The organism is Paludisphaera sp., assembly GCF_037189885.1.
GTDB lineage: Bacteria > Planctomycetota > Planctomycetia > Isosphaerales > Isosphaeraceae > Paludisphaera.
In genome coordinates this window covers 1-109,321 of sequence record NZ_JBBCIR010000021.1, presented here as the reverse complement: position 1 = coordinate 109,321, position 109,321 = coordinate 1, and the positions used below count along the sequence as shown (strand labels likewise).

At 71.3% G+C, this 109,321-nt stretch carries 90 protein-coding genes, 4 tRNA genes and 1 riboswitch; of the genes, 55 read left to right on the top strand and 39 right to left on the bottom strand.

Annotation, left to right across the window (positions count from 1 at the left end; translation table 11 throughout):
- Positions 1–237: 237 nt before the first annotated feature.
- From WG209_RS08680 to WG209_RS08640, 9 genes are all read left to right on the top strand, one after another.
- Positions 238–2,547, top strand: coding sequence for a DUF4159 domain-containing protein (locus tag WG209_RS08680; protein WP_337174634.1), 2,310 nt, complete (start codon positions 238–240; stop codon positions 2,545–2,547).
- Between the two features lie 194 nt (positions 2,548–2,741).
- The gene (gene fabG / locus WG209_RS08675; RefSeq protein WP_337174633.1) at positions 2,742–3,521 is read left to right on the top strand and encodes a 3-oxoacyl-[acyl-carrier-protein] reductase; all 780 of its coding nucleotides are present in this window, start codon (positions 2,742–2,744) and stop codon (positions 3,519–3,521) included.
- Positions 3,522–3,895: 374 nt separating this feature from the next.
- Positions 3,896–4,135: an acyl carrier protein gene (acpP, locus tag WG209_RS08670; RefSeq protein WP_337174632.1), complete on the top strand. Its 240-nt coding sequence runs from the start codon at positions 3,896–3,898 to the stop codon at positions 4,133–4,135.
- 145 nt (positions 4,136–4,280) lie between these two features.
- Positions 4,281–5,528 carry a beta-ketoacyl-ACP synthase II gene (gene fabF, locus WG209_RS08665; RefSeq protein WP_337174631.1) on the top strand — a complete coding sequence of 416 codons (1,248 nt, stop codon included), beginning with the start codon at positions 4,281–4,283 and terminating at the stop codon, positions 5,526–5,528.
- Between the two features lie 197 nt (positions 5,529–5,725).
- Positions 5,726–6,943 carry an inositol-3-phosphate synthase gene (locus WG209_RS08660; protein ID WP_337174630.1) on the top strand — a complete coding sequence of 406 codons (1,218 nt, stop codon included), beginning with the start codon at positions 5,726–5,728 and terminating at the stop codon, positions 6,941–6,943.
- A 793-nt stretch (positions 6,944–7,736) separates the two neighbouring features.
- Entirely contained in the window at positions 7,737–8,414 is a 678-nt protein-coding gene (locus WG209_RS08655) for a choice-of-anchor K domain-containing protein (protein ID WP_337174629.1), read from the top strand.
- Between the two features lie 422 nt (positions 8,415–8,836).
- Entirely contained in the window at positions 8,837–9,676 is an 840-nt protein-coding gene (locus tag WG209_RS08650) for a sugar phosphate isomerase/epimerase family protein (RefSeq protein WP_337174628.1), read from the top strand.
- Between the two features lie 11 nt (positions 9,677–9,687).
- Positions 9,688–10,566 (top strand): UbiA family prenyltransferase, encoded by an 879-nt coding sequence (locus WG209_RS08645; RefSeq protein ID WP_337174636.1) that lies wholly within the window; start codon positions 9,688–9,690, stop codon positions 10,564–10,566.
- A gap of 14 nt (positions 10,567–10,580) precedes the next feature.
- The gene (locus WG209_RS08640; RefSeq protein ID WP_337174627.1) at positions 10,581–11,423 is read left to right on the top strand and encodes a sugar phosphate isomerase/epimerase family protein; all 843 of its coding nucleotides are present in this window, start codon (positions 10,581–10,583) and stop codon (positions 11,421–11,423) included.
- A gap of 13 nt (positions 11,424–11,436) precedes the next feature.
- On the opposite strand, the gene WG209_RS08635 is transcribed toward WG209_RS08640, so the two are convergent.
- Positions 11,437–12,315 carry a LysR family transcriptional regulator gene (locus WG209_RS08635; RefSeq protein ID WP_337174626.1) on the bottom strand — a complete coding sequence of 293 codons (879 nt, stop codon included), beginning with the start codon at positions 12,313–12,315 and terminating at the stop codon, positions 11,437–11,439.
- Positions 12,316–12,513: 198 nt separating this feature from the next.
- Between WG209_RS08635 and WG209_RS08630 the strand changes: the two genes are divergently transcribed.
- A complete protein-coding gene (locus WG209_RS08630; protein WP_337174625.1) occupies positions 12,514–13,041 on the top strand; it encodes a peroxiredoxin in 528 nt (175 codons plus the stop codon).
- A 100-nt stretch (positions 13,042–13,141) separates the two neighbouring features.
- Complete coding sequence (locus WG209_RS08625; protein WP_337174624.1) at positions 13,142–13,681, top strand: carboxymuconolactone decarboxylase family protein; 540 nt, start codon at positions 13,142–13,144, stop codon at positions 13,679–13,681.
- Positions 13,682–13,763: 82 nt separating this feature from the next.
- Here WG209_RS08625 and WG209_RS08620 read toward each other — a convergent pair whose 3' ends face one another.
- Positions 13,764–14,618 carry a nidogen-like domain-containing protein gene (locus WG209_RS08620; RefSeq protein WP_337174623.1) on the bottom strand — a complete coding sequence of 285 codons (855 nt, stop codon included), beginning with the start codon at positions 14,616–14,618 and terminating at the stop codon, positions 13,764–13,766.
- Between the two features lie 536 nt (positions 14,619–15,154).
- Here WG209_RS08620 and WG209_RS08615 point away from each other — a divergent pair.
- From WG209_RS08615 to WG209_RS08595, 5 genes are all read left to right on the top strand, one after another.
- Positions 15,155–16,270 carry a methyltransferase domain-containing protein gene (locus WG209_RS08615; RefSeq protein WP_337174622.1) on the top strand — a complete coding sequence of 372 codons (1,116 nt, stop codon included), beginning with the start codon at positions 15,155–15,157 and terminating at the stop codon, positions 16,268–16,270.
- Positions 16,271–16,441: 171 nt separating this feature from the next.
- Complete coding sequence (locus WG209_RS08610; protein WP_337174621.1) at positions 16,442–16,972, top strand: N-acetyltransferase; 531 nt, start codon at positions 16,442–16,444, stop codon at positions 16,970–16,972.
- Between the two features lie 172 nt (positions 16,973–17,144).
- A complete protein-coding gene (locus WG209_RS08605; protein WP_337174620.1) occupies positions 17,145–18,413 on the top strand; it encodes a pitrilysin family protein in 1,269 nt (422 codons plus the stop codon).
- Positions 18,414–18,444: 31 nt separating this feature from the next.
- Positions 18,445–19,683 carry a pitrilysin family protein gene (locus WG209_RS08600; RefSeq protein WP_337174619.1) on the top strand — a complete coding sequence of 413 codons (1,239 nt, stop codon included), beginning with the start codon at positions 18,445–18,447 and terminating at the stop codon, positions 19,681–19,683.
- Between the two features lie 24 nt (positions 19,684–19,707).
- Positions 19,708–20,622, top strand: coding sequence for a cobalamin-binding protein (locus WG209_RS08595; RefSeq protein WP_337174618.1), 915 nt, complete (start codon positions 19,708–19,710; stop codon positions 20,620–20,622).
- An 81-nt stretch (positions 20,623–20,703) separates the two neighbouring features.
- On the opposite strand, the gene WG209_RS08590 is transcribed toward WG209_RS08595, so the two are convergent.
- Both WG209_RS08590 and WG209_RS08585 read right to left on the bottom strand, forming a co-directional pair.
- Entirely contained in the window at positions 20,704–22,347 is a 1,644-nt protein-coding gene (locus WG209_RS08590) for a hypothetical protein (protein ID WP_337174617.1), read from the bottom strand.
- Between the two features lie 314 nt (positions 22,348–22,661).
- Positions 22,662–23,228: an elongation factor P gene (locus WG209_RS08585; protein WP_337174616.1), complete on the bottom strand. Its 567-nt coding sequence runs from the start codon at positions 23,226–23,228 to the stop codon at positions 22,662–22,664.
- Between the two features lie 126 nt (positions 23,229–23,354).
- On the opposite strand from WG209_RS08585, the gene WG209_RS08580 reads away from it, so the two are divergent.
- From WG209_RS08580 to WG209_RS08560, 5 genes are all read left to right on the top strand, one after another.
- Complete coding sequence (locus WG209_RS08580; RefSeq protein WP_337174615.1) at positions 23,355–24,446, top strand: catalase family protein; 1,092 nt, start codon at positions 23,355–23,357, stop codon at positions 24,444–24,446.
- Positions 24,447–24,710: 264 nt separating this feature from the next.
- On the top strand, positions 24,711–25,283 hold the full coding sequence (locus tag WG209_RS08575) for a PEP-CTERM sorting domain-containing protein (RefSeq protein WP_337174614.1): 573 nt from the start codon (positions 24,711–24,713) through the stop codon (positions 25,281–25,283).
- A gap of 221 nt (positions 25,284–25,504) precedes the next feature.
- Positions 25,505–25,590, top strand: a riboswitch (S-adenosyl-L-homocysteine riboswitch).
- Between the two features lie 19 nt (positions 25,591–25,609).
- Positions 25,610–27,043 (top strand): adenosylhomocysteinase, encoded by a 1,434-nt coding sequence (gene ahcY / locus WG209_RS08570; protein WP_337174613.1) that lies wholly within the window; start codon positions 25,610–25,612, stop codon positions 27,041–27,043.
- Between the two features lie 112 nt (positions 27,044–27,155).
- Positions 27,156–28,457 (top strand): DUF1015 domain-containing protein, encoded by a 1,302-nt coding sequence (locus WG209_RS08565; RefSeq protein ID WP_337174612.1) that lies wholly within the window; start codon positions 27,156–27,158, stop codon positions 28,455–28,457.
- A gap of 1,175 nt (positions 28,458–29,632) precedes the next feature.
- Positions 29,633–30,760: an STAS domain-containing protein gene (locus WG209_RS08560; RefSeq protein WP_337174611.1), complete on the top strand. Its 1,128-nt coding sequence runs from the start codon at positions 29,633–29,635 to the stop codon at positions 30,758–30,760.
- Positions 30,761–31,149: 389 nt separating this feature from the next.
- Here WG209_RS08560 and WG209_RS08555 read toward each other — a convergent pair whose 3' ends face one another.
- Both WG209_RS08555 and WG209_RS08550 read right to left on the bottom strand, forming a co-directional pair.
- Positions 31,150–35,547, bottom strand: coding sequence for a hypothetical protein (locus WG209_RS08555; protein ID WP_337174610.1), 4,398 nt, complete (start codon positions 35,545–35,547; stop codon positions 31,150–31,152).
- A gap of 51 nt (positions 35,548–35,598) precedes the next feature.
- Entirely contained in the window at positions 35,599–36,693 is a 1,095-nt protein-coding gene (locus WG209_RS08550; protein ID WP_337174609.1) for a membrane dipeptidase, read from the bottom strand.
- A 167-nt stretch (positions 36,694–36,860) separates the two neighbouring features.
- Between WG209_RS08550 and WG209_RS08545 the strand changes: the two genes are divergently transcribed.
- From WG209_RS08545 to WG209_RS08530, 4 genes are all read left to right on the top strand, one after another.
- A complete protein-coding gene (locus WG209_RS08545) occupies positions 36,861–37,022 on the top strand; it encodes a hypothetical protein (protein ID WP_337174608.1) in 162 nt (53 codons plus the stop codon).
- A 182-nt stretch (positions 37,023–37,204) separates the two neighbouring features.
- A complete protein-coding gene (locus WG209_RS08540; RefSeq protein WP_337174607.1) occupies positions 37,205–38,248 on the top strand; it encodes an acyltransferase in 1,044 nt (347 codons plus the stop codon).
- A 207-nt stretch (positions 38,249–38,455) separates the two neighbouring features.
- Positions 38,456–40,012, top strand: coding sequence for a glucose-6-phosphate dehydrogenase (gene zwf, locus WG209_RS08535; RefSeq protein WP_337174606.1), 1,557 nt, complete (start codon positions 38,456–38,458; stop codon positions 40,010–40,012).
- 37 nt (positions 40,013–40,049) lie between these two features.
- Entirely contained in the window at positions 40,050–40,988 is a 939-nt protein-coding gene (locus WG209_RS08530; protein WP_337174605.1) for a histone deacetylase, read from the top strand.
- A gap of 40 nt (positions 40,989–41,028) precedes the next feature.
- On the opposite strand, the gene WG209_RS08525 is transcribed toward WG209_RS08530, so the two are convergent.
- A tRNA-Ser gene (locus WG209_RS08525) sits at positions 41,029–41,085 on the bottom strand.
- A gap of 1,156 nt (positions 41,086–42,241) precedes the next feature.
- Here WG209_RS08525 and WG209_RS08520 point away from each other — a divergent pair.
- From WG209_RS08520 to WG209_RS08490, 7 genes are all read left to right on the top strand, one after another.
- Positions 42,242–43,135 carry a hypothetical protein gene (locus WG209_RS08520; RefSeq protein ID WP_337174604.1) on the top strand — a complete coding sequence of 298 codons (894 nt, stop codon included), beginning with the start codon at positions 42,242–42,244 and terminating at the stop codon, positions 43,133–43,135.
- Positions 43,136–43,273: 138 nt separating this feature from the next.
- Positions 43,274–44,158, top strand: coding sequence for a hypothetical protein (locus tag WG209_RS08515; protein WP_337174603.1), 885 nt, complete (start codon positions 43,274–43,276; stop codon positions 44,156–44,158).
- Between the two features lie 128 nt (positions 44,159–44,286).
- Complete coding sequence (locus WG209_RS08510; RefSeq protein WP_337174602.1) at positions 44,287–44,481, top strand: hypothetical protein; 195 nt, start codon at positions 44,287–44,289, stop codon at positions 44,479–44,481.
- Positions 44,478–44,771 (top strand): helix-turn-helix domain-containing protein, encoded by a 294-nt coding sequence (locus WG209_RS08505; protein ID WP_337174601.1) that lies wholly within the window; start codon positions 44,478–44,480, stop codon positions 44,769–44,771. Before WG209_RS08510 ends, WG209_RS08505 begins: the two co-directional genes overlap by 4 nt.
- On the top strand, positions 44,768–46,492 hold the full coding sequence (locus tag WG209_RS08500; protein ID WP_337174600.1) for a DUF3987 domain-containing protein: 1,725 nt from the start codon (positions 44,768–44,770) through the stop codon (positions 46,490–46,492). The genes WG209_RS08505 and WG209_RS08500 overlap by 4 nt, the downstream gene beginning before the upstream one ends.
- 104 nt (positions 46,493–46,596) lie before the next feature.
- A complete protein-coding gene (locus WG209_RS08495; protein WP_337174599.1) occupies positions 46,597–47,763 on the top strand; it encodes a CHC2 zinc finger domain-containing protein in 1,167 nt (388 codons plus the stop codon).
- Complete coding sequence (locus WG209_RS08490) at positions 47,754–47,960, top strand: hypothetical protein (protein ID WP_337174598.1); 207 nt, start codon at positions 47,754–47,756, stop codon at positions 47,958–47,960. The genes WG209_RS08495 and WG209_RS08490 overlap by 10 nt, the downstream gene beginning before the upstream one ends.
- Positions 47,961–49,393: 1,433 nt before the next feature.
- On the opposite strand, the gene WG209_RS08485 is transcribed toward WG209_RS08490, so the two are convergent.
- Positions 49,394–49,465: transfer RNA gene (locus tag WG209_RS08485), tRNA-Glu, on the bottom strand.
- Positions 49,466–49,577: 112 nt separating this feature from the next.
- Here WG209_RS08485 and WG209_RS08480 point away from each other — a divergent pair.
- Positions 49,578–50,135: a DJ-1/PfpI family protein gene (locus WG209_RS08480; RefSeq protein WP_337174597.1), complete on the top strand. Its 558-nt coding sequence runs from the start codon at positions 49,578–49,580 to the stop codon at positions 50,133–50,135.
- A gap of 15 nt (positions 50,136–50,150) precedes the next feature.
- Here the strand turns inward: WG209_RS08480 and csrA are convergent, their stop codons facing one another.
- The 9 genes from csrA to WG209_RS08435 all read right to left on the bottom strand — a co-directional run bounded on the left by csrA (position 50,151) and on the right by WG209_RS08435 (position 56,907).
- Positions 50,151–50,354, bottom strand: coding sequence for a carbon storage regulator CsrA (gene csrA / locus WG209_RS08475; RefSeq protein WP_337174596.1), 204 nt, complete (start codon positions 50,352–50,354; stop codon positions 50,151–50,153).
- Between the two features lie 219 nt (positions 50,355–50,573).
- Positions 50,574–51,290, bottom strand: a complete 717-nt coding sequence (locus tag WG209_RS08470; RefSeq protein ID WP_337174595.1) for a sigma-70 family RNA polymerase sigma factor — start codon at positions 51,288–51,290, stop codon at positions 50,574–50,576.
- A 623-nt stretch (positions 51,291–51,913) separates the two neighbouring features.
- Positions 51,914–51,987 (bottom strand) — tRNA-Arg (locus WG209_RS08465).
- A gap of 52 nt (positions 51,988–52,039) precedes the next feature.
- Positions 52,040–52,113, bottom strand: a tRNA-Arg gene (locus WG209_RS08460).
- A gap of 42 nt (positions 52,114–52,155) precedes the next feature.
- Positions 52,156–53,001: a class I SAM-dependent methyltransferase gene (locus WG209_RS08455; RefSeq protein WP_337174594.1), complete on the bottom strand. Its 846-nt coding sequence runs from the start codon at positions 52,999–53,001 to the stop codon at positions 52,156–52,158.
- 17 nt (positions 53,002–53,018) lie between these two features.
- Positions 53,019–54,053: a DUF1559 domain-containing protein gene (locus WG209_RS08450; RefSeq protein ID WP_337174593.1), complete on the bottom strand. Its 1,035-nt coding sequence runs from the start codon at positions 54,051–54,053 to the stop codon at positions 53,019–53,021.
- Between the two features lie 577 nt (positions 54,054–54,630).
- Positions 54,631–55,341 carry a tRNA (adenosine(37)-N6)-threonylcarbamoyltransferase complex dimerization subunit type 1 TsaB gene (gene tsaB, locus WG209_RS08445; protein WP_337174592.1) on the bottom strand — a complete coding sequence of 237 codons (711 nt, stop codon included), beginning with the start codon at positions 55,339–55,341 and terminating at the stop codon, positions 54,631–54,633.
- 100 nt (positions 55,342–55,441) lie between these two features.
- On the bottom strand, positions 55,442–56,359 hold the full coding sequence (locus WG209_RS08440) for a DUF1559 domain-containing protein (protein WP_337174591.1): 918 nt from the start codon (positions 56,357–56,359) through the stop codon (positions 55,442–55,444).
- 47 nt (positions 56,360–56,406) lie between these two features.
- Positions 56,407–56,907, bottom strand: a complete 501-nt coding sequence (locus tag WG209_RS08435) for a hypothetical protein (RefSeq protein ID WP_337174590.1) — start codon at positions 56,905–56,907, stop codon at positions 56,407–56,409.
- 523 nt (positions 56,908–57,430) lie between these two features.
- Between WG209_RS08435 and WG209_RS08430 the strand changes: the two genes are divergently transcribed.
- The 6 genes from WG209_RS08430 to galK all read left to right on the top strand — a co-directional run bounded on the left by WG209_RS08430 (position 57,431) and on the right by galK (position 66,112).
- On the top strand, positions 57,431–58,198 hold the full coding sequence (locus tag WG209_RS08430) for a metallophosphoesterase family protein (RefSeq protein WP_337174589.1): 768 nt from the start codon (positions 57,431–57,433) through the stop codon (positions 58,196–58,198).
- 190 nt (positions 58,199–58,388) lie between these two features.
- The gene (locus WG209_RS08425; RefSeq protein ID WP_337174588.1) at positions 58,389–60,653 is read left to right on the top strand and encodes a YidC/Oxa1 family insertase periplasmic-domain containing protein; all 2,265 of its coding nucleotides are present in this window, start codon (positions 58,389–58,391) and stop codon (positions 60,651–60,653) included.
- A 34-nt stretch (positions 60,654–60,687) separates the two neighbouring features.
- Positions 60,688–62,028, top strand: a complete 1,341-nt coding sequence (locus tag WG209_RS08420; RefSeq protein WP_337174587.1) for a GTPase — start codon at positions 60,688–60,690, stop codon at positions 62,026–62,028.
- A gap of 179 nt (positions 62,029–62,207) precedes the next feature.
- Positions 62,208–63,209, top strand: coding sequence for a hypothetical protein (locus WG209_RS08415; protein ID WP_337174586.1), 1,002 nt, complete (start codon positions 62,208–62,210; stop codon positions 63,207–63,209).
- A 369-nt stretch (positions 63,210–63,578) separates the two neighbouring features.
- Positions 63,579–64,775, top strand: coding sequence for a methionine adenosyltransferase (gene metK, locus WG209_RS08410; RefSeq protein ID WP_337174585.1), 1,197 nt, complete (start codon positions 63,579–63,581; stop codon positions 64,773–64,775).
- Positions 64,700–66,112, top strand: coding sequence for a galactokinase (galK, locus tag WG209_RS08405; protein ID WP_337174635.1), 1,413 nt, complete (start codon positions 64,700–64,702; stop codon positions 66,110–66,112). Before metK ends, galK begins: the two co-directional genes overlap by 76 nt.
- A 13-nt stretch (positions 66,113–66,125) precedes the next feature.
- Here galK and WG209_RS08400 read toward each other — a convergent pair whose 3' ends face one another.
- The gene (locus WG209_RS08400; RefSeq protein WP_337174584.1) at positions 66,126–68,906 is read right to left on the bottom strand and encodes an ATP-binding protein; all 2,781 of its coding nucleotides are present in this window, start codon (positions 68,904–68,906) and stop codon (positions 66,126–66,128) included.
- Between the two features lie 371 nt (positions 68,907–69,277).
- Between WG209_RS08400 and WG209_RS08395 the strand changes: the two genes are divergently transcribed.
- Together WG209_RS08395 and WG209_RS08390 are read left to right on the top strand one after the other, a co-directional pair.
- A complete protein-coding gene (locus WG209_RS08395; RefSeq protein ID WP_337174583.1) occupies positions 69,278–70,357 on the top strand; it encodes an NADH:flavin oxidoreductase/NADH oxidase in 1,080 nt (359 codons plus the stop codon).
- A 19-nt stretch (positions 70,358–70,376) separates the two neighbouring features.
- Entirely contained in the window at positions 70,377–70,739 is a 363-nt protein-coding gene (locus WG209_RS08390) for an STAS domain-containing protein (protein WP_337174582.1), read from the top strand.
- Positions 70,740–70,767: 28 nt separating this feature from the next.
- Here the strand turns inward: WG209_RS08390 and WG209_RS08385 are convergent, their stop codons facing one another.
- Both WG209_RS08385 and rnr read right to left on the bottom strand, forming a co-directional pair.
- Positions 70,768–71,739, bottom strand: coding sequence for a phosphotransferase (locus WG209_RS08385; RefSeq protein ID WP_337174581.1), 972 nt, complete (start codon positions 71,737–71,739; stop codon positions 70,768–70,770).
- 135 nt (positions 71,740–71,874) lie between these two features.
- Positions 71,875–74,181 carry a ribonuclease R gene (gene rnr / locus WG209_RS08380; protein WP_337174580.1) on the bottom strand — a complete coding sequence of 769 codons (2,307 nt, stop codon included), beginning with the start codon at positions 74,179–74,181 and terminating at the stop codon, positions 71,875–71,877.
- Positions 74,182–74,342: 161 nt separating this feature from the next.
- Here rnr and WG209_RS08375 point away from each other — a divergent pair, with 161 nt between their 5' ends.
- Positions 74,343–75,791 (top strand): hypothetical protein, encoded by a 1,449-nt coding sequence (locus WG209_RS08375; protein ID WP_337174579.1) that lies wholly within the window; start codon positions 74,343–74,345, stop codon positions 75,789–75,791.
- Between the two features lie 58 nt (positions 75,792–75,849).
- On the opposite strand, the gene WG209_RS08370 is transcribed toward WG209_RS08375, so the two are convergent.
- From WG209_RS08370 to modA, 4 genes are all read right to left on the bottom strand, one after another.
- Positions 75,850–76,143: a hypothetical protein gene (locus WG209_RS08370; RefSeq protein ID WP_337174578.1), complete on the bottom strand. Its 294-nt coding sequence runs from the start codon at positions 76,141–76,143 to the stop codon at positions 75,850–75,852.
- Between the two features lie 228 nt (positions 76,144–76,371).
- On the bottom strand, positions 76,372–77,487 hold the full coding sequence (locus WG209_RS08365; RefSeq protein WP_337174577.1) for an ATP-binding cassette domain-containing protein: 1,116 nt from the start codon (positions 77,485–77,487) through the stop codon (positions 76,372–76,374).
- A complete protein-coding gene (modB, locus tag WG209_RS08360) occupies positions 77,484–78,155 on the bottom strand; it encodes a molybdate ABC transporter permease subunit (protein WP_337174576.1) in 672 nt (223 codons plus the stop codon). The genes WG209_RS08365 and modB overlap by 4 nt, the downstream gene beginning before the upstream one ends.
- Before the next feature lie 15 nt (positions 78,156–78,170).
- On the bottom strand, positions 78,171–78,959 hold the full coding sequence (gene modA, locus WG209_RS08355; RefSeq protein WP_337174575.1) for a molybdate ABC transporter substrate-binding protein: 789 nt from the start codon (positions 78,957–78,959) through the stop codon (positions 78,171–78,173).
- A 908-nt stretch (positions 78,960–79,867) separates the two neighbouring features.
- Between modA and WG209_RS08350 the strand changes: the two genes are divergently transcribed.
- A complete protein-coding gene (locus WG209_RS08350) occupies positions 79,868–81,343 on the top strand; it encodes a hypothetical protein (RefSeq protein WP_337174574.1) in 1,476 nt (491 codons plus the stop codon).
- A gap of 12 nt (positions 81,344–81,355) precedes the next feature.
- Here the strand turns inward: WG209_RS08350 and WG209_RS08345 are convergent, their stop codons facing one another.
- Complete coding sequence (locus WG209_RS08345; protein WP_337174573.1) at positions 81,356–82,516, bottom strand: WD40 repeat domain-containing protein; 1,161 nt, start codon at positions 82,514–82,516, stop codon at positions 81,356–81,358.
- Positions 82,517–82,991: 475 nt separating this feature from the next.
- Between WG209_RS08345 and WG209_RS08340 the strand changes: the two genes are divergently transcribed.
- Entirely contained in the window at positions 82,992–83,441 is a 450-nt protein-coding gene (locus WG209_RS08340; RefSeq protein WP_337174572.1) for an Hsp20/alpha crystallin family protein, read from the top strand.
- Between the two features lie 60 nt (positions 83,442–83,501).
- Here WG209_RS08340 and WG209_RS08335 read toward each other — a convergent pair whose 3' ends face one another.
- The 4 genes from WG209_RS08335 to WG209_RS08320 form a co-directional block, all read right to left on the bottom strand.
- A complete protein-coding gene (locus WG209_RS08335; RefSeq protein ID WP_337174571.1) occupies positions 83,502–84,575 on the bottom strand; it encodes a WD40 repeat domain-containing protein in 1,074 nt (357 codons plus the stop codon).
- Between the two features lie 227 nt (positions 84,576–84,802).
- Positions 84,803–85,972, bottom strand: coding sequence for a ribosome small subunit-dependent GTPase A (rsgA, locus tag WG209_RS08330; RefSeq protein ID WP_337174570.1), 1,170 nt, complete (start codon positions 85,970–85,972; stop codon positions 84,803–84,805).
- Between the two features lie 44 nt (positions 85,973–86,016).
- A complete protein-coding gene (locus WG209_RS08325; RefSeq protein WP_337174569.1) occupies positions 86,017–86,463 on the bottom strand; it encodes an ACT domain-containing protein in 447 nt (148 codons plus the stop codon).
- A gap of 94 nt (positions 86,464–86,557) precedes the next feature.
- Entirely contained in the window at positions 86,558–89,053 is a 2,496-nt protein-coding gene (locus WG209_RS08320) for a hypothetical protein (RefSeq protein ID WP_337174568.1), read from the bottom strand.
- 765 nt (positions 89,054–89,818) lie between these two features.
- On the opposite strand from WG209_RS08320, the gene hisB reads away from it, so the two are divergent.
- From hisB to WG209_RS08295, 5 genes are all read left to right on the top strand, one after another.
- Complete coding sequence (gene hisB / locus WG209_RS08315; RefSeq protein ID WP_337174567.1) at positions 89,819–90,415, top strand: imidazoleglycerol-phosphate dehydratase HisB; 597 nt, start codon at positions 89,819–89,821, stop codon at positions 90,413–90,415.
- A gap of 66 nt (positions 90,416–90,481) precedes the next feature.
- Complete coding sequence (locus WG209_RS08310; RefSeq protein WP_337174566.1) at positions 90,482–91,546, top strand: lysylphosphatidylglycerol synthase transmembrane domain-containing protein; 1,065 nt, start codon at positions 90,482–90,484, stop codon at positions 91,544–91,546.
- A gap of 151 nt (positions 91,547–91,697) precedes the next feature.
- Positions 91,698–92,117 carry a cytochrome c gene (locus WG209_RS08305; RefSeq protein ID WP_337174565.1) on the top strand — a complete coding sequence of 140 codons (420 nt, stop codon included), beginning with the start codon at positions 91,698–91,700 and terminating at the stop codon, positions 92,115–92,117.
- 75 nt (positions 92,118–92,192) lie between these two features.
- The gene (locus WG209_RS08300) at positions 92,193–93,362 is read left to right on the top strand and encodes an aminotransferase class I/II-fold pyridoxal phosphate-dependent enzyme (protein WP_337174564.1); all 1,170 of its coding nucleotides are present in this window, start codon (positions 92,193–92,195) and stop codon (positions 93,360–93,362) included.
- A gap of 279 nt (positions 93,363–93,641) precedes the next feature.
- The gene (locus WG209_RS08295; RefSeq protein ID WP_337174563.1) at positions 93,642–94,322 is read left to right on the top strand and encodes a hypothetical protein; all 681 of its coding nucleotides are present in this window, start codon (positions 93,642–93,644) and stop codon (positions 94,320–94,322) included.
- 148 nt (positions 94,323–94,470) lie between these two features.
- On the opposite strand, the gene WG209_RS08290 is transcribed toward WG209_RS08295, so the two are convergent.
- Positions 94,471–95,292 (bottom strand): PEP-CTERM sorting domain-containing protein, encoded by an 822-nt coding sequence (locus WG209_RS08290; protein ID WP_337174562.1) that lies wholly within the window; start codon positions 95,290–95,292, stop codon positions 94,471–94,473.
- A 431-nt stretch (positions 95,293–95,723) separates the two neighbouring features.
- On the opposite strand from WG209_RS08290, the gene WG209_RS08285 reads away from it, so the two are divergent.
- The 5 genes from WG209_RS08285 (at position 95,724) to WG209_RS08265 (ending at position 98,055) form a co-directional block, all read left to right on the top strand.
- The gene (locus WG209_RS08285; RefSeq protein WP_337174561.1) at positions 95,724–96,008 is read left to right on the top strand and encodes a hypothetical protein; all 285 of its coding nucleotides are present in this window, start codon (positions 95,724–95,726) and stop codon (positions 96,006–96,008) included.
- 77 nt (positions 96,009–96,085) lie between these two features.
- The gene (locus WG209_RS08280) at positions 96,086–96,298 is read left to right on the top strand and encodes a twin-arginine translocase TatA/TatE family subunit (protein WP_337174560.1); all 213 of its coding nucleotides are present in this window, start codon (positions 96,086–96,088) and stop codon (positions 96,296–96,298) included.
- Positions 96,299–96,350: 52 nt separating this feature from the next.
- Positions 96,351–96,683 (top strand): twin-arginine translocase TatA/TatE family subunit, encoded by a 333-nt coding sequence (locus WG209_RS08275; protein WP_337174559.1) that lies wholly within the window; start codon positions 96,351–96,353, stop codon positions 96,681–96,683.
- Positions 96,684–96,696: 13 nt separating this feature from the next.
- Entirely contained in the window at positions 96,697–97,413 is a 717-nt protein-coding gene (locus WG209_RS08270; protein ID WP_337174558.1) for a 50S ribosomal protein L11 methyltransferase, read from the top strand.
- A gap of 99 nt (positions 97,414–97,512) precedes the next feature.
- Complete coding sequence (locus tag WG209_RS08265; protein WP_337174557.1) at positions 97,513–98,055, top strand: hypothetical protein; 543 nt, start codon at positions 97,513–97,515, stop codon at positions 98,053–98,055.
- Between the two features lie 29 nt (positions 98,056–98,084).
- Here the strand turns inward: WG209_RS08265 and WG209_RS08260 are convergent, their stop codons facing one another.
- Positions 98,085–98,585 (bottom strand): hypothetical protein, encoded by a 501-nt coding sequence (locus WG209_RS08260; RefSeq protein WP_337174556.1) that lies wholly within the window; start codon positions 98,583–98,585, stop codon positions 98,085–98,087.
- A gap of 25 nt (positions 98,586–98,610) precedes the next feature.
- Positions 98,611–99,531, bottom strand: a complete 921-nt coding sequence (locus WG209_RS08255) for a dihydroorotate dehydrogenase (RefSeq protein WP_337174555.1) — start codon at positions 99,529–99,531, stop codon at positions 98,611–98,613.
- A 295-nt stretch (positions 99,532–99,826) separates the two neighbouring features.
- On the opposite strand from WG209_RS08255, the gene WG209_RS08250 reads away from it, so the two are divergent.
- On the top strand, positions 99,827–100,891 hold the full coding sequence (locus tag WG209_RS08250; protein WP_337174554.1) for a DUF1559 domain-containing protein: 1,065 nt from the start codon (positions 99,827–99,829) through the stop codon (positions 100,889–100,891).
- 55 nt (positions 100,892–100,946) lie between these two features.
- Here WG209_RS08250 and cheB read toward each other — a convergent pair whose 3' ends face one another.
- The 7 genes from cheB to WG209_RS08215 form a co-directional block, all read right to left on the bottom strand.
- The gene (cheB, locus tag WG209_RS08245) at positions 100,947–102,077 is read right to left on the bottom strand and encodes a chemotaxis-specific protein-glutamate methyltransferase CheB (RefSeq protein ID WP_337174553.1); all 1,131 of its coding nucleotides are present in this window, start codon (positions 102,075–102,077) and stop codon (positions 100,947–100,949) included.
- Positions 102,078–102,083: 6 nt separating this feature from the next.
- Complete coding sequence (locus tag WG209_RS08240; RefSeq protein WP_337174552.1) at positions 102,084–102,950, bottom strand: CheR family methyltransferase; 867 nt, start codon at positions 102,948–102,950, stop codon at positions 102,084–102,086.
- Between the two features lies 1 nt (position 102,951).
- Positions 102,952–103,452, bottom strand: coding sequence for a chemotaxis protein CheW (locus WG209_RS08235; protein WP_337174551.1), 501 nt, complete (start codon positions 103,450–103,452; stop codon positions 102,952–102,954).
- A 43-nt stretch (positions 103,453–103,495) separates the two neighbouring features.
- On the bottom strand, positions 103,496–105,343 hold the full coding sequence (locus WG209_RS08230) for a methyl-accepting chemotaxis protein (RefSeq protein WP_337174550.1): 1,848 nt from the start codon (positions 105,341–105,343) through the stop codon (positions 103,496–103,498).
- On the bottom strand, positions 105,340–107,712 hold the full coding sequence (locus tag WG209_RS08225; protein ID WP_337174549.1) for a chemotaxis protein CheA: 2,373 nt from the start codon (positions 107,710–107,712) through the stop codon (positions 105,340–105,342). The genes WG209_RS08230 and WG209_RS08225 overlap by 4 nt, the downstream gene beginning before the upstream one ends.
- Before the next feature lie 321 nt (positions 107,713–108,033).
- Positions 108,034–108,408, bottom strand: a complete 375-nt coding sequence (locus tag WG209_RS08220) for a response regulator (RefSeq protein ID WP_337174548.1) — start codon at positions 108,406–108,408, stop codon at positions 108,034–108,036.
- 198 nt (positions 108,409–108,606) lie between these two features.
- Positions 108,607–108,903, bottom strand: coding sequence for an STAS domain-containing protein (locus tag WG209_RS08215; protein WP_337174547.1), 297 nt, complete (start codon positions 108,901–108,903; stop codon positions 108,607–108,609).
- Positions 108,904–109,321: the final 418 nt, after the last annotated feature.

Genomic DNA, 109,321 nt, shown 5'->3' with positions numbered 1-109,321 from the left:
CGGGGTGTGCGTCGGCCGCGCGTTCCCTGAGCCGACGCGAGTCCCGAAGCGCCACGGCCCTCACCCGGCCCTTCGGGCCACCCTCTCCCGGGGGGAGAGGGGACGCGCGTTATACGCTCGGATGACGATGGCGCGGGGGCCGTCGGCCGCGGCGCGCCTCATGCGCGCCCCTCGGCTTGACGAGGGATCGACGGTTGTAGGATAGTGGGATTCGGCCGAGGCCGAGGAGGATTCGCCATGACGACGACGAAGCGCGGAGTCCGGGCCGCGATCGCGGCGTTCGCCGGGTACGCGGCCGTGGCGGTCGGCCCGGCCGGCGGGGCCGTGACCCACGAGGAGGTCGAGCGGGCCATCCGCGAGGGGGTCCGCTACCTCAAGAAGGAGCAGAACCCCGAGACCGGCGGCTGGCGCGAGTACGACCAGCGGTTCCGCACGGGCTCGACGAGCCTGGTCACGCTCGCCCTGCTCACCGCCGGGGAGCCCGTGGACTCCCCCACCATCCAGAACGCCCTGGGCTACCTGCGGCGGTTCTCGCCCGATCAGCTCGAACAGACCTACACCGTCGCCCTCCAGACGATGGTCTACGCCGCGGCCGAGCCCGAGACCGACAAGCTCCGGATCGCCGCCAACGCCGCCTGGCTCGAACGGGCCCAGATCAAGGCGAACGACCCCTCCCCCTGGCCCGGCTCGTGGGGCTACGGCCTGGCCAAGATCGGCCGGGGCGACAACTCCAACTCCCAGTACGCCCTGCTCGGGCTGCACGCGGCGTCCGAGGCCGGCGTCAACGTCAAGCCCGAGGTCTGGAACCTGGCCCGGGCCTATTGGGAGGGCGCCCAGCGGCCCGACGGCGGCTGGGGCTATCACCACAGGGGGGGCGACCAGACCTCCACCTCCAGCATGACGGTCGCCGGGATCGCCAGCCTCGCCATCACCGGCACGCGGAGGTACCAGGGGGCCGAGGAGATCCGCGGCGCGACGATCCACAACTGCGGCAAGGGGGGCGTCAACATCCACCTCCAGCGCGGGGTGGCCTGGCTGGCGGGCCGGTTCCAGGTCGGCCAGAACTTCCCCCAGGGCCAGAACTGGCGGCTCTACTACCTGTACGGCCTCGAACGCGCCGGGAGGCTCGCGGGGGTCCGCTACTTCGGCAACCACGACTGGTATCGCGAGGGCGCCGAGGCCCTGGTCCACGAGCAGGACAAGCTCAGCGGCTCGTGGCCGGCGGCGGCGGGCGAGTCGAACCCGCTCATCTCCACCAGCTTCGCGCTGCTGTTCCTGGCCAAGGGCCGCGCCCCCGTGCTGATCAACAAGCTCCGCCACGGGCCGCGAGGCGACTGGGACAACGACCCGGACGACGTCCGCAACCTCGTGAACCTGGTGTCGCAGGACTGGAAGCACCTGCTGACCTGGCAGGAGGTCGAGCCGGGCTCGGCGACGGTGGAGGACATGCTCCAGGCGCCGATCGCCTTCTTCAACGGCCACCAGGCGCCCGAGTTCTCCGACGTCGCCGTCCGGAACATCCGCGACTACGTCGACCAGGGGGGCTTCCTCGTCGCCGACGCCTGCTGCGGGCGCGAGGAGTTCGACGCCGGGTTCAAGGATCTGATGAAGCGGGTCTTCCCCGAGCCGGAATACCGGCTAAAGCCGCTCTCCTCCGACCACCCGGTCTGGCGGGCGAAGCACCTGATCGCCCCGGACTCCTACCCGCTCTGGGGGGTGGAGCACGGCTGCCGGACGGTGGTGATCTACTCGCCGAAGGATCTCTCCTGCTACTGGAACCAGATCGACCGATCCGAGCGCGACCGCCGCAACGAGCACATCTCCAAGGCGGCGATGGTGGGCCAGAACATCGTCGACTACGCCACCGGCCGGGAGCTGCCGGCCGACAAGCTGGTCGTCCGCGAGGTCCACACGTTCAAGGACGACGCCCCCCGGCGCGGGTCGTTGCGGATCGCCAAGCTGAAGCACTCCGGCGACTGGAACATCGCCCCGCTGGCGGTCCCGAACCTGATGGAGGTCCTGCGCAAGCCCCCCTTCGGGTTCGACGTGGCGGTCTCGCAGAAGGACCTCGCCCCCAGCGACCCCAACCTGGTGTACTACCCGCTGATCTACTTCCACGGCCGCGCCGCGGCGTCGTTCACGCCGGAGGACATGGAGGCCCTGCGCAGGCACCTGGACCCCGGCGGCGGTACGATCTTCGCCGACGCCGCCTGCGGCAGCCCCGGATTCGACGCCGCCTTCCGCCGGTTCGCCGCCGAGCTGTTCCCCGACAAGCCCCTCGTCCCCATCCCCAAGGACGACGAGCTGTTCACCACGCAGGTCGGCCTGGACCTGAAGGATTGCCAGTACACCAAGGCGGCCGGCGGCGGCGTCGACTACCCGCAACTCGAAGGGGTGAAGATCAACGGCCACTGGTCGATCATCTACTCCAAGTACGACATCGGCTGCGCCCTGGAGCGGCACTCGGGCCTCGACTGCAAGGGCTACTCCCACGAGAGCGCGCTGCGGATCGCGGCGAACATCGTGATCTACTCGACGCTCCCCTGAGCGGGGGCCTATAGGCCTCGATCCGCCGGGAGGGGACGGGGCACCCGCGCCGGGATTGGGGTTGAGGCGATCCCGGGGCGGGGCTATAAGCGGTAAGGCCCGCCCCGGCCGGATCGCCGGGGATGGGCGCGCCCGTCGGGCGCGCGGGCGCGATCCTTACCAAGACCTTGTTTTGACGTTAGGACCAGGGCGACATGGCCGAAGAAGCGGGCGCGCCGAAGGCGGGCTGTCTCGTGGACCTGAAGGGGCAGACCGCCCTGGTGACGGGGGCCTCGCGCGGCATCGGCCGCGCCATCGCCGTGAAGCTGGCGGCGTGCGGGGCGAGGGTCGTCGGCGTCGCCCGGACGCTGGAGGCGATGGAGGCGACGCGCGAGGCGATCGCCGCCGCCGGGGGCGAGTTCGAGGGCTTCGCCGCCGACGTGGCCAACCCCGAGGACGTCAAGCGGGTCGTCGACGAGGTCGAGTCGAAGTACCAGAAGATCCAGATCCTGGTGAACAACGCGGGGATCACCAAGGACGGCCTGATGCTCCGGATGGAGGACGACGCCTGGGACCAGGTGATCGACGTCAACCTGAAGGGGACGTTCCTCTGGTGCCGGGCCGTCGGCGCGGTGATGATGCGCGGCCGATACGGCCGCATCGTCAACGTCAGCAGCGTCTCGGGCATCCGCGGCAACCCCGGCCAGGCCAACTACTCGGCGAGCAAGGCGGGCGTGATCGGCTTCAGCCAGACGATCGCCAGGGAGCTGGCCTCGCGCGGGATCACCGTGAACGTGGTCGCCCCCGGGTTCATCACGACCGACATGACCGACGTGCTGCCGGACAAGATCAAGGCCGAGGTCAAGGAGCGCATCCCCCTGAAGCGCCTGGGCGCCCCGGAGGACATCGCCGAGATCGTCGCCTTCTTCAGCGGCCCGGCGTCGAGCTACGTCACCGGCCAGGTCGTGGCGGTCGACGGCGGCATGACCGTCTGACGCCCCGCGGCGAAAATCTCCGAGGAAGCGTGGCCGAGGGCCGCTCGGGTCGTGTACCCTGGCTGGGTCGCGAGGCGGGATGGAACCTCCCGATCGCGCGGCCGTCCGGATGGACAAGGCCCCCGACCCATGCTATTTTGACTCGATCGATCGCCGGGCGCGGGGTGCCGGGGCCGTTCCAGGGAGGACGGGCCCCGATCGTCCCGGCCCGGGGAGGGGCCGCGGCGCCTCGCCACCGGGGCGCCCTTCGCGCCGCGTCTTGATCGTTCGTACCCCAGACTCCGACCCCTGCGTCTCCCATGGCTTGCGCCCCGGCCCGGGCGATGGACGAGCAGGCCCGAATACCGAATCGACTCCAACCAGGAGGTCCGCCCGTGTCCGTGGAAGAGCGCGTGATCGAGATCGTCAGCGAGCAGATGGGCGTGTCGAAGGATCAGGTCAGCAAGGAGACGTCGTTCGTCAACGACCTCGGCGCCGACTCGCTGGACACCGTCGAGCTCGTGATGGAGTTCGAGGAAGAGTTCGACATCAACATCCCCGACGACGAGGCCGAGAAGATCCAGACGGTGGGCCAGGCCATCGATTACATCGAGCAGAACGCGCAAGCCAAGTGACCCCGGCGCGGCGGAGCCGGCCCGGACCGGACCGGCCGCCGACGCGGGCCGCGACCCGATGAGCCCCGGCCGGCCGCCCCCCGCCCCGCCCCCCTCCGACCCGGACCCGATCGCGGGCCGGGCCTTCCCGCGAGACGAGACGATCATGGCAGAGACGCGACGCGTCGTCATCACCGGCATGGGGGTGGTTACGTCGCTGGGCGAGGCGATCGACGACTTCTGGGAGGCGCTCTGCGCCGGCCGCAGCGGAGTCGGCCCGCTCGACCTGTTCGACACGACGGAATTCAAGGTGCACTTCGGCGGCCAGGTCCGCGGCTGGGACGGCCCGGCGCGGTTCGGCGTGAAGGAGGCCCGGCACCTGGACCGCTTCGCGCAGTTCGCGCTGGCGGCCTCCGAGGCGGCCGTCGCCGACTCCGGCATCGACTTCTCCGCGCTCCCCTCCGAGAACTGCGGGGTGATGATCGGGTCGGGGATCGGCGGGCTGAGCGAGTTCGAGGCCCAGCACACCGTGATGATGCAGAAGGGGCCGTCGCGCATCAGCCCCTTCACCATCCCCAAGCTGATGGTCAACGCCGGCAGCGGCCAGGTCTCCATCCGATGGGGCCTCCGCGGTCCGATCACCTCCACGGCCACCGCCTGCGCCTCGGCGTCCAACGCCATGGGCGACGCCATGAAGGTGATCCAGTACGGCGAGGCCGACGTCGTCATCACCGGCGGCAGCGAGGCCGCCATCACCCACATGGGCCTGGGGGGCTTCGCCTCGCTGCGGGCCCTCTCCACCCGCAACGACGACCCCGAGCGCGCCAGCCGCCCGTTCGACCGCGACCGCGACGGCTTCGTCATGGGCGAGGGCGCCGGCGTCCTGATCTTCGAGGCCGAGGAGATCGCCCGCGCCCGAGGCGCGCGGATCTACGCCGAGGTCCTCGGCTACGGCACCGCCGGCGACGGCCACCACATCACGGCCCCCGACGAGCAGGGCCGCGGCGCCGCCCGCGCCATGAGGCGATGCCTGGACGACGCCCGCGTGCCGATCGACGCCGTCGGCTACGTCAACGCCCACGGCACCAGCACCCCGCTGGGCGACCTGGCCGAGACGGTCGCCATGAAGTCGGTCTTCGGCCCCCACGCGAATCGGCTCCAGATCTCCAGCACCAAGAGCCAGCTCGGCCACCTCCTGGGCGCCTCCGGCGGCGTCGAGCTGATCGCCTCGGTCCTGGCGATCCATCGCGGCGTCCTCCCCCCCACCATCAACCTCGACGAGCCCGGCGAGGGGTGCGACCTGGACTACATCCCCAACGTCGCCCGCGAGGCCAGGGTGGACTACGTCATGTCCAACAGCTTCGGCTTCGGCGGCCACAACGCCAGCCTGCTCCTCGGCCGCTACAACGGCTGACGCCGACGCCCGCGCCGGGATCCGGCGGTCCGGTCGGCGCGGTCGCGACGACGCGGCCGGGCCGCCCGCCCCCCCCGCTCGGGTTGCCCCGGCGCGCGTCGGGATCCATAATGGATCCCACGGGCCCCCCCGCACCGCGACGGGGCGGCCTCCCTCCTCCGAATCCCTCCCGCATGGCATCAACAGGTGGATCGAACATGGCGCGTCGGCGTGTCGGCTTGTGGCTCGTGGGGGCGTTCGGCGGCGTCGGGACCACCATCACCGTCGGGCTCGCCGCGATGGCGAAGGGGCTCGTCGACCAGACCGGCCTGACCACCGACCTGCCGGCGTTCCGCGACCTCCCCCTCCCCTCCCCCGGGGACTTCATCGTCGGCGGCCACGAGATCCGCCAGACCACCTTCGAGGCGTCCGCCGAGGAGTTCCGCGCCGGCTCCGGCGTCATCGAGCCCGAGTGGCTGGCCGCCTGCCGCGACGAGCTGGCCGCGGCCTCCGCCCGCGTCCGCCCCGCCCCGCGCTACGGCCTCAGCCCGGTCGTCGCCAAGCTCGGCGACTGGGGCGCGAGCGAGCCCGCCGGCGACGCCTCCCGCGCCATCGACCGGATCGCCGCCGACCTCGACGCCTTCATCAAGGCCGAGGCGATCGACCACCTGATCGTCCTGAACGTCTCCAGCACCGAGCCCCCGTTCCGCACCGGCACCCCGCACGAATCGATGGCGGCGCTGGAGAGCGTGCTGAGCCGGCCGGCCGGCGACCCCGTGCTCCCCTCGAGCGCCCTGTACGCCCTGGCGGCGTTCCGCGGCGGCCACACCTACCTGAACTTCACGCCCAGCCTGGGCGGGTCGTTCCCGGCGGCCCACGAGCTGGCGGCGAGGACGGGCGCCCTCTACGCCGGCAAGGACGGCAAGACGGGCGAGACCCTGATGAAGACCGTGCTGGCGCCGATGTTCGCCGCGCGGAACTTCCAGGTGATGAGCTGGGTCGGCCACAACATCTTCGGCAACCGCGACGGCATCGTCCTGGACGACCCGGCCAACAAGTCGTCGAAGGTGGAGACCAAGGACAAGGTCATCACCGAGATCCTCGGCTACAAGCCCGCCTCGGTCGTCTCGATCGAGTTCGTCCCCGGCATGGGGGACTGGAAGACCGCCTGGGACCACATCCACTTCAAGGGCTTCCTCGGCACGAAGATGGCCCTCCAGTTCACCTGGCAGGGCTGCGACAGCCTCCTCGCCGCCCCGCTCGGCGTCGACCTCGCGCGCCTCGCCGACCTCGAGAAGCAGCGCGGCGGCCAGGGCCTGATGCTCCACCTCTCCTGCTTCTTCAAGGGCCCCGAAGGGGATCCCGAGAACGACTTCTTCAAGCAGTTCGCCCGCCTGGAGGAGTACGTGGCCGCCGTCCGGGCGGACTCGAAGTAAGCCATCCCGCCGCGGGGCTAGATCCCGATAACCAACCATGAAGCCCCCGCCGCCTCGTCCCGACGCGAGCGGCCGGGGTGCCGGGTGATCCCGTACCCCTTCAGCCCATTCGCCTCCACGGCTCCCAGGCCCGGAGGCGGGGCCGCCCCTGATGGTGCGTCCTCGCTCCCGAGCCTTCAGCGGCGACGGACCACGCATGGCGATGAACCCGCCGGACGGGAGCGGCGTTGGCTCCCCGTCGCGGCGTGGATGACGGATCGAATTCCTCCCTCGTCCGCCATCTCCTCGCCTCCCCCTCGCCCGTTCTCAAGTCCCGCGCATCGGTCATTTCCCGCGTGCCGCTCCACGGCTTCCACGCGGCCGCGCCGCCATGGCGCGCCCCATTCGACCAGCTCGGCCGACGTGGCGGAAACGCGACGATTTCCCGATTCGCGTCGCCGACACGCACGCGGAACGATTCGTTTTCGCCGCGTTGGGTCGCTCGTGAAGTGCGTGGCGAGCGCGATGTTTATTTAGCTAAACATGGTCCGAACGCGCCTTGATTCAAGGGTTAAGGAACGGCACGATGTTCCCGACGCACGGAAAGCGATCGGTCATGAAGACATTCCGAGCGATGCCCCAGCCAGAGAGGCGAAGTGGCCCGAGGCTCGGGCCCGGACCCCGTGGCTCGGCCACCCGGATCGCCGTTGCGGGTACTTCGACGCGCTAAGCCTTGGCGGCTTATTAACGCTGCTTCGTGCCTGGAAGTTTGCAAACGAACCATGCTTGGATCGAAGGAGAAATTATGGCGAAGATGAGTTCGACTCTGTTCCGTGGCCTCGGGCTGGCGGCGGCCCTGTCCTTCCTGGCGTTCCCGTCGGTCGGGCTTGCCGACCCGATCGTCGACGTCGTGGGGACGACCTCCGGGACGTTCGGCAGCAGCGGCCTATCGACCTACTCCTGGAACGGCCAGAATCAGCTGACGTGGGCTTCCAGCAACGCCAGCCCCCTGGGCCAGGTGGGGACGGCCTTCAGCCTCGGGACCCTGACGTTTTACAACGCGAACGGCAACTCCTCGCTCGGCCCCGTCGCCCTGAACATCGGCGTCACGTTGACCGACCCGGGCAGCGGGACGAGCGCGGCGTATCCCTGGACCGTGGCGGTGACCGGTTTCGTCAACAACAATAATCCCGAGAACGTCGAACTTCATTTCACCCCCCAGGATTACGAGCCCATCACCTTCGGGCAGTACCGCTTGAGCCTGCTCGGGTTCGGGACGTCGGCGCCCGGCGTCGGGGCCACCCCCGGCGACTTCACGTTGTCCGTCGCGAACCGGGGGGGGACGGGTTCCGCGCGGCTGTGGGCCATCGTGACGGCGGACGGGCAGCCCGCCGCCGTGCCCGAGCCCTCGTCGGTCGTCCTGGCGGGCGTCGCCGGCCTGGCGGGCCTTGCCTTCACGTCCCGTCGCCTCCGCGCCGCGGCCCGCGCCTGATCGGGAGTTGCGTCTCCTCCAAGGCCCCCGATCCCATCGACCCGCGTCGATGGGATCGGGGGCTTGCCGATGCGCGGGCCGCGTCCGCGTCACGGGGCGCGCGACCCGGCGTCGGCGGGCTGGCCGGTGGACGGCGGGGTTGGCGGGCGGTAGCCTGAAGGATGTCCGACCATCGTGGATCTGGCGTGCCGTGGCGGTCTTCCTCTCCGGGCGGAAAGGCGATCGCGCCGTTCGGCGCGGCTTGCCGGCTCGACGGCCCCCGCTCCTTTCGTCGGGGGCCCCCGGCGGCTTTCGGTCGCGTCCCCCGGCGGCGGAGCTTTCTCCCGACGGGGGAGGCCCGCCCCCGATCCACGGCGACCGGATTCCACCGGGGCCCCGCCGCGCGAGCGACGGCCCGCCATACCCTCCGCCGAGAGCCCGCCGTGAAACTCGCCTTCAGCTCCAACGCTTACTTGAAGCATCCGTTCGACGAGACCGCGGCGCGGATCGCGGCCATCGGGTATGAGGGGCTGGAACTCCTCGCCGACGTCCCCCACGCCTGGCCGGCGGGGCTGCTGGAGGGCCCCAAGCGGGCGATCCGGGAGGCGATGGCGGCGAACAATCTGGCGTTCTCGAACATCAACGCGTTCATGATGAACGCGGTCGCCGACCATCGCCAGCCTTACTGGCACCCCTCGTTCATCGAGCCCGACCCGAATTACGCCCGCGTGCGGATCGACCACACCCGCCGGGCCCTGGACCTCTGCGCCGAGCTGGGCGCGCCGCACGTCACCACCGAGCCGGGGGGGCCGATCCCGCCGGGCGTCTCGCGGGCCCGGGCCGTCGACCGCTTCGTCGAGGCCCTCAAGCCGCTGGCCGAGCACGCCGAGGGCCTCGGGGTCTTGCTCCTGATCGAGCCCGAGCCGGAACTGCTCCTGGAGCGGACCGATCAGTATGTCGAGATCCACGAGCGCGTCGGCTCGAAGGCGCTGGGGCTGAACTTCGACGTCGGCCACGCCTTCTGCATGTCCGAGGATCTGCCGAAGGCCATCGCGGAGCTGGCCCACCTGACGAAGCACTACCACCTGGAGGACATCGCCGCGACCCGGGTCCACCACCACCTGGTGCCGGGCGACGGCGTCATCGACTTCGCCGAGGTCGTCTCCGCGATCAAGGCGACGGGCTACGACGGCTGGCTGACCGTCGAGCTGTACCCGTTCCAGGACGACCCTGACGACGCCGCGCGTCGGGCGTTCGAGGCCCTGAGCCCGCTGGTCCGATGAGCCGCGTGGCGATGAGGCCGGTCCTCCAGCTCGTCCGGCTCCCCAACGTGTTCACCGCCCCGGCCGACAGCCTCGCCGGCTGGCTGATCGTCGGCGGGGCGCTGGCCGACCTCCGCGGCTGGCTCCCGGTCGGGGGGGCCTCGATGTGCCTGTACGCCGCGGGGATGGCCCTGAACGACTGGTACGACCTGGAGGTCGACCGCGCCGAGCGCCCCGATCGGCCGCTCCCCTCGGGGGCGGTCCCGGTCGGGCTGGCCGCCACGATCGGCTGGGGCGGGCTGGTCGCGGGGCTGGCGCTGGCGAGCCTCGCCGGCCCGGCGATGATCATCGCCGGGATGCTGGCCTTGGCGATCGTCTTCTACGACGCCTGGGCCAAGAAGACCTGGGTCGGCCCGTGGGCGATGGGGGCTTGCCGCGGCCTGAACCTGCTGATGGGGATCGTGGCGGCGCGGGCCCCGGATCGGCCGGCGGCGTGGGTCGGGGCGTTCGCGTTCGGGCTGTTCGTCGCGGGCGTCACCTGGATCAGCCGGTCCGAGGCGTTCGGCGGCGCGACGCGGAACCTCCGCCTCGGGCTCTGGCTCCAGCGCGTCGCCGTCGTCTTGCTGGGCGTCGCGGTGCTGACCCTGGCCGACCCCCTGGACCGCGCGGCGACGTTCGCCGGCGTGTTCGTGCTGGCGGCGGTCGCGTTCAAGGTGTTCGCGGCCGGCGCGCGGGCGCTGCGCGAGCCGTCGCCGGGGATGGTCCAGAGGGCGGTGAAGACGGGGGTGCTGGCGCTGGTCTGGCTCGACGTGGCCCTCGTCGCCGCGGCGTGCGGCCCGGTCCCGGCGCTGGCGGTCGCGGCCTTCTGGATCCCCGCGTACCTGCTGGCCCGCGTGCTCTACGCCACCTGAAGCGAGGTCGCCCGATGCTCCTGGGGTACAACACCAACGGCCTCGCCCACCATCGCCTGTCCGACGCCATCCGGCTGATGGCCGACGAGGGGTACAAGAGCGTCGCCATCACGCTCGACGCCGCGGCGCTCGACCCCTATGACGACCCGGCCGCCCTGTCGCGCCAGGTCGTCGCCGCGCGCGACCTGCTGGACTCGCTGGGGCTCGCGCGCGTGGTGGAGACCGGCGCGCGGTTCCTCCTGAACCCCAGGGTTAAGCACGACCCGACCCTGATGGACCCCGACCCGGTGCGACGCGCCCTGCGGGTCGACTTCCTCAAACGCGCGATCGACATCGCCGACGCGCTCGACTCGGGCGTCGTCTCGTTCTGGTCGGGCATCCTCCGCGACGGCGCGGGCGAGGACCAGGCGATGGACCGCCTCGCCTCGGCGCTTCGTCCGGTGATCGAGCACGCCGAGTCGAAGGGCGCTCGCCTGGCGTTCGAGCCCGAGCCGGGGATGTTCATCGACACCTTCGACCGCTTCGCCCGGCTCGACGAGCGCGTCGCTCATCCGCTGTTCGACCTGACGGTCGACGTGGGGCACGTCCACTGCGTCGAGCAAGGGCCGGTCGCCGACCACCTCCGCCGCTGGGGGCCGAGGATCGCCAACGTCCACATCGAGGACATGGTGGAGGGGGTCCACGAACACCTCATGTTCGGCGAGGGGACCATGGACTTCCCGCCGATCGTCGCCGCGCTCCGCGAGGTCGGCTACTCCGGCGGGCTCCACGTTGAGCTGAGCCGCCACAGCCACGCCGGCGCCGACGCCCTGCGCCTGGCGAAGGAGTTCCTCGCTCCCCTGCTCGACCGGGCCTGAACCGGGGACGCGTTCAGTCGGCCCGCGGCTGTCTCAACGTGTCCAGGAAGCTGAGCATCAGCCGGGATTCGTAGCGGTCCGGGTTCCAGCAGGCGGCGATGGTGCGGGTGGGGCGTTCACCGTCGAGGGATCGGTAGAGCAGCCGGCCCGAAGGGTCGGGGCGGGCCGCCATCGCGGGGATGAGGGAGATCCCGAACCCCTGGGCGACCAGCTCCTGCACCGTCACTAGCTGCGCCGCGCGGCCCGTGGCGACGGGCTGGAACAGGCGACGTCGGCAGAAGCCGCGGATGTCCTCGGAGAGGCAGTGCGCCTCGTCCAGCAGGACGAAGGGATGGTCGCGCAGGTCGTCCAGCTCCACCCGCTCGCGATCCGCCAGCGGGTGGTCGGCCGCGGTGGCCAGGAGCAACTCCTCCTCGAACAGCGGCTCGAACTTCAGGTAGGCCCGCGAGGCCGGCATCGCCAGCACGCCCACGTCCACCTCGCCGACGCCGCAGCGTCGCAGGATCGCCTCCGTCACCTCCTCGTTCACCTCCACCGCGGCGCGGGGGTGACGCTCGTGGAACGAGCCCAGCAGGGTCGGCATCAGGTATGGGGCGACCGTCGGGATGGCCGAGACCGACACCCGGCCCGTCTCGCCGTCGTCGCGCAAGAGCCTCGCCGTGTCCTCCGTCAGCGAGACGATCTGCATCGCCCGCCGACGCAGGATCTCCCCCGCCTCGGTCAGCGCCACCTGCCGGCCTTGCCGCTCGAACAGGGGCCGCCCCAGCGACCCCTCCAGGCGCGCGATCTGCTGGCTGATCGCCGGCTGGCTCACGCCGCACTCGCGCGCCGCGCCGGTGAAGCTCCCCTGCTCCGCCACCTTCAAGAACATCCGCAGTTGCTGGATTTCCATAACGCCTGCTTATGACTGCTATAGACGACTCGCCTGTTGAATTATAACCTTCTCCGGCTACAATCAAGACAGAAAGGGCCGGAGAGGGGCGACGCGAGCCCCGAGCGGGCCCGCCCAGCGTCCGCGACGCGACCGGCGGTCGAGCGGCGCATGGGCCGGAATCACCGAATTGGCATGACCTTAGGAGATCGAGCGAAGATGTTGACCGTTGGCGACAAGTTCCCCGCGTTCACGGCCAAGGCGAGCTTCAACAGCGGCCCCGAGGCCCTCGTGACCGTCAGCGACGAGCAGTATCTCGGCAAGTGGGTGGTCTACTTCTTCTATCCCAAGGACTTCACCTTCGTCTGCCCGACCGAGCTGGTCGAGTTCAGCCGTCGGCTGCCGGACTTCAAGGACCGCGACTGCGAGGTGGTCGGCGGCAGCACGGACAACGAGTTCTCGCACCTGGCCTGGTGCAAGAGCCATGAGGACCTGGGCGAGCTGGACTACCCGCTGATCGCCGCCCAGAAGCTCGCGCCCGAGCTGGGGATCTGCGACCCGGTCGAGGGCTACGCCAACCGGGCGACGTTCCTGGTCGACCCGAACGGCGTCATCCAGTGGGTCTCGGTCTACAACGGCAGCGTGGGCCGCAGCGTCGACGAGGTCCTTCGCGTCCTCGACGCGGTGCAGTCCGACGAGCTGTGTCCCTGCAACTGGAAGAAGGGCGAGGCCACCATCCAGGCCTGAGCCGCGTCCAATCGAGCTGATTCCGATCCGGGGCCGCCGTCGCCGCGAGGCCGGCGGCCCCGTCGCGTCCCGCCCGCATTCCCTTTGGAGATGACAACCGATGCGTTCGCTCGACGAATTGAAGGCGGTCCTCGGCGACGACACCAAGGACATGCGGCTGAACCTGGGCAACGTCCTGGACAACGGCGACCTGGAGCCGACGGAGCGCTGGGCCGTGGCGCTGGCCTCGGCGTATTTCCTCCGCGACGCCGAGCTGGTGGAGGCGCTGAAGGCCGCCGGCGCGGCGTACCTGACCCCGGAGGCCGTCGCCGACGCCCGCGCCTCCGCGGCGATCATGGGGATGAACACGGTCTACTACCGCTTCCGCCACATGATCGGCAAGCCGAGCTACTCCCAGCGACAGGCGGGGCTGAGGATGGGCCGGATGGCGAGGCCGGCGACCAGCAAGGGGCTGTTCGAACTGTGCTCGATGGGCTGCGCCGTGCTGGCCGGCTGCGAGATGTGCGTGAAGTCCCACGAGCAGAGCCTGCTGAACGAGGGCTACTCGGAAGACCGCGTCCACCAGGCGGTGCGGATCGCCGCGGTGATCCACGGCTTCCTCGTCGCGACGGCCGCCGAGACCCCCGCGACGGTCGCCTGATCGAAACAAGCGAAGGCGCCGGCCGCGGGACGGGCGGCCGGCGCCTTGGGGGAGGGCGACGGAAGGGTCGGAGGCGCGGGCCTCAGGCGTCGGCCGGCCGCCGGCGACGCCAGGCGATCGTGGCGCCGACGAGGGCCGCCATGCCGGACATCACCAGGCTCGCCGGCTCGGGGATCGTCGGGATGACGGTGCCGTTGCGGGCGTTGAAGATGTACCGGCCGTCGACGTCGCTGCCGATGCTGTTGTAGATCAGGCCGGTGGAGAGGTTGGAGTCGAGGAAAGCCCCGTTGACGGCCGAACCGGGCAACTCGAAGAAGGTGCCCGGATCCCCGGTCCCGTTCGAGTAGCCGACCCGGGCCGAGAAACCGCCGAGCCCGCCGGAGCCCTGGCTCGCGTCCCCCGTCTCCCACTGGATCTGGTCGTAGTTGAAGATGATGTCGAAGTTCCCGGCGCCCGTGTCGGAACGGTCGACCAGGATGAGCTGGAAGCTGTTGAGCTTGTCGAAGTGGGAGCCGAAGTATCCCACGTCCACCCAGTTCACGCCGAACGCCTGCCGCCCGTCGAAGGTCCCCGCCCCGTAGGTCACCTCCGCGCTCCCGGAGCCCCGGGTGTCGACGTCGGCGAAGAACGGCGCGATGATCTGCCGGGCCGTGTCGGTCAGGGGGAACGGCGTGAACGTGCCCAGGGCCGCGTCGAACGTCACGTTGCCGTTGTTGTTGACGTAGAGCTGGCTGAAGTTCTCCCCGTAGAAGTTGACGTCGAAGCCGATCGAGACCAGCCCCGTCGAGCCGTCGTCGTTCCTGGGCAGGGTGTTGCTATTGAACCCCGGCACGACCGCCGCGGCATGGGCCGCCGGGGCGGCGGCGAGTCCGAGCGCGACCGCGCCGAACACCAGGCGTCGCAGGGCCGCGAATCCCAAGCTTTGCACGTTCGGCATGTTCATCTCTCCTGGTGCGTGATCGTCGCGTCGCGCGCCCCCGGTCGAGACCTCCTCGATCGCGGGCGCCGCGAGTGTGGGCCGAGACTCCGGCTCGACCCGCCTTGGGTCTCGAGCCTAGTTGTGATCTGGCCTGTTTTGCTGCGAATCCGTCGATGTCGATCGCGTAATGCGACTTTGTTGTACTTAGTGCACGCCGGGATTGCAAGCGGAGATTAAAGGATCTTTGAAAAAACATCCACGATGTATTTGGTGGACATTGTGCCTCGGGATGGCCCGAATGCGTGCTTAGGAGCGGTTCCGGGGCGTGTCGTCCGATGCGTCGCGGCAACGCCGGGCACCGCCGCCACCCGGGATATCCGCCCCGGGCGAGCGTCGACGCCGAGCAACTCCGCGGTTTTCGAAAACAGGGCGATCGCCCTGGACAGCCCGCCCGGGAGAGGCTAGAAATCCGCGATGTCCGGGCCAGGGGATGGTCCCGGGCGAAGCCGCCCGCGCGCTCGCTCGGGGCGGGGTGTCGAGCAAGGAGTCCACGGATGTCTCGAAGCGTGACGAATCGGAAGCTCCCGCCGCCGCACCTGCTCCAGCGGATCGCGAACAACTCCAGCCAGGCGGACTTCCAGGCGTCGTTCGGGGTCGTGCGGGGGACGGTCCTCTCCTACCTGGAGCAGGCGGGGCTCGATTTCGCGTCGTTCGACGACATCCTGGACTTCGGCTGCGGCGTCGGCCGCTTCATGTTCGCCTTCGAGGAGCACCTGCGCCCGGGGCAGAAGATCCGCGGCTGCGAGGTCCACGAGGAGTGCGCCCGCTGGTGCCGCGAGAACATCGACTTCGCGGAGACGGCGCTCTCGTCGATCTCCCCCCCCCTCCCCTACGAGGGCCGCGAGTTCGACCTGGTCTACGCGCTCTCGGTCTTCACGCACCTGCGGCTGGACATGCAGTTCCTCTGGGCGTGGGAGATCCATCGGGTCCTGCGCCCCGGCGGCATCCTGTTCGCCACGATCCACGGGCCCACGTTCTTCCCCCTGTTCCACTCGTACCGCGAGCAGGCCAAGGCCTACGAGATGTACGGGATCGGCGAGGAGGGGGTCTTCTCGTACCTGGTCTTCCCGAGCCAGGAGGCGAACGACCAGGGGCAGGTGCAGGTGGCCTCGGCGCACTCGCCGGCGGCGATGGACGAGCAGTTCGCCGGCTTCGAGGTCGTCAAGCGGTTCCCGCTCAGCGGCCTGGCCGGGGGCCAGGACCTCTACATCCTGCGGAAGCCCGAGCACGGCCGCGCGATCGCCCTGCCGATCGGCCGCGAGACGGAGCCGGTCACCCAGACGCGGCCGGGCGCCGGCGCCGTGGAGCTGCGGTTCCGCCTCGACGGGCACGAGCGGTTCGTCGTCTATCCCCGGGTCCAGCCGCTGGGGATGTATCAGGTCGAGTTCCGCGCCGAGATCGAGGCCGACGGCCGCAAGCTCGCCGAGGGCGTCCTCCTGCCGCGGCATGCCCGCGCCTTCGGCGAGTGCCACTACGACAAGTTCGCCGTCGAGGTGCCTCCCCACGTCGGCGAGGCGACCGTCCGGCTGACGTCGCGTGTCGTCGACCCGGCCGCCGTCCCCAAGGGGGTCAAGCCGACCGTGGAGTGGTGCTTCCCCAACCTCGTCTGAGGCGGGAACTTCGGGGGAGTCGTCGGGGCGGGTCGGCCGCGCGGGGGGAAGCTCCCGGTCGTCCGATTGACCGCCCCGCGCGGTCTTCCTAGAATGTCAAGGCCCCCCCGGCGCGGGGGGATTCGGCCGCGATGCATCGGGCCGGGGCGCGGGCGGACCTTCGGGCCTCAGATGGCGATCACCTACTACAAGCGGCTTCGCATGGAAGTCGACCTGGACGGGTCGAACCTGTCGCCGCCGCTGCCGGGACGGTTCTGCTGGGCGCCCTGGGACGAGGGCCTGCTGGCGGACCACGCCGAGGTCAAGTACCGGAGCTTCGCCGACGCCGTCGACTCGACGGTCTTCCCCTGCCTCGGGGACCGACATGGCTGCCTGCGGCTGATGCGCGAGATCCGCCGCAAGCCCGGCTTCCTGCCGGCCGCGACCTGGATGATCGCCGGCCCGGAGGGCTACGTCGGGACGATCCAGGGGGTCGTCGACTACGGGCCGATCGGCGCGATCCAGAACGTCGGCGTGCTGCCGGAGTATCGCGGCCTGGGCCTGGGGCGGGCGTTGGTGAACCGGGCGCTCTGGGGCTTCCACCAGGCGGGCCTGCGCAAGGCGTACCTTGAGGTGACGGCCGAGAACCGCTCCGCGGTGATGCTCTACAAGGCGCTGGGGTTCCGCAAGGCGAAGACCCTGTACAAGGCCGTCGACGCCTGAGCCGGGGCGTGGGCGGGCCGGGACGAGGGGCGGCCTTCCGCGACGGGGGGCGTCGCGTGTATCCTCTGGGGGCGGCCCGGCCGACCCCGGGCGGGACGACGAAGACACAACAAGGGCGGAGGGCGGCCGGGCTCGCGCGAGTCGGCGGGCCGCTCGCGAACGGGGGAACGCAGTGCCGGCGCCAACCGCGACGATCCAGCAGCACGAGTATCCCAACGGCCTGGTGCTCGTCGCCGAGACCATGCCCGGGGTCCAGTCGGCCTCGTTTACCCTGTTGGTCCCCGCCGGGGCCGCCTACGAGGCCGCCGAGGGCCTGGACGTCGGCGGCGGCGCGGCGACCATGCTCTGCGAGTGGATCACGCGCGGCGCGGGCGACCGGGACAGCCGCGAGCTGCTCAACGCCCTGGACGACCTGGGCGTCAGCCACTCCGAGAGCGCCCAGACGGTCCACGCCGGCTTCTCCGCCGCCACGCTGGGCGCCAACCTGATCCCGGCGCTGGAGATCTTCGCCGACATCGTCCTCCGCCCCCGGTTCGACGAGGAGGAGGTCGAGCCGATCCGCTCGCTCTGCCTCCAGAACCTCCGGAGCCTGGAGGACGACCCCGGCTCCAAGGTGATCTACGAGCTGCGCCGGCGGCACTTCCCCGAGCCCTGGGGCCGCCCCTCGCCGGGGAACCCCGAGGACGTGGCGAGGATCACCCCCGAGTCGCTGCGGTCGTTCCACCGGGCCGCGTATCGCCCCAACGGGGCCATCCTCGGGGTGGCCGGGGCGATCGACTGGCCCCGCCTGCGCGACGCCGTCGGCGCGCTGTTCGGCGGCTGGGAGCGCCGGCCCGAGCCGCGGCTGTCGGAGAGGCCGGCCGGGCCCCGGATCGACCACATCGCCCGCGAGACCCAGCAGATCCAGATCGCGATGGCCGCCCCCGCGGCGACCGTCGCCGGCCCCGACTACTACCGCGCCCGCGCCGCCGTCGCCATCCTCGGCGGCTACTCGTCCGCCCGGCTGTTCACCGAGGTCCGCGAGAGGCGCGGGCTCTGCTACTCGGTCTACGCCAGCTACGAGGGCCAGCGCGAGCGCGGCGCCATGCTGAGCTACGCCGGGACCTCCACCGAGCGGGCGCAGGAGACGCTCGACGTGATGCTGGCGGAGTTCCGCCGGCTGGCCGACGGGGGCGTCGACCTGGAGGAGCTGGACACCATGCGGGCGGGGCTGAAGTCGTCGCTCATCATGGCGCAGGAGTCCAGCATGAGCCGGTCGAGCGCCCTGGCGTCCGACTGGTACTTCCTCGGCCGGGTCCGCCCGCTCGACGAGATCTCCGCCGCGATGGACGCGCTGACGCCCGAGTCGGTCTCCTCCTACGCCCGGACGCTGCTGAAGCCCGGCGAGTTGACCATCCTGACGCTGGGCCCCACCCCCCTGGACGTGAAGCTCCCGGCCTGAGCGAGGCCCCGGGGCGGAGGACCGAACGCCGATGCGATTCCACCACGCGACGCTGGACAACGGCCTGGAAGTGATCGCCGAGCTGAACGACGACGCGCACTCGATCGCCGCCGGCTTCTTCGTGAAGGCCGGCAGCCGCGACGAGTCGCCCGAGCTGGCCGGCGTCTCCCACTTCCTGGAGCACATGACGTTCAAAGGGACCGCGCGCCGCGACGCCCTGGCCGTCAACAAGGACTTCGACCGCGTCGGCGCCAAGCACAACGCGCAGACGTCCGAGGAAGACACCTTCTACCACTTCACCTGCCTGCCCGAATACCTCCCGCGCGCCTTCGACGTCCTGGCCGACATCCTCCGCCCCACCCTCCGCGATGACGACTTCGAGACCGAGAAGAAGGTCATCATCGAGGAGATCCTGATGTACATGGACAACCCCATGTCCGTCGCCTACGAGGCGGCCAAGGCGGCCCACTTCGGCGGGCACCCGCTGGGCAACAGCATCCTCGGCACCGTCGACTCCATCACGGCGATGAAGGCCGACGACATGCGCTCCTACTTCGCCAGCCGCTACAGCCCGGCGAACATCGTCCTGGGCTTCGCCGGCAAGGGGGAATGGGACCAGCTCCTGGAGCTGGCGGCCGACCGCTGCCGCGACTGGACCGGCGTGCATCCCGCGCGCGACGCCAGGCCGGTCCGGGGCCGCCGGGCGTTCGAGGCCATCCTCCGCGAGGACGACCTCCAGCAGACGATCGTCGGCGTCGCCGACGGCCCGCCGCTGGAGAGCGACGACCGCTACGCCGCGCACCTGCTGGCGACGATCCTCGGCGACCACACCAGCTCGCACCTCTACTGGGCGCTCGTCGACCCCGGCCACGCCGACGGCGCCGAGATCAGCTATCAGGACTACAACCAGGCCGGCGGCTTCTACACGTTCCTCTCCTGCGAGCCCGACGACGTCGACGACAACCTGGAGCGGGTCGCCGAAGTCTGCCGCGGCGTCATGGAGAAGGGCGTGACCGAGCGGGAGTTGGCCCAGGCGCGGAACAAGGTGCTGGCCCGATCGGTGATCCGCGGCGAGCGGCCGATGGGCCGCCTGGCCTCGCTCGGCTTCCACTGGGCCTACCGCCGCGCGTACCTGCCGATCGAGCGGGAGCTGGAAGCCTTCTCCGGGGTCTCCGTCGACCAGATCGGCCGCCTCGTCCGCGAATGGCCCCTCTGGCCGATGACCATCGCCTCCGTCGGCCCGACGACCGAGGTCCAACCGCCGAAGTGATCGGCGACCCCGAGGCCCCGCCCCATGCGCATCGTCAGCCTGCTGCCGTCGCTCACCGAGCTCGTCTGCGCGCTGGGGAGGCGGGACGACCTCGTCGGCGTGACCCACGAGTGCGACTACCCGGCCAGCGTGCGCGAACTCCCCAGCCTCACCGCCAGCCGCATCCCCGCCGAGGCCACCAGCGCCGAGATCGACGCCCTGGTCTCCGAACGGCAGGCCGGCCTCTACACGCTCGACGAGGCGACGCTCGCGTCGCTCCGGCCCGACCTGATCCTGACCCAGGAGCAGTGCGACGTCTGCGCCGTGAACGAGGCGACCGTCCGCCGCGCCGCCGCGGCGTTGCCCGGCTCGCCCCGCGTCGAGAGCGTCGACCCGCGGACGCTCGACGACGTGTTCGCGATGTTCCGCCGCGTCGGCGACCTGATCGAGCGCCCGGTGGAGGCCGAGTACCTCGTCGCGGGATTCCATCGCACGGTGCGCTGGATCCGCGAATTCGTCATGCCCTCCCGCCCCCGCCCCCGCGTCGCCCTGCTGGAATGGCTCGACCCGCCGTTCTCCTCCGGGCACTGGAACCCGGACATCATCGAGCTGGCCGGCGGGCGCGAGGTGATCGGCCGGCCGGGGGAGCGATCCCGGCGCGTCGGGTGGGACGAGGTCGCCCAGGCCGAGCCCGAGGTGATCCTCGTGGCCCTCTGCGGGTTCGAGCTGGAACGGGCCGCGCGCGAGATGGCGAGCGTGATCGACCGGCCCGAATGGCGGAGGCTGCCGGCGGTGCGGGAGGGGCGGGTGGCGCTCGTGGACGGCTCGGCGTTCTTCTCGCGCCCGGGGCCGCGGCTGGAGGTCGGCCTGCGGATCGCCGCCGGCGCGATGGCCCCGCTGCTGTTCGGGCCGCTCGACACCCGCCGCGGCGAGGCGTGGCGGTTCCTGCCGAAGCCCTGAACGCGAACCGTCCGCCGGGGGCGCGAGGCCCGCGGCGGACGGTCGAGGGTTATCGGGTTCGGGCCGGGTCGAGGGGCCGGATCACAGGCCGCTGAGGTCGGCGGCGGTGATGCGGACGCCCTTGCGGAGCCCCAGCTCCTTGACGACGGAGTCGCTGGCCGGGAAGGTCATGCTCCGACGCGGGGAGATGGAGATGCCGGAGAGTTCGCGCGGCTCGTCGTCGCCCTTCTCGACGCCGGCGATGGCCAGGCCGTTGAGGATCAGCGGGGAGGCGTTGTCGATCTTGATGCGGAAGGTCGGCTTCCCCTTCTCGCGGGGGCCCGGGCTGACCTGGGCCCGCACCAGCCGGTTCAGGACGCCCCCCGCCAGCTCGTCGGCCAGCGCGGCGGCGTCGACCTCGCCGTCCTTGCGGGGGACGGTGAGGGTGAACTTGCCGAACGGCTCCCACGCCTGGCTCGTGCTGTTGCTGGAAGCCACCAGCACCACCGCCGACTTGCCGTCGACGCGGACGCGGCAGGCGACCGACGGACCGGTCGGCGCGGTCGGGACGCCCTCGCGGGCCCACAGGCCCAGCACCGGCTTGTCCTTGAGCGCCCGGGTCAGCTCTCCCGCGATCGCCTCGGAATCGGCGTCCTTGGCGTCGACCTGGAAGAGCAGCTCGCCCGTCTCGTCGCCCTGGATCGTGTCGAGGCGGTCGACGAAGTCCTGGGCCAGGGACAGCTCATACTCGTAGTTCTTGCCGCGGCGCTCGGCCATCTGGGCGATGACGCCCCAGTCCAGCCCCTGGGCGACCCGCCACATCACGAGCTGAGAGATCGACTCGGGGGCCTTCTCCGCCGCCAGCCGGCGCAGGGCCTTCTGGACGCGGTCGTCCGTGCCGAGCTGCGAGACGTCGCCGATCTGGAGCTTCTCGCCCTCGCGCGGCAGGCGGATCGTCCCCTGGTCGGTCGGCGGGCTCAGGCTGACGAGCCGGGTGGGGAGGTTGCGGGTCTGGCCGGGCTTGAGGGCCGCGAACGGCAGGCCGGTCGGGGCGACCGACCGCATGCCGCCGCCCATCATGCCGCCCATGCCGCCCATGCCGCCGCCCATGCCGCCCATGCCGCCGCCCATGCCCATGCCGCCCATGCCGCCCATCATGCCGGCGGCCAGGCTGCGCTGATCCCAACTGTCGTAGTCGCCGCAGAGCTGCATGATCAGGCGGGCGAGCATCATCATGCCCATCGTGGGGGGCATGGTGCCGCTCATGCCGCCCATGCCGCCGCCCATGCCCCCCATGCCGCCGCCCATGCCTCCCATGCCGCCCATGCCGCCCATGCCGCCGCCCATGCCACCCATGCCGCCCATGCCGCCCATGCCCCCCATGCCGCCGCCCATGCCCCCCATGCCGCCGCCCATGCCCCCCATGCCGCCGAACTGGCCGGCGGCGCCGGAGGCGACGAGGCCGGGCGGGAGGACGACGTTAAGCTTGCGACGGGACTTGTTGGTGACGGAGACGGTCATGCGGCCGTCCCCCTTCCCTTCGGCCTGGACGTCGACGAGGCCGTCGCGCATGGCTTCGAGGAGGCTGACGGCCGGGGCCTCGTCCTCCGCCGAGACGGCGGCGTCGGGGGCGGCGTCGGGCTTGGTGGTGGTCTTTTCGTCGTCGGCGAACGCCGGGACGACGGAGGAGGCCGCAAGGAGCACCCCCCCGGCGAACAGACGATTGAGGAACCGAGTGGTCGACATGGGTGAGACGCCTTTCCGTATCGAATTGGCCCGGGAGAGCCGCTCCCCGCGGCCGCGAGGGGCGGCTTGGGTCGATCGTCGTCCCGGCTTGATCGTGGTTTCTCGGGTGGATCGCTGGTGAGGATGAGGCCGCGACGGCGAAGTCGGGCGGTCACTTTCCAGTTTAACAGACGAATTCCCGAGGGCCCCTATTCGCGCCGATTCCCGCGTCTCGGCAAGGCGGTTCTGACGCGCCGACCTCCTGGGGCGGTCGGCGAGACCGCGCCGGCCGCGGCGTCGCGGCCGGTCGCGGGGCGGTTGCGGGCGGGGGAGGCTCAGACGCGCCCGAGGTACTCGCCGGTCCTGGTGTCGACCCGGACGACGGTCTGGGGCTCCATGTGCTCGGGGACCTGGACGACGTGGCCGGTCGCGAGGGTGGCCGGCTTGGTCCTCCCCGTCGCCGAGTTGCCCCGGACCCCCGGCGCGGTGTCGACGATGGTCATCTCGATGGTGTCGGGGAGGTCGATGGCGATCACCTCGTCGTCGACCACCAGGGCCTCGACGTCCGGCATGTTCTCGGTCATGAACGGGAGCTGGTCGGCCAGGTCCTCGGCGCGGAACGAGAACTGCGAGAAGTCGCCCGAGTCCATGAAGTGCAGCTCGTCGCCGTCTCGGTAGAGGTACTGGATCGGCTTGCGCTCGAAGCTGGACTCGTTCAGCGCGTCGGTGCCGCGATACGACTTCTCGACGCGGTTCTTCGTCTTGAGGTTGCGGGCCTTGACCTTGTAGAGCGTCGCCGCCCCCCGGGCCGAGGGCGTCTGGACGTGGATCTGCTCGATCATGTGCGGCGCGCCGTCGATCTCGACGACCATCCGACGCTTGAAATCCTTGGCGGGCACCACGGGGGGCTGACTCCCTCGAACGGGGGGGCGGAAGGCGAGGCGACGGCCGGCCCCAGCGGCCGGCGACGGCCGGATATTTTACCCGCGCCCCGGAAAGTCGGTCAAAGCCGGTCGACGGGAGGTCCCATGAGTCGAGACGCGAAGGCGGCCCCCGGCCGCGAGGCCTCGCCGGAGGGGGAGGAACGGGCGATCGCTCGGATCGTCGAGGTCGAGACGCGGCTGCTGGAACGGAAGGTCGCCGACGAGGGGCTGGGCGTGGACGGCAGGCCGGTCCCGCGGTCCCAGCATCCCAAGCAGCACGGCGCGGTCCGCGCGGAGTTCGTCGTCCGCGACGACGTGCCCGAGCACCTGCGCCGGGGCCTGTTCGCGGAGCCCGGCCGTCGCTTCCCCGCCTGGATCCGGTTCTCCAACGCCATCCAGAAGGACGACCGCCTCGGCGGCGGCCACGGCATGGCGATCAAGCTGATGGACGTCCCCGGCGCCCGGAATCCCGACGGGACCGAGGGGACGACGCACGACCTCGTCCTGCTGGACTTCCCCCGGTTCGCCGTCCGCGACGCGATCGAGGTCGCCAGGCTCCAGGAGGCGAGGCTCGGCGTGGCGACGGCGAGATTCCGGCTGCTCTCCCGGCTGCCGATGGCCCTGTTCCTCGTGGGACGCCCCCGCACGGCCTCCGCGCTCTTCCAGATGATGCGCCGGGTGCCGACGAACCCGATGGCCGCGACCTACTGGAGCACCACCCCCTACAAGCTCGGCGAGGGGGCCGCCGTGAAGTACGTCGCGCGGCCGGTGCTCGACGGCCCGGTCATCGAGGCCGAGGAGTCCTCCCCGGATCAGCTCCGCGAGGCGATGGCCCGGCATCTGTCCATGAAGCCCGCGCGGTACGACTTCCTCGTGCAACCTCAACTCGACCCCGACGCCCAGCCGATCGAGGACGCCTCGGTCGAGTGGGACGAGGAGAGGTTTCCCCCGGTGCCGGTCGCGACGATCGAGATCGCCGCGAACCAGCCGTTCGGGCGCTGGATGGACTTCTGCGAGAACCTGGAGTTTTCCCCCGCTCGCTGCCGTCCCGACCATGAACCCCTCGGCGGGATCAACCGCGCCCGGCGGGCCACTTACCTGGCGATCTCCAGGCTCCGGCACGACCGCAACCGCGTCCCGCGCGTCGAGCCGACGCCCGAGACCGACCCCGAACGGTCCCCGGGACCCGCGGCTTAATTGAACAGTCGCGGTCGGTGGCGTCGCTTTTCGTTCGGGGGAGTGTTTCGCCGAAGCCTCGCGGCTTCCTCCTTTCGATGCGCCGGTCGGCCGAAGTCCGCTCTTCGTGAATTATTGTAAATCTACGGCGAGCATGCGTCTTGACGGTTGCGTGCGGAGTAGGTCGGGCGTAGCCTGGGGCCCCCGGGCGTTGCATGATCCCCTAACTCACCACGCGGGTGGGTTGATGGAGGGCCGAGGCGGCCCGGGCGGGAGAGCCTACCGATGAGCATGAGGATGATCCGCCTGGCCGTCGCCGCCGCGTTGGCGATCGGGTTCGCCGGCCGCGGCGAGGCCGGCACCATCACGTTCAACTTCTCCGGGGGGAGCGGGGCGTCCGCGTTCACCGGGTCGTTCTGGTATGACCTGGACACGCCGGACCTGAACCCGAACCCGAATGGGGGCGATTACGAGCCGTCGGCCGCCTTCCCCATGGGGTTCAGCGTCGACGGGCCCAGCGGCTCGTACTCGGCGGTCGCCGACACCGGGATCGTCTCGGTCGCGCACTACGGCTCGATCAGCATCAACCTGTTCAGCGCCGACGGCGGCGCGTTCTATTTCAGCATCCACAGCCAGTGGGCGGCCGGCGGGCCGGACGACCTCCCGGCGAGCTACGCGGTCACGCCGGACTCGTTCGGCTCGGTCGCGGTCATCGTGAATCGCCTCGGCATCCGCGAGGAAGGCGACCTGACGTCCGTGACCACCGCCGCGGCGGCGGTGCCGGAGCCGGCCTCGCTGGCGATGGCGATGGTCGGCGCCGTCGGCCTGCTCGCCCTCGCCCGTCGACGCCCCGCCTGACGCCGCCTCGGCGAAGATCACGCCGTCCCGTGGGCGTGGGCCGACGGACGCTCGGCCCTCTCCCCCCCCTCTCAACCTGGCGTGGGCACTCCTCGCCGGGCCGCGCGGCCTCGCCGCCCGTTCGCCTTGTCGCCGGGCGCCGCGCTTTGGTATGAATGAGCGACCATTGGAAGATGGTTCAGGGATGTCGGCCCGCGGTGGGAACTCCGGGCCGACGCCACCCCGTCGAGGGGCGCTGCGACGGCGCGCGGGACGCGCCTGCCAGGCTCGACGGGGCGGGGATTCTTCGCAACGGCGCCCGTTCATCGTTCATGGAGACTTTGAACGTGTCCGCAGTCGCCGAGAAGAAGACCGTCGCCCACGCCCCCGCCAAGGATTACCACGTCGCCGACATCTCGCTCGCCCCCTGGGGCCGCCGCGAGATCGCGATCGCCGAGACCGAGATGCCCGGCCTGATGGCGATCCGCGAGGAGTACGCCGCGAGCCAGCCCCTGAAGGGCGCCCGCATCACCGGCTCGCTCCACATGACGATCCAGACGGCCGTCCTGATCGAGACCCTCACGGCGCTGGGCGCCGAGGTCCGCTGGGCGTCCTGCAACATCTTCTCCACCCAGGACCACGCCGCGGCGGCCATCGCCGAGGCCGGCGTCCCGGTCTTCGCCTTCAAGGGCGAGTCGCTGGAGGAGTACTGGGAGTTCACCCACCGGATCTTCGAGTGGGCCGACGGCGGCTTCTCGAACATGATCCTGGACGACGGCGGCGACGCCACGCTGCTGCTCCACCTCGGCGCCCGCGCCGAGTCCGACGCCTCGGTCCTGGCCAAGCCGGGCAGCGAGGAGGAGCGCGTCCTGTTCGCCGCCATCAAGAAGCGGCTGGCCGACCGGCCCGGCTGGTACTCCGAGCGGCTCGCCGCCGTCAAGGGCGTCACCGAGGAGACGACCACCGGCGTCCACCGCCTCTACCAGATGCACAAGCGCGGCGAGCTGAAGTTCCCCGCCATCAACGTCAACGACTCGGTCACCAAGTCGAAGTTCGACAACCTGTACGGCTGCCGCGAGTCGCTGGTCGACGGCCTCAAGCGCGCCACCGACGTGATGATCGCCGGCAAGGTCGCCGTGGTCTGCGGCTACGGCGACGTCGGCAAGGGCTCGGCCCAGGCCCTGCGGGCCCTCTCGGCCCAGGTCTGGATCACCGAGATCGACCCGATCTGCGCCCTCCAGGCCGCGATGGAAGGCTACCGCGTCGTCACCATGGAGTACGCCGCCGACAAGGCGGACATCTTCGTGACCACGACCGGCAACTTCAAGGTCATCCACCACGACCACATGGCTCGGATGAAGGACCAGGCGATCGTCTGCAACATCGGCCACTTCGACAACGAGATCGACGTGGCCTCGCTGGAAGGCTACCGCTGGGAGGAGATCAAGCCCCAGGTCGATCACGTGATCTTCCCGGACGGCAAGCGGATCATCCTGCTGGCCAAGGGCCGCCTGGTGAACCTGGGCTGCGCCACCGGCCACCCCTCCTACGTCATGTCGTCCTCGTTCGCCAACCAGACGCTCGCCCAGATCGAGCTCTGGAAGAACAACGACAAGTACCCCGTCGGCGTCTACGTCCTGCCGAAGAAGCTGGACGAGCACGTCGCCCGGCTGCAGCTCCGCAAGCTCAACGTCCAGCTCACCGAGCTGACCGAGGAGCAGGCCGCCTACATCAACGTCCCGAAGGAGGGGCCCTACAAGTCCGATCACTACCGCTATTGATCGGCCTCGCCCCATCCCACCCATCCGACCGCGCCCCGAGGCCGCCCGCCGGCCTCGGGGCGTCGCGCGTTCTTTCCCGCTCCCACATCCCCGAAGACGAGAGACATCCCCGATGCCCGACGTTCGCGCATTCCAGGGCGTCCGCTACGACGTGACCAAGGTCGGCGCCCTGTCCGACGTGGTCGCCCCCCCGTATGACGTCATCGGCCCGGAGTTGCAGGAGAAGCTCTACCAGGCCAGCCCGTACAACAGCATCCGGATGGAGCTGAACAAGGCCGAGCCCGGCGACCCCGCCGACGAGAGCCCCTACACCCGCGCCGCCCGGTTCCTCAAGGAGTGGCGGCGCGACGGCGTGCTGCGGACCGAGGAGCAGCCCGCCTTCTACGTCTACGAGCAGACGTACCAGGTCGAGGGGAAGACCCACGTCCGCAAGGGCTTCTTCGCCCGCGTGCGGCTGGAGCCCTTCGGCGAGGGGAAGATCTACCCCCACGAGCAGACCCTCGCCGGCCCCAAGGCCGACCGCCTGGCGCTCTACCAGGCCACCGGCTTCAACCTGAGCCCCATCTTCGGCCTCTACCCCGACCCGACCAACGAGGTCATCCGCAAGGTCGAGGAGGGGATCAAGGACAAGACGCCGATGGTCGCCGAGGACCACCTGGGCGTCGTCAACAAGCTTTGGCTCTGCACCAATCCCGAGGTGATCTCGGCCGTCGTCGGCCTGATGGGGTCGAAGCCGACGTTCATCGCCGACGGCCACCACCGCTACGAGACCGGCCTCCGCTACCGCAACGAGCTGGAGGCCGCCGGCGAGCTGACCGGCCCGGACGACCCGGCCAACTTCTGCCTGATGATGATGGTCTCCATGAGCGACCCCGGGCTCCTGATCCTGCCGACCCACCGGCTGGTCAAGGGGATCCCCGGCCTCACCGCCACCGAGCTGGCCAACCGCCTCGGCTCCGAGTTCGCGCTCGAGGTCGTCGGCGAGGGGGACGCCGGGCTGGAGGCCGCCGCGCTGGCCACCGAGTCGAGCGACGAGCAGGACGTGCTGGCCTTCGGGACCGTCGCCGACGGCAAGTGGACCGTCGCCCGGCTCCGCTCCGACGCCACCATGGACAAGCTCGCCGCCGACCACGGCGCCGACTGGCGGTCGCTCGGCGTGAGCATCCTCCAGGTGCTCGTGCTCGACCACCTGCTCGCCCCGCTGACCAAGGAACGCTCCACCCGCTACGTCCACCTGGCCAGCGAGGTCAAGGAAGACGTCGACGCGAGGGGCTGCGACGTCGCCTGCCTCGTCCCCCCCGCCAGCATGGAGCACGTCGAGGCCATCGCCTCCGCCCTCGAAACCATGCCGCCCAAGAGCACCTACTTCTACCCCAAGCTCCTCACCGGCCTGGTCTTCAACCCCCTCCGGTGATCGCCCCCCGCCGGGCCCTCCCACGCGAGGGCCCCGGCGGGACGCCGACGACGAGCCCGGAGGTTGGCTTCGTTCGCGCGCGGCGTGTTTCCTCGGATTCGACGTAACCGGCTATCAAGCCTCGCGTTTGCGTCGCTGGCGAGTTGGCTTCGTTCGTCGTTTTCGAAGTGATTTCTCGGTGGTTCCGGCCGCCGCCCGGCGGCGGGGTCTTGGGGGCCGACCTCTCGATCGCGCGCGGTTGGCGCGTGCGCGCCTCGGCGTCTTCCGCCCCAGGGGCCGGGGCCATTTTTCCGATCCGGCCGGGTTGTCAAGGAGCGTGGCGAACCGTCACTTCCCATGATCGCCGGGTTCGGCGGCGAGATTTCACGAATCCGGGAGGATTTCGCGCGAAAGGCCGGAACCATGGGCGCGGCTCGACGCGCTTCGGGATGGCGCCGGCCGCGCTTACGCCTCGCGTCACGATGCGTAGGGCTTCCGGCCCAATCCTGTCCACTCTCCCGCCGGGCTGACGACCCGACTCTTTTGAGATGGCATGCGGGCTCGCCGCCCGTCGACGCCGAACGTTCCTTCTCCCCTCGTGGGAGAAGGTGGCCGAAGGCCGGATGAGGGGGGCGGAACCAGGAGCCTGTTGTGGCGCGGCCCGGTCGCGCCCCCCCCGCATCCCCCCCTCCGGGGCACCTTCTCCCACGAGGGGAGAAGGGGGGAGATTCGAGGCGGGGCTCCACGCTCGCGCCCGAGATGAACCGCCGCGATCCCCGAATCGCCAGGACCCCCACCCGGCCCTTCGGGCCACCCTCTCCCGGCGGGAGAGGGGACTCGCGTTCGCCCCCGTGCCGTCCTGGGGGCCGGGTCGGGAAAATGGAAATCCGCCGGGACGGGTCGGCGGGGATTATCGCCTAGGAAGGGAGTGAGCGGCGGGCGGGCGTCTTCCGGGCGGGCCGTCGACGCCGCCGCGTCTCGCCTGTACCGGGGGCGGGCCCGGCATCGCCGGACCGGCGCCCGTCGGACAATCCCGGCGCGTCGCTTTCCTTCCGCGGGCCCGAAGCGCGCCCGCGTGGTGGGTCCGTGTTGCATCCCAGTTCGGCCGCGCTCGCGGCCCGTCGGCGCGTGCGCGCCGCGGCGGGTCGGGGGTCGCGGTTGGTGTTCGGCGTCCGTACGCGGGGAGCGTTTCCGTGATGGCACATGGCGAGATCACCCTGGCGACGGGCGACGCCGCGAGCCCGGGCCCCCGGAGCGTCCGGCTGACCGTGGCCGAAGGGCCCTCCCGCGACCGTCGGCTCGAGGACTGGATCACCGTCAACCTCGACCCGGACGTGGAGCGGCCGGCGACAAACCTCTGGGCCCAGATCGTCGGCGCGCTCCCCGCCGCTCGGAGGCCGAAGGCCGCCGGCCGCGACCGGGGCGTCAAGTCGCGCGGGGGCTGGGATCGGTTCGCCGTCGTCTACAAGCGTGGGGCGACCGTCGTCCGGGTCACCGACCGCGAACTGGTGCAGCGCGCCGATATCGACGAATGGGCCGACGACCTGCGCGACCTGATCGAGGCCGGCAACCACCGGATCGTCCTGGACTTCTCCAGGGTCGAGCGGCTGGGTAGCTGGATCGTCGCGGCGGTCGTCGGGGCGCATCGCCTGTGCGAGAGCCACCCCGGCGGCCGGCTGAAGGTCTGCGGGATGGAGCCCCAGCTCCGCGAGATCTTCCGGATCATCGGCATGGGCCGGCGGATCTTCATGGTCGATGACGAGGCCGCGGCCGTCGACGGCCCCTGGCCCGAGTCGTCGCCGCGCGCCCTGCCGGTCGATATCCTCGCGACCCTGGCCGACGCGCTGGCGCTCCCCCCCATCGGCGGCGGGGCTCCGACCGAGGAGCCGCGGGACGAGGGCGGATCGGGCTCCGCCCCCGCCGAGGTCTCGACCCGAGACCCCGACGCCGAGGACGCCGCGGGGAGGATCAAGCACGAGGTCGTCCAGGAGGTGCTGATCGTCACGCCGGTCCTCGCCGACCTGGAGGACGAGGCCGCCAACGAGGCCCTGGGCGGTCGCCTGTCCGAACTGGCCGAGCGGCCCCTGCCGAGGCGCGTGGTGATCGACCTGGAGTTCGTCGGCCGGCTCTCGCGGCGGACGATCGGGGTGATCCTGGCGCACCACCTGCGCCTGGATCGCGCCGGCGGATCGGTGCGCGTCTGCGGGGCCCACCCGCGCGTCACCGCCCTGCTGGATCAGGTGCGGTTCACCATGCTCGTCGACTGCTTCCCGACGCTGGACGAGGCGGTGCTGGCGGCGTGGGGGGCGCGGGCCGAGCGGTGAGCCGCGCGATACCGTCCCTTCTCCCCTCGTGGTGCTCCGTCGAAAAGCCTGGGGAGGAGCGACGACAAGCCCCCCCTTCACCCCTCGTGGGAGAAGGTGGCCGAAGGCCGGATGAGGGGGCGACCGCCGTCGCATCTCTCATCCGGCCTCGGCTTTGAAGCCCGGGATTTCCGGTCGCGCCCCCCTCATCCGCCCCTCCGGGGCACCTTCTCCCACGAGGGGAGAAGGGATGAGTCCGTCGGGCTGGCCCGGGTCTTTCGACGGTGCGCCAGCAGGGGAGAAGGGGCGCTTGGCGGCGGCCCGCCGTGGGTTCGCATGCCCCTTTCCCTACAGTGTCGGGTCGTCAGCCCGCCGGAAGCTTTGACGGGACCGGCGGGCCGGCCCGCGGTTCAGTCCTCCCCGTCGTCGTCGCCGTTGTCGGACCACCAAGAGGGGGGCGAGGAGTCGGCGTCTCGGGGGGGGCCCGGGGGGGCGTCGGGCTCGGGGTCGGAGTAGCCGCCGAGGGACCAGACCAGCTCGCAGTTGTGGTGGACGTCCAGCATCGTCAGCGTCTGCACGGCGCGGAGGATGAGGATCTGGTCGCTCCATAGCTCGGTCTTGAGGATGACGTCGTGGAGCCGGGCGCGGACCTCGCCCCAGGGATCGGCCCCCCCCTGCCCCATCACCACGCGGAACCATCCCCGAGCGACGCGGCGATGCCGCCGCAGCAACGCGACGACCCGGCGCCGCGCCGGCGCGTCGTAGGCGGAGAACGCGGGGAGGTCGAACAGCCGCTTCCATGGCGGGCCCTTGCGCGGGGCCGGGCGCCAGAGGCGGCGCGGGTTGACGACGGGGTCCGGCAGGCCGGGGGGGAGCCGCTTGAGGTCGGACGTGGGCGAGGCGGCGTAGGCGGCAAGGATCGTCAGCGCCTCCATCGACTGGCCGAGCGTCGCCACGTCGTCGTGGTCCAGCACGCAGGCGGCGACCACGGCGCGGAGGGCCTCGCTGGAGCGATTGGCCAGGTACGGGACCTCGGCGGCGAGGAACGCGGGGAGGCCCTCGGCCGTCCAGCCCAGCCGGCGCAGCCAGCGCGCCGTCCAGGCCAGCCGGCGCTGCTGGTCGCGGCGGATGCGCTCGGCGGCGATGCGGTCGCGGCGCGAGGCCCCGATGAAGTCGAGGTCGGCCTCCAGGGTCGAGTCGAGCCCCAGGGTCGGCGGCGCGGTCGGGAGCTGGAGCCCCAGATATTCGACGTCGAGCCGGGCGCGGAGCCAGAGCGAGCCCATGAAGACGGGCTTGCGCATGCGGTGGATCTTCCGGCGCGCCGCGGCGTAGGAGTCGGCCGGGACGTCGCGGTCGCGCTCGACGCGGGGGTTGAGGATCTCGTGGACCCCCTTGTACACCCCGCGCACGGCGGTCAGGGCGCTGCGGAGGAACGCGCCGGCGACCACCAGCGGGAAGAGGGCGATGCGGCCGCCGGAGAGGCGGGCCTCGTAGAAGGCGTAGGGGTTGATGGTGCGCTGGGCCGGCGGCAGCTCCTCCAGCGGGAAGCTGCGGAAGGCGCGGCGGACGTTCTGCTGGCGATCCTTGCGGACCAGGCTCGCGACCTGGGGGCCGAAGCGCTCGCGGATCTCGGCCTCGCGCGCCGGGTCGTCGGCGAGGAAGTCGATCGCGGTGAACTCGACGGTCTGCAGCGACGCGGCGGCCTCGTAGCGGAGGGAGCCCCGGTTCGTCGGCGGGGGGGGCTCGCGGACCTCCAGCGGCTCGCGGACGCTGGGGGCGGGGAGGCGGACCTCGTCCGGGGGGATGCGCAGCCGCTTCCCCAGCCACTCCTGGAAGGCGCGACGGCGCGCCGGCGGCGAGCAGGCCAGGCGGTCCAGCGGGACGGCGTTGGCGTTGTAGTCCAGGATCAGGACGGCCGTCTCCTGGACGATGATCCGGGTGATGTAGTTGAACCAGAGGTACGGGCCGCCCAGGACCGTCCCCGCGCGGCTCAGGTCCAGCCTCCCCAGCGCCCGGCCGCCGGTCATGACGTGCTCGAACCGGCTGCGGCGGAGGTTCGCCAGGGCGAGGTTGCCGAGGAGCTGCACCGAGGTCTTCACGTCGTTGCGGTGGAACGGCGAGCCGTCCAGGTAGTCCTGGTACAGCAGCCGGATGTTCCGCAGGAAGGCCATCTCGCGGTTGGGGAACTGGGTGTTCCGGGCGGCGAACAGGGCCTCCACGTCGGCCGAGGCGGGGCGCCCGCCGTAGAGCGACGGGTCGCGGTCGTCCGCGGCGCGGAGGGCGATCTCCGGGTCGATGACGCGCTCGGCGAGGATGCGGGCGTCCTGGTCGGCGCGGCGGGCCTTGTAGGTCTTCGTCTGCGAGGCGAACTGGGCCTCCACGATCCGCTCGCTGAAGTCGGCCGCCTGGTTGGCGATCTTCCGCAGCCACGACCCCAGCGACCAGACCGCCAGGCAGACGCCCCCGAGGACGATGACCGGCCACCCCAGCTTGCGCTGGACCGCGTCGACGAACGGCCGGAACAGGACCAGGAAGCCGACGGTGTTGACGACCAGGAACAGCATCAGGAACGCCGAGCCCAGCCAGAGCAGCCGCTTGGCCGGCGTGCGCGTGGCGTTGACCAGCGTGAGGCCCAGGCGGTCGAGGAAGATGGCCGGGGAGAGCGTCGCCTGGAGGTCGGCCAGGAAGTAGATGACGTCCAGCCCGCGCTGGATCGCGAGGCCGACGTAGTTGGCCGCCAGGGCGACGGCCTCCGCCGGGGACTTCTCGCGGTGGGCGACCAGGCTGCTGATGAGCGGCAGGCGGCGGACGAGCGGGGCGTCGAGCACGCGGAGGTAGGAGTCGACCGAGGCGACGAACGCCGGCCCCATGCGGTCCAGGAGCGTCTCGGGCGTGAGCTGGACGAGCCGGTCGACCAGGGCCTCGACGGGGATCTCGCGGGTCTCGGGGCGCTCGGCCATCGGCTCGGCCCAGCGGGCAGGCAGGGTCTCCAGCAGCGCGGCGAGGTCGGAGAGACGCCGCGCGGCCAGGGCGTCCTGCTGGTCGCGGTGGAGCCGGCGTTCCAGCGCGTCGGCCGCCACCTGGACGTCGCCGCGGAGGGTCGCCAGGCGGTGGCGGTCGCTCGACTCGGCGCGTCGGCCGTGGTTGGGCTCGAACAGGACGATGTTCCGGTTCAGCAGCCCGGCGTTCTTACGCACCAGGCGGTCGCTCAGCCGGAGGGCGAACAGGGCCAGCCGCGCCAGGCGGATCACCGGCATCGCCAGCCGGAGCTGCGCCAGGATCTCCAGCACCCGGGCGAACCGGAGGTAGCGCATCAGCCAGAAGGCCTCCTCGCCGATCGCCGAGGTCGGATGCTCGGTCGCCACGATGTACGCCAGGAAGCCGTAGGGCAGCGACCCCAGCAGGTCGACCACGAAATGGCGGAGGAAGTACGCCCCCCGCGCCGGGGCGAGCGCCCACCGCAGGAAGAACTCCGACATCAGCCCGGAGCAGACCGCCAGGTCGAGCCAGGCGAAGACGGCCCGACGGGGGTCGGTGAGCATCCCGAGCCGATCCAGCAGGGTCTCCCCCAGGATCAGGAACGTCAGGGCCACGATCAGGACGAGCGCCATGTTGTCCATGAGCGCCGCGCCGCGAGCGCCGAGGAGGCGATGGAGGCGCAGCGACAGGAGCTTCTCCCGCCACTCGCCGCGGAGCACGCCGCGGAGGCGTCGGGCGTCGGCCAGCGCGTCGTCCAGCCGGCGGGCCGCCTCGGGCGAGGGGCGGCGGTCCTCCTCCGGCGCGCGGCGGCCGGCGCGGCGCAGCCCCCGCATGGAGGCGGAAAGGCGGTCGACGTCCTCCCCGGCCGTCTCCAGGCGGAGGACGGCGCGTCGCAGGGGGGCGTCCTGGAGGAACGCGATCATCTCGGTCAATTCGTCGCGCGCCGCCTGGACGATCCGCGCGCAGGACTCCGCCGCCTCGTCCGGGGGCATGGCGGCCAGCCGCTCGTTGAGCCGCGCGGCGACCTCCCCCCGACGCGCCGCCAGCGCGGCGGCCCATTCCTCCGGGGAGCCGCCCAGGGCCTCGGCGCCGGCGTCGTCGGCCTCGCCGTCGGCGGGCTCCATCGAGCCGACGCGGGCCTGGAGCCGGGAGAGCTTGTTGCGCACCGACGCCAGCCGCTCCGGCGTGGCGTCCTCCAGGGCGGCGTCCAGCTCCCCGCGGACCCGCCGCTCCAGGATCACGCCGCGCATCCGCTCGCACTTGGCGCGCAGGGCGGCGCGGCGGGCGCGGGCCCGGGTCCGCTTCGGCTCGGCTTCCAGCAGCCGCCGGACCTTCGCCAGGTCGACCTCGATCGACGCGGCGATCCCGGGGCCGGGGTCGCGCTCCAGGCGGCCGAGCAGCAGGCCGAACCATTCCAGGTCGGCCAGCATCGCGTCCAGGCCGAGGAGCCGGCGGTGCGGGTCGAGCCGGGCGTCGGCCGACATGGCGTGGAACGACGCGCGCTCGCGGGCGATCCACTCGCGGAGCCGCGACGCGGCCAGGCGCTCGGCGTCGCCCCCCGTCTCGGCCCCGGCGAGCAGCTCGTCCACGGCGCGGCGCAGGGCGGCCAGGCCGCGCGCGACCGGGCGTCGGAGGCGTTCCGTCTCCGGGTCGGGGTCGTGGACGTCGAGCCGCGCGCGGAGCCGCCGACCGGCCTCGACGTGCGTCATCAGCCGGGCCAGCCTCGCCGCGCGGGCGCGGTCGTCCGGGGGGGCCTCCGCGTCGCCCCTCCGCAGCAGCGCGTCGGCCTGGTCGCGCCAGGCGAGCTCGTTCCACGTCACCTGGGCCACCGGCGGTCGCTCCTTTCCCGGCCCATCATACCAGGGGGCGCGGGGGGCCCGTCACGCCGGGAGGCGTTCGCGGAAGAATCGCAGCCAGTTGCCGTGGAAGATGGCGTCGATCGCCGCCCCCGTGTAGCCCCGCGCGGCGAGCATGCCGTCGAGCTTCCGCAGGTCGGAGATCCGGTCAACCCCCCTCGGCGTCTGCTCCGAGCCGAAGCCGCCGTCGAGGTCGCTGCCGATCGCGACGTGGCGATGCCCCCCGGCGAGCTGGCAGACGTGGTCGACGTGGTCCGCCAGCGCCTCCAGGCCGACGACCTCTCGGGAGGTCTGGTGGCGGACCCAGCCGGGGTGGAGCATCCAGGCGTCCAGCGCGACGCCGATCACCGCGTCGCGCTCGATCAGCCGTCGGATCTGCCCGTCGGAGAACTGTCGCTGGTCCGGCACCAGCGCCCGGCAGTTGTTGTGGCTAGCCAGGACGGGCCCGCCGAAGGCGTCAAGGGCCTGGGAGAACGCCTCGTCGGCCAGGTGGGTGACGTCCAGGATCATCCCCAGCCGCTCGAACTCGCGGAGGAGTCGCAGCCCCTCGGGCGTGACGGGGCCCTCCGCGCCGGTGCCGGCGGCGTAGGGGCTATGGCCGTAGTGGGCGAGGTTCGCCGAGCGTAGCCCGAGATCCCACCACTCCTCCGCGCAGTCGGGGGCGACGATCGGGTCGGACCCCTCCATCGCCAGGATGTAGCCGATGGGCGTCGCCGACGGGTCGGCCGCCCAGGCGGACCAGTGGTCGTCCAGCTCGGCGCGGGTCCGGATCGGGCGGAGCAGGCCCCGACGCTCCAGCTCCCGATAGTAGGCGAGCTGACCCAGCGCGGCGGCGGCGGCGATCTCGCGGTTGCACCAGTCGAGGTTCGCCCGCGGCGGCCCCTGGGCGAAGCGGTCCCAGAGGCTGTCCGGCTTGGCGCGGGCGAGCAGCGTCGCCTGGCAGAGCGCGACGCCCCCCCGGCGCATCTCCGGCAGGGTCGTGGTGGCCCTCCCCCGCGCCGGGTGGTCGTCCATGCCGGATTCCGAGCGGTTCAGGTCGTCCAGCTCGCGCGTGACGTCCCGATTCCACCCCATCGCGTTCCAGGCGAGGTCCAGGTGCCCGTCGATCAGCGGCCTCATCGGCGTCTGCTTCCCCCGGCGTGTCGTGCATTTTCGGTGTGGAGCGGAGAGCGGTCCTAGGGTTATCCTGACAGGCGCGGAGGGCCGCGGCAACGGCCGAACGGCCGGCCTCGCCCGCGGGGCCGCCGCGATCGACCGCCCGCGACGCCCCACGAGGATCATCCCCCATGATCGAGGAACGCGAGACCGCCAACCGCCTGGTGTACGGCTTCCTGGGCGTCGTCATCGTCGCCTTCGTCCTCGCGGTCCTGGTCCGCCAGCCGAGCCGGCGGGTCACGGTCAACCTGACGCATCCCTCGTCCAGCATGAGGGCCGGCATCGGGAATTAAGCCAGATCCCCCGGGCGGGAGCCGGTGGAAAGGGTAGCGGCGTCCGTTCCTAATATGGAATGATGTCGGGATCGATCACGAGCGCGTCCCCCCCGGCGCGGGCCGCCGGCGCGGGGGCGAGCGATGGGCCAAGGATAGAGGCCGGCGTGGCGTCCCTACCAAGTGTTTCGAGCCTTGCAAGCATGCCGGCGCCGGACCCCCATCAGGGGGCGGCCTCGCAATCGCGCCTGTCGGTCCTGGACGGCTGGCGGGCGATGAGCATCCTGCTGGTCCTGGGCGCGCACATGCTGCCGCTCGGGCCGAAGAGCCTGCGGCTTAACTCGGCGGCCGGCGTCGCGGGGATGTCGTGCTTTTTCACGCTGTCCGGCTTCCTGATCGTCACCACCATCTTCAGGCAGCCGGTCGTCTCCACGTTCCTGATCCGGCGGCTCTTCCGGATCCTGCCGGCGGCGTACCTCACGATGGGCCTCTACCTGCTCATCCAGCGGTCCCCGTGGGACTTCTACCCGCCGCATTTCGCGTTCTACGTCAACTACGACAAGGCCCACCTCACGCCGCTGACGGCCGTGTTCTGGAGCCTCTGCGTCGAGATCCAGTTCTACGCGCTGGCGGCCTTCATCCTGGCGACCACCCGGCTGCGAGGGTTCGTCATCCTGCCCCTCCTCGGCCTGGCGATCACGGCGGTGAAGATCTACACCGGGACGCCCCGGACCATCGAGACCCACTTCCGGGCCGACGAGATCATGGTCGGCGCGGGCCTGGCGCTGATCTGGATGGACGAGCTCGGCCCCCCGGGACGCCGCCTTCGCGCCGTGATCTCCGCGCTCCCCTACGCCGCCTGGGCGGCGCTCTTCGTGATCGGCAGCCACCCGGAGTCGGGGCCGTTCCGGTACGCCCAGCCCTACCTGGCCGGCGCCATGATCGGCGCGACGTTGCTGGCGCCGGGCCGGGGCCAGGCCTGGCTCGGCTCTCGCCCCATGCGCTACGTGGCCGAGACCTCGTACGCCCTGTACGTCATCCACCCCTTGACGATGCACGGCTGGCTGGGCTCCGGCGGGAGCGTCGTGAAGTACCTGGTGAAGCGCCCGCTCAGCTTCATCCTGCTGTTCGGCCTGGCCCACCTCTCGACCTTCCATTACGAGCACCGTTTCATCGCGCTCGGCAAGCGGCTATGCCGGAAGATCACGGACCGGCGCCAGGCCGAGCCGGCGCCCGTGCCGGGCTAGCCGCGCCCCTCCACGACGGGGCTCCCGGGGCCCGCGGAGCCGGTCGCGTCCGGCCCCCGGCCCGGGAGGCCGGCCGCATAACCCTAGCCGCGACTGGGCCCCGGGGTGGCGGCACGCCTTGATGGCGTCCGCGAGGATCCCTAGAATCGGACGGCCCGAGGCGTCCCGGCGGACGCGACCCCCCGCCGGGGCCTCCCCCGAGGACCCATGATGGTTGAACCCCCCCAGACCGAAGCCAACCCCCTCCGTCAGGCCCTCCCCCGAGCCCAGGCCCCCCAGCCCTGCGCCATCGTCCTGTTCGGCGCCACCGGCGACCTGGCCCATCGCAAGCTCGTCCCGGCCCTCTACCGCCTCTACCACCGCGGACACCTGCCGACCGAATGCGCCATCGTCGGCTTCGGCCGCCGCGACTGGTCCGACGACGACCTGCGCAAGGAGTACGAGGCCTCCTTCCCCGCGTCCGAGAAGGGGGGCGACTTCAAGGACGTCTGGCCCCAGTTCGCCTCGCGCATCGTCTTCACGCCGGGCACCTTCGACGACCCCGGGGCGTTCCGCGCCCTCAAGGCCAAGCTCGAGGAGCTGGACCGTACCCACGGCACCCGGGGCAACCGCGTCTTCTACATGGCCGTCGACCCCGAGTTCTTCCGCCCGATCATCGACCAGCTCGGCGAGGCCGAGCTGATCCACGACTGGCGCCAGGAGAGCCCCTGGAGCCGCGTCGTCGTCGAGAAGCCCTTCGGCCACGACCTCGAGTCGGCCCGCCAGCTCAGCCGCGACGTCTCCCGCGTGCTGGACGAGGACCAGGTCTATCGCATCGACCACTACCTGGGCAAGGAGACCGTCCAGAACATCCTCGCCCTGCGGTTCGGCAACAGCATCTTCGAACCCCTGTGGAACCGCCGCCGCGTCGCCTCGATCCAGATCACCGTCGCCGAGGAAGTCGGCATGCCCGGCAACCGCGGGTCGTACTACGACTCCGCCGGCGCGATCCGCGACATGGTCCAGAACCACATGCTCCAGCTCCTCTGCCTGGTGGCGATGGAGCCCCCCGTCGACCTCTCCGCCGACGCCGTCCGCAGCGAGAAGGTGAAGGTCCTCCAGGCCCTCCCCCGCTGGACCCCCGAGGAGGTCTACCGCCACGTCGTCCGCGCCCAGTACTCCGCCGGCTCCATCGAGGGGGCCGACGTCCCCGGCTATCGCCAGGAGAAGGGCGTCGCGGCGGACTCCACCACCGCCCCCTACGTCGCCATGCGGCTGACGCTCAACAACTGGCGATGGGCCGGCGTGCCGATCTTCCTGCGCACCGGCAAGCGGCTCCCCAAGCGGGCCACCGAGATCGCCATCCAGTTCAAGAAGCCGCCGACCCAGCTCTTCGACGTCGAGCACGACGGCAACTCGGCCGGCAATCAGCTCGTCCTGCGGATCCAGCCCAACGAGGGCGCCAGCCTGACCTTCGAAGCCAAGATCCCGGGCTCCCGGCGGCGGCTCCAGGAGGTCCGCATGGACTTCCGCTACGGCACCGCGTTCGCCTCCCCCCCGCCCGAGGCCTACGAGCGGCTGCTGCTGGACGTCATGCTCGGCGACCCGACCCTCTTCACCCGTACCGACGAGGTCGAGAACGCCTGGCGATTCATCGGCTCGATCCTCGACGCCTGGGACCGCCCCGACGCCCCCCCGCCGGTCGAGTACCCCGCCGGCTCCTGGGGCCCCCAGGCCGCCGACGAGCTGATCAAGCGCGACGGGGCCACCTGGCGGAGGCTCTGATCGGCCGATCCCCGGCCCCGACCTCGGGAGGCCCGCCATGCCCGTCGCCCTGCATCACGACCCCCGGATGATCGAGCACCGCCCCCCGGCGCGGCACCCCGAGAAGCCCGAGCGCCTGGAGGCGATCATCCGCCACCTGCGGCGCGTCGGGCTGCTCGACGCCTGCCCCGCCGGGCTCGTCCGCGAGGCGACCGACGACGAACTCCGCCGCGTCCACTCGGCGGCCTACCTCGCGTCGGTCGTCGCCGTCGACGGCCGCGGGGGCGGCCCCCTCGAGGCCGACACCTGGATGTCCCCCGGCTCGCTCACGGCCGCCCGGCTCGCCGCCGGCGCGGCGATCGAGGCCGTGGCCGGCGTGCTGGCCGACGACAGGCCGGATCGGGCGATGGCCCTGGTCCGCCCGCCGGGGCACCACGCGGTCCCCGGCGGCGCCATGGGGTTCTGCGTATATTCCAACGTCGCGGTCGCCGCGCGCGAGGCCCTCGCCCGCCACGCGGTCAACCGGATCCTCATCGTCGACTTCGACGTCCACCACGGCAACGGCACGCAGGACGTCTTCTACGAGTCGGCCGAGGTGGCCTTCCTCTCGGTCCACCGCCACCCGTTCTACCCCGGGACCGGCCGGGAGGACGAGACCGGCTCCGGGCCGGGCCTGGGCCTGACGAGGAACATCCCCCTCCCCTTCGGCACCCCGCCGGCCGATTTCCGCGCCGCGTACCGCGCCGGGCTCCAGGACCTGGCGGACAGGCACCGCCCCGAGCTGATCATCATCAGCGCGGGCTTCGACGCGATGGCCGAGGATCCCGTCGGCGGCCTGGGCCTGGACTTCGAGGACTTCGACCGTCTGACCCGCGACGTGGTCGAGGTAGCCGACGTCCACGCGCGCGGCCGGATCGTCAGCGTCCTGGAAGGGGGCTACAACCCCTCTCTACTGGCCGGCTGCGTCGAGACGCACCTGAAGGCCCTGGGAGCCTAACCTCGGCCTGGAATCGCCGAGAGGAGGAAGATGGGAGAAATGACCCCGACGGGAGTCGAACCCGTGCTGCATGCGTGAAAGGCATATCCACGGATTCCACAACCCGCAAGCCCGCAAGGATGTTGCGGCTTCTCCCGAGACCCCCTGCCCACCATTTGCCCACCGACGAGTGTCCCACCGATCCCGACCTAGCCGCCCTCGTGGGAGCGTGGCCCGACCTGCCCGAACCCGTCCGGGCCGGCATCATGGCGATGATAAAGGCAGTGGAAAAATGATGCATGCATGATGAATTCTTTTGGAGCGTCAGGCGTGCGGCCGTTATGGTGTGGGACTAGGGTTCAGAAAACAGGTGTCTCGACCGCGTAAACATGCCCTTCCTTGGAGCGGACCGGCTCTCGCGAGGGCTGTTCAAGGAATTTGCAAACATGGGTCAGGAGCGTAGGTTCCCGTGCCCCGACTGCGGATTTGAGTTCCACTATACTCCCGACGAGCCAAGGCTGTCTGCACCGTGCCCAAAGTGCGGCCAAGACCTAGTCATGCCTCATGGGAAATTCGACCTGAGATGGGCTACGCCAGGCCCCGGCGCATCGGAAGAGATGCTAAGCAAGCCGCCCGTATTTGGTCGCCAATCCGGCTTTTTATCGAGCGAAGAACGGGACAGGCTCTACAAGAGACACGCCACTTGGGCGATACGCCGCTGGGAAGAAATATCCGCCAAGCCCGACTCAAGCCTGTCTGATCGCCGTGCCGCTGAAGAGGAGGTTTACTGGGCGATTTGGTCATTCCCCGCCAAGCCGTTCATACTTGATGGCAAGCGATACAAGTGTTTCTCCAGAGCCAGCGGCATTGGGGTCAGCGTGACACCGGCCCCGGAGAAAAAGCGGGGGAAGAAGTCTCAGTAGCCTTTCGCAAGCCACGCATGGACCGACTCGCACCTGTGCCGTTCATCCCTGCTCAGATGCCGCCGTGTCCTTTCCTGCATTGCGCCCCGATCCCGACCTAAGCGCCCTCGTGGAATCGTGGACCGACCTGCCCGAACCCGTCCGGGCCGGCATCCTGGCGATGGTCCGCGCATGCAAGCCCTGACCGTCACGGTGGCGGGGCGGTCGCGTCGTATTCACCGGAGTGCGCCGGGAATTACCGACGATCCCGCGATTGCCCGGACGCGCGGACGTCCGGCCCCTCCCGCCCCCCGAAGTGCGGCACGCGCGAGTCCGTAGGTTATGATTCCGTGGGGCCGGGAGGATTCGCCCATGCACTTCAAGACGATCGGGGGCCGCGTCTACCTGTACGAGAGCGTCCGGCGTGGCTCGCGCGTCACGAGCCGCTGTTACGGGCAAGCGGCACCGGATTTGGTGCCGCTGTGTCGGGCCGTCGGCGCGGAAAGTCGCCGGGACCGGGCCGAGATGGAGGCCGCGACGCGGCGTCGGGAATCGGCCGTGGTCGCGCCGCTGGCGGGGCTGGGCGAGGCGCTGGCCGCCTATGGGCGCGAGGTCGACGCCGCCGTGGCAACGGCCCTGGGATCGCTCGGATACCATCGCCAGAGGCGCGGCCCCTGGCGGAGAAGGAGGGGTACGCCGATGGAATTCGCCTTCAAGGGAACGCCTCGCACCGAAACCGGGAAGCTGATCCGCCTGGCCAGGAAGGGCGACGCCCTGGCCCGTGAGCAACTGCCGACGGCGCTGCTGGAGGCCGCGAACCGGCCGGGCGGGGACGTCGAGGAGACCACGCTCCTCAACCTCGCGCGGATGCTGCCGGGAGCCCGGCGCGACGACGTTTGCGAGGCGATCCTGGCGCGGGCCGAGTTGATGCGCCTGAAATTGGCCCCGCCCGGCTCGACCGCCGTCGAGGAACTTCTGGCGGCCCGCGTCGTCGCCGATTGGATGCACGCCCAATCGTGGGAGCAGCTATTCGCCGGCATCTGGAATTCAGACTCCAACCGCCCGTCCGATCGACTCATGGCGATGATCCAGAAGCACATGGACGCCGCCGTCCGCCGCTACCGGAGTTCGATCGTGGCGATGGCCAAGGTGCAACGGCTCGGGCTGCCGGTCGTCATCGGCCAACTGAACGTGGCGCAGGCCGGGAGCCAACAGTTGAACCAGTCCCGAACGGACTGCGCCCCCGAGGCTGCGCGCCCTGAATAGACGGGCCGGAAGTGCTATGATGTACAGAGACGGGTGGCAAGTCGGGTTGCAAACCGGCATGCCCAACGCGAGCCCGGCCGGTCGTCACGCTCCATCGGCGATCGGTCGGGTTCGGCCCGGCTCGATGGGGCACACGCCATGTCCGAAGATGCCAGGCGTCTGCATTCGCCAGTTAGGTGGAACGATACGATCCCCGCGGCTCGATGGCCCGGCGGCCAGCCCCGCTTCACGATCGACGTCTGGTTCTACCTCGCCGCCTTCCGGGGTGAGCTTGGCCATCTGATCCGAGTCGCGCGACGGCATGCGAGTCTAGTCGGCGATGGAAAGCCGCGTCTCGTCTCGCAGGCGCTGACCGGCGCGACGGCGGCGGAACTTTGGATGACCGCACGCGCCGTGCGCCACTACCACGAAAGGTTTGAGCAGGCCAGGAAGGGACAGCCCATCCACAGAGACGATGTGAGCTGGGAATTTTTCGTGGGAGCGGCCGGGCTTGCCGAACATCTGGCGGACGCGATGCGGGCTCGCTCGCACGTCGACTTCGCGAATGCGTTCACCGCTCTCGGCATGTTGGAATTCTGCGAGGTCGTGCTAGAGGTCTGCCCGCCTGTCACGTTCGATTTTAGTGTGCCGCCCATCCCCGCCGACGCGATCCCAACCGACACCGACGGCCCCGAGCCCGAGCCCGCCGCCGATGCGACGCCGACCGACGGCGACGGCCCCAGGCCCGCGACGCGCACGAGCCCGATCAAGGTCGACGGGATCGACTTCTCCGCCGTCGTCACCGCGCTTAGGCTGAACGGCAAAAGCAAGCCGAAGCAGGCTGCGCTGGTGGAGTACATGAGCGACAAGGATGAGGCGACGGTGGAGGATGTCGCCGAACACGTCCACGATAGAGCCGAGACCCCGGACAAGACTATCCGGTCGAACGCGGACGCGACCAACATATCCTTGGAGGGGGTCGAACCGCGTCTGCGGTTCGTGGTGAAGGCGGGGCGGGTATTTCGCATGATCGTGCCGGAGTGACCGCCCCGCCGGAAACCCGTCCCAAACCCGTCCCAAACCCGTCCCAGACCAATCCGAGGCCAATCCGCGCCATCGGTATTCTTGCCTACAGAGTCGGAACCAAGTCCGCTTGGATTCTGGAGGCAAGCATGTCTGGGAATGATGATCTGATTCCGCGTCCGCCGATCGTCCGCGAGCATCTGGCCCGAGCCCGGCGGGAGGCCGCGCGGTTGCGCCGGCTGCTGCGTCTCTCCGAGGCCGCCGCGTTCGACCGGGCCGAGCAAGCCGCCAAGGCCGCCCCCGAGCCCCCGAGCCCGATCATCGAGAAGGGGGTGGCGCGATGAGCCGAGCCCAACGAAAAAGCCCGGTCCCGATCGCCATCGGGAACACGGGCGAGTGTGGCGGTGCTGGTGCCGAGGCCATTATCCCGGCCGCGCCGCAGACGGTCAACATCGGGCCGGATCGGCTGACCTATCGCATCGGCGAAGTCGCGCGCATGCTCGGCGTGTCGCGGCGCACGATCGAACGCGAGCTGTCCGCCGGCCGGTTCCCCCGGCCCGACGTCCGCGTCGGCAAGTCGCCGCTGTGGGGCCGCGAGACCCTGACGCGATGGATCGCGGGGGGTGGCCGATGACGGCGCTCGAATTCGACGCCTGGACGATCGACGCCCTGCACCACGTCGACGCCCCGCCGGAGCATGTGCGGGCCGTCTCGGATCGCTGGCGACCGCTGGCCGAACGCCTGGCGTCGCTCCCGATGGAGGCGCGGGGCGACGCCTTCCGATCGGCGCTCGCCGCGCTGCCGAGGGATGAGGCCGACGCTTTCGAGGCCGCGATGGACCGCAACCCGTCCGACGGCCCGCCGCCCATCCCGACCGGGCCGACGCCCGCCGCCGATCGCGCCGACGGCTGGGGGCCGTTACGGTTGTGGGAGCCGCCCAAGGCCGCCCCGTTCCCGGCGGACGTGTTCCCGCCGCCCGTCGCGCGATTCATCCGCGAGACAGCCGCCGCGATGGCCGCCCCCGCCGATTTCGTCGGCGCGGGCATCCTGGCGACGGCCGCCGCCGCGATCGGCCAGAGCGTCAACGTCCGCCTGAAACGAACGTGGAAGGAGCCGCCCACGTTCTACCTGGCGGCCGTCGCGGACGCCGGGGACGGCAAGACTCACCCGCTCGGAGCCGCCATCGAGCCGCTGAGAGCGATCGACTACCGCCTGCGGATCGAATCGCAAGAGGCCCGCGAGGCGTGGCAAAGGGCGAAGAAGGCCCACGACGACGACCCGGACGGCACGCCGCCGCCGGGGGAGGAGCCGCCGCAACTTCGCGCGTGGGTGGACGACTGCACTCGCGAAAGCCTCTGCGTCATCCTGAAAGACAACGGGCGCGGCGTCCTGTTGTGGGTCGACGAACTCATGTCCTGGTTCGGCGGGTTCGACCAATACCGGGGCGGCAAGGGCACCGACCGCCAATTCTGGTTGAAGATCTGGAGCGGCCAGGCCGTCGGGGTCGACCGCAAGGGAGGCCGGGAAAACATCCTCGCGCCTCATCCCCTGGCGGTGGTGCTGGGGGGAATCCAGCCCGACGTGCTGGCCGAGATGAGGGACCGCCGCAAGGGCGACGACGGCTTCTTCGACCGGGTCTGTTGGCTCTACCCGGACGACCTGCCCGCGCCCGTCTGGACCGACGACGACGTCGATCCCGAGACGGAACGCGAGTGGCGGGAGATCGTGGAGGCGCTGCACGCGGTCCCGATGCCGCCGCCCGGCCGCGACGACAAGGGACGGGAGCTTCCGCCGAGGCCTTGGATGGCGCGCCTGACGCCGGATGCCTTGCTCCGGTTCAAGGAAGCGTGCAACGAACGCGGGGCCGCGATCGCGGCCATGAGGGCGCCGGGCTGCGATGGCCCCAAGGGGGCCGTCGCCAAGTCGAAATCGCTCGTGGCGCGGCTGGCGCTGGTGCTTTCGAGGATGCGGCTGGCGTGCGACCCCACCCGGACCTTGCTCGACTCCCAAGGCGTACCGCCGGTCGAAGCCGTCGACATGGACGGGGCGGTCAATCTGGCCGCCTACTTCGCGAACCATCGCGACCGGGCGATGGGCCGGATGTCGCGAGGCGAGGCCGAGGCCGACGCGGAAGCCGTCCTGGGGTGGATCAAGCGGAACCGCAAGGCCGGCTTCCGCGCCGCCGACGTCTCGAAAGACCTGGCGCGGTTCCGGGACGACCCCGCCGTCCTGTCGCGGGCGCTGGGGGCGCTGGAATCCCAAGGGGCGGTCCGCCCCAAGGCCGAACCCGCCGCGCCCGGCAAGCGTGGCCGGAAGCCGAGCGCCGCCTACGAATCCCACCCCGACCTGTCCTGACTCGCCGGGAAATAGAAGAAATCGCGGCAATCCCCCGCCCGAGGCCCAATTGCCGCGATTCTTTCTATTCTCCGGCGCGCCGGGAGAATATTGGAGGCCGCCCCATGCCATCCCCGTTCGTCGTCCGCGCCCCGCGCCGCCGTCTGGAATGGGACGCGATCAAGGATCAAGTCGACGTCGCAACCGTGGTCGAGGCCCTGCTAGGGGAGCCGCCCGGCCGTGGCGGTTCGCGGGGCCTTTGGTGGTCGTGTCCCTTCCACGCCGACGCGAACCCGTCGTTCCGAGTCGATCCCGAGCGGGGCCGCTGGCGTTGCTTCGGCTGCGGAGAACGTGGCGACGCCGCCGGCCTGGTCATGCGTCTGGAGTCGCTGACATTCCCGGAAGCCGTCCGGCGCGTCGCGGACCTGTGCGGGCTGTCGCCCTACTCGTGGGCCGACCGCGCACCGATCCGGCCGACGCCCCGCCCGGCCCCCGCCAAGGCCCCTGGGAAACCCGTGGCGGGGCCGTCGGGGCTGTCGTCGTCCGATGCGTCGGCCCTCGTGGCGGAAGCCGCCGAACGGCTTTGGACGCGCCAGGGGGAGTGGGCGCTTTCATACCTTCATGGGCGGGCCCTGGACGACGGGACGATCCGGGATGCCCACCTGGGGTGGGTCGACCGGGCGATAATCCCCAAGAGGGACGGGAGCGGTTCCTACGCCCTATCCGGGGTCTGCATACCCTGGTTCGATCGCGGCCGACTGGCGATGGCGAAGGTCCGCCGCCTGGACGGTCGCGAGCCGAAGTACCTGGAAATCTTCCGCGACGGGCCGACGGTGTATCCGTCGCCGGATGCCATCCGGCCGGCGCTTCCCCTCGTGGCCGTGGAGGGCGAATTCGACGCCCTGACGCTGGCCCAACTGATCGGCGACCTGGCTCGCGTCGTGACCGTCGGTTCCGCGTCGACGAGGGTCGACGCCGACATACGCCGCGCGATCCGATCGGCCCCCGCCCTGTACGCCGCCCACGACGCCGACGACGCGGGAGATCGGGCCGCCGCCTCGTGGCCCTCCCGAGCCGTCCGCGTCCGGCCCCCGGCCCCCGCGAAGGATTGGAGCGACGCTCACCGTCTCGGCTACAGCGTCGTCCGCAATCATTGGGTCGGCATCATCAAGCCCCCCGGCCCCTCGTGGGAGACGTTGGAGGCCCAACGCTGGGGCGACGACGGGCCGGAAGACCTGGGATGCGTCGCGGACGACCCGACCCTGGGATGGGAGCCCGAACCGTGCGCATGACGACCACCACCTGCGACCGCTGCCGCAAGCTCCTCCATCTCGGCGTCGGCCGACCGGAGCCCGTGCCGGGGAGGCTGAGGGGACGGCTGGACGACCGTCCCGTGGATTTATGCCGCGACTGCGCGGACGCATTTCGGGCGTGGCTGATCGGCGGGACCGCCCCGACCGTCGCGGGGGTGGAAGGCCGCCGCCCTTGACGGGGGCGCGCCGGACGTGGGATAGACGATGACGATGGGGGGAGCGGGAGACGCCAATCGACCCGCCCCCCCGGTTCCCACCTGAAGGGAGAGAACGTGGCCACTGTACGAAAGAAGGGCCGGAAGTACTACGCCCGCTGGGTCGATCAGCACGGCGTCAAGCGCGAGCGGGCCGCCTACACCGACCGGCGGGAGTCGCAACGGCTGGCCGACGAGTTGGAGGCCCAAGCCGCCCGGATTCGGGACGGGCTCGTCGACGCTCGCGACCTGGCGTTGCGGGAGCACGGCAAGCGGCCCGTCGCGGAGCATATCGGCGAGTGGGCCGGTCATCTAGCCGCCAAGGGGGCGACCGCCGCTCACGTCAAACAGGCCGAGCAACAGGCGCGCGACCTGGCGGACAAGGCCGGGGCCGATCGGCTGGGCGACCTGGATTCGGGCCGCGTGCAGGCCGCCTTGAAGGCGATGAAGGATGGCAGCGCGTCGCACTGGACCGTCTCGCACTACCGGAAGTCGCTTCGCGCGTTCGTCCGCTGGTGCATCGCGTCCGGCCGGCTGGACCGCGATCCGCTGGCCGCCACGACCGCCTACAACCCGGCGGAAGACGTCCGGCGCGAGCGTCGCACGCTGGCCGTGGACGAACTACGGAGGCTGATCGCGACGACGCGCGCGGCCCCGACCTGGCGGGGGCTGACCGGGGAGGCCCGGGCGCTGATCTACCGGACGGCCGCCGGGACCGGGCTTCGCCATGCCGAGCTGGCCAGCCTGACCCCCGATAGCTTCGATTGGGCCGCGACGCCCGCGACGATCCGCCTACGGGCCGAGAGCGCGAAGAATCGCCGCGAGGCCGTGTTGATCGTCCCGTCCGACCTGGCGGGAGACCTGAGAGCCCACGTCGCTCCCCTGCCCCGCGAGGCCCCCGTCTTCCCGATGAAGCCCACCACGGGGACGCTGATGCTCCGCGCCGACCTGGCGCGGGCCGGCATCCCATTCGAGGATGAATCCGGCCGCCGCTACGACTTCCATTGCCTGCGCGGCCAATTCGCGAGCGAGCTGGACGCCGCCGGGGCTTCGCTCCGCACCACCCAATTGCTGATGCGGCATTCGACGCCGACGCTGACGAGCAAGTACATCCGGCCTAGGGCCGTGGACGTGGAATCCGCCGTCGCGTCACTGCCGAGCCTGACCCCCGCCGACGGCCGGGAGGCCGTGGCCGCGACCGGGACGGAAACGGCGACGCCCGTACAGCGAATGGGCCGGGAGGGGTTGCCCGCCGTTGCCCACTATTTGCCCACCGCTGGGGACGTTTCCCGTCGCCTGGCGTCGCATCCCGACGTGAAGACGTCCACGGATGCTCAAGGGGAGATGGATCGTAAGTCCGGCGAGATTCGCGGGTTGACGCTTGCTGTCGCGTCCGTTCGCGTCATAAACTCAAGTGACCCCGACGGGAGTCGAACCCGTGCTGCATGCGTGAAAGGCATGTGTCCTAACCACTAGACGACGGGGCCGTCGTGCCAATGCAGGGACCAGTCTAACAATCTCCTCCCGCCGGGTCAACCCTCGGGGCGTCGTTCGACGAGGGGGGCGAGCCGGGCCGGGGGGCCAGCGGAGGGGCCTTCGATGCCCAGGATCCTGATGCTCGCCGGGGACGCCGCCGAGGCGCTCGAGGTCTTCTATCCCAAGTACCGCCTGGAGGAAGAGGGTTGGAAGGTGGACCTGGCCGCGCCCGCCCGCAAGGCGATCCGGACGGTCGTCCACGACTTCGAGCCCGGCTTCGACACCTACACCGAGAAGCCCGGCTATCGGATCGAGGCGGATCTGGCGATCGACGAGGTGGAGGCGGACGGGTACGACGCGCTGGTCCTCCCCGGCGGGCGCGCGCCGGAGTACCTGCGGAACATCCCGCGAGTGGTGGAGATCGTCGGCCACTTCATGGGCGAGGGGAAGCCGGTGGCGGCCACCTGTCACGCGGTGCTGATCCTGGCCGCGGCGGGTTCGCTCGGCGGGCGCGCGCTCACCTGCTATCCCCAGTGCGCGCCGGACGCGCGGGGGGCCGGCGGGGAATTCGTCGACCGGGAGGTCGTCGTCGACGGCAACCTGGTCACCGCCCGTGCGTGGAACGACAACGCGCCGTGGATGCGCGAGTTCGTGAAGCTCGTCCGCTCCCGGACGGCCTGAGCGCCCCGGGGGGCGTCAGGGCTTCAACGTCCGGGCGCCCGGGTCTTCCGACCGGGCCTGATTCTGGATCGCCTCGTAGACTTCCTGGCGATGGACGGTGACGTCCTTGGGGGCCTCGATGCCGAGCCTCACCTTGTCGCCGCGGATCTCGATCACCGTCACGGTGATGCTGTCGTTGATGACGATCGTCTCGTTTTTCTTGCGGGAGAGAACCAGCATCGCCGCTCCTCTCTGGTGCTCATCGCCCGGTGCGCGAACCGTCCGATGTCAGGACCAGGACGCCGTGATCGGGAGGGGAACCGCCCGATTCTCGCGTCCGGGCACGCATCCTCCCCGGTAGCAACTGTACACGCGGAAAATGGGCGGTCAAGGGGAGGACGGGAATTTTCATCACGAAACGTAGATTCGAGACGACCCGCGAGGCTCCCCGGGTCGGCCTCAGCGGTCGCCGCCGGTGGTGTAGCGGCGGTAGAGGCGGCCGAGGCCGAGGTCGTTGATCTCCGCCTCCACGTCGGCGCTGTCCGTCGGGTGGATGGTCTCCTTCAGCTCCACGACCAGCAGCTCGATGAACTTGGCGCGGGCGCGCTGGAGGCTCTTGCGGAAGGCCTCCGGCGAGACGGGGGCGCCGACGACGGCGGCGAGCTTCTCCGCGATCTCCTCGATCGGCGCCTTGGGGTGGTCGCGGCGGAGCTGCAGGACGGTGGCGTAGCGGTTCTTCGGGGTCGTCGCCTGGTAGGTCTCCAGGCGCGACCAGACCCGGCTGAGGACGGCCTCGCGCCAGACGCGGTCGAAGTCCTCGTCGGGGACGGAGGCGTCCAGGAGGTCGCCGGGGGGGAGCGGCTGGAGCTTGCGGGCGCGGAAGTGGTCGATGATCAGCCGGTGCAGGACGGTGCGCAGGTAGTCGCGGAACCGGCCCTTGGACCTGTCGGCCCCGGCGAGCTTGCCGGTGAGGAGCTTGGTCCAGAACTCCTGGAGGACCTCGTCGGCCAGGTGGCGGTCGCGGACCTTCAGGTGGATGTAGCGGGTCAGCGCGTCGTGGTATCGGCCGACCAACTCGCCCATCGCCTGCTGGCTCCGCGGCCCGGCGGCGTGGGCGCTGGCGATGTTGGTCCAGTTGGTCGGGATCTCGGTGAGGCGTTCTTCCGACGTAGTCATCTGGATCGTCCCGAGGCGCGTGGAGGACGCCGAACTGGAGCGGGGCCGGGGCGACGGGCCGCGACGTCGTCGCCGAGGACACCCGCGGGGTCCGACTCATGGGTCGGGTCGTCACAATTCTAGGACATGGTGAAGAGGGGCGACGCCGGTCGCGCCGCGACTGCCCGCCGCGGCCTCGCGGGCCCGACGCGCGGGGTGGTTTCTCGACGGCGATCCACGCCGAATCGCCGGGCGCCCCGCGTGGGGCGGCGGCGACGATAGGGTTGTCCATCGACGCCAGGGGGCGGCCCGGCGATCCGGGCGTCGCTCCCTGGCGTGGGCCGCGCCTCGTCGGCGAGGGTCGGCCCGGCGCTCGTTCTTTCGCTCGCCCTCGTCGCGCTCCGAAATCCTGGGGAACTGGCCGCCGCGGCCGGCCTCGAACGTCGTCGGCCGGTCATCATCCCCGTTCGCGGGGTCGGGCGGGGGGCTAGGGCGCGGCTCGCGGTCCGGTCGCGCTGGAATGTGAGCGAAACCTGATGGGCGGGCCCGACCCGATCATATCGGCGGCGACGCGCCGGTGCAAGGATCGCGGCCGGGCTAAAAATGACGGGGGACGCCTGATCGATCTGCTTGATGCGGCCGAATACGCCCGGCAGGACTCGAACCTGCGACCGACGGTTTAGAAAACCGTTGCTCTATCCGACTGAGCTACGGGCGCGTGGGTCGACGATCGGGGCCGGCCCGGAGGTTCGCGCTTGGGGAGAGTGGGATGCGCCCGGCAGGATTCGAACCTGCGACCTACGGTTTAGGAAACCGTCGCTCTATCCTACTGAGCTACGGGCGCGAGTGTCCGCGGGACAGATTCTCGTCTCCCGGCCACCCGCTGTCAACCGGGCGTCGGCCGGCGTCCCGCCAGGTTCACGCCGTTGCCCTGCCCTTCGTGGTGGAACACCTGGCCCGCGCCCAGGTCGGCCACGTCCACCAGGCCCGCCTCGTCGAACCAGCCCCGGACCTCCTCGACGGTGTGCCGCGAGAGGTATTTCGGCGCGTACCAGTCCAGCGTGTCGCAGACGCGGACCTCGGCGTCCGGGTGCATGGAGACGCCGATCGTCAGCGCGTGCAGGGCCACGCCCGAGCGCTCGACGGCCCGCCAACGGCTGGCCATCAGCCGGCGTTTCAGCAGGCCGATCGGGGCCGTCAATCGGCAGAGCGGCAGCAGCAGGCCCAGCGGCAGGCGGGTGGAGACGGCGCGATGGGCGTCCATGATCCGCTCGACGATCGGGCTCTCGCGCTCGTACACCCAGATGGCGATCCGGCCGCCGGGCTTCAGCAGCCTCGCCAGGCCGAGGAACGCGGCCTTCGGGTCGGGGGTGTGGTCCAGGACGCCGATCGAATAGACGTGGTCGAACGAGCCCTCGGCGAACGGGAGGCGGAGCAGGTCGCCGCGGACGATCGCGACGTTGTCCATCCCCGCCGTCAGGTCGCGAGCCGCCAGGACGGCCTCGCTGAGGTCCAGCCCCACGGCCAGGCGGGCGTCGCCCGTCAGCCGCAGGTAGCGCCCCATGCCGCAGCCGCCGTCGAGGACCACCTTCCCCGCCAGGTCGCCCGGCTTCAGCCCGGTCCGGTTGGCGAAGGTGGCGCGGTCCTCCTCCTCCCGGACGATCCGGAAGCGGTTCCACTGGAGCCCGTAGGTGGACTTCGTCCGGGCCTGGTCGGCGGCGGTGGCTGGCATGGGGGCGGTCGCGTCGGTCAGTAGGAGTCGGCCGAGATCACCTCGCCGAAGTTGCGGGTGCAGAGGGCCTGGAGGATGCCGATCTTCGACCCCGGCCGGATCGTCTGGATGGCGCGGCCGTCGATGTTGAAGTCGACCCCCAGGGCCGTCTTGGTGACCGGGTCGATGGGCCAGCAGTCGATGGAGTCCTTGAGGAACCGGACCGAGCCGTCGGCCAGGCCGACGTTGGCGCCGCCGGGGTGCCGGCTGCCGATGTTGAACGCGATGTAGTCCCGCGCCGCGGAGTCGCTGAGGCGCAGGAGCTTGAGCGTGCCGTTGACGGGGTAATAGCCGCCGATCACGGTGTCGGTCCAGTAGCCGGAGTTCCAGCCGTGGTACTGGGCGCGGCCGGCGGCGTCGAACGCGCCGTGGTCGTGCTCGGCGAACAGCATGGTGTTGCTGACGCCGTCGGTGATGTCGGCGAGCCGGGTGGAACTGTGGGCGAAGATGGTCCCGTTGGTGTTCTGGACGCGGAGGGCGAACGTCGGGTTGTCCACGTGCAGCAGCAGGCTCCAGCAGCCGACCACGCCGCCGTAGCTGGCCTTGGCCTGCTTCCAGTCGCCCGGCGGGATGCTGGAGTACATCGCGGCGTTGACCGGCGTCAGGTCGAAGGCCGAGGCGTCGCTGGGGCATTGCAGCGCGGAGATGCTGATCCCGGCGATCGTGACGTTCTCCGCCGTGAAGGCGCCGGGCGAGAAGTTCACGGCGTTGAACACCGCCTGCTGCTCGTAGAAGGGCAGCATGTGGACGAACGGCCCGAAGTTCCACTTCGAGCCCGGCAGCGTCCCCGCCCTGGTGAAGCCGCCCGGCGTGAGGACCTGATGGGCCGACTCGTAATTGAGCGCCGCCAGGGCGAGTTGCTTCATGTTGTTCGTGCACTGGACGCGGCGGGCGGCCTCGCGCGCGGCCTGGACGGCGGGGAGCAGCAGCGCGATGAGCACCGCGATGATCGCGATGACGACCAGCAGCTCGATCAGCGTGAACGCGAGGCGGGCGGGGCGGCGCGAAGACAAGCCAGGATCCTCCTCAGGCGGGTTCGTTGGCCCCCATCCTACTCCGCCCCGGCCGGGCCCACAATCGCGGCGGGCCTCGGGGGTGCTCCACGGAGCGGGCGCGGCCCGGAGATAAAAAACGGTTTCCAGAAATCTCGCCCGGCCCGCCGCGGAGCTTACGGAAGATCGATGGCGGTGTTCCTTGACAATTCGGACGCGGACGAGGATCGGGGGCGACCGTGTCCCCACGCGCCTTATTCCTCCGAGCGTGAAACGCGCGTCCCCTCTCCCCCGGGAGAGGGTGGCCCGGAGGGCCGGGTGAGGGCCGTGGCTGCAGAGATAGCGATGGCTCGTCAGGGGCGCGGCCGGCGCTCCATGCCGCGCTCCGGCGACCCTCACCCGCCGCGGGCGCGGCCGCCCTCTCCCGGCGGGAGAGGGGACGTCCCCCCCCTTTGCCAATGGACAACCTGTCGAGATAACCACTTCGAACACGACGAACGAAGCCAACGGCCTTTAGGCTCAACTCTATCAGCCACAAGGCTTTATTTGAATCGCGGCCGGGGCGGCGGCGCGCGAACGAACCCAACTCGCGGCGTCCTCAGGGACGAGCGGCGCGGGCGTCCCACTGGTCTTCCGCGGCGCTGCGGCGGAGGTAGTTGGGCTCCAGGTCGTCCGGGTCGACGGCCGGCGCGTCGAGCGCGAGCATGGCCAGGTCAATCAGGCGACGTCCCGAGGGGCGGTGGATCGGGTCGTCGGGGCCGAGGTCGGCGGTGCCGGGGATGCTGGCCCGGATCGTCGCCGAGCGCAGGCCGGGGCCGATCACCAGAGTCTCGGGCGGGAGGCTCGCGGCCCAGGCCGACAGGGGTTCGATCCGGCTGGGCCCGAGGGGGACAAGGGGCGCGCCAGGGGCCTCGCGGGCGAAGTCGGCGGCGTAGACGTCGCCGCGCTGGGCGTCGCCGACGACGACGACGCGGAGGGCGTGGGCCGGCGCGTTCCGCGCGACGGCCTCCAGGCTGTCGAGGCCCACCAGCCGCGCCCCGGCGGCATAGGCGAGCGTCCTCGCGGCGGTCAGGCCGATGCGCATCCCGGTGTACGACCCCGGCCCCAGCCCGACCGCGATCAGGTCGAGGTCCATCGGCCGGACGCCGGCCTCGCGGAGCAGGTCGCGGACGGCCGGGATCAGGTCGCGGCCGTGCTTGCGGCCGGCGTCGGTCTCGGCCTCGAAGGTCGCGCCCGAGGCGGCGCGGACGCCGATCGTCGAGCGGTCGCCGGAGGCGTCCAGGGCCAGGATGTTCGCGGGGCGATGCACGGCGCTTCGGGTCCGGGGGGCGGGGTCGGGATGGGGCGACCGGTCGACTATAGCCGTCCGATCGCCCCGAAGTCACCGCCAACCCGGGCGCGCCGATCCGTTAATAGGAGTCGGCCGAGATCACCTCGCCCCCCTGGATGGTCCCCAGGGCGCGCCAGATCGGCAGGCTGATCGAGTTCTTGATCGCCCGCGCGGAGCCGTCGCCGAAGAGGGTGTTGACCATCTCGGGGTGCCGGCTGCGCGAGGCGAGGTAGAGCGTGTCGTAGTTCCACTCGGAGACGCACGGCTCGTTCCGCGCGGGGTTGTTCACGCACCAGGAGACGAGGTTGTCCGGCTGGCGGGAGTTCGGCGGGAGGAACGTCATGACCACGACGGTCGAGTCGTTCCACCACTCGGAGCGGCAGTCGTCCGAGGAGCTGCTCTGGACCATCTCCGAGATCGCGATCGTCGAGCTGAGGCCGTCGGTCACCTCGCCCAGCGTGCGGGCCCTGTCGAACGCGAACGGCGAGGCCATGTTGAGCACCCCCGCCCGCTCCCCCTGCGAGAGCGTGGTGTTCCCCCAGTTCGCGCCGTAGCTCCCCTTCAGGCGGAACGGGGCGAGGAAGAACCCGGGCGAGTCCGACGGGCAGTTGAAGGACGACAGCCGGACCTGGAGCACGGTGGTGTTGGACTCGTAGCCGAGCCAGTTCGGGCCGGCGATCCCCAGGGAGAAGTTGAACGTGTTGCCGACGTTGGCCGCCTCCAGGTAGGGGAGGATCTGCATCGTCCACGGCGTGCGGATCGACGGGGCGTTCGGCCAGCCCGTCGGGGCCTTGATCCCCCCCAGCGGGAAGGCGTTTGTGACGCTGATGTAGTTGTGCATCGCCAGCCCGAGCTGCTTCAGGTTGTTGATGCACTGGGCGCGGCGGGCCGCCTCGCGGGCGGCCTGGACGGCGGGGAGCAGCAGCGCGATCAGGACCGCGATGATCGCGATCACCACCAAAAGCTCGATCAGCGTGAATCCGCGGCGGGGCCTCATGTTCGGGTCTCCTGGCGAGAGGGAGGGGCGTCCGAGGTCGGTCGGGATCACTTGGAGAGGGTGAACTCCAGCGTGTGCGAGGCGGCGGCGGGGATCTCGGCGGTCAGCTCGCTGCGGGCGTTGTAGCGCTCGGGGGCGACGTTGACGCGAGCGGTCGCGGATTCGGCGGGGGCGCCCAGGTCGGACGGGGACTTGCCGAACATCATGCCCTTCACGGCCGCCTCGGCCCGCGCCCGCTCCCTGGCCGTCGCGGCGTCCGAGGCCGAGGCGAAGGCCCGGACCTCGACCCGATGCTTGCCGGGCGACGGCCCGTCGGCGCGGGTCGTCTCGAAGGCCCCGCCCCGGATCGGGGCCGTGACCGGGGAGCCGGCTCCGTCCAGCGGTATCAACGTGACGGTCCCCTCCTCCACCGGCTCGCCCCCGAGCGAGACCTTGCCGGCGACCGCCACCCCCCCCTCGCCCGCGGGCTCGCCGCCGCAGCCCGCGAGGGCCGCCGCGACCAGCCAGGCCGCCATGCGGGCCCCTCGACTCGCGCGCTTTTCGCTCATACCCGGAATCCTCCTTCCGCCCCGTGGCGGCGAGCCCGGGCCGCGGCCGACCACCGCGCGTGGGCGGGCCTCCGGCTCGACCTCGACGGCCGCGCGGGGCTGGACGTTCGACGGAGATTCGACGCGGGAGATCCGACACACGCCCCGGGCGACGACCGGCCCGACGGCCGCGCGACGCCCGGGTCGCCGCCGCGCCAGGCCGGAGAACTCCCGGCGGCGGGCGGTCGAGAGTGGAGACGCGGTTTTTTATAGCTGGGCGGTCAAGGCCGGACCAGGAAAATTTTTGCGAAATATCAACATTTGTCGAGCGAGCCGTCGGCGGGGCGACCGGCCGCGACGAAGGGGACGCCCGCGGGGGGCCGTGGCTTGACGCCGTCCGGGGGGCGGTCCTATTGTTTCAATAGATTGAAGAAGCGGGCGGTGGAAATTCCCCCGACGACGCGCTTCGAGTAACATGACTCGCAGGCCGGGACGACGATCCCTCCCGGCGCCCTCCCCTGCTCTGGCCGGAGGACCCCACTCGGTGCGTCGCGCGTTAATCAGTGACATCCACGGGAATCTCGAGGCGCTGGAGACCGTCCTGCGCGACATCGAGGGCCAGGGGGTCGATGAGATCTACTGCCTGGGCGACGTGATCGGGTATGGCCCGAATCCGCGCGAGTGCATCGACCTGGTCATCGACAATTGTGCCGTCACCCTCCTGGGCAACCACGACCAGGGGGCCATGTTCGACCCCGACGGCTTCAACGTCGGCGCCGAGCGGGCCATCTTCTGGACCCGCGGCCAGTTGGAGAGCGCCACCGATCGCGCCGGCAACGAGCGTCGCTGGGAGTTCCTCGGCGAGCTGCCGCGGTCGCACAAGGCCCCGCCGTTCCTGTTCGTCCACGGCTCGCCCCGCAACCCGCTGAGCGAGTACATCTTCCCGGAGGACATCTACAACCACCGGAAGATGGAGCGGCTGTTCCAGCTCGTGGAGAACTACTGCTTCCAGGGGCACACCCACGTCCCGGGGGTCTTCACCGAGGAATTCCAGTTCTTCGCCCCGGAGGAGATCGACCACGAGTACACGCTGGGCGAGGGCAAGCTGCTGATCAACGTGGGCTCCGTCGGCCAGCCCCGCGACGGCGACCCGCGCGCTTGCTACGCCGTCCTGGACGACGGCGACGGCGCCCGCCCCCCCCGCGTCTCGTACCGTCGGGTCCCCTACGACTTCGAGACGACCATCCGGAAGATCCACGCCATCCCGGACCTGGAGCCCTTCCTGGGCGACCGGCTCCGCCAGGGGCGCTGACGGTCGGGCGTCCCGCCGACGGCCCCGCCGCGCGGTCCGGCTTGCGGAACGAGCGTCCCCCGGCGACAATCGGGGGTTGTCCGGGGTGCCCTTCCCGGGCGCCGTTCGGGCCCGGCCCCAGCCGAATGCGGGCCGGCCGCCTCTCCCCGCCCCCCGCCTCGCCGCCCAACCGCTTCGGGAAGCCTCGTTCATGAGCAATGAGAGACGCCTGATCCTTTTCGTGATGCTGACGTTCCTGTGGGTGTTGGGGTTCCCCCTGATCCTCCAGAAACTCGGCTGGGCGCCCGCCCCGGCGGAGCGGAAGCCCGTCGCTCGGGCCGACGCCGACCCGGCCGCGAAGCCCGACGAGGCGAAGTCGGCCGACTCCCTCGCGATCAAGGCCGCCGAGCCCAGGCCGACCGAGTCGGGCGAGGCCGGCGAGGCGAAGCCCGAGGCGGAGAAGCCCCGGATCGAGGTCGTCCCCCCCGCCGACCTGACGATGGGCTCGCTGGAGGACAGGTCCCCGGGGGGCTACCACTTCCAGATCCAGCTCGACCAGAAGGGGGCCGGGGTCGCCTCGGTCCTCTCGTCGCGGTATGACGCCGACTTCGAGGGGCGGGTGAACCCGCATCGCCCGATGCAACTCATCGGCCGCGACCCGAGCCGGCCGGTCTCGGTGGGGACGTGGCCGCCGTCGCTGTCGCTGACGCTCAGCCCGCCGGACGTCGCCGGCCGGATCGTGCCGATGCGCCCCGCCGAGCGCATGCTCGCCGCCGCCAACGGCGCCCAGACGCCGACCGAGGACCTGCTGGACGCCGAGGTCTGGGAGGTCGTCCGCGACGACCAGGGCCGGGCGGTCCGCCCGCTCAGCCGGCCGGCCGCGGAGGGGGTCACGGCCGCCGAGGGCCAGGAGGTCGTCTTCCGCGCCACGGCCGACGACGGCGTGATCGTCACCAAGACGTACCGGCTCTGGAAGGGGGAGGACGGCTTCGACTTCCTCCTGAAGTTCGAGAGCCCGGACAGGCCGCGGACGTTCGCGTACAACCTGCTGGCGCCTTACGGCATCCCGATCGAGGGGGAGTGGTACACCGCCACCTTCCGCGAGGTCTTCTTCGGCACCGCCGCGCCGGGGGGCAAGGTCAACCTCACCTCCCACACGGCGTACGAGATCGCCAAGGCGACCGACAAGCCGATCGAGTCGACCGTCGAGCCCCTGCGGTTCACGGGCGTCGAGAACCAGTACTTCGCCATCCTCCTCGCCCCGGTGCTCGGCTCGGCCGCCGCCGACGAGCGGATCGACCGCGAGTCCCAGGCCGTCCTCCTGGAGCGGCACCCGGGGGACTCCCAGAAGTCGGACGTGGGCGTGCGGATCCACTCGCGGCCCATCACGATCGGGCCGAACGTCTCGCGCGAGGTCGCCTTCAAGGTCTTCGCCGGCCCCAAGACCGAGGCCGCCCTGGCGCCCTACGGCGCGTCGGACCTGGCGGTCTACCGCAAGGGGATGATCCCGCTCGCCACGAGCATCGCCCGCTACTTCATCTCGCCGATCCTCTCGCTGACCTACGGCATCACCGAGCGCGTGGCGTCGGTCTTCGGCGGGACGCGGGGCAACTACGGCCTGGCGATCATCCTCCTGACGATGATCGTCAAGCTGATGCTGTTCCCCCTGGGCCGGAAGCAGGCGATGGTGGCCCAGAGGATGCAGCACCTCCAGCCGCACCTGAAGGCGCTCCAGGAGAAGTACAAGGACGACAAGGAGAAGCTCACCCGCGAGACCTTCGCGCTGTACAAGAAGCACAACGCGAACCCGGTCGCGGGCTGCGTCCCGGCGCTGGTGCAGATCCCGATCTTCGTCGGGCTGTGGCAGGCGCTGAACTCGTCGGTCGCGCTGCGGCAGGCCCCGTTCCTCTGGATCAACGACCTGGCCGCGCCGGACATGCTGTTCCGCATGCCGTTCGACGTGCCGTTCCTGGGCCACTGGTTCAACCTGCTGCCGATCCTGGTGGTCGGCCTGATGATCTTCCAGACGCACCTGTTCTCCCCCCCGGCCACGACGCCGGAGATGGAGATGCAGCAGAAGACCATGAAGTACATGATGGTCGTGATGGCCGTCATGTTCTACAAGGTCCCCTCGGGCCTGGGCATCTACTTCATCGTCAGCAGCCTGTGGTCGATCGGCGAGCGCCTCCTGCTGCCGAAGATCATCCACGAGCAGCCCCTGGCTGCGGATGACGCCGCGGACAAGGACAAGGGCAAGGAGAAGGACGACCGCTCCCGAGGCGGACCCCCGGCCCCGCCGAAGCCGGCCGGCGGCCTCGCCCAGTTCTGGAGCCGCGTGCTCGAAGAGGCGAAGAAGGATCCGACCTACCGCAAGGTGGCCGACGATCGGGCCGGCTCCCAGGCCGATCCGAAGCGCGACCGCAACGGCGACTCGGACCGCCCCGACCGGCCCCGCGTCCGGCCGAAGCGGAAGTGATCGAGGCCGGGCGACCCCGCCGGGACGACCCCTGATGTCCTCCGCCTTCGACCTCGACGACGCCATCGCCGCGACGGCCTCGGCCTCAGGGCCGGGGCCTCGCGGAATCGTGCGAATCTCCGGCCCCGGCGCGTGGCGGATCGCGACCGCCGGGTTCGAGCCCGACAAGCCGTTCGACGACGCCGCGCCCCATGCGATGGTCGTCCGGGGGGCCTATCGCCTGGCCGGGCTGCGTCCGACCCTGCCGGCGGAACTCGCGCTCTGGCCGGCGCCGCGGACGTACACCGGGCAGGAGCTGGCCGAGATCCACGCCCCCGGCTCGCCCCCCCTGCTCGCCCGCTTGCTGGCCCACGTCCTGTCCCACGGGGCCAGGCCGGCGCGTCCCGGGGAATTCACCCTCCGCGCCTTCCTCTCGGGCCGGATCGACCTCACCCGCGCCGAGGCCGTCCTGGGGGTGATCGACGCCCGCGACCCCCGCCGCCTCGACGCGGCGCTGGAGCAACTGGCCGGCGGGGTCGCCGGGCCCATCGAGGCCCTGCGCGACCGGCTGCTCGACCTGCTCGCCCACCTGGAGGCGGGCCTGGACTTCGTCGACGAGGCGGACGTCGACCCGATCGGCCGCGCGACGCTCGCCACCGAGTTGGCCAGCGAGGCCGACGCGCTGGACGCCCTGACCGACCGCCTCGGCCGTCGCGACCGCTCCGACGACGCCCCCCGCGTGGTGCTGGCGGGGCCGCCGAACGCCGGCAAGAGCCGCCTGTTCAACGCGCTGCTGGGCGACGACCGCGCCATCGTCACCCCCCTGGCGGGGACGACGCGCGACACCCTTTCGGCCCTCCTCGATCGCGACGGCCTGGTCGTCGAGCTGGTCGACACGGCGGGCGTCGAGCCGGCCGTCGACGCCATCGCCGCCGAGGCCCAGGCCCGCGCCTCCTCCGAGGCCGACCGCGCCGACGTGCTCCTCGCCTGCGCCTCCGTCGACTGCCCCCCGGTCGACCTCCCGGACGACGACCGGACCATCCGCGTCTGGACCAAGGGGGATGTCGCCCCTCCCCCGTCCGACGGCTCCCGGTGGCTCGTCACCAGCGCCGCGACGGGCGCGGGGCTCGATGACCTGACGCGGGCCGTCGCCGACGCGATCCGCCGCCGCGAGGCCGAGCCCGCCTCGCCCACCTCCGCCCGCTGCCGCGACGCCCTGCTCCGCGCCACCGCATCCCTCCGCGCCGCCTCGGCCGCGATGGCCGTCGGCGCGGGGGACGAGCTGATCGCCTTCGACCTGCGCGCGACCCTCGAGGACCTGGCCGAAGTCACCGGGGTCGTGGTCGCCGACGACGTGCTGGACCGCGTCTTCGCCCGCTTCTGCATCGGGAAATAGCCGGCGCCGCATCGGCGGGAGATGGGGCGTCGGCCCCGACCCGATGGCGCGAGGCGTCGGCGAGCGACACCCCGCCGCGCGCGAACCCAGGCCGCGATTGTCGATCGCTTTCCGGTGTCGTCGATCGTGGCTTGCGTCGTATGCTCTCATGAACGACAGCCCGAATCTCGGAGACGCGGATGGGACACCGAGCAAACCTGATCGTCGTCCGGGGAGGCGGGTATGACCTTCGATACAGCCATTGGGCGGCCAACAGCCTGCCTCGCGACCTCTTCTGGGGACCTCGCCACGCCATCGCCTTCACGGAAGCCCAGCCGGCCGCCGGGACCGAGTGGCTCGATGACGTCTGGGCGGAAGGCGGGTCGGTGATCGACGTGGACCGCCGCGTCTTCCGATTGTTCGGCGGCGAGGACCTGCGATACGACGTGCCGCTCCGTCGGCTGTACCTGTCGCTGCTCGGCGTCGCATGGCGGGGCTGGGACGTCGGCTGGGCCGACGAAGGGATCGCCGACCTGGCGGATTACGTCGGTTATCCTCGGGAGCGGGTCATCACCCCCGCGGAGGATCGCCTCGCCCCCCCGGATCTTCGACCGCCCCAGTCGCCAGACCACGTGGAAGTGGTGGGGAGCGCGCGCCTGGAAGACGGCTCGTTGAGGTTGTTCCCCCTGGAATGGAACGTCGATGACCACTTGTTGCTCAGTGGATCGAAGGTGGCGGCCGCCGTCGCCTCGCGTCCGGGGTTGGGACGGCTTGCCCTGGCCGAATGGACGAACACATTCCCCACCGGCGGCTTTCACCTCGACCTGGGGGCGAAGCGCCTCTTCTACTGGACCGCCGGCGATCAACCGGGAGTCTCGACCCGGCTCGCGGCCCGATGGCCGGGATGGTCGGTCACCTGGCTCCGCGACCGGTACGAGGACCAACTCGCCGCCTGTGGCGGGGCGCTCTCGTTTCCCGTTCGGACGCCCAGCGCCCTGTTCGACGAACTCCGATCGATGCTGCTCCACCAACGGAAAGTCAGCCCGGTCGAGACGATGCTCCGGCTGACCGAGCGGGAGCGAGCCGCCGGGAAGACCGTCGAAATCAACTCGAGCGCGTTGCGCGACGAGCGGGTCGAACTCGCCGCGGAGACGAGGGCCGAGATCCTGCGCCGAGCCGCGATCGAACTCGGCTTCTCCTGACGCCGTGATCGCGTCCGTGGTCATGACTCGCCGGTTGCACGCCTCGCGGCGGGGGCGTCGCCTCCACTCGGGCCGGGCGCGAGAGGGGGCGGCCGTGGGACGACGCGCGAGGCGTGGGAGCGACGCCCGCGCGGGGCTTCTTCACAAAGCCGGGCGGCGTTGCTAGACTCGTGATTCGGCCATGGCCGTCGGCTCGCGCGCCTAAGTCCCGCCGGCGCCCGCCTCGCCGTCCGCAGGATGCGGATCGGCCGTTCCGGCCCGGGAGGCGCGCGCGACGTATCCCCAACGAGACCGAATTTACGGGGCCCTCCGGCCTTCGAGCCGACCGCGACGGCGCCCCTCCCCGCACCGGGCAGGAGACGATCGAACGTGTCACAGAAAGACCGCTATCTCTTCACCAGCGAGTCGGTGTCGATGGGCCATCCCGACAAGATGGCCGACCAGATCTCCGACGGGATCCTCGACGCGATCCTGGAGAAGGACCCCCACGCCCGCGTCGCCTGCGAGTCGCTCCTGACCACCGGGCTGGTCTGCCTGGCCGGCGAGATCACCACGACGGCGATGGTCGACTACCCGGCGATCGTCCGCCAGGTCGTCCGCGACATCGGCTACACCTCCAGCGACCAGGGCTTCGACGGGACCACCTGCGCGGTCATGGTGGCCCTCGGCAAGCAGTCGCCCGACATCGCGATGGGCGTGAACGAGGACGCCGAGAAGGGCAAGGACGTCGGCGCCGGCGACCAGGGGATGATGTTCGGCTTCGCCTGCGACGAGACGCCGGAGCTGATGCCCCTGCCGATCGCCCTGGCCCACCGGATCATCAACAAGATCACCGAGGTCCGCCAGGACGGCACGATCCCCTGGCTCCGCCCCGACGCCAAGAGCCAGGTGTCGGTGGAGTACGAAGGCTACACGCCGCTGCGGGTCGACACCGTCGTCGTCTCCACGCAGCACGACCCGGGCGTCACCCTCGCCGAGATCCGCGAGCGGATCCAGGCCGAGGTCATCGACCCCTGCATCCCGACCGAGCTGAAGACCGGGAAGATCACCTACCACATCAACCCGACGGGCAACTTCGTGATCGGCGGCCCGCACGGCGACTCGGGCGTCACCGGCCGCAAGATCATCGTCGACCCCTACGGCGGCTTGGGCCGCCACGGCGGCGGCGCCTTCAGCGGCAAGGATCCCACCAAGGTCGACCGCTCGGCCGCCTACATGGCCCGCTACGTCGCCAAGAACGTCGTCGCCGCCGGCCTGGCCAGGCGCTGCGAGATCCAGCTCGCCTACGCCATCGGCGTCTCCGAGCCGGTCAGCATCCACGTCGACACCTTCGGCACCGGCACCGTCGCCGACTCGAAGATCGCCGAGCTGATCCGCGAGCACTTCCCGCTGACCCCCGCCGGGATCATCAAGCACCTGGACCTGCGCAAGCCGATCTACCGCAAGACGGCCAGCGGCGGCCACTTCGGCCGCACCGACGCCGAGTTCACCTGGGAGAAGACGGACAAGGCCGACGCCCTCCGCGCCGCCGCCGCCAAGCTCCAGCCCGTCGCCGTCGGCGCCTGACGCCGCGGCTCGACCTGATTCGCCTCGACGGCGGGCGGCGTCATCGCCGGCCGCCGCCCCGTCGCCCTCCCCTCCCCCATTCCGATCGAGTCCGGGATCCCCCCCTGAGGACCCCCCTGGAACTGGAAGCCGCCGCCTCCCAGGCCTTCGCGGCCGAGTACGGGGGCCGCGCGGAAGTCGCCGCCCGCGCGCCCGGCCGCGTGGAGCTGCTGGGCAACCACACCGACTACAACGGCGGCCTCGTCATGGCCGCCGCCGTGGATCGCTACACCGCCGTCGTCGGCCGCGCCCGTCCCGGGGGCGAGGGCCGCGTCTACGCCGCCAACTTCGAGGGCTCGGCGCGCTTCCCCCTCGCCGAGATCGAGCGCGGGCCGGTCGGCACCTGGCCGAACTACGTCAAGGGGGTGGTCTGGGCGCTCCAGGAGGCGCTCGGTGCCGAGCTGACCGGCGGCTTCGAGACGGCCATCGCCGGCGAGGTCCCGCTGGGGGCGGGGCTCTCCTCCTCGGCGAGCCTCCAGGCGGCCGTCGCCTTCTTCCTCCTCCAGGCCGGCATCGCCCCCGGCAAGGTGGTCGACCAGTACGTCGGCGAGGGCTCCGACTCCGCGCTGATGGACCTGGCGATGGTCCTGAGGCGCTCGGAGAACGCGTTCGTGGGCGTCTCTTCCGGCCTGCTGGACCAGTTCTCCAGCCTCTTCGGCCGCGAGGACCACGCGCTGTTCCTGGACTGCCAGTCGCTGGAGTTCGCCCGGGTCCCGCTGGGCTCGCCCGGCCCGGCGATCGTGGTCTGCGACTCCAAGACCTCGCGCAAGCTGGCCGACGGGATGTACAACCGCCGCTTCGCCGAGTGCAACGCCGTCGTCGAGCACTTCAAGGCGAGGAAGGGCGGGGACGCCGTGCATCTGCTCCGCGACATCTCGCTCGCGGAGCTGGAGGAGGCCTGGGACGACCTCGACCCGACCTGCCGCAGGCGGGCTCGCCACGTCCTGACCGAGAACGAGCGCGTGCGCGAGGGCGTCGCGGCCCTGCGCGGAGGGGATCTGAAGCGCTTCGGCTCGCTGATCTCGGCGTCGCACGCCTCCAGCCGGGACGACTTCGAGAACAGCTCCCCGGCGCTCGACGCGCTGGTCGAGGCCGCGGAGGAGGCTCCGGGCTTCCTGGGGGGCAAGCTCTCCGGGGCCGGGTGGGCGGGGTGCACCGTCAACCTCGTCGAGCCGGCCAGGGCGGAGGAGTTCGCCGAGGCCGTGCGCGGCGGCTACTTCCGCCGGATGAACGTCCCCCCGGACGTCCACGTCTGCCGCGCCGCCGACGGCGCCTCCGGGCGTCGGCTGGTCGACTGACCACGCGTCGCGCTCACGCCTCCCGCCCGGCCGGGGCGCGGTCGTTGCGCTCGCGGACGGCGGCGGCCACCACCGCGAGGATGTTCCGCAGCGCCCTCATGTCGACGGGCTTGACCATGTGGTGGTCGAAGCCCGCCTCGCGGGAGCGGCGACGGTCCTCGGGCTGGCCCCAGCCGGTCAGCGCCACGATCATGGCGTCGGCCAGCTCCGGGCGGGCCCGCATCTCCTCGGCGATTTCGTAGCCGTTCTTGTCCGGCAGGCCGAGGTCCAGCAGGATCGCGTCCGGGGGGGACGCCGCGGCGGCGGCCAGCGCGTCGGCGCCGTTGTAGGACGTGTGGACCTCGTGCCCGTCCAGCTCCAGCAGGCGCGAGAGGGTGTTCGCCGAGTCGCGATTGTCGTCGACCACCAGGACGCGGATCGGGCCGGTCGAGACCCCCGGCCCGTCGGCCCGCGGGATCGGGGCCTCGTCGTCCGCGGGGTGGGCCAGGGGGAAGCGGACGATGAATTCGCTCCCCTTCCCCTCCCCCTCGCTGCGGGCCTCGATCCGGCCGCGGTGCAGCTCGACCAGCCGCTTGACGATCGTCAGGCCGATCCCCAGGCCCCCCTGCGAGTGCATCACCGAGGCGTCGACCTGCGTGAACATGTCGAAGACGCGTGAGAGCATCTCGGGGGCCAGGCCGACGCCCGAATCCTTCACGGTCGCGACCGCCTCGTCCCCCTCGCGGCGCACCGTCAGGGCGATCCGGCCCCCCTTCCGGGTGTACTTGGCGGCGTTGGTGAGGAGGTTCGAGAGGATCTGGGTCAGCCGGGTCGGGTCGGCGTCGAGGATGAGCGGCTCGTCGGGCATCGAGACGGACAGCTCGTGGCGACCCAGGTCGACCACGTCGCGGGTCGACTCGATCGCGCCGATGGCGGCGGCCTGGAGGGTGGTCCGCTCCCTCCGCAGGGTGATCTTGCCGCTGCCGACGCGGGCGACGTCCATCAGGTCGTCGACCAGGCGGACCATGTGCCCGAGCTGCCGGCCCATCATCTCCATCGTCATGTCCAGGACCTCCCGGGAGGGGTCCAGGCCGAGGATCTGCAGGCCGTTGCGGAGCGGGGCCAGGGGGTTGCGCAGCTCGTGCGCCAGGGTGGCCAGGAATTCGTCCTTGCGCCGATCGGCCTGCTTGAGGGCCTCCGAGAGGCGCTTGACGTCGTCGACGTCGGTGTTGGCCCCGAACCAGCGCGCGATCTCGCCCCGCGCGTCCTCGATCGGCAGGGCGCGGCCGAGGTGCCAGCGGTAACCGCCGTGGGCCAGGCGGAGCCGGTACTCGACCTCGAACGGCCCCCCGGTGAGGATCGATTCCCTCCAGGCGTCGCGCGCCAGCTCCAGGTCGTCGGGGTGGATGAGCCCGGCCCAGCCCTCGTCCCCCAGCACGCCCCCGGGGCAGCCGCCGTACCGCTCCCACCGGCGGTTGCAATAGTCGATCGAGCCGTCGGGGCGGGCGGACCAGACGGCCTGGGGCATGGAGTCCGCCAGGTGGCGGAAGCTCGCCTCGCTCTCGCGCAGGGCCTCGCGCGAGGCGACCAGGTCGGTCACGTCGAAGCCGTGGACGAACACGCCGGAGATGGAGCCGTCGGGCTCGCGCGTGGCCTGGTAGACGACGTTGACGAACCGCCTGGCGACCCCCCCGACCGGGCGGCTCAGCACCGCCGGCCTCTCCTCGCCGACGTACGGCTCGCCCGTCCGGTAGACCTCGTCGAGGTGCTCGAAAAACCCCTGGCCTTCCAGCTCCGGGAACGCCTCGCGGACCGGCCGGCCGATGATCGCGCGGTCGCCGACCAGGTCATAGTACCGCCGGTTGGCCAGCTCGAAGACGTGGTCGGGCCCGCGCAAGATGCAGATGAAGGCGGGGGCCTCCTTGAGGAAGGTCTCCAGGCGGGCCCTCTCGTGGCGGAGGGTCAGCAGCAGCCGCTCCCGCTCGCGCTCGGCCTCGACGGCCGCGGTGACGTTCTTGAACAGCACGGCCACCCTCGGGCCGCCGACCGGGAAGGCGTACAGGTCGAACCAGCGCCCGTCCATCTTCGACGCGTGGTTGATGAACCGTATCGGCGCGCCGGTGGCGACGACCTCGCCGTAGATCTCGAACCAGCTGTCGTCGTGCTCGGGGACCATCTCGCGCATGGTGCGGCCCGGGGCGTCGACGAGCCCGGTGTGGGTGATGAAGGCGGGATTGGCCTCCAGGAAACGGTAGTCGACGGGGCGTCCCGCGTCATCGTGGATCATCTCGATGATGCAGAAGCCCTCGTCGATCGAGTTGAAGAGGGCGCGATACTTCTCCTCGCCGGCGCGCGGGTCGGCCTCGTCGATCGCCAGGACGCGGCCGTCCGGCGTCGGCGTCGGCGTCGCGCGGTCGGCGCCGGGCTCGGGCGGGCGAGGGCCGGACCGCTCGGGCTCGCGGGGGGCGCGCCCGCGCGCCTCGGCCGCCAGCCTGGCGCCGGAGCAGGCCGCGATGAACGCCGAGACGACCGCGAAGGTCGCGACGTCCCCCGCCGCATCCCGCCGAAACCCCGCGGATCCCGGCCACGACGGGAAATCGGCCACCGCCGCGACGATCGATAGGCCCGCCGCCAGCAGCGACGGGCCGGCCCCGCCGACCCACCCCGCCAGCATCACCGCCGCGAGGGAAAAGGCCATGGGCGCGGGAGAGCCCAGCGGCCAGGCCGCGGCCGTCAGGACGGCGGCCGTCGCCGCGGCGATTGCTGTCCCGTACCGCGCGAATCCGGACGCGGCGTTGCCTCGCGAAGTCGTCACGAGCCCTCCAGGGCCGCGCAACCCCGCGCGGCCGTCGGCAGGTCGGATGTGGCGGCCCGCGCCGCCGTGCTCTCGGATGTCGCGCCGATGAAGTTTACATGCCGGCCGTGACCCCCCCCAGCCGCCCCTGCTCCGCGCCGGGCTTCGCCGCCCGCGCCGAAGCCTACAGCCGCCGCTCGCCCCTACCCCGATTCCGGCCCGCCGGGCCTCGCGGATCGCCCCGGTCTCGGGGCGGCATGTACACGTCCATTTGTAGTCGTCGCGTCCCCGATCGACAAGACGCGACCGCGCGCCGTTGCCCCGATCCATACAATGTCGGTCGAGCCGGGGCGCTCGCCCCGCGACGGCATCCCCCCGAGGAACGACCGCGCATGTCCTCCCCCCTGTACGAGCCGTATACGATCCGTGGCCTCACGCTCCGCAACCGCGTCGCGATGTCGCCGATGTGCCAGTATTCGAGCGAGGACGGCTTCGCCAACGATTGGCACCTCGTCCACCTGGGCGCCCGCGCGACCGGAGGCGTCGGGCTGGTGATCGTGGAGGCGACCGGCGTGACCCCGGAGGGCCGCATCTCGCCCGGCGACATGGGCCTCTGGGACGACCGCCATATTGAGCCGCTGGCCCGGATCGTCCGGTTCGTCGAGTCGCAGGGCGCCGCGCCGGGGATCCAGCTCGCCCACGCCGGCCGCAAGGCCAGCTGCGACCCCCCCTGGCTCGGCGGCAAGGCGATCACCGACCCGGCGAAGGGGGGATGGCCCGTCGTCGGCCCCAGCCCGATCCCGTTCGACGCGTCGAGCCCCACGCCGCATGAATTGACGGTCGCCGAGATCGACGCCCTGGTCGACGCGTGGGAGGCCGCCGCCCGCCGCGCCCTGGCCGCCGGCTTCCGCATGATCGAGATCCACTCGGCCCACGGCTACCTGCTGCACGAGTTCCTCTCCCCCCTGAGCAACCGTCGCGAGGACGAGTACGGGGGTTCGCTGGAGAACCGGACGCGCCTGGTCCGCCGGGTGGCCGAGCGGCTCCGGGGCGTCATCCCGGACTCGATGCCGCTGTTCGCGCGGATATCGGCCACCGACTGGGCCGAGGGGGGCTGGGACGTCGACCAGTCCGTCGAGCTGGCGAGGGCGCTGAAGGGGCTCGGGGTCGACCTGATCGACTGCTCCTCCGGCGCGCTGGTGCCGGGGGTCAAGATCCCGCTGGGGCCGGGCTACCAGGTGCCGTTCGCGCGTCGGATCCGCGAGGAGGCCGGGATCGCCACCGGGGCCGTGGGGCTCATCACGGATCGTGAGCACGCCGAGCGGATCGTCGCGGACGGCGACGCCGACCTCGTCCTGCTCGGCCGCGAGCTGCTCCGCGAGCCGTACTGGGTCCTCAAGTCGATGCGCGAGGCGGGCGTGGAGGTCGCCTGGCCCGTGCAGTACGGCTACGTCTTCAAGCAGCGGCGCTGACCGCGACGGAGGCCCTCCCATGCCCCTGAACATCCGAGTCGAGCGCGGCGTGACCGTCCTGAGCAACTTCGGCCGGCTCATGAACGACCCGAGGCACTTCGACGCCGCGGGCGAGGTCGCCGATCGCATGGACCTCGGCGAGCGCGAGTTCGCCATGGAGATGAGCGGCGTCCACGAGACCGGGGCGTCGTTCCTCGGGCTCCTGATGACCATCACGCGGGACGTCCGCCGGCGGGGGGGCGAGGTCGTCATCGCCCGTCCCAGCCCGGCGATCCGCGGCCTGGTCCTCGACATGCGGCTCGACGACTTCTGGGACGTCTTCGACACGCTCGACGAGGCCGTCGCGTTCTATCGCCGCCACGACGACCCGGAGGTCGAGTGACCCCGGGCGCGTCTCCCCGCCCCCGCGGCTAACCCTCGGCGAACTCGGGGAGGGCCGCCCGCAGGGCCCTGAAGTGGTGCCCCGCCAGCTCGATGTAGCGTTCCATGGGGAACTGGTTCAGGGTCTGTCCCAGTTCGCCCATGGCCAGCGCGAGGTGGGAATAGGCGTCGGCGGGGTCGCAGTCGAGCGTCCCGCAATGGGCGAGGACCTCGCGTCGGAGCGTCCGGGGGCCCGCCCCGATCGATCCGAGGAACTGGAGGAGGTCGAACATCCCGGCGCCGTCCGTCCGGCTCCCGCCCCAGTCGATGATCGTCAGGCGGTCCCCCGGCCTCCGGCCCGCGTCCGCGACGGGCTTGATGAGGAGGTTGCCGATCCAGAAGTCGCCGTGGACCAAAACGCGGCGCGGCCTCCATTCGCCGGAGGACGCCCGTCGCAGCGCCCTCTCGGCGGCGGCCCGGGCGTCGGCGATCATCCCCGGCACGCCGGCCACGTGCTCCAGGCTCCTGGTCAGCGCGGGGTCCGAGCCGGGGGCGATCGGCCCCGATTTCGTCGCCGACGTCGCGCGCCGGAGCCAGGAGAGCAGCGGCCGGGTCAGGACCGCCCGCTGGAGCCGATTCACCAGGCGATTGCGGCTCATCGGCTCGTTGTACGGCAGGATCGCGTAGCTCCGGCCGGACGCGCGCCCCTCCAGCAGCGGCGAGAGGATGACGCGCCCCAGCTCCGGGCCCAGGGCCTTCGCGGCGGCCCGCGACCGCCCGATGTATTGCTCCACCGCGTCGGGATACCTCGTGGGCGAGCCCAGCAGCACCGCCGAGGGCCTCCCCCGGCGGTCGCGGATCAGGAACTTCGCCGTGTCGTCGTCCAGGGGCTTCGGCTCGCAGAGCAGCGTCATGCCCTCGACCCGGGCGTCCTCCCCAAGGGCCCGCGCCGCCGGGGCGGCGAGGTCGGGGAGCCACGCTTCGGCGTCATAGATGCTGGAGGTGTCGGCGGATGGGCTCAAAAGGGGGATCTCCCGTTCGACGGAGGCCGCCGCGGTCGGGCGTCGGCGCCCGCGTCGCCGCGCGGCCCGACCGTTCCGGCGCCGTCCTTCTATAACACAAGATCGCCGGCGAGGGGGCAGCCGGGCGCGGGGGCGTCACGACTTCTTCCGCCGCTTCGCCGCCTTCTTCATCTTGAGCTTGGCCTTCTTCTTTTTCTTCGAGGCCAGGCGTTCGGCCCGCTCCTCGGGCGTCCTGGGCGCCGGGGGGCGCGGGCCCCCGGGGCCGGCGGGGTGGGGGGCGGCCTCGGCGCGACGGGGCCGCTTCCCGGCGCGCCGGACCTCCGCGGCGGGGGTCGCGGCCGGGACCAGGTCCAGCTCGCGGCGGTCGACGTCCACGCGCGCCACGCGGACTTCCAGCCGGTCGCCAAGGCGATGCCGCGAGCCGCCGCGACGGCCGACCAGCGTGTGCGTCCCTTCCTCAAGGTAATAGAAATCGTCGGCCAGCGCGGTCACGTGCAGCAGGCCCTCGATGGGGAGTTCGACCAGGCGGCAGAAGAGTCCGAAATCCTCCACCCCCACCACGATCGCGTGGAACGCCTCTCCGACCTTCGTCTCCAGGTGCGTCAGCAGCTTCACGCGGATCAGCTCGCGCTCGGCGGTCTCGGCCCGTCGCTCGGTGCGGGTGCAGTGCTCCCCCAGCACGGCCAGCTCGTCCGCGTCGCTCCGGGGCTTCTTGCCCGCCAGGATGGCCGTGATCTGGCGATGGACCTGCAAGTCCGGGTAGCGGCGGATGGGCGAGGTGAAATGGCAGTAGTCGCCGCTCGCCAGGGCGTAATGGCCCTCGTGTTCGGGGGTGTAGGCCGCCTGCTTGAGGCTGCGCAGCAGGCCGTAGTGGACGGCGTATTCCTCGGGCTTCTCCTTGGCCTCGGCCAGGACGCGCTGGAGTTCGAACCGGCTCTGGGGCAGGTCGATGTCGAAGCCCAGGCTGCGGGCGAACTCGGCGAACTCGCCGAGCTTGTTCGGCTCGGGGTCGGGGTGGACGCGGCGGAGGAAGCCGGCGCCTTGCTCGGTCAGGTGGGACGCCGCCGCCTCGTTGGCGGCCAGCATGAATTCCTCGATCACCTGGTGGCTCTCGTCGTTGACGGCCAGGTGCGCTCCGGCGACCTTCCCCTGGTCGTCCAGGTCGATCTCGACTTCCGGCAGGCTCAGCTCCAGCGCCCCGCGGGCGAAGCGTCGCTTGCGGAGGATCATCGCCAGCTCCAGCATGTCGGCGACCATCTTCACGACCTCGGGCGCGACCCCCTCGTGCTCGGCGTCGGGGGCCCGCATGACCTCGAAGGCGCGCTCGTAGGCGAAGCGGTGGTCGACCTTGATGGCGGTGCGGGCGAATCGCTTGGCGGTGAGGACGCCTTCCGGGGTGAAGTCGAGCATCGCGCTGACGGTGTAGCGGGTGTGCCCGGCCTGGAGGCTGGCGAGGCTGTTGGAGAGGACCTCCGGCAGCATCGGGATGACGCGGTCGGGCAGGTAGACGCTGTTGCCGCGCTTGCGGGCGACGTCGTCGATCTCGGTGCCGGGGCGGACGAAGTGGGAGACGTCGGCGATGTGGACGCCCAGGCTCCAGTGGCCGTTCTCGTCGCGGGACAGGGAGATGGCGTCGTCGAAGTCGCGGGCGGTGGCCGGGTCGATCGTGACGGTCAGCAGCCCGCGCAGATCCTCGCGGCCGGAGACGTCCTCCTCGTGGAACGCCCTGGCCAACTCGCGAGCCTCGTGCAGGACGGATTCCGGGAAGACGTCGGGGATGTTGAACGCGCGGATGACCGTGAGCGTGTCCACCCCCGGCGCGCCTCGCTCGCCGAGGATCTCGGTGACGACCCCCTCCCCTTCCTGATAGGGCGTGGGGTAGCGGACCATCTCCAGGGCGACCTTGTCGCCGGGCTTGGCCCCCTTCGCGCCGGGGTCGCCGACGTAGATGAGGTCGTGGAAGGTGGTGCCGTCGACCTTGACGTAGCCGGCGCCCCCCTCCTCGCGGTAGGTGCCGACGAACGCGCCGCTGGCCCTGGCGACGATCTGGATGACGCGGCCCTCGTCGTTCATCCCCTCGCGTCGGGAGCGCTTGACGATCTTGACCGCCACCTCGTCGCCGCTGGAGGCGTCGCCGGCGGCCTCGGGCGGGATGTAGATCTGGTCGGTCCGCGACGGCTTGCCGTGCGGCCGGACGAAGCCGAACCCCTTCGCCGAGCGCCGGAACATCCCGATGATCGCGCCGGCGGTCTCGGGCTTCGAGAGCGTCTTGTCCGCGGCGACGTCCAGCTTCCCCTCGCGTACCAGCCGCTTGATCTCGGTCCGGAACGCGGGGTACTCCTCGGGATCGATCTGGAAGTGCCGCGACAGCGCCTTGAGCGTCTTCGGCTTGTACGAAGGCTCGGAAACGAGCTTGAGCACGCGGTCGGAATGGCTGGACATGCGACGGCCTCGGGACTGGCGCGGGACGATCTTGGCTATTACGGCAATGATACCACCCGCGGGCGGACCGGTTGCACGCGGGCCCTCGCTCGCATACAACGGGCCGAACCGGCGCGGTCGCCGATGAGCCACCCACCCCAGCGACAGACAGGACCAGGCGCATGATCGACGCGAGACGGACCATCCCCGCGTGCTTGCTGATCCTCGGGGCCGCGGCCCTCGCCCTCCCCCCGGCCTCCGCGAGCGAACTCCACGCCGGCGCGGCGAGCGCGAGCATCACCCCGGACCGCCCCGTCGCGCTCTCGGGCCAGATGCACACGCGGATCTCCAAGGGGGTCCGCGGCCCGCTCGTCGCCAACGCCCTGGCGCTGGAGTCGCGCGAGGGGGAGGAGGTTGTCGACCAGGCGATCCTGGTGGCGTGCGACGTGGTCTCGATCCCGAAGTCGATCCTATCCGAGGCCCGCGAACTCGTCGGGACGCGCATCCCCGGCTTCGACCCGAACAAGCTGATCCTCAGCGCGACCCACACCCACACGGCGCCCGTGATGGAGGAAGGGTTCTACGAGATCCCGAAGGAAGGCGTGATGCGGCCCGGCGAGTACGCGTCGTTCCTGACCGCGAGGATCGCCGACGCCGCGGTCGCCGCTTGGGAGGGACGCAAGCCGAGCAAGGTCGGCTGGGGCCTGGGGCACGCCTTCGTCGCCATCAACCGCCGCTCCGTCTACGCCGACGGCCGTTCCGTGATGTACGGCGCGACCAACCTCCCCGACTACCGCGGCGTCGAGGGCCCCGAGGACCACGGCATCGAGGTGCTGTTCGTCTGGGACGAAACCGGCAAGCTCGTCGCGACCGCCGTGAACGTCGCCTGCCCGTCGCAGGAGGTCGAGGGGGACTCGATGATCGACGCCGACTTCTGGCACGAGATCCGCGAGACCCTGAAGGCCCGCCACGGCGCCGACCTCGTCGTGCTGGGATGGAGCGGCGCGTCGGGCGACCAGTCGCCCCACCTGATGTACCGCAAGCGCGCCGAGGAACGCATGCGGGAGTTCCGTGGGCTCACGCGGCTGGAGGACATCGCCGCCCGGGTGGTCGCCGCCTGGGACGAGGCCCACGCGGGGGCGAAGAAGGAACAGGTCGCCGGCGCGACGCTCGTCCACAAGGTCGAATCGATCGACCTCCCCCCCCGGGTCGTCTCCGAGGCCGAGGCCGCCAGCGCCGCCGCGAACGTCGAGCGGCTGTCGAAGGACCCGGCGAACCGTCGGATCGTCCTCTGGCATCAGGAGGTCGTGGAGCGCCGCCAGAAGCAGGAGGCGGGCGACGCCAGGCCCTACCCCGTCGAGGTCCACTTCCTGCGCCTCGGCGACGTGGCGATCGCCACCAACCCGTTCGAGCTGTTCACCCAGTACGGCATCCAGATGAAGGCCCGGAGCAAGGCGCTCCAGACCTTCGTGATCCAGCTCGCCGGCCCCGGGACCTACCTCCCCACCGAGCCCGCCGTCCACGGCGGCGGCTACAGCGCCATCCCGGAGAGCAACCAGGTCGGCCCCGAAGGGGGCCAGGTCCTCAGCGACCGGACCGTGGAGGCCCTCAACGCCATGTGGCCGGAGTGAGGCAGGCCAGGTCGGGGGCTTCCGGGTCGCGGAAGCCCCCGCGCGTGTCGTCGCTCGCTTACATGCTTTGGAGGTCGCCGTCGCCGAACTCCAGGCCGCAGGCGAAGTGGAAGTTCTCGTCGGTCCCCTTCTCGTAGGGGTTCAGGTTCTTGGCGTGGTTCGTCGCCAGGAACGCCATGTCGTAGCCGTGCTGGTAGGCCAACACCTTCTGGCGGCGTCGGATCGCCTCGACGAGCGCCGCGTAGAAGCTGATCTTGGACTCCTCGGACACATGGACGCCCCTGTACTTCTCCTCCCAGGCGGCCTCGATAGTTTCGAGCGTCATGTTCAGGAGTTCTTCAACCTTGTCCATCCTCTGGGTCCTCCCGGATGATCGCGGCTAGAAGCGTCGGTCGTCGTGCGTGATGTCGTTGAGGTCGCGCCAGGGGCTCGGGTTCGGGGAGGCGCGGCCGCGGCGAAAGACCGCCCGAACCCGGTCACGATAGCATGGGTGTCCATGGGCCGCAAGCTCGCCTCGCGGGGGCGTGGGCGTGGCTCGAAAGCCCACCGAATCCGACCGACGGGGCCCGTCGTGCTCGGCTCACCCCCCGGCCGGTTCCACGCGGACGCTCCGCGCCTTGACGATCAGGGTGACGGCTCGCCCCGGCGCGACGCCCAGCGAGGCGGGGGTGGAGGCGAGGGTGCTGGCCAGCCACCGGGTCTCGCCGACTCGGACGACGACCTCGGCCTCGCGACCGTGGACGGCCACCGCCTCCACCCGGCCCTCGATCTGGTTGCGGGCGCTGAGGCCCGCGATGGGGCCGACGGCCAGCATGACCTCGTCGCCGGCCACCTCCACGTCCACGCGCGAGCCGGGGGGGAGCCCGACGGGCGCGACGATCAGCGACGGGCCGCCGTCGAGCGTCACGCGGGACCACTCGCCGTCCGGGGCGTGCTCGGCGACCGTCCCGCCGAAGGCATTGCGGATCCCTTCCATGTGCCGCAACGCCGATCGGTCCCCGGCCGAAGCCAGCACGTCGGCCGGGGAGCCCTCGGCGACGACCCGGCCGGCTTCCAGCAGGAATAGCCGCGTCCCCAGCGTGATCGCCTCGGCCGGGCTGTGCGTGACGTAGAGGATCGGGATCCCCTCGGCCCGACGCGCCCCTCGCAGGCGTTCCAGCAGCCGACGGCGGCCGGGCAGGTCCAGCGCCGAGACGGGCTCGTCGCACAACAGGAGCCGCGGCCGGGGCGCCAGCGCCCTCGCCAGGCCGACCCGCTGACGTTCGCCGCCCGACAGCGTCCCCACCGACCGCCCCAGCAGCGACGAGACCCCGCAGAGCGCCGCCACCTCCTCCACCCGGCGGGCCCGCTCCGATCGGCTCGCCCCCTTCAGGCCGAACCCCACGTTCCCCGCCACGTCCAGGTGGGGGAACAGCAGGTCATCCTGGAAGATCATGCCGACGCGGCGCTCGCGCAGGGGCGCGTCGATCCCGCGCGCGGCGTCGTATAGCGTCGCCCCGGCCAGGCTCACGCGGCCCCCGTCCGGCCGCTCCAGGCCGGCGATCAGCCGGAGGAGGGTCGACTTTCCCGCGCCCGAGGGGCCGAACAGGACGCCGATCTCGTCCCCCAGGCGAATCGTCGCGTCGACGGTCAGCCCGGCATGGACCCGCCGCGCGACGCGGGCGTCGAGGATCGTCGGCCGCTCGTCCACGCTCACGGTCGCGCCTCCCGACCGGGGAGGGTCCGTTGCGCGATGACGAGCGCCGCGACGGAGAGCGAGGAGACCCCGAGCGCGAGCCCCGCCGCGCGCCGCGAGTCGCCGACCTCCACGGCGTCGTAGATCGCCAGCGACGCCGTCTGGGTCAGGCCGGGGATGTCGCCGGCGACCATCATCGTCGCGCCGAAGTCCCCCAGCGCCCTGGCGAACGCGAGCACCAGCCCGGCGGCCAGCCCCCGCCACGCCAGCGGCAACGTGACGGCCAGGAAGACCGACGCCTCCCCCCTCCCCAGCAGCCGCGCGGCGTCTTCCAGCCGGGGGTCGACGGCCTCGAACGCGCCCCTCGCCGGCAGCAGGAACAGCGGGAACGCCGTCACCGCCGCCGCCAGCACGGCACCCGACCAGTGGAAAACCAACGCCACGCCCAGGGTCCGCTCCAGCCACTCCCCCAGCCACGCCCGACGGCCGACCACCTGGAGCAGCAAGTATCCCACCACAGTCGGCGGCAGCACCAGCGGGAGGGCGAGGACCCCGGCCGCCAATCCCTTGCCGGGGAACCGCAGCCTCGCCAGCGCCATCGCCGCCGGCACGCCGAGCGCCGCCACGCCGGCCGTCGCCGCCGTCGCGACCTTCAGCGAGAGCCAGAGCGGGCCGAGGTCGTCGAACACGCGCGGGGCCTCGGGTCAGGGGTGGACGGGGGAGAAGCCGTGCTCGGCCAGCACGCGCCGACCTGCCTCGCCCAGCAGGAAGCCGACGAACGCGCGGGCGCGGGCCTTCCTCGGCGACCGCGCCAGGATCCCCAACCCCTGGACGCGGGGCGGGTAGAGCGCGGGGTCGACCTCGATCACCTTCGACTTCGCCCCGGCGACCAGCGACCGGCTCACCAGCGCGGCGTCGGCGTTCCCCTCCTCGACGTGAAGGAACGCCCGCGCCACGGAACCGGCCGGGACGATCTTCGATCGCAACGGCCCCCACAGGCCGGCTTTCTCAAGCGCCGACCGCGCCGCCTTGCCGTAAGGGGCGACGTTCGGATCGGCGATGGCGATCTTGCGGATCTCGGGCCTCGCCAGGTCGGCGAGCGTCGCGACCGAGCCGGCAACGTCGGGGTGGACCGCCATCACGAGCGAGCCGCGCGCGTAGGCGACGACGGAGCCCGCCTCGACCTGGACCTCGCCTTCCAGGGCGCTCGGCAGGCTCAGGTCGGCGGAGAGGAAGACGTCGAACGGCGCGCCGCCGCGGATCTGTTCCGCCAGCTCGCCCGACGCGCCGAACGTCGGCGGCGCGACCGGGCCGTCGCGTTCGCCGTAGTCCTCCAGCAAGTCCGGCAGGGCGAACCGGAGGTCGGACGCCGCGGCGATCCGCAGCGGCCCGCGGGCGTCGGCGTCGCCGTCGCGCCCTCCCGAGCATCCCGCGAAGGTCGCCAGAGTGAGCATGATTATCAAGGCCGGCACCCGCCGCGTTCCTCGCTTCATCGCCGTCGATCGGCTCCAGGTCCCGGCCGCGGCCCGACCCTCGGGCGTGGCGACGGGGCCATTATACACGGGGCGTCGGAGGCCCGCGGGGTGGGTTCGTTCGCGCGCCGCGACTTTCCGGTGTTTGGGCGCAAGTGGTGTCACGGTAACGGATTGGCGTGATTGCGAGCTGGCTTCGTTCGTCGCTTTCGAAGAGGTCTTTCGTTCGACGCCCGTTATGGGAGCGTGAGACGTGCGTCCCCTCTCCCGGCGGGCTGACGATCCGACACTGATTTCGGCATGGACCCGAAGCAGGGAGCCGCCGCGAATCTCCCCCCTTCTCCCCTCGTGGGAGAAGGTGCCCCGGAGGGGCGGATGAGGGGGTCGGCGCGCGATCGAAGGCCGGCCAGGTCCCCCCTCATCCGGCCTTCGGCCACCTTCTCCCACCAGGGGAGAAGGGACGCTTGGCGACGGCAAGCGGTGGGCCGGGACGCCGTCCCATAAAGGTGTCGGGTCGTTAGCCCGGCGGGAAAGGGGACGGATTCGGACCCCACAACGGTCCTCCGCGATTCTCAACTGCTTCCGGATTGCCAAGGAACACCGCCATCGAACGCCAGCATGGTCCGCGGCGGGGCCGCCGTGATTTCAGGAATCTCGGAATTTCTCCCGGCTCGACCGTCCGTGGAAGGCCCGGCGCGGTCGCTGAGGTTGCGAGCGCGGGCGGAATCGGGTAGTAGGTGCATAGTCCCGCCCAGCGCCGAGACGGCCCGCCTCACTTGATCCCGCGACGGTCGGCACGAGACAATCGTGGTATCCGACGGCCCCGCGCGCCCTTGCGTGCGCGGCGGGGAGCGACCTCCGCGCCCGTCGTCGCCGACGGGGGACCGCGTCGCGAGCCGTCCCTTCTTCGAGGAAAGGCCCCGCCAAGGATGAAGACGGAACAGTTTCTCCAGCACCACGGCATCAAGGGCAATCCGTTCAGCGAGGAGGACGCCCAGACCGACACCGTCTTCAAAAGGCGGTGCCTCGCCACCATCCACCACCCCGCCTGGAGCAAGGTCTTCGGGCAGCCCGAGAACCCTTCCACCGCCCTGGTCTTCGGCGAGAAGGGGAGCGGCAAGACCGCCCTGCGGCTCCAGATGACCTCCGAGCTGGAGGACTACAACGAGGCCAACCCGTCGGATCGGGTCTTCGTCGTCTCCTACGACGACTTCAACCCCTACCTGGACAACTTCCGCTCCGCCATCAAGGCGAGCGACACGAACCAGGTCCTGAAGCGGTTCCAGCTCCAGGACCACATGGACGCGATCCTCTCGCTGGGCGTCACCCAGCTCGTGGACATGCTGACCTCCGAGAAGGTCGACCTCTCCGTCCTCAGCCTGGACCAGCGCCGCGACCTGCTCCTCCTGGCCGCGCTTTACGATTCCTCGACCGGCGAGCCGATCGAGCGCCGTTGGAGCCGGCTGCGACGTCGGTCGGGCTTCCGGTCGCTCTGGAGCCGGCGCGACCTGCAGATCGGCTTCGGGACGACGCTGGCGGTCGTCGCGCTGGTCTTCCTGTTCCCGAGCCTGCGGTCGTGGTCGCTGCTCCCCTGGCTGCTGGTCCCGCTGATCGCCGGCTGGGTCTACTGGCTCTGGCGGATCGCCCGCGCCGAGTGGTACTCGCGCGACATCCGCAAGGGGATCCGGGTGCTCAACCGCGACCCCTCCGCCCTGCGCTGGGAGCTTCTCTGGTTCCGGCCGACCGAGCTGGGGGGCCAGCCCATGCCCACGGCCTCGCGCGGCCGGGCCGAGGAGCGGTACGAGCTGCTCCGCAAGTTCCAGGGGGTGCTCAAGACGCTGGGCTACGGCGGCGGGATCGTCGTGCTGGTCGACCGCGTCGACGAGCCGGAGCAGGTCGAGGGGGATCCGCGCAAGATGCGGGCCCTGATCTGGCCGCTGCTGGACCACAAGTTCCTCCGCCACCCGGGCATCGGGGCCAAGCTGCTGCTGCCGATCGAGCTGGCCTACTACCTGGAGAAGGAGGACAAGGAGTTCTACGACCGCGCCCGGCCCGACAAGCTCAACATGATCAAGCCGTTGCGCTGGAGCGGCCCCTCGCTGTACGACCTGGCCAGCGACCGGCTCAAGGCATGCCAGATCAACCCCTCGGAGGACGGCGACGGCGTCCGGCTCCGCGAGTTCATCGATCCCGAGGTGGGCGACGACTACCTGAAGGAGTCGCTGGGGAACCTGCGCACCCCCCGGCACCTCTTCAAGTTCCTGCACCGGCTGATCGAGGAGCACTGCCACCGCCACACCGAGGACCAGCCCCGGTGGACGGTGGACTATGACACCTTCCGCACGACCTACGCCTCGTACATGCGCGACCTCGACGCCTTCGATCGCGGCTACGGCCACGGCTGACGGCGCCGACGCTCAGGCCGCCTCGGCCTCGCGCGACGACTCCCCGAGGGTCGTCGCCGTGGCGGGCGCGGCCGGGCGTCGCGGCAACTCGACCCGCCAGAGTCGGACCTCGTCCGGGGCGCTCGACGTGGCGAGCCAGCGGCCGTCCGCCGAGAAGTCGAGCGTCCGCACCCACCCCCGGGAGCCCTCGAGGATCCCCGACGGACGGCCGGTCGCCGGGTTCCAGAAGCGGGCGCCCAGGTCGGACCCGCACGACGCCAGGACCTCGCCGTCGCGCGAGAACGCCAGGGCGTGGACCTCGCCCGAGCCCCTCGCCCCGCGGCAGACGGCCCGCAACGACCCATCGGTCACGTCCCGGATCTCGATCCCGCCGTCGTCCGCGCCGACCCGGCTCAGCGCCAGGCTCAGGCCGTCGGGCGAGACGGCGAAGCTCAGCACGGGCAACTCGTCGTCATGCCCGGCGGGCGCGTCGGTCTCCCGACGCGAGGCGACGTCCCAGGCCTTGAGGCGGCCGTCGTAGCCCAGCGAGAAGAGGCGCGAGCCGTCGGCCGTGAACGCGAGCTTCCGGATCACGTCGCGATGGCCCATGAAGTCGGCCTCGACGCGGCTCGTCGCCACGTCCACCAGGTGGACCCCGTGGTCATACCCGCCGACCGCCAGCAGCGACCCGTCGGGCGAGAACGCCAGGGCGCGCGACACCCCGATCGAGCGGTGCTTGGGGCGGGTCACCTCCCCCCTCTCCCAATGCCAGAGCGCCAGGCCATCATTCCCGGCGACCGCGACGACCCGGCCGTCGGGGGAGATCGCCGAGGCGAACACCTCGGAATCGAAGGTGAGCCGGGCCAACTCCCGGCCCAGTTCCCCCCCCGGGCCTTCCAGGTCCCAGAGGCGCACCGTCCGATCCCAGCCCGAGCTGAGCAGCGTGCCGCCCTCGGAGGAGAACCGCAGCGAATCGATCAGCCCGGAGTGGCCGGCGAGCCGCGTGCCCCCCTTCCCCTCCTCCCCGGCCTCGGGCTCCTCCCCCACCATGGCCGCGCCGACCGCTAGCACGGCGACGAAGACCAGGAGCCCTCGCAAGGTGAAGATGGGCAGTCGGACCCCCCGAGCCTCGACGCGCGACCCTTCCCCCTGAAGCGTCCATCCGTCGAAGTCACCGTCCACCTCGCGTTGCATGCTATCCTCCTCGGCCGAGGGCCCCCTCGGCGCGTGCGCCGGCGTCGGGGCACGCTCGATCGGTCGACCCGCCCGGCGCGGGCCGCCTTTTCCATCCGCTGATTCAGAGGCGTTCAATGCCCCCGGCGGTTCGCGGGACAACTTCCGCGTACGCTCGGGTGCCTCGGCGAAGGTGCCGGCCCTCGCCCCTTCCTTGAGCCTAGGTCGCGTCCACGCGTCCTGGCCGGGCGTCAATATGGCGGAAATTCCAATTGACGCGGGCTGACTGCCAAAATGACACTAAGTCCGAAAGCTGGACTGCCAATCATCTCGGCGGCATGACGCTTGAATTATAGCGCGGCGATCAGCAAGTCAATGATTAGAAGCAACTTATGAAACCTATTATGGCTTGGCACGAGGCTCGCTAATGGGCCTAGATGAGAAGCCCGCCCGGTCCGGCGAGCTTCGATTCATCGAGGAGAGCAAGGAGAAAGCGATGTCGATTATGGTGCGAAATCGGATCCCGGCGGCGGTCAATGGCCTCGGTCGGCTCGACGCCCAGATGGACGCGCTCATGGGCCAGCTGTTCGGTGAGGGCGCCGAGGCGAGGGAGCAGCGGCGTGGGGCGGGGCCGATGCCGATGTCCCTGTGGAGCGACGAGGAGCGCTTCCATATCGAGGTCGACCTGCCGGGCGTGCGGGCCCAGGACGTGGACGTCTCGGTCCTGAAGGACGCGCTGACGATCAAGGCGGAGCGGGCGGTCGAGGAGGGGCGGAACTACGCCTACAACGGCCGGGCCTTCGGCCGGTTCGAGCGGTCCATCACGCTCCCCGAGTCGGTCGACGCGGACTCGATCGACGCCAGCCTGTCGAACGGGGTGCTCCGCCTGTCGCTGCGGAAGCGGCCGGAGGCCCAGGTCCGGAAGATCGAGGTCCGGCAGGATTGAGCGCGAATCGCGCGTGTCGCCCGGAGGCCGCCCCGATCGTCGGGGCGGCCGAGCGGGCCGTCAACCGGTCGACGAATGGTCGTCGAGGGCCGTCGCGGGCACGTCCCAGAAGCGGATCGAGCCGTCGCGGCCGCCGTAGGCCAGCCTCGCCCCGCCGTCGGTGAACAGGATGGTCTTGACCCACCCGATGTCCCCGGTCAGCTGGCCCCTCGGCGCCCCGGTGGCCGGGTTCCACAGGTTGATCATCCGATCGACCCCCGCCGCCGCCACCAGGCGATCGCCCGGCGAGAAGGCGACGGCGTTGTAGCCCTCGCCGGCGCCCAGCACGAACCTGGGCTTGCCGGTCTCCACGTCCCAGAGCGTGACGCCCCCGTCGTCGCCGAGCCAGCGCGCGGTCGCCAGGGTACGCCCGTCGCTCGAGAAGGCGAAGCAGTGGACGCGGCCCGCGTTCCGGTCCAGGGGAGACCGCGCGCCGGTCTTCGCGTCCCAGATCGCCAGCTCCCCGGCGAACGACGACGCCGCCACGAGGGAGCCGTCGGGGGAGAACTCGACGTCGTGGATCATGCCGGTCAGCCCCCGGAGCGAGGCCTTCTCCTCCAGCGAGGGCGCCGCGAGGAGCCGGATCGCGCCCCCCCTGCCGCCGACCGCCAGGGTCCGGGAGTCGGGGGAAAATGCCAGGTAGCGGCCGTCGGCGCCCGGCATCGAGGCGGCCGGCGTCCAGCCCTCCTCGCCGCATCGCCAGACCGTCAGGACGGCCGAGCCGCCCACGGCCAGGTATCGGCCGTCCGGGCTGGGTGCCACGGCATAGGGCTGCGAGCCGTGGGGCAGCTTGAGGATCTCCTCGCCCCAGCCCGGCCCCTTCGGCTCCAGATCCCAGAACCGAACCGTGCCGTCCCAGCCGGAGGAGATCAGCACGTCGCGATCGGGGGCCAGCGCCAGGGACTCCACCAGGTTCTCATGCCCCCCCACGGTGGTCTCGCGAGGCGAGGGCCGCGGGGGCTCCGCCTCCTGGCGGTGCGAGAGGATCGCGGCGACGACCCCCGCCCCCAGGATCAGCGCCGTCGACTCGCGAGTCAACCAGCGGAGACGTACTCGACCGCGACTCTCCTCGCCCGGCGCTCGATCGTCTAGCATCGCTCCGCGACCTCCCATCGGCGTGCCCGACCGATCCGCCCTCGTCGCGGGGACGGATCGCGGGCTCGCACGCTCGAATGTTCGGCGAGCCGCGAGGTTTCTTGCCTCGAAGCCGAGAATTTTCCGGGGAATTTCCGGCCTCCGCTCCGCGCCGAGGGGCCCCGAATCCAGTCGAATATCCGCGATCGGGGGCGTCGCGGATAATTCGAAAGGCGGGCCCGGCGGGCTTACCCTCCCTCCTCGGGCCTCTGATGGTAGAGCTTGAGATAGCTCTCGTAGCGTCCCGCGTGGATCCATCCCCAGTATACCGCGTCCTTCACGGCGCAGCGGCCTTCGTGGGTGTGCGAGCAGTCCGGGAACCGGCAGAGCGGGACGAACGGGCGGAACTCGACGAAGCAGCCCTCCAGCTCGCCGGGGAGCACGCCCCAGAGTTCGAACTGCCGCAGCCCGGGCGTGTCGACGACGTAGCCCCCGCCGTCCAGGCGGATCAGCTCGGCGGTGGTCGTGGTGTGCTTCCCCTTCGCCGTCCAGTCGGAGACCTCGCGGACGCGGAGGTTCAGCCCCGGCTGCAGGGCATTGAGGAGCGAACTCTTGCCGACGCCGCTCTGGCCCGAGATGGCCGTCACCCCCCGGCCCAGGAGCGACCGCAGGCGGTCGAGGCCCCGGCCGTCGGCCGCCGAGGTCAGCAGCGTCTCGTAGCCGAGCTGGGTGTAGAGGCCCACCACCCACTGATAAAGCGAGACGTCGACCAGGTCGGCCTTGTTGAGCACGATGACGGGGCGGACGCCGTTGAACTCGGCCGCGGCCAGGTAGCGGTCGATCAGGCTGATCTTCAGGCCCGGCTCCTCCAGGGCGGAGACGATGAAGACCGCGTCCACGTTGGCGGCGATGATGTGCCGACGCCCGCGATAGCCCCGGGTTACGACCCCCTTGCGGGGCTCGACGCGCTCGATGAAGCCCTCGGAGCCGGCGGAGTCCGGCGGGCGGAACCAGACGCGGTCGCCGGCGGCCACCACGTTCCGGCCGTCGATGGCCATGCTCTTGAGCAGCCGGCGCACGTGGCACGGGTACGTCCGGCCGTCCTCCGCCTCCACGATGTTCAGCAGGCCGTGCACCCGGACCACCCGGCCGGAGAGCCAGGTGGACTCGTCCACGGCGCGGCGCCCCGACGCCCCCTCGGCGGCGGCGCCCTCCCCCGCGCCGTCGCGGCCCTCGTCGGCGTCGGTCATGATCGTCCGCCGGCGCGACATCTCCCCCTTCGGGCGGACGCGCTCGCCGGAGGCCGACTCCGCCGAGGCGGGCTTCTCGTCCCCGAAGGCGCGCGTCAGGTCGTTGGCCCGCGCGCGCTTCTGGCGATTCTTCCTCAGATCGATCCGGACCTTCTTCTTCTTCGCCAAGGGGGGCCTTCATTTCCGGCGGGGGGGAGGCGTGGGGGCCGGGCTCAGCGCGAGTGCAGCGGCCGACGGCCGGCCGCCTTGTCGCTCCCGGGGGCCGTGGACTCCCGGAAGACCTGCTGGGCCCGCTTCAAGTTCGCGACGTGCAGGATCGCCAGGGCCTTCCCCTGGCTCGACGTCGACGAGACGTAGGCGTAATCGACGTTGATGTGCTCCTCGGCCAGCTTCTCCAGGACGCCGGCGAGCGCCCCGGTGCGGTTGTCGATCTGGATGGAGAGCACCTCGGCGACGGTGGATTCCGTCCCCAGCCCGGTGAGGATCCGCCTCGTCGCGTCCGGGTCGGCCGTGACCAGCCTCAGGACGCTGGGGCCGTCCGACTCCATGACGCTGATCGCCAGGATGTCCACCTTCTCCTGGGCGAGCGCGGAGCAGATCTTCGCCAGGCGGCCCGGCTTGTTCTCCAGACGCGCGGTGATCTCGCTGACCATTTCCATCGTGCATCCTCCACCATCGTGAGGGGTCTGGCGGGCGACGTGGCCACGATCATCGATGGGGCGGCACGTTGCGCGCCGCCCCGGCGGATTCGCGTCAACGGCGGGGCGGCGGCGCGATCGGGTTCACCGAGCCCGGCTGCCCGGGGACTCCGCCCGACTGCCCCGGCTGCCCGGGAATCCCCGGCTGACCCGGCGGGACGAGCTGGCCCTGCTGCCCCGGCTGGCCGGCGGGGGCGGCGGCCTCGGCCTCGGCGGCCTTGGCAGCGGCGGCGGCGCGGGCCGAGGCGAGCATCGGCGTCAGCAGCGCGGGGAGGAAGCCCCTGGAGCCCACCAGGGCCAGGGCGTCCGGGAACGAGCCCCGGGTGACGATCCGGATGGAGTCGTCCTCGACCGACACGATGGTGGTCGACGGGAACATCATGGCCTTGAGTTCCTCGGCGTCCGGGAGATTCGCGGGGTCGACCCGCACCTGGATCGCGGCGAAGGGGGAGCCGGCCTGGGCGTTCGGCTGCCCCTGGGAGCCGGGTCCCCCCGGCCCGCCGGAGCCCATCATCATCATGCTGCTGGAGTTCGGGGGCGACCCGGCGGAGTCGGACCCGCGGCCCGACATCCCGCCGAACGACCTGTTCGCGCTGGAGCTGGAGCCGGCCATGGCGGGGGACAGCCCCCCCGGGCCGGCGCCGAAGCCGGGCGACCCCGGCTGATTCGCCGCGGCCTGGGGGTTCATCATGGCCTCGCTGGCGGCGAGGGCCGTGTTGACGCCGGACTGGATCGCCCCCGGGAGCCCGGCGAGGGCCGTCGAGGTCGCCTCGCGGAAGTCGCCGTAGAAAAGGAGGATCGTCGAGTCCGGGGCCCGGCCGATGGCCTGGGCGATCTCCTCGCCGGGGGTCCAGTCCTTGTCGCGGAGCTGCTCCACCGCCACGCGGGCGGCCTCGGAGGAGGTGGAGATCGCCAGGTGCTTGCCGTCCAGGCGGACGCTGGGGCGGAAGCCGGCCGGCAGCTTGAGCGGCGAGGCGGTCGGGATGTTCAGCATGTAGGTGCGATTCGTCGCCGCCCCGGTGCTGGTCAGCAGGCGGAACTCGGGGACGAGATCCTCGTCGCGCTTGCGGTCCTTTCGGTCGGGCTCGGCCTGGCCGCCGGGGCCGGCGGGCCCAATGGCGAGCCCGGCGCCCGGGCCGCCGGGCTTCGCTTCCTGGGCCTCCTTGGCCGCGGCGATCCAGTCGGCGGAGGCCGCCTTGAGCTGGGCGTTGACCTCCTGCATCACGGCCTCCAGGGCCCGGCTGAACTTCGCCGGGTCGGCCACCTCGGCCACGACGACGGGCCGGGGCATCTGGGGGCCCATCGCGGAGAGGAGGGCCATCGGGTCGGCCATGTTCGGGGCCGCCGGCTGGTCGCCGGTCGCCGCCGACGTGCCCGGCGCGATGTAGGCGACGACGCGCGGGCCGATGTTGCCCAGGAAGTCGGCCTCGAAGTCCGACCGGCCGCGAGTCCGGACGCCCTCGACCATCGCGTCGTATCGCGCCCTGGCCTCGGGGGAGCCCTGGAACATCCCGGAGATCAGCGACGCCCAGCGCTCCGGCTTCAGCGAAATCGAGACGAAGTGCTCCACGCCGTCGGGGAGCGGGAGCACGTTCTTGGCCTCGAACGACGGGTCGTCCAGGAACGCCAGCGCCCCCTGGCGGGGCTTGGCGGCGACGATGCGGGTGGCGCCCACCAGGGCCTCGTCCTGGAAGCCCCAGCGGTACTCGATCCGCTGGATCCCGGAGTCGGCCGGGGGCGTCGCCGGCGAGCCGGGGAGCTTCACGTCGGTCTTGGCGTCGAGGAAGAACTTCAGCGCGGGCGTCAGGCCGGCGTCGGGCTGGGCGACGGCCGTCACCGTCTCGTGGCCGACGGCGCTCTCGACCTTGCCGTCGACGCTGGCGAGGCAGGCGTCGGCGTCGGACGGCCGGGCCAGGGCGATGCCGATGTCGCCCCCCTCGGCCCACCAGGCCCAACCCTCGTCGGCCGGCTTGCCGTCGCCGGGGGGGGGCACGATCACGACCGACCGCGTCCCCTTGCGCTCCAGGCGATGCTTGCTGGCCGGGTCCATGAACGAGACGACGAGCCGGCCGAGGAGGCTCTTCTCCTCCTTCGTGGCCGCCCCTCGGAGGATCAGGACGCCGCGGAAGCCCTTGGGGGCGGAGGGGTCGGCGTGGAACGCGGCGACGAACCCCTTGCGCGCCAGGTGCTTCACGATGGCCACGCCGTCGGCGCCGTTGATCTTGCGGTTCGGCAGCCAGGTCGAGGCGCGGTCCAGCAGCGAGACGCCGACCTGTTCGAGCATCGCGCCCAGCGAGGTGTCGTTGAGCATGCGATGCGCGGCGGTCTGGCGCCAGGCGTCGTCGTGGGCGTCGAGGCCGTCGAACTCGACGAACGCGATCAGCCTCTCCCGGGCGGCGAAAGCCGGGCCTGGCGGGGGCGCGGGCGCCGCGGCGGGGGCGTCGGCCGCCTCCTGGGCCGTCGCGACGGTCGGCGGGAGCGACCCGAGGAGCCCCGCGGCCGTCAGGGCCAGGGCGATCGGGCGGAGGGGGGCGATCGGGGATGCTGGCACGGGGCGATCCTCGTCAAGTGGCCGATGTGCGGGCGCGTGGCCGCGCCCCGGTCCCCCTCGCGGCCCTCGCCGACGGGCGCTCTCGGGACCGGATCAACCATCATCGTATGGCGGCCGCCCGCCCGCGCCAACAACCCGCCCGCAGAGCATCCTGAGCGGCCGGCCGCGCCCACGCCGAGCGACGGCAACATCGCGGGGACGCCCCGGGCTCGCCGAGTCCAACCCGTCGCGACTCCCCCCCGCAGTTGGCTTCGTTCGTCGTCGCGCGATCGCCGCGGTTTACGCGCAACACTCATGACATCATCACATTGAGTCGAAATCGAGTTGGCTTCGTTCGTCGTTTTCGAATCGATTTCTCGATCGTCCGCGACGGACGGCGGCGGCGATCTCGCGGACGGAGGACGGGGCTGGTTGGTCGAGGGCCGGGGCGTGGTCGCGCCCTGATCGAAGGCGGCGCGCGTGGCCTGGCGGCCTCGCTTGGCGTTTTACCGAATCCGAGATGTCAAGGAACGGGGCCACGATCACCCTTAAACAGTCCGCGGGGGGGATCGGGGATTTCATGTTCTCGATTATACTTTCGAGTTTGGAGTCCCGCGCGACGGCCTGGTTCGGCGAGGGCATGACCCTCGATCGCGAGAAAATGGCGGATCGAGATCGCGTCGACCTCGCGGCGACCCCATCGGCGGAGCGCTCTCGAATTTTCGGCGGCCGATCCGCTACAATCGCCGCCTTTGGATCCCGCCCCTCCAGCCCGAGACCGCCCCCGTGAGCGAATCGCCGCGCGTCGCCGAGATCGTCCGCAAGACCAGCGAGACCGACATCCGCCTCTCCCTGGCGCTCGACGGCCAGGGCCGCTCGGACGTCGCCACCGGGATCGGCTTCCTCGACCACATGCTGACGGCGTTCGCCCGGCACTCGCTCATTGACCTGGCCGTCACCTGCCAGGGCGACCTGCACATCGACGACCACCACTCGACCGAGGACGTCGGCATCTGCCTGGGCATGGCGCTCGACAGGGCGCTGGGGGACAAGGCCGGCATCCGCCGCTACGGCCACTGCGTCCTGCCGATGGACGAAACCCTGGTCACCTGCGCCGTCGACCTGGGGGGCCGCCCCTACTGGGTCTGGAACGCGCCGATGCCCGCCCCTAAGATCGGCGGGTTCGACAGCGAGCTGGTCGCCGACTTCTGGCACGCCGTCGCCACCCACGGCCGGATGAACCTCCACGTCCTGCTCCACTACGGCCGGAACACCCACCACATCGCCGAGGCCATCTTCAAGGCGGCCGCCCGCGCCATCCGCGACGCCGTCGAGCACGACCCCCGCACCGACGCCGTCCCCTCGACCAAGGGGTCGATCTGATCTGATCCGATTCCGAACCAGCCCGAGCCCAAGACAACCGCAACGACGCCAGCGACGGAGGGAACCGTGAGCACGAGCGACGCGACGGCGGAGAGGCCGAGGAAGTCCGCGGCCGGGACCATCGTGAACCTGGCGCTGATCGCGCTGGCGTTCGGGCTGCTAGCCCTGGTGGTCCACCAGAACCGCGACAAGATCCGCGAGGTCATGGCCGGCAGGCCCGACTATCGCCTGCTGCTGGCCGGGATCGTCATCTTCCAGGTCAGCGTGATGCTGACGTTCGTCCGCTGGTACGCCCTGGTGCGGGTGATCGAGCCCCGGTTCGCGCTGCGGTCGACGTTCCTGCTGGGGTTCATCGGCTACGTCTTCAACCTGGTGATCCCCGGCGCGGTGGGGGGAGACCTCATCAAGGCGGCGTACCTGGTGCGGATGCGGATCCGCAAGACGCAGGCCGTGGCGTCGATGGTCATCGACCGGATCATGGGGCTGCTCGGGCTGTTCGTGCTGGCGTCGGTCGCCGGGGTCGTCGCGTGGGGGATGGCGACGCCCGTGGTGCAACGGCTGATCGTCGCGGCGTGGATCGCCACGGCCGCGGGGTTCGTGCTGCTGGCCTGCGTCTTCGGCCGGGTCTTCACGCGGGTCTTCGGCTTCAATCCGGCCCCGCACTCCAAGCTGGGGACCGTCACGGCCGAGCTGAACGCCATGGCGACGACGTACCGATCGCGGCTGGACGTGGTGGCGCTGTCGCTGGGGCTGTCGATCCTGGGGCACTCGCTGAACGTCTTCGCGTTCTACCTGATGGGGAGGATGCTGTTCCCCGCCATGGCGACCACGCTGGGCCAGCACTTCCTGATGGGCCCGCTCACCCTGTTCACGATGGCCGTGCCGCTGCCGTTCGGGGCTCTCGGGCTGAGCGAGGGCGTCGCCGACCAACTCCTGGGGCTCGTCGGGCACCCGAGCGGGGCGCTGGCGATGATGGCGTTCCGCATCCTGATGTTCTGCTGCGGCCTCACCGGCGCGATCGTCTACCTCGCCAACCTGCGCGAGGCGCGGGGCCTGACCGCCGCCGCCCAGGAGATCGAGCAGGAGCTGATCGAGGGCGAGATCGCCGACGAGGCCCCGGCGACGGCGTAGCTTCCGGGCAGGCTCGGCCGCCCGTCGATCGTCGCTGGCCCGAGGCGTGGCTTGCCGTTAGGCTATGCCACGCGGGGCCCCCGGGCAGGGCCCGCCCCGCCGCGCCGCCGCGGCGGCGGCCCGCGCGTCGACGGTCGCAGAGGAGGAATGCATGAAGAGCCTGATCTGCGGCGCTGGCATGGCCGCGCTGGTGCTTGCCCTCGCCGCTGTCGCCCCGACGAACGCCTCGGCCGACGATCCGGCCGACGTTGGCACCATCATGACGAAGCTGTTCGCGGGCAAGAACTCCCCGAACAACGCGCTCAAGGCCGCGGCCAAGAGCGACTCGCCCGACTGGGCCAAGGTCAAGGAGGCGTCCGAGGTCTTCTCGAAGTTCGCCCCCGACCTCGCCCGGAACGAGCCCCCCCAGGGAGACAAGGATTCGTGGGAGCGGCTCGCGAAGGCGCTGGCCGACCACGCCGCCGCGCTCAGGGACGTGGCCGACAAGCAGGACGCCGACCAGCTCAAGGCGACGGTGAAGGCCCTTGGATCCTCGTGCAAGGCCTGCCACGACGTCCACCGGCCCGAGTGAGCCCCCCATGACCCCCCCCGTCGCCGCCCGACGCCGCGCGGCGACGGCCCCCCCGACCCTCGCGGACGACCCACGATGCAGCACCCGTTGATCTCCCTGAAGGCCGCGAGCTTCACCGACAGCGTCATCCGGGGCATGTCGATCGAGGCCCGCCGCCACGGCGCCGTCAACCTGGCCCAGGGGATGCCGGACTTCCCCGCCCCCCAGGTCCTGAAGGACGCCGCCTGCCGCGCCATCCAGGACGACGTGAACCAATACGCGATCACCTGGGGCGCCCACGAGCTTCGCCACGCCATCGCCGAGCACGCCGCCTGGCACCTCAAGCTGGACGTCGACCCGGAGCGGGAGATCACGGTCACCTGCGGCAGCACCGAGGCCATGCTCGTGGCGCTGCTGTCGATCATCAACCCGGGCGACGAGGTCATCCTCTCGCAGCCGTTCTACGAGAACTACTGGCCCGACTGCATGCTCGCCGGGGCCACCCCCCGGTTCGTCCCGGTCCGCCCCCCCGACTGGAAGTTCGACCCCGACGAGCTGGCCGCCGCGTTCAACGACAAGACCAAGGCGATCGTCCTCTGCAACCCCACGAACCCCACCGGCGCGGTCTTCACGCGCGAGGAGCTGGAGACCATCGCGGCGCTCTGCCGCAAGTGGGACGTGATCGCGATCACCGACGAGATCTATGAGCACATCCTGTTCGACGGCCGCGAGCACGTCGCGCTCGCCGCGCTCGACGGCATGCAGGAGCGCTCGGTGACGGTGAGCGGGATGTCGAAGACGTACGCCGTGACCGGCTGGCGCGTCGGCACGATCCTGGCCCCGCCGGAGATGACCCGGGCGTTCCGCCAGGTCCACGACTTCGTCTCCATCGGCGCGGCGGCCCCGCTCCAGGAGGCCGGCGCGGTGGCGTATCGGCTCCCCCGCTCGTACTACGACGAGCTGGCCGCCGGCTACCAGGCCCGCCGCGACCGCTTCTGCAAGTCGCTCTGGGAGGTCGGCTTCGAGTTCGAGGCGCCGCAGGGGGCGTACTACGTCATGGCCGGCATCGGCGCGTTCGCCGCCGGCGACGACGTCGCCTTCGCCGGCAAGCTGGTCCGCGAGATCGGCGTGGCCGTGGTCCCCGGCTCCAGCTTCTTCCGCGACAAGGAACTCGGCCGCCCCTACGTCCGCTTCTGCTTCTGCAAGAAGGACGAGACGCTCGACGAGGCCGCCCGGCGGCTGAGGGCGTTGCGGGTCATCGTTTAAGGGACTCCAGCAGGCCTCATGGAATTGCCCTGGCTGACGTGGGGTTAGACTCAAGAAGTGGGGTTTCGGGAAGATTTAGTGTTTGTAAGTTGCTGCGTACGATGCGGTATCAATCGGCTACTTCAACGATAACTCGTCATGCATGCGCAAGTCTTGCTGCATAGTCTTAGAGGCCCTCTCAAAGTTGACTCTGAGCGGCTGATTCAAGCCACCGGCGACCAAGTTTGAGAGGGCATCTTAGGGCGGGAACGCGTCCCAGGCAGCCATAGGGGAGAGCCAGTGTTTAAGGGATTCCGGCTACGTGACGCCTTGTTTTGGATCTTGAGTTTGATTGGCTTGCTGACAGTGTTTCAGTACTCGTCGTACGCGTATGTGCATGTCCTGGGCATGCTTTCTGGGTGGCCTGGGCGATTATTGATGTCTGTTTTGATTTTCATGGTTGCCGTTGTGTTGTTTTGCGTTCGAGAGGCCGATCGGCTCCGGTATGCATTGCTGGAATTGACGTTCGCTTTACTCTCGATCTGGTATTCCGTTTCGACTTTGACGAGCGATCCCAGGCAGTGGCCAGTGGCAGTCGGGGCAATGTATCTAATTGTCCGTAGTCTGGATAATTTGAAAGAAGGACATAAGCGACGACTTGTCGAGTGGCGCCGCAAGGGGATGAACAGCACGCCGAGAGAGCGGAAGGCGTTTCTGGCCGCGGTGTTCCACGGGGTACGGTTCAACGGGAGGGTTGCGATTATGGCTGCCAAAAGGCTGGGCAAGACCCAGCAGGAGGTATACGACGAGCTCGCGTCAAGCATGCCGGCCTTCGCCACCAAGCAGGCCAAGGAGACTAACTACGATACCGCGCAGACACAGTTGTATGTCGATGCCCACCGCAAGGCTTATGAGTCACTAGCCGAGGAGTTCGGCCTCAGCTCGGACTCCACGACCAACTTGCGACACCCTCCGACATAACCCTCGATTACGATGGCGTTGTGATTCAGCATGTGAACGTGGCTCCTAGCGCTCAGGGTCATCGTCTAACCGCCCGGCTTCGAAATGACGCGGCCCCGGGGGATGCCCGGGGCGGGTCGGGAGGACGATCGATCGGGCGGGCCGGCGATCAGGCGCGGGCCTTCATCCGGCGGCGGGCGAAGGCCAGGGCCGAGGCGACGCCGATGCCCATCATGGCGATCGAGGTGGGCTCGGGGACGGCGCCGGCGATGTCGCGGAGGGGGGTCGTGGCGAAGCCCGCGGTCGCGGTGGCGATGCCGGTGGTCTTGTCGATGGTGTACCACTGGCCGGTGCTGGCGCTGTGGCCCAGCAGCGTGGAGCCCACGAAGGCGATCTGGTAGAGCGTCGACGTGGTCGTGATCCGGTTCCAGGTGGTCGAGCTGGAGAGATCCAGCGAGAAGAAGCCCGCGTTCGTCGAGCCGTACATGACGCCCTGGGCGTCGAAGGCGATGTCCCCGAAGCCGAGATTCACGGTGTTGCCGGTGATGTCGGCGATCTTGGCGGCGACCCCGGTGTTGCCCGTGAGCGTCACCCGGTAGAGGTCGTCCGTCCCCTCGCGGATGTACCAGTAGGCCCCGTTGTGGAAGGTGGCGTTGGAGGATTCGCCGGCCAGGATCAGGTCGTTCACGCCGCCGCTGTTCTTGATCGTCGTGACGGCGTTGGTGGAGAGGTCCAGGGAGTAGAGGTCGCCGCCCGTCGAGGGCTGGCGGAATAGCAGCCGGCCGCCGGCCAGGTCGAGGGCCACGCCGTTGCCGGTGGTCGCGGCCGGGTTTGGGGTGTACAGCACGTTCTCGGCGTGCGGGGCCGTCGTGTCCACCTGGAGGATCCGGCCGCTGTTGTCGATCCCGTAGACGGTGCCGGCCGAGGCCGCGCCGCCGCCGATCCCGAACGCCGCGGCCATGGCCAGGCCCATCATCGTGCGTCGCATCATACTGGTTCGTCCCTCTCGCGAGTTCCAGGCTTCCCGATCGTCCTTCGGTCGTCGAGTCGTGGAGGCGGCCCGACGCCTGCCCCACGAACAGGGGTGACGATAGCTCCCTCGCCGTTGGGGTTGAATGATTGGTTGGGGTTTATCACCCCGCGTTGACCCGCGTGAACGCGCGGCGGCCCGCCGGCGAGGCCGGCCGGGGATTGACAGGGGGATGGGGGGCGGTAGGATTGAGGTGCAGACTTGAGCCCGCCCCGCGTCGTCCCTGTCGAGACGCAATGGCCCATGGTCGGCGCCGAACTGTCGGCCCCCATCAACGCGACGGCGTCCCGTGTGCGAACATCCCCCGGCCCCCCGCCTCGCTCGGGCCGCGCCACCGCCCCCCTCCCCCGGGGAGGCCCAAGCCTATCCCCCCCAGCGACGGGTGAGGCGCGATGATCGGCTTCCGAGAACTGATGTTGATCGCGATGGTCGTCGTGGCGCTCTACGGGCGTTCCGGCGTCCTCAAGAGCGATCGCGCCCGCACGGTCATGCCCTGGATCAGCCCCGTGCGGCGGCACCCCCGGCGCGCCCAGCCCGCGAAGCCGGCCCGGCGCGTCTTCGGCGCGTCGATGACGCGCGGGGGTCGCCTGTTCTGGGGGCTGACGCTGATCGCCTCCGCGGCCGTCGTGGCGTGGATCGTCACCCGCACCATGATCGCCTCCGGCTCGACGCCCTGACCTGACTTGAGCCGAGCCGAGCCACCCCACTCCGAATCGACCCGACAGACCCGACCCGAACGACCGAGGATCCCGCCATGCCTTTCGCCTTCCTGCCCAACCTCGGGACCACCGAGCTGCTCGTCGTGGCGTTCGTCTCGCTGCTGATGTTCGGCAACCGCCTCCCCAGCGTGATGCGCTCGCTCGGCAAGAGCGTCACCGAGTTCAAGAAGGGGGTCGCCGGCATCGAGGACGAGCTGGACGAGGCCGTCAACGCGGCCGACAAGAAGATCACCCCCCCCACCGCCTGACCGACCGGACCGCGACCGCTCGCGAGTCGAATCGAATCGAGGAGCCAGCCGCATGCTGCCGAATCTCGGGCCGATGGAGATGATGATCGTGATGGGGCTGGCCGTCTTGCTGTTCGGCAAGCGACTCCCCGAGGTGGGCCGGTCCCTGGGCAAGGGGATCGTCGAGTTCAAGAAGGGGCTGAACGAGGTCACCAGCGGCCTCGACGACGCTTCCTCGTCGATCTCCAGCTACACCTCGCCCTATCAGGCCCCGAAGCCGACAATGAGCTACGAGGGCTCGCGCCCCGCGACCCCGGCCGCCGACGAGGCGGTCCCGAAGTTCGAGGTGCCGGGGGCGGCCTCGACCACCGCGACGGCGGAATCCACCCCCTCGGCCCCGGCCTGATCGACCCAAGCCGATGCCGTCGCTCCTCACGCCGTCCCCGGGCCCCGTCGCGGGCCCGCCCGACTATCGCGGCCCGACGGCGGTTTCGACCTTCGAGATCGCCGGCCGCCCCCTCCGCGTGGTCCGCCCCGTCGAGCCCGACCGCCTGCTGGACGACCCGGCCGTCCACGCCCGCAACCGGGACGACGACTACATGCCCTACTGGGCCTACCTCTGGCCCGGCTCGCTCATGCTCGCCGAGGCCATCTCCACGCGCTGGGGCGAGGCCGGCTCGCGCGACGACGAGGTCCTGGAGCTGGGCTGCGGCCTGGGCCTGGGGGGCCTCGCCGCGCTGGCGCTGGGCTTCCGCGTCCGGTTCAGCGACTACGACCCCGCGGCCTTCTCCCTCGTGAGGCGCAGCGTCGCCGAGAACGGGCTGCCGGAGGATCGCGCCACCTACCTTTCGCTCGACTGGCGCGAGCCCCCCGCGCTGACGTTCCCCCGGATCATCGCGTCCGACGTCCTCTATGAGAGGCAGCTCGTCCCGCTGGTCGCCGAGGTGCTGGCCCGCCTGCTCTCCCCCGGCGGCGAGGCGATCCTGTCCACCCCCTATCGCGCCTCGGCCGAGTATCTCCCCGCCGAACTCGCGGCTCGTGGGCTCGCCTGCGACGCCGAGCCGACCGCGACCGTCGACGAGTCCGGCCAGCGTCGGCCTGGGACGATCTTCCGGGCCCGATGGCGCGACCGCTGAGAGATCCCCTCAAGGCGTCGGGTGAACCCGACGATGTTCCGAAATGGCGCGACGGCGCGCCCGAGTGGACCATCACCGCCGCCGACGAGGGATCGCGCGATGAGCATGGACGACTACAACCGAGGCTACCAGAGCGGCTGGTCGGGGGTCGCGACCGGGCCGCCGCGATCGGCCGTCGAGATGGTCGGGCGCTGGAACGCCGAATCCGACCGCCAACGCATGACGCGGGTCCACTCCTCGGCGCCGGCCGGCTCCGACTCCGTGGACGTCGGCGTCAACGGGCTCCTGGTGCTGGCCGCGATCTGCGGCGCGGCGATCGGGTGGCTCATTCAGAAGTCGCTCGTCGGCGGGGTGATCGGCGCGACGGCCGCGGTGCTGGGGTCGATCGCCCTGGCATGGTGCCTGATCTGGACCTGCCGCGTCGTGGCCTGGGTCTTCCGGCCGATCCCCGCGACGAGGGTCGCGATCCTGGGAGCGGTCGGGGCGGTCGGCCTACAATGGGCCCTCGGCCTGATGCTCGGCCGGATCGCGTTCATGAGCCCCATCTACGTGGCGATCCACGGGGCGCTGGGGCTCCTGCTGGCCGCGGGGACCGTCCGGGTCGCCGTCGCGCCGTTCCGGGCGCTCGCGCGGCGGGCCTGAGCGTCCTCCCCGACCGACCGGGCCGTCGATCAGGGGGCCCGCGCCAGCCGCACGATCGCGACCCGGTCGAACGGCGCATCCCGGAGATCCCAGGAGCGCCCGACCAACGCCGAAAGCCGTTCCCGCGCCGTCGCGCGGCCGGGGGCCGAGACGTCGACCAACTCCCGATCGAAGGAGACGATCTTGCGCGCCCGGGAGACGAGGCTGCCGCTGTTGAAGTCGGACTCGAAGCGGCGCCGGATCACGGCGACGCCGGCCGGCGAGGTCTCGGCCCGGTCTCCGGGCTCATCGCCGTGATCGCGCCGCGCGCGGACGGTCGCGGAGGCCACGGGCGCCGACGTGTCGGCGTCGAGGACCCGGAATCGCAGCGTGACTTCCGCGGACCCGCTCCCTCGCGCCTCGCTTAAAAGAGGGAGCACGGCCCAGAGGCAAGCGACCAGGGCCGGCGGGAGCAGGATGAACCAGGGGGGACGCCTCGACGTCCCCAGCAATTCCTCCGGAGCCCCGTCGACGCGATCGCGGTCGATCATGGGAGCGACTCCCGGCGACCCCGGCTCACCCGCGATTGGAACGCGCGGTCCCGATGATCTCGCCGACGGTTGGGATGCCCGCGTCGTGGAGATGACGGATCATGCCGTCGAGCACGTCCTCGGCGGCGCGGGGGTTGTAGAAGGTGGCGGTGCCGACCTGGACGGCCGAGGCGCCGGCGACCAGGAATTCCATGGCGTCGTCGGCGTCGGCGATGCCCCCCACGGCCACGATCGGCAGGCCGGGCAGCGCGCGGGCGACGTCCCAGACGATCCGCAGGGCGATGGGCTTGATGGCCGGGCCGCTGAGGCCGCCGACGTCGTTGGCCAGGATCGGCCGGCGGCGGCGCCAGTCGATCGCCATGCCGCGCACGGTGTTGATGAGCGTGACGGCGTCGGCCCCGGCCTCGGCCGCGGCGGCGGCGATGGGGACGATGTCGGTGACGTTGGGCGTCAGCTTGGCGAGGATCGGCAGCGGGCAGGCGGCGCGGACCCGGCCGACCAGCCGCCCCACCGCCGCGGCGTCGACGCCCAGGTCGAGCCCGTGGCTGACGTTCGGGCAGGAGACGTTCAGCTCGACCGCCGCCACCCCGGGCTCGCCGCCGATCTCCTCGGCCATGGCGACGAACTGGTCCTCGTCCTCGCCGGCGATGTTGGCGATCACCGCCGTGCCGATCGTCCGCAGGTAGGGCAGATGATGCTCGCGGAAGTGGTCGATGCCGTCGTTGTCCAGCCCGATCGCGTTGAGCATCCCCGCGCGGGTCTCCGCCGTCCGGGGCGTCGGGTTGCCCGCGCGCGGGCGCTGGGTCACCGTCTTGGGGACCACGCCCCCCAGGCGTTCCAGCCGCACGAAGCCCGCCATCTCGCGGACGTATCCGAACGTCCCGGACGCCGTCAGGACCGGGTTCCGCAACGTCAGGCGTCCCAGGTTCACGCTCAGATCGACCACCGCGGGCAACTCCTCTCGACGAACCTTGCCGACGCGACCGGTGGCGCCGACGGCGACCGTCGCGGGGCATCTCCATCATCGCCATTTCGTGCCTTCCACGCCATGGCATGTGGCCCGGAGGCCCTAAACATGCACGCCGACATGAAAAGTGCGGGGTGGTCGAACTTTTCGCTCGCCGAATGACCTATGGATTGCTACATTCGTCAACGAGCCCCTCGAAGCCGAGGGGCCTTTCGCCCGTCATCCATCGCATCGAACGGCCTCTCTCGGCAACGCATTCAGGAGCCTCCGTCCCATGCTCAGGACTTCGAAGGCGCGCGCGTTCACGTTGATCGAGCTGCTGGTGGTCATCGCGATCATCGCGGTGCTCATCGCCCTCCTCCTGCCGGCGGTCCAGGCGGCGCGCGAGGCGGCGCGACGGGCCCAGTGCACGAACAACCTGAAGCAACTCGGGTTGGCGATGCACAATTACCATTCGACCGAGAACAGCTTCCCGACCGGCGCGATCCGCGGGCAGGGGATCACCCTGGTCCCCGGCGCCTCGGCCTGCGGGTCGAACATCTTCAGCAATTGCCAGAACACCCCCTGGTTCTGCCTGATGCTGCCGTACATCGAGCAGGGGACGCTGGCCAACTCGTACAACTACCAGATCGGCGCCGAGGGCCCGGTCGCCCCCCTGCCGATGGGGTTCGCGATCAACAGCACGGTGGCCGGCACCAAGATGAGCACGTTCCAGTGCCCCAGCGACCGCGTGAACGTGTTCTCGATCACGCGGGACTACGTGGGGGGCGCCCTGAGCCATTTCCGGTTCACGAAGGGGAATTACGGCGTGAACTGGGGCAACCTGTCGTGGGGCCAGCAGTCGGCCAACTACGTCGGGACGCCGATCGACCCGATCACGGGGGTCGCCCCGCTGTACCAGGCGGGGGCGTTCGGCTTCGCCACCATCGGCGTCGCGGGCGTGACCGACGGGACGAGCAACACGGTCTTCGTGGCCGAGGTCCTGCAGGGCGCGGAGAACGACGTCCGGGGGATGATGTGGTCGACCATCCCGGGGGGCGCGGCGTATGAGTCGCGCATGGCGCCGAACAGCCCGGTCGACTACTACCGCGCCGGCTTCACCGGGGACATCCTCCAGGCCGGCTTCTGCGTGCCCGAGCCCGCCCAGGGCCTCCCCTGCCAGCCGCTGGGCTCCGACCGGGGCTCGTTCGCCGGCTCCCGCAGCCGCCACGCCGGCGGGGTCAACGCCCTGATGGGCGACGGCTCGGCGCGGTTCGTGAAGAACAGCGTCAACATGCCGACCTGGATGGGCCTGCACACCGTCGCCGGCGGCGAGGTCATCAGCGCCGACGCCTTCTGATCCATCCGGCCTCGCATCGTGACGCGACGACCGCGTCGGGCGTCGGCGCCCGGCCTCAGTGCCAGGTGCCGGCGTCCGGGTTGGCGACCCAGGCCATGATGGTCTGGGGGATGGATTCCAGGGGGACGACGTACTTCGCCGCCCCCCGTCGGATCGCCTCGCGGGGCATGCCGAAGACGACGCAGGAGGCCTCGTTCTGGGCGATGGTCAGGGCCCCGGCCTCGCGCATCTCCAGCAGGCCGCCGGCGCCGTCGTCCCCCATCCCGGTCATGATGACCCCCGCGGCGGCGGGGCCGGCCGCCTGGGCGGCCGAGCGGAACAGGACCTCCACGCTGGGGCGGTGGAGGCAGACCGGCGGCCCTTCTTGAAGCTCCACGCGGTAGCCCGCGCCGTGCCTCCGCACGAGCCCGTGCGAGGTCCCCCCCGGGATCACCAGCACCCTGCCGCGGCGCACCGGCTCGTGGTGGCGGGCCTCGGAGACCTCCACCTTGATCCGCGAGTCGTTGTTCAGCCGCTCGGCGAACGCCGCGGTGAACTCGGCCGGCATGTGCTGGACGACCACCATGCCGGGGGAGTCGGCCGGGAACCCGGCGAGCATCGCCTGGATCGCCTGGACGCCTCCGGTGCTGACCCCCACGACGACGAGGGGATCGCCCGTCACGCCGCGGGGCGCGTGGGGCGCGTGCGGCAGCACCACGTCGGCCGAGTGGCGGGGGTCGCCGGCGCGGGGACGGTCCTCGCGCAGGGGGAGCTTCCCGGCGCGGGCCGCGTTACGGATGCTCTCCAGCAGGCCGGCCGACCATTCCGGCAACCGGGAGGCGTCGAGCCAGTTGGGCTTGGCGATGACCTCGATCGCCCCCATCTCCAGCGCCGTGACGGCGCGGTCGGGGATGGAGGTGCAGAGCACCACGGGCATCGGGTGCTGCTTCATGAGCTTGCGGAGGAACGTCAGGCCGTCCATCCGGGGCATCTCGACGTCCAGGACGATCACGCCGGGGACCGAGCGGCTCAGCAGCGCGACCGCCTCGTAGGGGTCGGCCGCGAGGGTGACGCGGAAGCGGTGGTCGGACTCGATGATCGACTTGAGCCGCTGGCGGATCACGGCGCTGTCGTCCACGACCATCACCTCGATCGCCGAGTGGTGGGCGGGAGGGGCCGGCGGGGCGGGGCGGTCGCGAAGGGCCATGGCCGGTCAGTCCTCCTTCTGGAAGATCGAGGGGGAGTGCTTGCGGAACATCGGCGGGACGGACGGGAGGATCTCCCCGTTGCCCATCACCAGCCAGCCGCCCGGGCGGATGTGCTGGGCCAGCCGGTTGAGCAGCACCTGGCGCTCCTCGTCCGAGAAGTAGATGGAGACGTTGCGGCAGAAGACCATGTGGAAATCGGTCGGGACGGGCCAGGGCGCGGCGCGAAGGTCGATGTGGCGGAACTTCACCAGGTCCCGGATCTCCGGGACGATGCGGAACGAGCCCTCGCGGGGGCCGCGGCCCAGGAGGAAGAACCGCCGCAGCCGCGCCTGGGAGACCCCCTGGACGTCGCGGGCGTTGTAGATGGCGCCGGCGGCGACCTTGAGCATCTCCAGCGAGAGGTCGCTCCCCCAGACGTCCATCCGGGAGAGGGCGTGGGGCGGCAGGGCCTCGGCCAGGCTCATGGCCATGCTGTAGGGCTCCTGGCCGGAGGAGCAGCCGGCCGACCAGAGCCGGATCGGGGAGGTCGGCTGCTCGCGCAGCCAGGCGGAGACGCGCTCCACCATGAAGGTGAAGTGGGCCGGCTCGCGGAAGAACGACGTGTGGTTGACGGTCGACAGGTCGACGAGGAGCTGGGCGCCCCAGCCGGCCGGGTCGGGGCGGAGGGCCTGCTCGAAGAACTGGGTGAAGCTGGCCAGCCCCCGGGCCTGGAGGCGCGAGCGCAGCCGGGCCTGGAGCAGGCCCATGCGGTGGGGCTCCAGGGTGATCCCGATCTGGTGCCTCAGGAAGCCGACGACGCAGCCGAAGTCCTTCTCGGACCACGCGTCGGGTTCGCCCGGGGGCGAGGGTGGCAGCAGGCCCGACGACGCCACGTTAGACTCCCTCGCCGTTGATCGAAGCCAGGACCGAGAACACGCGGTCCACGTCGAGTACGAGCAGGAACGCGTCCTGGTGACGGATCAGCCCCCGGACGAACGGGGTGGTCTTCCCCAGCCCGAGCTGGGGCGCCGGCTGGACCTGCTCGGGCGAGAACTCCAGGACGTCGGAGACCCGATCGACGAGCAGGCCGGTCACCTCGGAATCGTTCCCCTCCTCCGCCTCCACGATCAGGACGCTCGGCGCCCGCGCCGGCTTGGGGTCCTCCGGGAGCCCGAACGGGATCCTCAGATCATACACCGGGACGACGTGCCCGCGAAGGTTGATCACCCCCAGCAGGCTCCGCGACGCGCCGGGGACCTCGGTGATGGCCAGCACGTCGAGCACCTCCTGGACGCGCAAGACCTCCAGCGCGTAGGCCTCGCCCCCCAGTCGGAAGACGACGTAGGACCGGGCGCCGTCGCGTTCGCGGTCGTTTTCGGGGGTCATCTCGGGCATCGACGGGGGCCTCCCGGGGCGCTCGGTCGGGTCGGTCGCCCGCTCACGAGAAGCGCTCGAAGTTGTCGTCGTCGTCGAGGTTCACCACCACCCCGCCGCGGGGCGCGGGGGGCGGCCCGCCGCCGTGGGGAGGCGCGTGGCCGGCGGTCGACGCGGGGGGGGCCGGGAGGGGGCCGCCGCCCCCCCCGCCGCGGGGGCCGGGGCCGTTGGCCGGCCGGTGGTGGTGGTCGTCGCCGACGTGGGACGCGGGATGGTGGTGGGTCGGCCGGTACGCCGTCTTCGGCGCCGGGCGGGCCGGCCCGCGCCCGGCCTGCGCCCCGGCCCCGGCGAGCGCGTCGTCGTCGAGCCGGAAGAACTCGACGACCCGCTGGAGGTTCGACGACTGGAGCGCCAGGTCGTTGGAGGTCGCCGCCAGCTCGTGGCTGGCCGCCGCGTTCTGCGAGACCACGTCCTCGAGCTGCTTGACCCCGATGTTGATCTCGCGGATGGCGTTCATCTGCTCCTGGCTGGCCGCGGCGATCTCCGAGATCAGCTCGGAGGTGTCGCGGATCATGGGGACGGTGCGCTCCAGGAGCTGGCCGGCGTTCTCGGCCACGGCGACGCTCTTCTTGGCCAGGTCGCTGATCTGCTGCGCCGCGGCCTGGCTGCGCTCGGCCAGCTTCTTGACCTCGCCGGCTACCACCGCGAAGCCCCGGCCGTGCGGGCCGGCGCGGGCGGCCTCGATGGCCGCGTTGAGCGACAGCAGGTTGGTCTGATACGCGATGTCCTCGACGATGAGGATCTTCTGCGTGATCTCGCGCATCGCCGCGACGGTCTGGTGGACGGCCTCGCCGCCGCGGCCCGCCTGGGCGCTGGCCTCGTTGGCCGTGCGGGCGGTGTCGCGGGCGTGCTGGGCGTTGCGGGCGACCGAGCCGTCGACCGACTGGAGGCTGCTGCCGATCTCCTGGAGCGTCGCCGCCTGCTCGTGCGCCCCCTGCGCCAGCTGCTGGGCCGAGGAGTTCAGCTCGTTGCTCGCCGTGGAGACCGACCCGGTCATGTTGCGGATCTGGCCGACGACGTCCGACAGCTTCGCCACCACCGAGTCGGTCAGCCCGGCCAGCTCCCCCATCTCGTCGGACCGGGAGATGCCGGTCCGGGTGTGGAGGTGCCCCTCGTGCAGGTCCTCGGTGACGTTGATGATGCGCAGCAGCGGCCGGATGAACGAGCGGCCGAACAGCCAGCCCAGGAGGATCGACAGGACGACGATCGCCGCCAGCACCGTGATGATGTTGCGCTGGGCGTCGTAGATGGTCTCGTAGGCGTTGACCTGGGGGATCGCGATCAGCACCGCGTAGCCGTGCTTCAGGTCGGCCCTCGGCGGCGTGGCCAGGCGGATCCAGGCGTAGCCGACGATCTCCGGGCCGAGGTCCGAGCCCGCCACGGCCGGGAGGGGGGCGAACCCCTCGGCGTTCTGCGACGCCATGGCCACGCCGTGGTATCGCCCCTCCAGCGTCTCGTCCTTCGAGTCGAACGACCCGGCCGGGCCGCGCGTCCTCAGCAGCACCTTGTCCTGGGGGTCGACGATCATCACCTGCGCGTTGACCAGCTCGAACCGGGTGATGACGTCGCTGATGGCGGTCTCGATGGCCCGCCGCGACTGGTCGTCGAGGTTCCATTCCGGCAGCGCCAGGCCGGGCTCGTCGGCGTCGGCCTGCGGCCTGGTCTTCTGGTGGGTCAGCGCGATGGTGTGGATCTTGTCGGCGATCGCCCCGGCGGCGGTGCGGATGATGAGGTCTTGCTTCTTCTTGAACTGGTGGTCGGCCACGTAGGCGGTCGCCGCGACCAGCCCCGCGGGGATCAGGCCGAAGGCCACCAGCGCCAGCGTGACTTTCTTCCGCAGGGTCAATCTCATCGGACGTTCTCCACCCTCACGCCGGCGGAAGGCTTGTTACGCGAAGTGTACTCGGCGGCGCTCGATTCCGACACCAGCGCCGCGAGGTCCAGGATCAGCGAGACCGACCCGTCGCCCAAAATCGTCGCGCCGGAGAACCGGCCCAGGCCGTGCAGCCCCTCGCCCAGCGACTGGATCACCGCCTGGACCCGCCCGTTGAGCCGGTCGACCGCCACGCCCACGCGGCGGCCGGAGTGCCGCGTCAGCAGCAGCTCCTGCCGCGCCGGCGGATCGCCGTCGATCCCGAAGAGCCGCCGCAGGGAGACCGTCGGCACCAACTCCCCGCGCACCGCCACGCACGGCCGGTCCGACGAGAGCGCCTGCCGCACCCCCCCCAGCGCCACGCATTCCTCGACCTGGGCCAGCGGCACGACGTATCGGCCGCCGCCGGTCTCGATCAGCAGCCCGTCGATCAGCGCCAGGGTCAGCGGCAGGCGGAACGTGAACGAGGTCCCCTGCCCCGGCGTGCTCTCCACCGCCACGCTCCCGCGGAGGGCCCGCACGGAGTCGCGCACCACGTCCAGCCCCACGCCCCGGCCCGACATGTCGCTGACCTGGTCGCGGGTCGAGAACCCCGGCTCGAAGATCAGGCCGACCACGCGGGGGTCGTCGGCCGGCGTCCCGGGGGCGATCAGCCCGCGCTCGACCCCCTTCCTGGCGATCCGGTCGCGGTCCAGGCCGCGGCCGTCGTCCTCGATCTTGATCGCGACGCGGTCCCCCTCGTGGCCGGCCGTCAGCGTGATCCGGCCCACCCGCGGCTTCCCCGCGGCGATCCGCTCCTCCGGCGTCTCCAGCGCGTGGTCGACGGCGTTGCGGATCAGGTGGATCATCGGGTCGCTCAGCCGCTCGACGATCGTGCGGTCGAGGCGGGTCTCCTGGCCGACGATCCGCAGCTCGATCTCCTTGCCGGTGCGGTCGCTCTGGTCGCGGACGAACCGGGGGAACCGCGAGAACAGCTCGTCGACCGGCACCATGCGCAGGTCGAGCGTGGTGTCGCGGATCTCGCGGCTGACCCTCAGCAGGGATTCCAGCGCGGGGGCCCAGGGGGACGCGCTCCGGACCTCGCGGAGGCCCTGGAGGTTGTCGGAGATGACGGCCAGCTCGCCGGCCAGGCCGACGAGGTCGTCGAGCTGCTGGGCGTCCACGCGGATCCGGCCGTGCGCCCGCGCCTGGGAGGGCCGGGCCGTCGGCTCCGCGGCGGCGGGCTGGGCCGGCCTCGGGGCGGCGGCGCCGTTGGCTTCCGGCGCGGGCGTCGGTTCCGCCGGGGCCGGCGCCGGCCGGGAGACGTCCGACGGCGGCGTGGCCACCGGCGTCCCCTTCGGGAGCTTCAGCAGCGGCGTCTCGACGGGTTCGAACGCCCCGTCCGCGAGCTCCCGCTCGACGGCGATCACGCCGTCCTCGGCGACGAACAGGAAGACGTCGTCCAGCCGGTCGGGCTCGGCGGAGGTCCGCAGCGAGCACGACCAGCTCAGGTAGTTCCGCTCTGGGTCGAAGTCCGCGAGGGTGGGGACGGCCTCGACGTCGGCCCGCACTTCCAGCTTCCCCAGCTCGCGCAGCTCGTCGAAGACCCCCAGCAGGTTGACCCCTCGCTTGAGGACGTCGGGACCGGGGGCGAACCGGATGCGATACAGGGTCTCGCCGGCGGGGGGCCCGGCGGGCTCCTTCGCGGGCATGGCCTTGCGCCCGCCGGACTTGCTCGCCTTCGGCTCCCCCTGGCCTTCCGCCTTGGGCTTGCGCGCCCGCCTGGGCTTCGCCGCCGGCCTGGCCTCGGCCGCGGGGGGCTCCGGTTCGGGGGGCGGAGGCTCGGCGGGAGTCTTAGTCTTGGGCGTGAGCGCGGGCTCGGGGGCGCCGGGGGCCGGGGGGGCGGCCGGCGCGGGGCCGCCGGAGGTCGGCGCGGGGATCGGGCCGGGCTCGGGGGCGGGCTTCGGCGCGGGGGGGGGCGTCGGGGGGTCGTCGGGGGGCCTCGGGCCCTTCCCCGTGGAGGCCAGCAGCGCGGCGAGCCTCTGGCTCAGGTGGCCGGAGCCGGGGATGGGGGCGCCGGCGGCCTCCCCCTCGACCATCGCGGCGAGGTGGTCGCGCGATTCCAGCAGGGTCGTGATGATGTCCGAGTCGACGGCCAGCCCGCCGGTCCGGATCTTCTCCAGGACGGCCTCGATGCCGTGGGTGAACTCGGCGATCGCCCCCAGGCCGACCATCGCCGCGGCCCCCTTCAGGCTGTGCGCGGCGCGGAAGGTCTTGTCGAGGTGCGCGCGGTCGCCTTGCCGGCGCTCCAGCTCCATCAGCCCTTCCTCGAGGCTGATCAGAAGCTCGCGGGCTTCCTCGTAGAACATCTCGCGAAATCGGTCGTCCGCGCTTCCCAAGGCCTGGTCGCTTCCCGAGGTTGGCGGACGCCGCGCGTGCGGGCGTCCATGGTGCGTCCTGGGTCCGGATGGCCGACGGCTCCTTCGCCGGCCGTCGCCGCTTCGCCGACCGCTCCAGCTTCCGCGATCGTCCCTAGATTAGAATTGTAAGCGCGCGGCCCCCCGTTCGCCTCCCCATGGGGACGAATCCCGAGGGCCCGAGACGGATCGCCCTGGTAATGTACCCGACGAAGGGGCCGGCCGACGGCCCCGGCGCGGGGAAAAGGGGGCGGGCCGTCCCGCCCCGGTCGGTTATTCGGGCAGGACGCGCCTGACCCAGCGACGCAGGTGCTCGCCGTCGACCGGCTTGACCAGCCAGCCGGTGACGCCCTGGCGGCGCGACGGGTCGAACTCGCCGGGCTGCTTGCTGGAGAGGACCAGGACGGGGAGGAAGCGGTGGGTGGGCAGCTCGCGGACCGCCGCCAGCAGGCCCAGGCCGTCGAGGTTGGGCATCTCCAGGTCGGTCAGCAGGAGGTCGCAGCGGCCGTCCCGGAGGTATTCCAGCGCCACCTGGCCGTCGGCGACCGAGACGACCTTGAGGCCCATCCCGGCGAGCTGCTCGGCGACCCATCGGCGCACCGAGCCGCTGTCGTCGGCGTGGAGGACGATCTTGGTGGTGGTCTTCACGCCCGCTCCGGCCCGATGACGTGGGCCCCGTAGTCCCGTGGGTCGGTCCGCGGTGAGCGCCTGGGGGGAGTCCCAGTTCATGTCCGCCGCCTCTCTGCTCGGGCCGACGCGCCCCGGCACGCGGCGCCCGCCGCCGACGACCCGGGGCGGGGTCGCCATCGATTCCGGCCGGCCTCTCCGGACGGGGCGAGGCCGGCGTCATTCCGTCGCCGTCACCGACTCCAGCCATCCCGACAGCCCCGCGCGCTCGGCCGCCTCGACGCACGCCCGGGGCACCTTCGCCAGCGTCAGCCCGCGCCCCTCGGCATGGGCCGTCCGCACGCACGAGACCAGCAATTGCAGCCCCGCCAGGTCCCACCGGGTCGACTCGTCCAGCTCGACTCGCAGGTCGATCCCCTCGGAAAGCGCCTCGCGGAACGCCTCCCGGAGCCCGGCGACCTCGTAGATCGTCACCGGACCGTCGAGCCCGACCGTCTTGACCTCGCCAGGGTCCATGCCGAAGACCACGACCGTTCGGCCGCGCCCCTTTCGGTTGCTTCAACTATACCGACGTCACGATCCCAGGTCGAGGGAGTACGCACGCGCACGAGCGAAATGGCACCTTGCAGTATAGCACACGTCGCGCCGGCGCGCCCGGCGAGTTTCGCGAGATCGGCGCGGCGGAAGCGTCCCGGCCGACGCCTTGGAGAAACGCCCCCCTTCCACCGGGTGGGGAGGGGGGCATCGCGCCGGAACTCTTGTCGCGCCGTCGAAATCGGCGACATGCCATGCATATCCCCCCTTCTCCCCTCGTGGGAGAAGGTGCCCCGGAGGGGCGGATGAGGGGGGCGCGATGGGGGGCCGTCGGAGTGTCCTTTGTGGTGCGGGCGTCCCGCCTGCACGCGCGAGCCGGCACCGTGCGGGCGGGACGCCC

Bases quoted from the DNA above. Each gene is read 5' to 3' on its own strand.
- WG209_RS08595 (WP_337174618.1), top strand. From the start codon at position 19,708: ATGCGCATCGTCAGCCTGCTGCCGTCGCTCACCGAGCTCGTCTGCGCG.
- WG209_RS08280 (WP_337174560.1), top strand. From the start codon at position 96,086: ATGCCTTTCGCCTTCCTGCCCAACCTCGGGACCACCGAGCTGCTCGTC.
- WG209_RS08370 (WP_337174578.1), bottom strand. From the start codon at position 76,143: ATGGACAAGGTTGAAGAACTCCTGAACATGACGCTCGAAACTATCGAG.
- WG209_RS08270 (WP_337174558.1), top strand. From the start codon at position 96,697: ATGCCGTCGCTCCTCACGCCGTCCCCGGGCCCCGTCGCGGGCCCGCCC.
- WG209_RS08495 (WP_337174599.1), top strand. From the start codon at position 46,597: ATGCCATCCCCGTTCGTCGTCCGCGCCCCGCGCCGCCGTCTGGAATGG.
- WG209_RS08615 (WP_337174622.1), top strand. From the start codon at position 15,155: ATGTCTCGAAGCGTGACGAATCGGAAGCTCCCGCCGCCGCACCTGCTC.
- WG209_RS08610 (WP_337174621.1), top strand. From the start codon at position 16,442: ATGGCGATCACCTACTACAAGCGGCTTCGCATGGAAGTCGACCTGGAC.
- WG209_RS08275 (WP_337174559.1), top strand. From the start codon at position 96,351: ATGCTGCCGAATCTCGGGCCGATGGAGATGATGATCGTGATGGGGCTG.
- WG209_RS08265 (WP_337174557.1), top strand. From the start codon at position 97,513: ATGAGCATGGACGACTACAACCGAGGCTACCAGAGCGGCTGGTCGGGG.
- WG209_RS08575 (WP_337174614.1), top strand. From the start codon at position 24,711: ATGAGCATGAGGATGATCCGCCTGGCCGTCGCCGCCGCGTTGGCGATC.
- WG209_RS08305 (WP_337174565.1), top strand. From the start codon at position 91,698: ATGAAGAGCCTGATCTGCGGCGCTGGCATGGCCGCGCTGGTGCTTGCC.
- WG209_RS08230 (WP_337174550.1), bottom strand. From the start codon at position 105,343: ATGAGATTGACCCTGCGGAAGAAAGTCACGCTGGCGCTGGTGGCCTTC.
- WG209_RS08440 (WP_337174591.1), bottom strand. From the start codon at position 56,359: ATGAGGCCCCGCCGCGGATTCACGCTGATCGAGCTTTTGGTGGTGATC.
- modA (WP_337174575.1), bottom strand. From the start codon at position 78,959: ATGAAGCGAGGAACGCGGCGGGTGCCGGCCTTGATAATCATGCTCACT.
- WG209_RS08335 (WP_337174571.1), bottom strand. From the start codon at position 84,575: ATGCTAGACGATCGAGCGCCGGGCGAGGAGAGTCGCGGTCGAGTACGT.
- WG209_RS08530 (WP_337174605.1), top strand. From the start codon at position 40,050: ATGCCCGTCGCCCTGCATCACGACCCCCGGATGATCGAGCACCGCCCC.
- WG209_RS08435 (WP_337174590.1), bottom strand. From the start codon at position 56,907: ATGAGCGAAAAGCGCGCGAGTCGAGGGGCCCGCATGGCGGCCTGGCTG.
- WG209_RS08635 (WP_337174626.1), bottom strand. From the start codon at position 12,315: ATGGAAATCCAGCAACTGCGGATGTTCTTGAAGGTGGCGGAGCAGGGG.
- WG209_RS08620 (WP_337174623.1), bottom strand. From the start codon at position 14,618: ATGCCGAACGTGCAAAGCTTGGGATTCGCGGCCCTGCGACGCCTGGTG.
- WG209_RS08540 (WP_337174607.1), top strand. From the start codon at position 37,205: ATGCCGGCGCCGGACCCCCATCAGGGGGCGGCCTCGCAATCGCGCCTG.
- WG209_RS08480 (WP_337174597.1), top strand. From the start codon at position 49,578: ATGCCCAGGATCCTGATGCTCGCCGGGGACGCCGCCGAGGCGCTCGAG.
- WG209_RS08375 (WP_337174579.1), top strand. From the start codon at position 74,343: ATGATCGACGCGAGACGGACCATCCCCGCGTGCTTGCTGATCCTCGGG.
- WG209_RS08500 (WP_337174600.1), top strand. From the start codon at position 44,768: ATGACGGCGCTCGAATTCGACGCCTGGACGATCGACGCCCTGCACCAC.
- WG209_RS08425 (WP_337174588.1), top strand. From the start codon at position 58,389: ATGAGCAATGAGAGACGCCTGATCCTTTTCGTGATGCTGACGTTCCTG.
- rnr (WP_337174580.1), bottom strand. From the start codon at position 74,181: ATGTCCAGCCATTCCGACCGCGTGCTCAAGCTCGTTTCCGAGCCTTCG.
- WG209_RS08560 (WP_337174611.1), top strand. From the start codon at position 29,633: ATGGCACATGGCGAGATCACCCTGGCGACGGGCGACGCCGCGAGCCCG.
- WG209_RS08215 (WP_337174547.1), bottom strand. From the start codon at position 108,903: ATGGACCCTGGCGAGGTCAAGACGGTCGGGCTCGACGGTCCGGTGACG.
- WG209_RS08545 (WP_337174608.1), top strand. From the start codon at position 36,861: ATGATCGAGGAACGCGAGACCGCCAACCGCCTGGTGTACGGCTTCCTG.
- WG209_RS08285 (WP_337174561.1), top strand. From the start codon at position 95,724: ATGATCGGCTTCCGAGAACTGATGTTGATCGCGATGGTCGTCGTGGCG.
- WG209_RS08225 (WP_337174549.1), bottom strand. From the start codon at position 107,712: ATGTTCTACGAGGAAGCCCGCGAGCTTCTGATCAGCCTCGAGGAAGGG.
- WG209_RS08565 (WP_337174612.1), top strand. From the start codon at position 27,156: ATGCCCGACGTTCGCGCATTCCAGGGCGTCCGCTACGACGTGACCAAG.
- WG209_RS08415 (WP_337174586.1), top strand. From the start codon at position 62,208: ATGGGACACCGAGCAAACCTGATCGTCGTCCGGGGAGGCGGGTATGAC.
- WG209_RS08630 (WP_337174625.1), top strand. From the start codon at position 12,514: ATGTTGACCGTTGGCGACAAGTTCCCCGCGTTCACGGCCAAGGCGAGC.
- WG209_RS08325 (WP_337174569.1), bottom strand. From the start codon at position 86,463: ATGGAAATGGTCAGCGAGATCACCGCGCGTCTGGAGAACAAGCCGGGC.
- fabG (WP_337174633.1), top strand. From the start codon at position 2,742: ATGGCCGAAGAAGCGGGCGCGCCGAAGGCGGGCTGTCTCGTGGACCTG.
- WG209_RS08395 (WP_337174583.1), top strand. From the start codon at position 69,278: ATGTCCTCCCCCCTGTACGAGCCGTATACGATCCGTGGCCTCACGCTC.
- WG209_RS08300 (WP_337174564.1), top strand. From the start codon at position 92,193: ATGCAGCACCCGTTGATCTCCCTGAAGGCCGCGAGCTTCACCGACAGC.
- WG209_RS08345 (WP_337174573.1), bottom strand. From the start codon at position 82,516: ATGCAACGCGAGGTGGACGGTGACTTCGACGGATGGACGCTTCAGGGG.
- WG209_RS08510 (WP_337174602.1), top strand. From the start codon at position 44,287: ATGTCTGGGAATGATGATCTGATTCCGCGTCCGCCGATCGTCCGCGAG.
- WG209_RS08660 (WP_337174630.1), top strand. From the start codon at position 5,726: ATGGCGCGTCGGCGTGTCGGCTTGTGGCTCGTGGGGGCGTTCGGCGGC.
- fabF (WP_337174631.1), top strand. From the start codon at position 4,281: ATGGCAGAGACGCGACGCGTCGTCATCACCGGCATGGGGGTGGTTACG.
- csrA (WP_337174596.1), bottom strand. From the start codon at position 50,354: ATGCTGGTTCTCTCCCGCAAGAAAAACGAGACGATCGTCATCAACGAC.
- WG209_RS08260 (WP_337174556.1), bottom strand. From the start codon at position 98,585: ATGATCGACCGCGATCGCGTCGACGGGGCTCCGGAGGAATTGCTGGGG.
- WG209_RS08350 (WP_337174574.1), top strand. From the start codon at position 79,868: ATGAAGACGGAACAGTTTCTCCAGCACCACGGCATCAAGGGCAATCCG.
- zwf (WP_337174606.1), top strand. From the start codon at position 38,456: ATGATGGTTGAACCCCCCCAGACCGAAGCCAACCCCCTCCGTCAGGCC.
- WG209_RS08600 (WP_337174619.1), top strand. From the start codon at position 18,445: ATGCGATTCCACCACGCGACGCTGGACAACGGCCTGGAAGTGATCGCC.
- WG209_RS08290 (WP_337174562.1), bottom strand. From the start codon at position 95,292: ATGATGCGACGCACGATGATGGGCCTGGCCATGGCCGCGGCGTTCGGG.
- WG209_RS08515 (WP_337174603.1), top strand. From the start codon at position 43,274: ATGTCCGAAGATGCCAGGCGTCTGCATTCGCCAGTTAGGTGGAACGAT.
- WG209_RS08250 (WP_337174554.1), top strand. From the start codon at position 99,827: ATGCTCAGGACTTCGAAGGCGCGCGCGTTCACGTTGATCGAGCTGCTG.
- WG209_RS08550 (WP_337174609.1), bottom strand. From the start codon at position 36,693: ATGAGGCCGCTGATCGACGGGCACCTGGACCTCGCCTGGAACGCGATG.
- WG209_RS08580 (WP_337174615.1), top strand. From the start codon at position 23,355: ATGAGTCGAGACGCGAAGGCGGCCCCCGGCCGCGAGGCCTCGCCGGAG.
- WG209_RS08235 (WP_337174551.1), bottom strand. From the start codon at position 103,452: ATGCCCGAGATGACCCCCGAAAACGACCGCGAACGCGACGGCGCCCGG.
- WG209_RS08590 (WP_337174617.1), bottom strand. From the start codon at position 22,347: ATGTCGACCACTCGGTTCCTCAATCGTCTGTTCGCCGGGGGGGTGCTC.
- WG209_RS08340 (WP_337174572.1), top strand. From the start codon at position 82,992: ATGTCGATTATGGTGCGAAATCGGATCCCGGCGGCGGTCAATGGCCTC.
- WG209_RS08640 (WP_337174627.1), top strand. From the start codon at position 10,581: ATGCTCCTGGGGTACAACACCAACGGCCTCGCCCACCATCGCCTGTCC.
- WG209_RS08680 (WP_337174634.1), top strand. From the start codon at position 238: ATGACGACGACGAAGCGCGGAGTCCGGGCCGCGATCGCGGCGTTCGCC.
- WG209_RS08520 (WP_337174604.1), top strand. From the start codon at position 42,242: ATGCACTTCAAGACGATCGGGGGCCGCGTCTACCTGTACGAGAGCGTC.
- WG209_RS08455 (WP_337174594.1), bottom strand. From the start codon at position 53,001: ATGCCAGCCACCGCCGCCGACCAGGCCCGGACGAAGTCCACCTACGGG.
- WG209_RS08420 (WP_337174587.1), top strand. From the start codon at position 60,688: ATGTCCTCCGCCTTCGACCTCGACGACGCCATCGCCGCGACGGCCTCG.
- WG209_RS08470 (WP_337174595.1), bottom strand. From the start codon at position 51,290: ATGACTACGTCGGAAGAACGCCTCACCGAGATCCCGACCAACTGGACC.
- WG209_RS08655 (WP_337174629.1), top strand. From the start codon at position 7,737: ATGAGTTCGACTCTGTTCCGTGGCCTCGGGCTGGCGGCGGCCCTGTCC.
- WG209_RS08625 (WP_337174624.1), top strand. From the start codon at position 13,142: ATGCGTTCGCTCGACGAATTGAAGGCGGTCCTCGGCGACGACACCAAG.
- WG209_RS08505 (WP_337174601.1), top strand. From the start codon at position 44,478: ATGAGCCGAGCCCAACGAAAAAGCCCGGTCCCGATCGCCATCGGGAAC.
- WG209_RS08390 (WP_337174582.1), top strand. From the start codon at position 70,377: ATGCCCCTGAACATCCGAGTCGAGCGCGGCGTGACCGTCCTGAGCAAC.
- cheB (WP_337174553.1), bottom strand. From the start codon at position 102,077: ATGGCCCTTCGCGACCGCCCCGCCCCGCCGGCCCCTCCCGCCCACCAC.
- WG209_RS08645 (WP_337174636.1), top strand. From the start codon at position 9,688: ATGAGGCCGGTCCTCCAGCTCGTCCGGCTCCCCAACGTGTTCACCGCC.